The 114,571-nt window shown below is 49.8% G+C and carries 117 protein-coding genes, 1 tRNA gene and 2 riboswitches (2 of these 120 cut by a window edge); of the genes, 54 read left to right on the top strand and 64 right to left on the bottom strand.

Annotation, left to right across the window (positions count from 1 at the left end):
• The 10 genes from pseG to AB8Q18_06315 all read left to right on the top strand — a co-directional run.
• Positions 1-785: the 3' portion of a UDP-2,4-diacetamido-2,4,6-trideoxy-beta-L-altropyranose hydrolase gene (gene pseG, locus AB8Q18_06360; GenBank protein ID XDZ52680.1), read on the top strand. It extends 298 nt beyond the left edge of the window; 785 of the gene's 1,083 nt are visible here — the last part of the coding sequence; its start codon lies beyond the left edge, outside the window; its stop codon occupies positions 783-785.
• Between the two features lie 12 nt (positions 786-797).
• Entirely contained in the window at positions 798-1,301 is a 504-nt protein-coding gene (pseH, locus tag AB8Q18_06355) for a UDP-4-amino-4,6-dideoxy-N-acetyl-beta-L-altrosamine N-acetyltransferase (protein ID XDZ52679.1), read from the top strand.
• Complete coding sequence (gene pseI / locus AB8Q18_06350) at positions 1,298-2,356, top strand: pseudaminic acid synthase (GenBank protein ID XDZ52678.1); 1,059 nt, start codon at positions 1,298-1,300, stop codon at positions 2,354-2,356. The genes pseH and pseI overlap by 4 nt, the downstream gene beginning before the upstream one ends.
• A gap of 3 nt (positions 2,357-2,359) precedes the next feature.
• The gene (locus AB8Q18_06345; protein XDZ52677.1) at positions 2,360-3,577 is read left to right on the top strand and encodes an oligosaccharide flippase family protein; all 1,218 of its coding nucleotides are present in this window, start codon (positions 2,360-2,362) and stop codon (positions 3,575-3,577) included.
• A gap of 37 nt (positions 3,578-3,614) precedes the next feature.
• On the top strand, positions 3,615-4,589 hold the full coding sequence (locus tag AB8Q18_06340; protein XDZ52676.1) for a glycosyltransferase family 52: 975 nt from the start codon (positions 3,615-3,617) through the stop codon (positions 4,587-4,589).
• Between the two features lie 1,165 nt (positions 4,590-5,754).
• The gene (locus AB8Q18_06335; protein ID XDZ52675.1) at positions 5,755-6,606 is read left to right on the top strand and encodes a beta-1,6-N-acetylglucosaminyltransferase; all 852 of its coding nucleotides are present in this window, start codon (positions 5,755-5,757) and stop codon (positions 6,604-6,606) included.
• A gap of 3 nt (positions 6,607-6,609) precedes the next feature.
• A complete protein-coding gene (locus AB8Q18_06330; GenBank protein XDZ52674.1) occupies positions 6,610-7,431 on the top strand; it encodes a glycosyltransferase in 822 nt (273 codons plus the stop codon).
• Between the two features lie 398 nt (positions 7,432-7,829).
• On the top strand, positions 7,830-9,200 hold the full coding sequence (mgtE, locus tag AB8Q18_06325; protein XDZ52673.1) for a magnesium transporter: 1,371 nt from the start codon (positions 7,830-7,832) through the stop codon (positions 9,198-9,200).
• A gap of 303 nt (positions 9,201-9,503) precedes the next feature.
• Positions 9,504-10,868: a magnesium transporter gene (gene mgtE / locus AB8Q18_06320; GenBank protein ID XDZ52672.1), complete on the top strand. Its 1,365-nt coding sequence runs from the start codon at positions 9,504-9,506 to the stop codon at positions 10,866-10,868.
• An 89-nt stretch (positions 10,869-10,957) separates the two neighbouring features.
• On the top strand, positions 10,958-11,674 hold the full coding sequence (locus tag AB8Q18_06315) for an MgtC/SapB family protein (GenBank protein XDZ52671.1): 717 nt from the start codon (positions 10,958-10,960) through the stop codon (positions 11,672-11,674).
• A 41-nt stretch (positions 11,675-11,715) separates the two neighbouring features.
• Here AB8Q18_06315 and eco read toward each other — a convergent pair whose 3' ends face one another.
• The gene (gene eco / locus AB8Q18_06310) at positions 11,716-12,195 is read right to left on the bottom strand and encodes a serine protease inhibitor ecotin (protein XDZ52670.1); all 480 of its coding nucleotides are present in this window, start codon (positions 12,193-12,195) and stop codon (positions 11,716-11,718) included.
• Between the two features lie 152 nt (positions 12,196-12,347).
• On the opposite strand from eco, the gene AB8Q18_06305 reads away from it, so the two are divergent.
• On the top strand, positions 12,348-13,172 hold the full coding sequence (locus tag AB8Q18_06305; GenBank protein ID XDZ52669.1) for a Wzz/FepE/Etk N-terminal domain-containing protein: 825 nt from the start codon (positions 12,348-12,350) through the stop codon (positions 13,170-13,172).
• Positions 13,173-13,407: 235 nt separating this feature from the next.
• On the opposite strand, the gene AB8Q18_06300 is transcribed toward AB8Q18_06305, so the two are convergent.
• The 6 genes from AB8Q18_06300 to AB8Q18_06275 form a co-directional block, all read right to left on the bottom strand.
• Positions 13,408-13,830 carry a transposase gene (locus tag AB8Q18_06300; GenBank protein XDZ52668.1) on the bottom strand — a complete coding sequence of 141 codons (423 nt, stop codon included), beginning with the start codon at positions 13,828-13,830 and terminating at the stop codon, positions 13,408-13,410.
• 366 nt (positions 13,831-14,196) lie between these two features.
• A complete protein-coding gene (locus tag AB8Q18_06295; GenBank protein ID XDZ52667.1) occupies positions 14,197-14,475 on the bottom strand; it encodes a transposase in 279 nt (92 codons plus the stop codon).
• A gap of 753 nt (positions 14,476-15,228) precedes the next feature.
• Positions 15,229-16,404, bottom strand: a complete 1,176-nt coding sequence (locus AB8Q18_06290) for an acyltransferase family protein (protein XDZ52666.1) — start codon at positions 16,402-16,404, stop codon at positions 15,229-15,231.
• 68 nt (positions 16,405-16,472) lie between these two features.
• Entirely contained in the window at positions 16,473-17,096 is a 624-nt protein-coding gene (locus AB8Q18_06285) for a tail fiber assembly protein (protein XDZ52665.1), read from the bottom strand.
• 2 nt (positions 17,097-17,098) lie between these two features.
• The gene (locus tag AB8Q18_06280; protein XDZ52664.1) at positions 17,099-18,250 is read right to left on the bottom strand and encodes a hypothetical protein; all 1,152 of its coding nucleotides are present in this window, start codon (positions 18,248-18,250) and stop codon (positions 17,099-17,101) included.
• Between the two features lie 210 nt (positions 18,251-18,460).
• Positions 18,461-18,886 carry a hypothetical protein gene (locus AB8Q18_06275; protein XDZ52663.1) on the bottom strand — a complete coding sequence of 142 codons (426 nt, stop codon included), beginning with the start codon at positions 18,884-18,886 and terminating at the stop codon, positions 18,461-18,463.
• 240 nt (positions 18,887-19,126) lie between these two features.
• Here AB8Q18_06275 and AB8Q18_06270 point away from each other — a divergent pair, with 240 nt between their 5' ends.
• Positions 19,127-19,525: a tyrosine-type recombinase/integrase gene (locus AB8Q18_06270; GenBank protein ID XDZ52662.1), complete on the top strand. Its 399-nt coding sequence runs from the start codon at positions 19,127-19,129 to the stop codon at positions 19,523-19,525.
• A 125-nt stretch (positions 19,526-19,650) separates the two neighbouring features.
• Here AB8Q18_06270 and pth read toward each other — a convergent pair whose 3' ends face one another.
• Genes pth through AB8Q18_06255 form a run of 3 tightly spaced genes read right to left on the bottom strand, consistent with a single transcriptional unit; the run spans position 19,651 to position 20,977 of the window.
• Positions 19,651-20,232, bottom strand: coding sequence for an aminoacyl-tRNA hydrolase (gene pth, locus AB8Q18_06265; GenBank protein XDZ52661.1), 582 nt, complete (start codon positions 20,230-20,232; stop codon positions 19,651-19,653).
• Positions 20,233-20,238: 6 nt separating this feature from the next.
• A complete protein-coding gene (locus AB8Q18_06260) occupies positions 20,239-20,553 on the bottom strand; it encodes an RnfH family protein (protein ID XDZ52660.1) in 315 nt (104 codons plus the stop codon).
• A complete protein-coding gene (locus AB8Q18_06255) occupies positions 20,546-20,977 on the bottom strand; it encodes a type II toxin-antitoxin system RatA family toxin (GenBank protein XDZ52904.1) in 432 nt (143 codons plus the stop codon). The genes AB8Q18_06260 and AB8Q18_06255 overlap by 8 nt, the downstream gene beginning before the upstream one ends.
• Before the next feature lie 113 nt (positions 20,978-21,090).
• Between AB8Q18_06255 and smpB the strand changes: the two genes are divergently transcribed.
• From smpB to guaA, 3 genes are read left to right on the top strand one after another with little or no spacing between them, the layout of a single operon-like run.
• Positions 21,091-21,543 (top strand): SsrA-binding protein SmpB, encoded by a 453-nt coding sequence (gene smpB / locus AB8Q18_06250; GenBank protein XDZ52659.1) that lies wholly within the window; start codon positions 21,091-21,093, stop codon positions 21,541-21,543.
• A 4-nt stretch (positions 21,544-21,547) separates the two neighbouring features.
• Positions 21,548-21,925: a hypothetical protein gene (locus tag AB8Q18_06245; protein ID XDZ52658.1), complete on the top strand. Its 378-nt coding sequence runs from the start codon at positions 21,548-21,550 to the stop codon at positions 21,923-21,925.
• An 8-nt stretch (positions 21,926-21,933) separates the two neighbouring features.
• Positions 21,934-23,496: a glutamine-hydrolyzing GMP synthase gene (gene guaA, locus AB8Q18_06240; GenBank protein ID XDZ52657.1), complete on the top strand. Its 1,563-nt coding sequence runs from the start codon at positions 21,934-21,936 to the stop codon at positions 23,494-23,496.
• A gap of 100 nt (positions 23,497-23,596) precedes the next feature.
• Here guaA and AB8Q18_06235 read toward each other — a convergent pair whose 3' ends face one another.
• Positions 23,597-24,472 (bottom strand): AbaSI family restriction endonuclease, encoded by an 876-nt coding sequence (locus AB8Q18_06235; protein XDZ52656.1) that lies wholly within the window; start codon positions 24,470-24,472, stop codon positions 23,597-23,599.
• Positions 24,473-24,690: 218 nt separating this feature from the next.
• Between AB8Q18_06235 and AB8Q18_06230 the strand changes: the two genes are divergently transcribed.
• Positions 24,691-25,197, top strand: a complete 507-nt coding sequence (locus AB8Q18_06230) for a GNAT family N-acetyltransferase (GenBank protein ID XDZ52655.1) — start codon at positions 24,691-24,693, stop codon at positions 25,195-25,197.
• Between the two features lie 262 nt (positions 25,198-25,459).
• Here AB8Q18_06230 and AB8Q18_06225 read toward each other — a convergent pair whose 3' ends face one another.
• On the bottom strand, positions 25,460-25,750 hold the full coding sequence (locus AB8Q18_06225) for a GNAT family N-acetyltransferase (GenBank protein ID XDZ52654.1): 291 nt from the start codon (positions 25,748-25,750) through the stop codon (positions 25,460-25,462).
• 247 nt (positions 25,751-25,997) lie between these two features.
• Here AB8Q18_06225 and AB8Q18_06220 point away from each other — a divergent pair, with 247 nt between their 5' ends.
• A complete protein-coding gene (locus AB8Q18_06220; GenBank protein XDZ52653.1) occupies positions 25,998-26,141 on the top strand; it encodes a hypothetical protein in 144 nt (47 codons plus the stop codon).
• 105 nt (positions 26,142-26,246) lie between these two features.
• Entirely contained in the window at positions 26,247-26,618 is a 372-nt protein-coding gene (locus AB8Q18_06215) for a YgiW/YdeI family stress tolerance OB fold protein (protein XDZ52652.1), read from the top strand.
• Positions 26,619-26,649: 31 nt separating this feature from the next.
• Here the strand turns inward: AB8Q18_06215 and AB8Q18_06210 are convergent, their stop codons facing one another.
• The 3 genes from AB8Q18_06210 to cls form a co-directional block, all read right to left on the bottom strand.
• Positions 26,650-27,366 carry an SDR family NAD(P)-dependent oxidoreductase gene (locus AB8Q18_06210; protein XDZ52651.1) on the bottom strand — a complete coding sequence of 239 codons (717 nt, stop codon included), beginning with the start codon at positions 27,364-27,366 and terminating at the stop codon, positions 26,650-26,652.
• A 150-nt stretch (positions 27,367-27,516) separates the two neighbouring features.
• The gene (argB, locus tag AB8Q18_06205; GenBank protein XDZ52650.1) at positions 27,517-28,392 is read right to left on the bottom strand and encodes an acetylglutamate kinase; all 876 of its coding nucleotides are present in this window, start codon (positions 28,390-28,392) and stop codon (positions 27,517-27,519) included.
• Positions 28,393-28,539: 147 nt separating this feature from the next.
• Positions 28,540-30,021 carry a cardiolipin synthase gene (cls, locus tag AB8Q18_06200; GenBank protein ID XDZ52649.1) on the bottom strand — a complete coding sequence of 494 codons (1,482 nt, stop codon included), beginning with the start codon at positions 30,019-30,021 and terminating at the stop codon, positions 28,540-28,542.
• 311 nt (positions 30,022-30,332) lie between these two features.
• On the opposite strand from cls, the gene AB8Q18_06195 reads away from it, so the two are divergent.
• From AB8Q18_06195 to AB8Q18_06180, 4 genes are all read left to right on the top strand, one after another.
• Complete coding sequence (locus AB8Q18_06195; GenBank protein ID XDZ52648.1) at positions 30,333-31,226, top strand: glutamate/aspartate ABC transporter substrate-binding protein; 894 nt, start codon at positions 30,333-30,335, stop codon at positions 31,224-31,226.
• Positions 31,227-31,311: 85 nt separating this feature from the next.
• The gene (locus tag AB8Q18_06190) at positions 31,312-32,058 is read left to right on the top strand and encodes an amino acid ABC transporter permease (protein XDZ52647.1); all 747 of its coding nucleotides are present in this window, start codon (positions 31,312-31,314) and stop codon (positions 32,056-32,058) included.
• Positions 32,055-32,726: an ABC transporter permease subunit gene (locus AB8Q18_06185; GenBank protein XDZ52646.1), complete on the top strand. Its 672-nt coding sequence runs from the start codon at positions 32,055-32,057 to the stop codon at positions 32,724-32,726. Before AB8Q18_06190 ends, AB8Q18_06185 begins: the two co-directional genes overlap by 4 nt.
• A 14-nt stretch (positions 32,727-32,740) precedes the next feature.
• Positions 32,741-33,472 (top strand): amino acid ABC transporter ATP-binding protein, encoded by a 732-nt coding sequence (locus tag AB8Q18_06180; GenBank protein ID XDZ52903.1) that lies wholly within the window; start codon positions 32,741-32,743, stop codon positions 33,470-33,472.
• Between the two features lie 198 nt (positions 33,473-33,670).
• Here AB8Q18_06180 and AB8Q18_06175 read toward each other — a convergent pair whose 3' ends face one another.
• On the bottom strand, positions 33,671-33,874 hold the full coding sequence (locus tag AB8Q18_06175; protein ID XDZ52645.1) for a cold-shock protein: 204 nt from the start codon (positions 33,872-33,874) through the stop codon (positions 33,671-33,673).
• 272 nt (positions 33,875-34,146) lie between these two features.
• Here AB8Q18_06175 and clpS point away from each other — a divergent pair, with 272 nt between their 5' ends.
• The 3 genes from clpS to AB8Q18_06160 are packed head-to-tail and all read left to right on the top strand — an operon-like array spanning position 34,147 to position 37,040.
• Positions 34,147-34,404: an ATP-dependent Clp protease adapter ClpS gene (gene clpS / locus AB8Q18_06170; protein XDZ52644.1), complete on the top strand. Its 258-nt coding sequence runs from the start codon at positions 34,147-34,149 to the stop codon at positions 34,402-34,404.
• Positions 34,405-34,406: 2 nt separating this feature from the next.
• Entirely contained in the window at positions 34,407-36,692 is a 2,286-nt protein-coding gene (gene clpA, locus AB8Q18_06165) for an ATP-dependent Clp protease ATP-binding subunit ClpA (GenBank protein XDZ52643.1), read from the top strand.
• 18 nt (positions 36,693-36,710) lie between these two features.
• A complete protein-coding gene (locus tag AB8Q18_06160) occupies positions 36,711-37,040 on the top strand; it encodes a DHCW motif cupin fold protein (protein ID XDZ52642.1) in 330 nt (109 codons plus the stop codon).
• Positions 37,041-37,106: 66 nt separating this feature from the next.
• Here the strand turns inward: AB8Q18_06160 and AB8Q18_06155 are convergent, their stop codons facing one another.
• A complete protein-coding gene (locus AB8Q18_06155; protein XDZ52641.1) occupies positions 37,107-38,006 on the bottom strand; it encodes a cation diffusion facilitator family transporter in 900 nt (299 codons plus the stop codon).
• A gap of 645 nt (positions 38,007-38,651) precedes the next feature.
• Here AB8Q18_06155 and mltG point away from each other — a divergent pair.
• Genes mltG through AB8Q18_06130 form a run of 5 tightly spaced genes read left to right on the top strand, consistent with a single transcriptional unit; the run spans position 38,652 to position 42,829 of the window.
• Complete coding sequence (mltG, locus tag AB8Q18_06150) at positions 38,652-39,650, top strand: endolytic transglycosylase MltG (protein ID XDZ52640.1); 999 nt, start codon at positions 38,652-38,654, stop codon at positions 39,648-39,650.
• Between the two features lies 1 nt (position 39,651).
• On the top strand, positions 39,652-40,284 hold the full coding sequence (tmk, locus tag AB8Q18_06145) for a dTMP kinase (GenBank protein ID XDZ52639.1): 633 nt from the start codon (positions 39,652-39,654) through the stop codon (positions 40,282-40,284).
• Complete coding sequence (holB, locus tag AB8Q18_06140) at positions 40,281-41,261, top strand: DNA polymerase III subunit delta' (GenBank protein XDZ52638.1); 981 nt, start codon at positions 40,281-40,283, stop codon at positions 41,259-41,261. The genes tmk and holB overlap by 4 nt, the downstream gene beginning before the upstream one ends.
• A 15-nt stretch (positions 41,262-41,276) precedes the next feature.
• On the top strand, positions 41,277-42,044 hold the full coding sequence (locus AB8Q18_06135; GenBank protein XDZ52637.1) for a TatD family hydrolase: 768 nt from the start codon (positions 41,277-41,279) through the stop codon (positions 42,042-42,044).
• On the top strand, positions 42,041-42,829 hold the full coding sequence (locus AB8Q18_06130) for an MBL fold metallo-hydrolase (GenBank protein ID XDZ52636.1): 789 nt from the start codon (positions 42,041-42,043) through the stop codon (positions 42,827-42,829). The genes AB8Q18_06135 and AB8Q18_06130 overlap by 4 nt, the downstream gene beginning before the upstream one ends.
• A gap of 74 nt (positions 42,830-42,903) precedes the next feature.
• Here the strand turns inward: AB8Q18_06130 and phaR are convergent, their stop codons facing one another.
• Positions 42,904-43,398 carry a polyhydroxyalkanoate synthesis repressor PhaR gene (gene phaR, locus AB8Q18_06125; GenBank protein XDZ52635.1) on the bottom strand — a complete coding sequence of 165 codons (495 nt, stop codon included), beginning with the start codon at positions 43,396-43,398 and terminating at the stop codon, positions 42,904-42,906.
• A 378-nt stretch (positions 43,399-43,776) separates the two neighbouring features.
• Here phaR and AB8Q18_06120 point away from each other — a divergent pair, with 378 nt between their 5' ends.
• Positions 43,777-44,907: a M14-type cytosolic carboxypeptidase gene (locus tag AB8Q18_06120; GenBank protein ID XDZ52634.1), complete on the top strand. Its 1,131-nt coding sequence runs from the start codon at positions 43,777-43,779 to the stop codon at positions 44,905-44,907.
• Positions 44,908-44,959: 52 nt separating this feature from the next.
• On the opposite strand, the gene AB8Q18_06115 is transcribed toward AB8Q18_06120, so the two are convergent.
• Complete coding sequence (locus tag AB8Q18_06115) at positions 44,960-45,385, bottom strand: Rrf2 family transcriptional regulator (GenBank protein ID XDZ52633.1); 426 nt, start codon at positions 45,383-45,385, stop codon at positions 44,960-44,962.
• A gap of 108 nt (positions 45,386-45,493) precedes the next feature.
• On the opposite strand from AB8Q18_06115, the gene AB8Q18_06110 reads away from it, so the two are divergent.
• The 4 genes from AB8Q18_06110 (at position 45,494) to AB8Q18_06095 (ending at position 48,934) form a co-directional block, all read left to right on the top strand.
• Positions 45,494-45,850, top strand: coding sequence for a hemerythrin domain-containing protein (locus tag AB8Q18_06110; GenBank protein ID XDZ52632.1), 357 nt, complete (start codon positions 45,494-45,496; stop codon positions 45,848-45,850).
• An 18-nt stretch (positions 45,851-45,868) separates the two neighbouring features.
• Complete coding sequence (locus AB8Q18_06105; GenBank protein XDZ52631.1) at positions 45,869-47,059, top strand: NnrS family protein; 1,191 nt, start codon at positions 45,869-45,871, stop codon at positions 47,057-47,059.
• 175 nt (positions 47,060-47,234) lie between these two features.
• Positions 47,235-48,137 (top strand): DMT family transporter, encoded by a 903-nt coding sequence (locus tag AB8Q18_06100; protein XDZ52630.1) that lies wholly within the window; start codon positions 47,235-47,237, stop codon positions 48,135-48,137.
• Positions 48,138-48,163: 26 nt separating this feature from the next.
• The gene (locus tag AB8Q18_06095) at positions 48,164-48,934 is read left to right on the top strand and encodes an enoyl-CoA hydratase-related protein (protein ID XDZ52629.1); all 771 of its coding nucleotides are present in this window, start codon (positions 48,164-48,166) and stop codon (positions 48,932-48,934) included.
• Positions 48,935-49,086: 152 nt separating this feature from the next.
• Here AB8Q18_06095 and AB8Q18_06090 read toward each other — a convergent pair whose 3' ends face one another.
• From AB8Q18_06090 to ilvA, 8 genes are all read right to left on the bottom strand, one after another.
• Positions 49,087-49,413, bottom strand: coding sequence for a hypothetical protein (locus AB8Q18_06090; protein ID XDZ52628.1), 327 nt, complete (start codon positions 49,411-49,413; stop codon positions 49,087-49,089).
• Between the two features lie 11 nt (positions 49,414-49,424).
• A complete protein-coding gene (gene tehB / locus AB8Q18_06085) occupies positions 49,425-50,021 on the bottom strand; it encodes a tellurite resistance methyltransferase TehB (GenBank protein XDZ52627.1) in 597 nt (198 codons plus the stop codon).
• 61 nt (positions 50,022-50,082) lie between these two features.
• Positions 50,083-51,126: a two-component system sensor histidine kinase PmrB gene (pmrB, locus tag AB8Q18_06080; GenBank protein XDZ52626.1), complete on the bottom strand. Its 1,044-nt coding sequence runs from the start codon at positions 51,124-51,126 to the stop codon at positions 50,083-50,085.
• A complete protein-coding gene (locus tag AB8Q18_06075; GenBank protein ID XDZ52625.1) occupies positions 51,113-51,805 on the bottom strand; it encodes a response regulator in 693 nt (230 codons plus the stop codon). The genes pmrB and AB8Q18_06075 overlap by 14 nt, the downstream gene beginning before the upstream one ends.
• The gene (gene eptA / locus AB8Q18_06070) at positions 51,802-53,460 is read right to left on the bottom strand and encodes a phosphoethanolamine transferase EptA (protein ID XDZ52624.1); all 1,659 of its coding nucleotides are present in this window, start codon (positions 53,458-53,460) and stop codon (positions 51,802-51,804) included. The genes AB8Q18_06075 and eptA overlap by 4 nt, the downstream gene beginning before the upstream one ends.
• A 146-nt stretch (positions 53,461-53,606) precedes the next feature.
• Positions 53,607-55,115 carry an APC family permease gene (locus tag AB8Q18_06065; GenBank protein ID XDZ52623.1) on the bottom strand — a complete coding sequence of 503 codons (1,509 nt, stop codon included), beginning with the start codon at positions 55,113-55,115 and terminating at the stop codon, positions 53,607-53,609.
• A 343-nt stretch (positions 55,116-55,458) separates the two neighbouring features.
• The gene (locus tag AB8Q18_06060) at positions 55,459-55,854 is read right to left on the bottom strand and encodes a ribonuclease E inhibitor RraB (protein ID XDZ52622.1); all 396 of its coding nucleotides are present in this window, start codon (positions 55,852-55,854) and stop codon (positions 55,459-55,461) included.
• Positions 55,855-55,877: 23 nt separating this feature from the next.
• Positions 55,878-57,407: a threonine ammonia-lyase, biosynthetic gene (ilvA, locus tag AB8Q18_06055; GenBank protein ID XDZ52621.1), complete on the bottom strand. Its 1,530-nt coding sequence runs from the start codon at positions 57,405-57,407 to the stop codon at positions 55,878-55,880.
• Between the two features lie 159 nt (positions 57,408-57,566).
• Between ilvA and AB8Q18_06050 the strand changes: the two genes are divergently transcribed.
• Positions 57,567-58,709 carry a D-alanyl-D-alanine carboxypeptidase family protein gene (locus AB8Q18_06050; protein XDZ52620.1) on the top strand — a complete coding sequence of 381 codons (1,143 nt, stop codon included), beginning with the start codon at positions 57,567-57,569 and terminating at the stop codon, positions 58,707-58,709.
• Between the two features lie 183 nt (positions 58,710-58,892).
• Positions 58,893-59,450 (top strand): hypothetical protein, encoded by a 558-nt coding sequence (locus AB8Q18_06045; GenBank protein XDZ52619.1) that lies wholly within the window; start codon positions 58,893-58,895, stop codon positions 59,448-59,450.
• A 56-nt stretch (positions 59,451-59,506) separates the two neighbouring features.
• On the opposite strand, the gene AB8Q18_06040 is transcribed toward AB8Q18_06045, so the two are convergent.
• The 7 genes from AB8Q18_06040 to nth all read right to left on the bottom strand — a co-directional run bounded on the left by AB8Q18_06040 (position 59,507) and on the right by nth (position 66,532).
• Complete coding sequence (locus tag AB8Q18_06040) at positions 59,507-61,303, bottom strand: ABC transporter ATP-binding protein/permease (GenBank protein XDZ52618.1); 1,797 nt, start codon at positions 61,301-61,303, stop codon at positions 59,507-59,509.
• 1 nt (position 61,304) lies between these two features.
• The gene (gene apaG / locus AB8Q18_06035) at positions 61,305-61,685 is read right to left on the bottom strand and encodes a Co2+/Mg2+ efflux protein ApaG (protein XDZ52617.1); all 381 of its coding nucleotides are present in this window, start codon (positions 61,683-61,685) and stop codon (positions 61,305-61,307) included.
• Between the two features lie 15 nt (positions 61,686-61,700).
• Positions 61,701-62,195, bottom strand: a complete 495-nt coding sequence (locus AB8Q18_06030) for a phosphatidylglycerophosphatase A (GenBank protein XDZ52616.1) — start codon at positions 62,193-62,195, stop codon at positions 61,701-61,703.
• Positions 62,192-63,142, bottom strand: coding sequence for a thiamine-phosphate kinase (gene thiL, locus AB8Q18_06025; protein ID XDZ52615.1), 951 nt, complete (start codon positions 63,140-63,142; stop codon positions 62,192-62,194). Before thiL ends, AB8Q18_06030 begins: the two co-directional genes overlap by 4 nt.
• A gap of 16 nt (positions 63,143-63,158) precedes the next feature.
• Entirely contained in the window at positions 63,159-64,244 is a 1,086-nt protein-coding gene (nagZ, locus tag AB8Q18_06020; protein XDZ52614.1) for a beta-N-acetylhexosaminidase, read from the bottom strand.
• A 62-nt stretch (positions 64,245-64,306) separates the two neighbouring features.
• Positions 64,307-65,803 carry a DegQ family serine endoprotease gene (locus AB8Q18_06015; protein ID XDZ52613.1) on the bottom strand — a complete coding sequence of 499 codons (1,497 nt, stop codon included), beginning with the start codon at positions 65,801-65,803 and terminating at the stop codon, positions 64,307-64,309.
• A gap of 93 nt (positions 65,804-65,896) precedes the next feature.
• Entirely contained in the window at positions 65,897-66,532 is a 636-nt protein-coding gene (gene nth, locus AB8Q18_06010; protein XDZ52612.1) for an endonuclease III, read from the bottom strand.
• 191 nt (positions 66,533-66,723) lie between these two features.
• On the opposite strand from nth, the gene AB8Q18_06005 reads away from it, so the two are divergent.
• Positions 66,724-67,215, top strand: a complete 492-nt coding sequence (locus AB8Q18_06005) for a DUF456 domain-containing protein (GenBank protein ID XDZ52611.1) — start codon at positions 66,724-66,726, stop codon at positions 67,213-67,215.
• A gap of 34 nt (positions 67,216-67,249) precedes the next feature.
• Here AB8Q18_06005 and AB8Q18_06000 read toward each other — a convergent pair whose 3' ends face one another.
• The gene (locus tag AB8Q18_06000; protein XDZ52610.1) at positions 67,250-67,591 is read right to left on the bottom strand and encodes a winged helix-turn-helix transcriptional regulator; all 342 of its coding nucleotides are present in this window, start codon (positions 67,589-67,591) and stop codon (positions 67,250-67,252) included.
• 110 nt (positions 67,592-67,701) lie between these two features.
• Here AB8Q18_06000 and AB8Q18_05995 point away from each other — a divergent pair, with 110 nt between their 5' ends.
• On the top strand, positions 67,702-68,421 hold the full coding sequence (locus tag AB8Q18_05995) for an SDR family oxidoreductase (protein ID XDZ52609.1): 720 nt from the start codon (positions 67,702-67,704) through the stop codon (positions 68,419-68,421).
• 132 nt (positions 68,422-68,553) lie between these two features.
• Here AB8Q18_05995 and AB8Q18_05990 read toward each other — a convergent pair whose 3' ends face one another.
• Both AB8Q18_05990 and AB8Q18_05985 read right to left on the bottom strand, forming a co-directional pair.
• Positions 68,554-69,039 carry a YbaK/EbsC family protein gene (locus AB8Q18_05990; protein ID XDZ52608.1) on the bottom strand — a complete coding sequence of 162 codons (486 nt, stop codon included), beginning with the start codon at positions 69,037-69,039 and terminating at the stop codon, positions 68,554-68,556.
• Between the two features lie 9 nt (positions 69,040-69,048).
• Positions 69,049-69,363 (bottom strand): MazG nucleotide pyrophosphohydrolase domain-containing protein, encoded by a 315-nt coding sequence (locus tag AB8Q18_05985; protein XDZ52607.1) that lies wholly within the window; start codon positions 69,361-69,363, stop codon positions 69,049-69,051.
• Positions 69,364-69,442: 79 nt separating this feature from the next.
• On the opposite strand from AB8Q18_05985, the gene AB8Q18_05980 reads away from it, so the two are divergent.
• Positions 69,443-69,790: a RidA family protein gene (locus AB8Q18_05980; GenBank protein XDZ52606.1), complete on the top strand. Its 348-nt coding sequence runs from the start codon at positions 69,443-69,445 to the stop codon at positions 69,788-69,790.
• A 60-nt stretch (positions 69,791-69,850) separates the two neighbouring features.
• Here AB8Q18_05980 and AB8Q18_05975 read toward each other — a convergent pair whose 3' ends face one another.
• The 6 genes from AB8Q18_05975 to AB8Q18_05950 form a co-directional block, all read right to left on the bottom strand.
• The gene (locus AB8Q18_05975; protein XDZ52605.1) at positions 69,851-70,630 is read right to left on the bottom strand and encodes a DeoR/GlpR family DNA-binding transcription regulator; all 780 of its coding nucleotides are present in this window, start codon (positions 70,628-70,630) and stop codon (positions 69,851-69,853) included.
• Positions 70,631-70,732: 102 nt separating this feature from the next.
• On the bottom strand, positions 70,733-71,641 hold the full coding sequence (locus AB8Q18_05970; GenBank protein XDZ52604.1) for a lysine exporter LysO family protein: 909 nt from the start codon (positions 71,639-71,641) through the stop codon (positions 70,733-70,735).
• Between the two features lie 28 nt (positions 71,642-71,669).
• Positions 71,670-72,446: a ferredoxin--NADP reductase gene (locus AB8Q18_05965; protein XDZ52603.1), complete on the bottom strand. Its 777-nt coding sequence runs from the start codon at positions 72,444-72,446 to the stop codon at positions 71,670-71,672.
• A 63-nt stretch (positions 72,447-72,509) separates the two neighbouring features.
• Entirely contained in the window at positions 72,510-74,285 is a 1,776-nt protein-coding gene (msbA, locus tag AB8Q18_05960; GenBank protein XDZ52602.1) for a lipid A export permease/ATP-binding protein MsbA, read from the bottom strand.
• Between the two features lie 113 nt (positions 74,286-74,398).
• Entirely contained in the window at positions 74,399-75,811 is a 1,413-nt protein-coding gene (thrC, locus tag AB8Q18_05955) for a threonine synthase (protein ID XDZ52601.1), read from the bottom strand.
• Positions 75,812-75,897: 86 nt separating this feature from the next.
• Positions 75,898-76,248, bottom strand: coding sequence for a hypothetical protein (locus AB8Q18_05950; GenBank protein XDZ52600.1), 351 nt, complete (start codon positions 76,246-76,248; stop codon positions 75,898-75,900).
• Positions 76,249-76,508: 260 nt separating this feature from the next.
• Here AB8Q18_05950 and AB8Q18_05945 point away from each other — a divergent pair.
• A tRNA-Gly gene (locus AB8Q18_05945) sits at positions 76,509-76,582 on the top strand.
• Positions 76,583-76,806: 224 nt separating this feature from the next.
• Here AB8Q18_05945 and AB8Q18_05940 read toward each other — a convergent pair.
• The 3 genes from AB8Q18_05940 to AB8Q18_05930 form a co-directional block, all read right to left on the bottom strand.
• On the bottom strand, positions 76,807-77,085 hold the full coding sequence (locus AB8Q18_05940; GenBank protein XDZ52599.1) for a hypothetical protein: 279 nt from the start codon (positions 77,083-77,085) through the stop codon (positions 76,807-76,809).
• A gap of 257 nt (positions 77,086-77,342) precedes the next feature.
• Entirely contained in the window at positions 77,343-77,861 is a 519-nt protein-coding gene (locus tag AB8Q18_05935) for a hypothetical protein (GenBank protein XDZ52598.1), read from the bottom strand.
• Positions 77,862-78,153: 292 nt separating this feature from the next.
• Positions 78,154-78,534, bottom strand: coding sequence for a hypothetical protein (locus AB8Q18_05930; GenBank protein ID XDZ52597.1), 381 nt, complete (start codon positions 78,532-78,534; stop codon positions 78,154-78,156).
• Positions 78,535-78,784: 250 nt separating this feature from the next.
• Between AB8Q18_05930 and AB8Q18_05925 the strand changes: the two genes are divergently transcribed.
• Complete coding sequence (locus AB8Q18_05925; GenBank protein ID XDZ52596.1) at positions 78,785-79,222, top strand: hypothetical protein; 438 nt, start codon at positions 78,785-78,787, stop codon at positions 79,220-79,222.
• Between the two features lie 285 nt (positions 79,223-79,507).
• On the opposite strand, the gene AB8Q18_05920 is transcribed toward AB8Q18_05925, so the two are convergent.
• From AB8Q18_05920 to paaN, 15 genes are all read right to left on the bottom strand, one after another.
• On the bottom strand, positions 79,508-81,061 hold the full coding sequence (locus AB8Q18_05920; GenBank protein ID XDZ52595.1) for a cation acetate symporter: 1,554 nt from the start codon (positions 81,059-81,061) through the stop codon (positions 79,508-79,510).
• Positions 81,058-81,411, bottom strand: coding sequence for a DUF485 domain-containing protein (locus AB8Q18_05915; GenBank protein XDZ52594.1), 354 nt, complete (start codon positions 81,409-81,411; stop codon positions 81,058-81,060). Before AB8Q18_05915 ends, AB8Q18_05920 begins: the two co-directional genes overlap by 4 nt.
• Before the next feature lie 249 nt (positions 81,412-81,660).
• Positions 81,661-82,773, bottom strand: coding sequence for a 2Fe-2S iron-sulfur cluster-binding protein (locus tag AB8Q18_05910; GenBank protein XDZ52593.1), 1,113 nt, complete (start codon positions 82,771-82,773; stop codon positions 81,661-81,663).
• Positions 82,774-82,784: 11 nt separating this feature from the next.
• Complete coding sequence (gene paaD / locus AB8Q18_05905; GenBank protein ID XDZ52592.1) at positions 82,785-83,300, bottom strand: 1,2-phenylacetyl-CoA epoxidase subunit PaaD; 516 nt, start codon at positions 83,298-83,300, stop codon at positions 82,785-82,787.
• A 6-nt stretch (positions 83,301-83,306) separates the two neighbouring features.
• Positions 83,307-84,089, bottom strand: coding sequence for a 1,2-phenylacetyl-CoA epoxidase subunit PaaC (gene paaC / locus AB8Q18_05900; protein ID XDZ52591.1), 783 nt, complete (start codon positions 84,087-84,089; stop codon positions 83,307-83,309).
• Entirely contained in the window at positions 84,089-84,382 is a 294-nt protein-coding gene (paaB, locus tag AB8Q18_05895; GenBank protein XDZ52590.1) for a 1,2-phenylacetyl-CoA epoxidase subunit PaaB, read from the bottom strand. The genes paaC and paaB overlap by 1 nt, the downstream gene beginning before the upstream one ends.
• Before the next feature lie 16 nt (positions 84,383-84,398).
• On the bottom strand, positions 84,399-85,403 hold the full coding sequence (paaA, locus tag AB8Q18_05890; GenBank protein ID XDZ52589.1) for a 1,2-phenylacetyl-CoA epoxidase subunit PaaA: 1,005 nt from the start codon (positions 85,401-85,403) through the stop codon (positions 84,399-84,401).
• 2 nt (positions 85,404-85,405) lie between these two features.
• Entirely contained in the window at positions 85,406-86,197 is a 792-nt protein-coding gene (locus AB8Q18_05885) for an enoyl-CoA hydratase/isomerase family protein (GenBank protein XDZ52588.1), read from the bottom strand.
• A 22-nt stretch (positions 86,198-86,219) separates the two neighbouring features.
• A complete protein-coding gene (locus tag AB8Q18_05880) occupies positions 86,220-87,011 on the bottom strand; it encodes an enoyl-CoA hydratase-related protein (GenBank protein ID XDZ52587.1) in 792 nt (263 codons plus the stop codon).
• A 2-nt stretch (positions 87,012-87,013) separates the two neighbouring features.
• A complete protein-coding gene (gene pcaF, locus AB8Q18_05875; protein XDZ52586.1) occupies positions 87,014-88,228 on the bottom strand; it encodes a 3-oxoadipyl-CoA thiolase in 1,215 nt (404 codons plus the stop codon).
• Positions 88,229-88,263: 35 nt separating this feature from the next.
• On the bottom strand, positions 88,264-89,580 hold the full coding sequence (gene paaK, locus AB8Q18_05870) for a phenylacetate--CoA ligase PaaK (GenBank protein XDZ52585.1): 1,317 nt from the start codon (positions 89,578-89,580) through the stop codon (positions 88,264-88,266).
• Positions 89,581-89,627: 47 nt separating this feature from the next.
• Positions 89,628-90,104, bottom strand: a complete 477-nt coding sequence (paaI, locus tag AB8Q18_05865; GenBank protein XDZ52584.1) for a hydroxyphenylacetyl-CoA thioesterase PaaI — start codon at positions 90,102-90,104, stop codon at positions 89,628-89,630.
• The gene (gene paaH, locus AB8Q18_05860; protein ID XDZ52583.1) at positions 90,097-91,617 is read right to left on the bottom strand and encodes a 3-hydroxyacyl-CoA dehydrogenase PaaH; all 1,521 of its coding nucleotides are present in this window, start codon (positions 91,615-91,617) and stop codon (positions 90,097-90,099) included. Before paaH ends, paaI begins: the two co-directional genes overlap by 8 nt.
• Before the next feature lies 1 nt (position 91,618).
• Positions 91,619-92,425, bottom strand: coding sequence for an enoyl-CoA hydratase-related protein (locus AB8Q18_05855; GenBank protein XDZ52582.1), 807 nt, complete (start codon positions 92,423-92,425; stop codon positions 91,619-91,621).
• Between the two features lie 9 nt (positions 92,426-92,434).
• Positions 92,435-94,102, bottom strand: a complete 1,668-nt coding sequence (gene paaN, locus AB8Q18_05850) for a phenylacetic acid degradation protein PaaN (GenBank protein XDZ52581.1) — start codon at positions 94,100-94,102, stop codon at positions 92,435-92,437.
• 529 nt (positions 94,103-94,631) lie between these two features.
• Between paaN and AB8Q18_05845 the strand changes: the two genes are divergently transcribed.
• A complete protein-coding gene (locus AB8Q18_05845; protein ID XDZ52580.1) occupies positions 94,632-94,877 on the top strand; it encodes a GlsB/YeaQ/YmgE family stress response membrane protein in 246 nt (81 codons plus the stop codon).
• Between the two features lie 110 nt (positions 94,878-94,987).
• Positions 94,988-95,923: a phenylacetic acid degradation operon negative regulatory protein PaaX gene (gene paaX / locus AB8Q18_05840; protein ID XDZ52579.1), complete on the top strand. Its 936-nt coding sequence runs from the start codon at positions 94,988-94,990 to the stop codon at positions 95,921-95,923.
• On the opposite strand, the gene AB8Q18_05835 is transcribed toward paaX, so the two are convergent.
• Entirely contained in the window at positions 95,920-97,443 is a 1,524-nt protein-coding gene (locus tag AB8Q18_05835) for an MFS transporter (protein ID XDZ52578.1), read from the bottom strand. The two genes, paaX and AB8Q18_05835, sit on opposite strands and share 4 nt — an antisense overlap.
• 161 nt (positions 97,444-97,604) lie before the next feature.
• Here AB8Q18_05835 and AB8Q18_05830 point away from each other — a divergent pair, with 161 nt between their 5' ends.
• Positions 97,605-98,444 carry a LysR family transcriptional regulator gene (locus AB8Q18_05830; protein ID XDZ52577.1) on the top strand — a complete coding sequence of 280 codons (840 nt, stop codon included), beginning with the start codon at positions 97,605-97,607 and terminating at the stop codon, positions 98,442-98,444.
• A gap of 19 nt (positions 98,445-98,463) precedes the next feature.
• On the opposite strand, the gene AB8Q18_05825 is transcribed toward AB8Q18_05830, so the two are convergent.
• Entirely contained in the window at positions 98,464-99,114 is a 651-nt protein-coding gene (locus AB8Q18_05825) for a LysE/ArgO family amino acid transporter (protein XDZ52576.1), read from the bottom strand.
• A gap of 109 nt (positions 99,115-99,223) precedes the next feature.
• Here AB8Q18_05825 and AB8Q18_05820 point away from each other — a divergent pair, with 109 nt between their 5' ends.
• Positions 99,224-100,123 (top strand): LysR family transcriptional regulator ArgP, encoded by a 900-nt coding sequence (locus AB8Q18_05820; protein XDZ52575.1) that lies wholly within the window; start codon positions 99,224-99,226, stop codon positions 100,121-100,123.
• 52 nt (positions 100,124-100,175) lie between these two features.
• Here the strand turns inward: AB8Q18_05820 and mfd are convergent, their stop codons facing one another.
• A complete protein-coding gene (gene mfd / locus AB8Q18_05815; GenBank protein ID XDZ52574.1) occupies positions 100,176-103,658 on the bottom strand; it encodes a transcription-repair coupling factor in 3,483 nt (1,160 codons plus the stop codon).
• A 451-nt stretch (positions 103,659-104,109) separates the two neighbouring features.
• Positions 104,110-104,213: riboswitch (SAM riboswitch) on the top strand.
• Between the two features lie 143 nt (positions 104,214-104,356).
• On the opposite strand from mfd, the gene AB8Q18_05810 reads away from it, so the two are divergent.
• The 8 genes from AB8Q18_05810 to AB8Q18_05775 all read left to right on the top strand — a co-directional run.
• Positions 104,357-105,178: a MetQ/NlpA family ABC transporter substrate-binding protein gene (locus AB8Q18_05810; GenBank protein ID XDZ52573.1), complete on the top strand. Its 822-nt coding sequence runs from the start codon at positions 104,357-104,359 to the stop codon at positions 105,176-105,178.
• A 16-nt stretch (positions 105,179-105,194) separates the two neighbouring features.
• Entirely contained in the window at positions 105,195-106,019 is an 825-nt protein-coding gene (locus AB8Q18_05805) for a MetQ/NlpA family ABC transporter substrate-binding protein (GenBank protein XDZ52572.1), read from the top strand.
• Between the two features lie 39 nt (positions 106,020-106,058).
• Positions 106,059-107,075 carry a methionine ABC transporter ATP-binding protein gene (locus AB8Q18_05800; GenBank protein XDZ52571.1) on the top strand — a complete coding sequence of 339 codons (1,017 nt, stop codon included), beginning with the start codon at positions 106,059-106,061 and terminating at the stop codon, positions 107,073-107,075.
• Positions 107,068-107,748 (top strand): methionine ABC transporter permease, encoded by a 681-nt coding sequence (locus tag AB8Q18_05795; GenBank protein XDZ52570.1) that lies wholly within the window; start codon positions 107,068-107,070, stop codon positions 107,746-107,748. Before AB8Q18_05800 ends, AB8Q18_05795 begins: the two co-directional genes overlap by 8 nt.
• A 26-nt stretch (positions 107,749-107,774) precedes the next feature.
• Positions 107,775-107,878: riboswitch (SAM riboswitch) on the top strand.
• Positions 107,879-107,966: 88 nt separating this feature from the next.
• The gene (locus AB8Q18_05790; protein XDZ52569.1) at positions 107,967-108,803 is read left to right on the top strand and encodes a MetQ/NlpA family ABC transporter substrate-binding protein; all 837 of its coding nucleotides are present in this window, start codon (positions 107,967-107,969) and stop codon (positions 108,801-108,803) included.
• A gap of 261 nt (positions 108,804-109,064) precedes the next feature.
• Positions 109,065-111,269: an AsmA family protein gene (locus AB8Q18_05785; protein ID XDZ52568.1), complete on the top strand. Its 2,205-nt coding sequence runs from the start codon at positions 109,065-109,067 to the stop codon at positions 111,267-111,269.
• The gene (gene mnmC, locus AB8Q18_05780; GenBank protein ID XDZ52567.1) at positions 111,266-112,906 is read left to right on the top strand and encodes an FAD-dependent 5-carboxymethylaminomethyl-2-thiouridine(34) oxidoreductase MnmC; all 1,641 of its coding nucleotides are present in this window, start codon (positions 111,266-111,268) and stop codon (positions 112,904-112,906) included. Before AB8Q18_05785 ends, mnmC begins: the two co-directional genes overlap by 4 nt.
• A 420-nt stretch (positions 112,907-113,326) precedes the next feature.
• Positions 113,327-114,571, top strand: the 5' portion of a protein-coding gene (locus AB8Q18_05775) for a phosphatidylserine/phosphatidylglycerophosphate/cardiolipin synthase family protein (protein XDZ52566.1). 234 nt of this gene lie beyond the right edge of the window; the window shows 1,245 of its 1,479 coding nt (coding positions 1-1,245); the start codon lies at positions 113,327-113,329; the stop codon falls past the right edge of the window.

Genomic DNA, 114,571 nt, shown 5'->3' with positions numbered 1-114,571 from the left:
GGCTTGTGGTTGATCACTATGCTTTAGATATTCTCTGGGAACAAACACTGGCACCTTATTATCAAAAACTTTTAGTTATTGATGACCTAGCAGATCGTAAACATTTGGCTAATTTGTTACTTGATCAGAACTATGGTCGAAACCCTAACGACTACCACAACCTCGTTCCACCTGAATGCACTATCCTCACAGGACCGACTTATGCATTATTACGGCCTGAATTTGCTCAATTAAGACCCTATAGCTTAGCTAGACGTGAACAAGGCCACTGCCATAATCTACTATTAAACTTAGGCGGCGTGGATCAAAATAACATCTCTGAAAAATTATTAAACGCCTTAACTTTATGCAACTTCCCAAAAAACTTCAACATAACCGTTGTATTGGGTCCTAAATCGCCATGGCAAAAAGAAGTAAAAAATCAGGCCTGCAAAATGCCTTGGCCGACACAGGTTCTTGTTGGAACCAATCAAATGGCACAACTTATGGCCGATCATGATTTAGCCATCGGGGCTGCTGGCAGTACTACATGGGAGCGTTGTTGTTTAGGCTTACCAACAATCATGATTGTGATTGCAGCCAACCAACAATTAAGCGCACAAGCCCTCTCAGCTGCAGGCATCTCGTACGTATTAAACTCTCTAAATCAACTCGACGTAGATTTACCCAGTCTCATGCAGAGTATAGATCCTATCGCTCTACAGCAAATGGTACAAAAGTCGAGTACAATCACGATGGGTACTGGTGCAAACCAAATTTGTCAAATAATGGCCTTGATACATTAAATAAGGATATTTATGGTTGTTTCAGAGAATATTAGAACCGTTCAAAAAGATGATTTGCCCTTAATGTTAAGTTGGCGCAATCACGAAGCAACTCGTCAATGGATGTTTCAACCAGAACCAATTCCTATGGAGAAACACCTAGACTGGTTTAATAACATTAATCCCAGCCATCATTTTTTACTTATATATGAACAAAATAACCAACCCATAGGCCATTTAAACTTTAAAAAAATAGGCGCCAATGTCTATGATTGGGGATTTTATACTGCTCCCGATGCCCCTAGCGGCAGCGGCACATTATTATGCCATCAAGGCTTAAAATATGCCGCCCAGACTTTAAACGCACACAAAGTATGCGGTCAAGTATTGGCCCATAACATGGCCTCTAGACGTATCCATGAGAAACTAGGATTCCAATTAGAAGGTATTTTACATCAACATCATTTACAGAATCAGGCATATCTGGATGTCTACTTGTTCGGGATGCTTCTTCCTATAAATAAAGGCTTGCTATGACACACCCTTCCATTCAAATTTCTAATCGTTCAATCGGCATGAATTATGCTCCATATATAATTGCAGAGCTATCCGCCAATCATAATGGGAACATTGACACTGCCTTACGGTTGATTGAAGAAGCAAAAAAAGCTGGCGCTGATGCTATTAAGCTACAGACATATACTGCCGACACCATTACACTAAACGCCCAAACTGATGACTTTAAAATCCAGGGCGGTCTATGGAATGGTCGAACACTATATGAACTATATGAGGAAGCCCACACACCATGGGACTGGCATCCTATTTTATTTGATCATGCACGAAAACTTGGCATTACCATGTTTAGTTCCCCGTTTGATACAAGTGCCGTGGATTTTCTTGAAAGCCTTAATGCACCGGCTTATAAAATTGCTTCTTTTGAGGCCATTGACCTACCCTTAATCCAATACGTTGCTGCAACGAAAAAACCAATGATTATCTCTACTGGTATGGCTGACCGTGAGGAAATTTCGGAGGCTATTGATGCGGCACTGTCTGCAGGTTGTACTCAACTGGCAGTATTACACTGCGTCAGCGGTTATCCAGCCCCTGCTGAGGACTATAATTTACGTACGATTCCTGACATTATCAATAGTTTCGGCCTAGTTACAGGCCTATCTGATCATACTCTAGACAACACAACCGCCGTTACCAGCGTTGCTCTAGGTGCCAGTATTATTGAAAAACACTTTACTTTGAACCGAAATGGTGGCGGTCCTGACGACAGCTTCTCTCTAGAGCCAAGCGAATTGACAGCATTATGTGTTCAAAGTAAAACTGCCTGGTCGGCTTTGGGAAAAATCAATTACGGTCGAAAATCCAGTGAACAAGGAAATGTCCAGTTTCGACGCTCCTTATACTTTGTAAAGAATATGAAAGCTGGTGATGTAATCGACGCATCCTGCATCCGAAGCGTTCGTCCTGGTTATGGTTTAGCACCAAAAAATCAAACAGCATTAATAGGAAAGACTATCAAACAAGATATCCTAGCGAACACCCCAACATCTTGGGACAGCATCATTATTGACTAAACCATGAATATATTGCGTGACAGTGTTATTTACGTTGGCGGTGAAGTATTATCCAAACTACTCCCGTTTCTTCTCTTACCCTACTTGACTAGACAGCTTGGTCCAGAAGGGTTCGGGATGCTTTCTTATCTACAAGCATGGATCGCTGTTGCCGTCATTATCTTAAGCATAAGCCAAGATGGTGCCATTACTAGGTACTATTATTTTTATGGTAAACGGTCTCTGAGTATTGTCGTCCAAAGCGGCGTTTTATACACGCTAACCTTAGCGTGTCTCGTATCCTTGTTTGCCTTGGCTACTAAAAGCCAGTTAATTTTATATATTGGCTTAGCAGCGACGGCACAATCCTTACTAAACGCACAGTTATCAATTTGGCAATGCCAAAAAAAACCCTTAATATACACAGCACTACAGTTTACACACAGCATTTTTGCCGTCTCATTTACGCTTATTTTATTTTATTTTATCGAGGCTAGCGCCACACTACGAATTTTAGCCATGTTTCTGGGTGCGGCGGCCGCAAGCAGTATTGCATTCTATTACTACTTAAAATTTCAACCATACCGTGCTTGGCCAAGCTATCGCCAGCTGATATTAGGCCTATCCTATCTCATTGGCTTTGGATCACCATTATTGTTACATCACCTAAGTTTTTTTATCAAAGGTCAATTTGATAAAATGTTTATTTATGAGTTTTTTGATGCAGCCATACTTGGTATTTACTCCGCTGGTTTTCAACTGGCATCGATTGTGTCCGTACTGTTAATGGCCATTAATAAAGCTATCGTGCCCTATTATTATGAGGCTCTAAAAAAATCTCGTTTAACAAAGGCCACTATTCTAACTTATAGCCTTTTAACCCTTATACTGACACCCATACCCAGTATTATTGCTTACCTGTTACCAGAATCTTTATACGCCTGGATTTTAGGGTCCTCATTTACACAAGCCAAATGGTTTACTATATGGTTCCTACTCGGTATATCAATCAATATTAGCTATTTAATTTTAGTTAATTATTTATTTTATCATGGTAAAAACACAGTCATCTCAATTTGCAACCTTTTATCAACAGGCTGCTATTTTGTTATATTGATCCTATTATCTAGCATTGGCATTCAATGGGTCCCATTAGCTTTAGCCATCTCCAATATCGTCTTGGTCGCTCTGCTATTCAGCTATATAAAATACTATAAACCAGTAGCCAAGTTGATTAAATAACTCTTTAATTACCGCTTTACTTAATGATAGGTATTCTATGCGCCAACCAAACATAACTACAAAAAAAAATTTAATTATATGCATGACCCCTTTACAGGTTCTGCTGGCAGTACGCATTATTGAGCAAAGACCTCAAGAGACTTTCGTGGCCATTATGATTACCTATTTTAATAATGAAAAATATCGCTATTATTTTGAAAAATTAAAATCCCTTTGTGTTACTGCACATTTCTTCCCGATTCTTGCCACTAAACCATTGCCTCGAGTGCTTGCTTTGTACCAACTCAAATGTTTAGTCAACACTTACAACAAACAGACGTTCAATAGCTGCTTTATTGCCAGCATCGACAATACTTTCGCCCAACTTGTTGCGTCCCAAGCTAACTACCACTTTTTAGAAACCTTTGATGATGGTACCGCCAACTTAAACTATCAAGGCACATACTACCAGAATCAACAACCTAATCTAATTAGCCGTATTATAAAACATACTTTAGGTATCAAACTTAATACTCAAGTTATTCGAAAACTAAGTCAGCGGCATCATACGATTTATCGTAACCAAAAAAATATTACAAATAATATTAATGTATTACTGTTAGCCCCCGAGATAGAAAACAAAAAAAATGACTTTACCATGCCAAAAAAAACCATTAATATTTTTTTAGGCCAGCCAATTATAGATTTAGGTTTAAGCCCCTCTCAGATAATTACTCTTTGTACCCAATATAAAATCGATTATTACTTTCCCCACCCTAGAGAGAAAAACACTATCGACGGATTAACGTACATTAATACGCCTCTAATTTTTGAAGATTACATTCTAACTTTACTAACGCAAAAGCCGGAGTCAGAAGTAGTCCTCTATCATTTTATTAGTACCGCTGCTTTAAATGTTATAGCATTACCTCAAGTCAAAGCTTTTAGTCTATACTCACCAACACTATATCGTCGGTTCTCAGGTATATATTTATTATTCCAAAAAAATGGAATGACACTGTTGGAAGTTTAATTTTTATAAAACCTACTAGCCTTAGCTGTCTTAAAAAAGCAGATTATATATTCTCATGATAATTAACATACAACATATTTATAAATTAATCATTGCCTTACAACTACTCTTCTTCTTTTTTAAAATTAAGACTGGCAATAATGATTTTTTAATGCCTTATTTTGGCTTAACGATCGTATCGCTTATGATTCTATTAAGCCAAAATCTTATTCGCCCTAAATATTTTTATTGCGTAACTACATTTATAATCCTATTTCTAGTCCTCTCCTATTTTGGTCAAACTTACCCTGATTACTTTTCAATGTACGGGCTTCTATACGCATTATCTGCATTTATCATGGCTTATATTCTTTATTTATGCCAAAATATTTATCGCTTTAGTCTCATTATTTTTGGCGTGTATTCGCTCTTTCTAATCTATCAATTTTTTTCTATCGGATTCGCTGATGATGAATTATACAATTTCGTATTATTCAACTCTAGTCGTAACTTTCTAAGCGTCATAGCCATTTTACTCTCAATCTTCATAGGTTCAGTTAGTATCAAGGAAGGCCGTAAACAACCTTTATTTATATATTTAATCTCTTTTATTTTTTGTGTATTGCTATATGGTCGATCAGGAATTATTGTCTCCGGTGCCATATTAATTTTCTTTTACTTATACCATCGTAAAGTTGTAACTAAATATTTAGTTATTTTCTTAGGGATAACATGTGTCGCCTATTTTTTAGATGATATTATTTACTTTTTAACTAATTTCTCTAACTTCCAAAGAGGCGTTACGTCAGACCGGAAAAAATTTATACTAGAATACATAACCAATATTGATACTTATGGAATTTTATTTGGCGCTAATATTTATGAATGCTGTCAATCAATTGTTAAAGTAGACATGAATCCTCACAACTCTTTTATTATGGGCCATGCTCGGTATGGTCTAGCACATACTATTTTTTGCCTTTATATGATATATAAAACATTAAAAACAAAAAATATAGCCATTATTTTCTTAATGGCTATACTAATACTACGCTACACAACTGATGCCATTGGTCTTTTTTCAATTTATGATTTTATTATTTATTATCTGTTATTTATTAGTTTCAACCACCAAGAAAACAAGAACCGGAAACTAACTACTTATAATATATAGAAAATAATCAACATGACCATCCAAAACAAAACAGCCATACTTGTTCTAACACATAAACCGATGCCATATCTTAAGCTCCTAGCCCAAACGAACAAACATATTAATTTCTATATTCATATAGATAAAAAAATTAATTCAAATCATATAGTGGGTGATTTTAATGATCTAGATAATGTAATTTTTATTAAAGATAGAATAATAATACATTGGGCTGGCTTTAGTATGATCCAAGCAACTTTAAACTTGATAAAGGTTGCATTACTTAACAAGGAAAATCAATTTTTTCACTTGATAAGTGCTGATGATGTTCTATTACAGAAGATAGAAGACATGAACAATGCATGGCAGCATAACAATCCAGAAGCCATCTATTTAGATAGTAAAATATCTTTACCTCATCGGTATAGATTACGATTTAATGCCCCTCATGCAGATACGATCTATCAGCGACATCCCATTGGAAAAAGCTTAACCTTAGCTTTCAAGTTGATGGATAAAATAATACCTGCTGGACCTAGCATACCTAATCTCTTTGGTAGCCAATGGTTTTCAATTAGAAGGTCTCAATTACATACACTAATTGATAGTATTACCAAAAAAGATTATGCTTTTTTTTCTAAAAAATTGTGTCCTGATGAGCATTTTTTTCAATATATTATCGCCCGAACCCCAGAGTTATATTGTAATTTAGCCACAGGGAACCAACGCTATATTATTTTCGATCCATCTTATAATCGTGGTTCAAATCCTATTTTCCTATCTCTTGATCAGTTAAAAAAAGCCCAGGATCAGGGAGCATGGTTCGCCCGTAAAGTCGATGCTACATTAGCCAAAGAAGCATTAAGCCTAATTTATAAAGAATAAACTATGACCCCATTTAGTGTTTTGTTGTCTATATATCATAAAGAACAGGCCTCCTTTCTGCATGAAGCAATGTCTAGTATATGGACAAAGCAATTATTACAGCCAACCGAAATTATTTTAGTACAGGATGGGCCTTTAACCCCAGAATTGAATGAAGCCATTGCCGAATGGCAACATATAATAGGCTCCTCTTTCATTACAATTCAACTTCCAGAAAATGTGGGTTTAGGAAAAGCATTGAATCAAGGCTTAAAGCATTGTCAATATGAATTAGTCGCTCGGATGGATACAGATGACATATGCCTACCTACTCGTTTTCACGAACAGGTAACTTATCTACATGTACACCCTGAAGTAGCCGTATTAGGCACATCTATTCAGGAGTTTGATAAAGATCCATCTAAGCTAATTTCATTAAAATCTGTCCCCACTCGACAAGCCGACATCGTAGAGTATGCAAAGAAACGATCACCATTTAACCATCCTTCAGTTATGTATCGTAAGTCAGTTATCGAAGCATTAGGAGGATATCAGCATCACTTATTTATGGAAGATTATAATCTATGGTTACGTATAATTGCTGCAGGCTATCAAGTTGCAAATTTAGAAGAAGTTCTATTACACATGCGTGCTGGCCAAGCTATGCTTAGTAGGCGTCGTGGGTGGGTTTATGTCAAAAGTGAATGGAAAATGGTGCAACTTAAAAAACAAATTGGCTTCCAAGGCTATACTAGAAGCATTCCGGTTTTTTTCTTACGAGCTTTACCAAGACTATTACCAAGCTCTTGGCTTACCATCATTTACAGGAAGTTGCGCCAAACTTAAATATGATTTCCTGTAACTCAGAGATCAGTTACGCGCTCATAATTTGAACACGTACCCTTAGGATCTTAATCTTACGTAAATAGCCCATGCTTCCTAAAAAAACCAAACAATTCCCCTCTAAGCTTGCCACCATAGAATAAGTGGTCTATCATCGCCCCCCATCAGGCCTGAGTAAACGGTTGATTACACGCCCTCATTCAGGCCTTGATGCTGAGCAACCAAGGCAATTGAGCCATGATGTCTGCCCCCACCCCTTAATCATTCGGAGTATTCCTTAAATGGACGCGGATCCCTGTAGATCTTACTTTTTTAAATCGGTCGATTTAACCGTCTCCTAACCTAAACACGTTTAGGTTTGGCGGCTGTTGATGGTTGCCCCAAACCTAGGATGTTTAGTCATGAAACACATCAAGCTATCCCTATTCTTGCAAAAATTTTTGCATACCTCTGACACCTTAATCATTACCGAGCTATTGAATACGGCCCATGACGCCGACTTGGCCGATGCACTCGTCGTCTTCAACCATACCGACGTGGTGCGCATCTTATTAGCCATGCCTTTAGCGCGACGCGTGATGATTTTTCAGCATTTTGATCAACACATGCAAACGGCTGTCGCCCTCGTCATGCAGCCAGATGTATTGGCCCAGCTGATTTCTGCTATGGCCCATGATGAGCGAGCTGATTTGTTTAATCAACTGCCCGAAGCCTTCCGCCAACACATTGCCCCTCACATTGCCGCAGACCAGGTTCAAGACATCACCCACCTGGCCTCTTATCCAGAAGGAACGGCCGGTGCCCACATGACTTCAGACTTTCTCTATGTACGCGCCGACATCACAGCTAAGGAAGCCATTAATCTTGCGCGCCGCTACGGCCACAATAAAGAAACCATTTACTACATTTACGTTATTGATGCTGATAAAAAGCTATTAGGCGTGCTGTCGTTACGCGATTTATTACTCACTGATGAACACAACCTCATTCGTGACATCATGCGCACCAATGTGATCAGCAGCCACGCCAATGACAAGCAAGCCAATGTCGTGCATAAAATTGCCCGTTATGGCCTACTCTCTTTGCCCATCATTGACGATCAGGCACGCCTGATTGGCATCATCACCGCTGATGATGCCATGGATCTACAGTCAGTACAGAGTGCCCAGATCTTATACAAAACAGGGGGCATAGGGGCAGCATCGATAGAGATGCCTCAAAGCATGCTCACCAACATCAAACAGGCCAGCATCTGGACCCTTTACCGCATGCGCGTGGTTTGGTTAGTGGTTTTAGTCTTTGGCAATGTGTTTTCTGGTGCCGGCATTGCCCATTTTGAAGACGTCATTTCATCCTATGTGGTTTTAGTCTTTTTTCTGCCGCTATTGATTGACTCTGGCGGCAACGCTGGTTCTCAAGCGGCAACCTTAATGGTGCGTGGTCTGGCAACGGGCGAGGTGATTCTAAAGGACTGGCAAAAAATGGTCACCAAAGAAGTATTGGTGGCCGCTGCGCTGGGTTTGAGCATGGCCCTGGCGGTTTCCTTAGTGGGTTGGGTGCGTGGTGGCCCAGAAATTGCACTCGTCGTCGCCTTGTCTATGGTGCTGATTGTCATGGTAGGCAGCGTGATTGGCCTATCTTTACCGTTTATTCTGGCCAAACTTCATTTTGATCCTGCCACGGCCAGCGCCCCCTTAATTACCTCCATCGCTGACGCGGTTGGGGTGCTCATTTACTTCAGCATCGCCACCCGTGTTTTAAACATAGCATAAAGGTATACCCATAATTTGATTAAAAATTAGCAGCAATAGTGGTGGAATGTGTCGTTATTTTGCCGGCAAAGCCCACTCCATAAAATATTTCATTGCCATATAAATCAACCTTAATTAGAATGGCACCTTCTTTTAAAACCTATTTAGCATGAAGCCGATTAATCATGCTGCATTTGGAGCAAAGCCCATGGATCTCCCCCCGAGTCCACTTTTTGACCTTCAGGCCAACGTATAAGTCAGGCATCCACGTCATCCGTTTCGTGGTATTTGGCTTATACGAGCCGATTACCACGGATGACCACAATGAAACACATCAAAACCTCGCTATTGGTACAAAAATTTTTGCATACCAATGACCTAGAGCTCATTAAAGACTTACTAGACGAATCACACAGCGCTGATGTAGCAGATGCACTGCTAATCTACAACGACACCGACATTATTCGTGTTCTGATGGCCATCCCTTTGGCTAGCCGTGCTGAGCTTTTTAGCCATTTTTCGGCCTCCATCCAGCTCAAACTAGCCCTCGCTATGAAGCCAACGGATTTAGGCGACTTACTGGCGGGCATGCCTCACGATGATCGAGCCGATCTATACTCAAACCTGCCCAGCGCACTAAAACAGCTGATCAACGTGCAAATCAACCCTTCTGAAGTAGACGACATGCAGCATCTTGCCTCTTACCCGGAGGACAGCGCAGCGGCACATATGACTACTGATTTTCTCTATTTGCGTGGCGACATCACCGCCCAAGAAGCCATCCGTTTGACCCGTCAATACGGTAACACTAAGGAAACCATTTACTATATTTATGTGGTTGATGCGGGTAAACGGCTTTTAGGCGTGATGTCTTTGCGCGACCTTTTATTGGCTGACGAGCATAAGCTGGTTCAGGACATCATGCGCCAAAATGTGGTTAGCATCAAAGCGATGGCCCCACCATTAGAAGCCGCCCAAACCATTGCCCATTATGATTTATTATCTCTGCCCGTCATTGATGATAAAAGTGTGATGTTGGGCATCATCACCGCTGACGATGCGATGGACATTCAGGCACAAAGCAGTAAAGAAACCCTTTATAAAACGGGTGGCCTAAACATCAGCCATGGTGCCAATCATTTACACATGGTAAATGTCAAAACCGCCAGTATTTGGACGCTTTACCGCATGCGCGTGATCTGGCTGGTGGTTTTGGTGTTTGGCAATGTGTTTTCGGGCGCAGGCATTGCCCACTTTGAGGACACCATTATGTCTTATGTGGTCTTAGTCTTTTTCTTGCCTTTATTGATTGATTCTGGCGGTAACGCTGGCTCACAGGCCGCCACGCTCATGGTTCGCGGTTTGGCCACGGGTGAAGTGATTCTGAAAGACTGGGGCAAAATGATCAGTAAAGAAATTTTGGTCGCCCTTACCCTAGGCCTCAGCATGGCGCTGGCGGTGGCTTTAGTCGGCTTTGCGCGCGGCGGCATGGAGATTGCTTTAGTTGTAGCTCTATCCATGGTGTGCATCGTCATTGTCGGCAGCTTGATCGGGCTGTCACTACCGTTTATTTTATCTAAACTCAAGTTCGATCCGGCCACCGCCAGCGCACCACTCATTACGTCCATTGCCGACATTGTCGGCGTGCTGATTTACTTCAGCATCGCAACCCAAGTGCTTGGCCTGTAAAAATAATAAACACATACGTATGAAGCATGACGGCGGCCAGATCACTTCTGGCCGCTATGCTGTACCGTTTGACCGTAGAAAGATGTTGTATGAAAACTATTTACACTTTTGATTTACTCAGTTTCGCAGATACTTTAATCAGCCTTTTAACCGCCTTCATCATGGGTACGGCCATTGGTTTGGAGCGCCAGTTTCGGCAACGTACTGCCGGCCTACGCACTAATGTCTTGGTTGCGCTAGGCGCTGCAATTTTCGTGGACATGGCGTTTAAAATTGCCGGCGCAGAAGGCGCTGCGCGCGTGGTGGCTTACGTTGTTTCTGGCGTTGGTTTCTTAGGCGCAGGCGTCATCATGCGCGAAGAAGGCCATGTACGCGGCATCAATACAGCGGCAACTCTATGGGGCTCTGCTGCCATAGGGGCCTGTGCAGGCGCAGGCATGATCATTGAGGCCTTTATGGGCACGTTATTTGTCTTAGCCGCCAACACGCTGTTGCGCCCTGCGGTTAACTACATTAACCGCCAGCCAATTGATTCTCAATCGGTTGAATTCACCCACGTCATTCACATCAGTGCTTTGATTGAAAAGCGCCAAGAGGCGATTAAGGCCTTAAAAAATATTCTTTCCATTGAAAAACTGCCGCTTTCTGAATTAGACATCACCAACATCAATGCCACCACCATCGACATTGAGGCCATGCTCATGGCCACCTCAGTATTGGATAGAGATTTAGATCGTGCCGTCAAAAAACTCTGTGCCTCGCCCCATATTCAATCCGCCTTTCACGCCACCAGCACCACCGAATAGGCATAAAAAAAGCCCGCTCATAGCGGGCTTTAATCCGAACCTTATTTGGCGCCAGTAGTCGTATACTGATCTGGCGCACTCCAAACACGGTATTGAACCTCAACACCTTCAGGAGCGTATACCACAACAGGTAGTTTACTGTTGTAGCGGATCATCGTATTGGCGTTGGGAATGGCCACGAATTGATCGGTTTTCTCTTGGCCAGGACAAGCCATCATGGTTGAAGCAACCGCCCCAACATTGCCCACAACATAGTAATCGTAGCCCCAGCCTTCCGCCGTTTTGGTGGTTAACTCACCGCCCATCATGTGCTTATTGCAGTCAACCTTTAAGGTTTTGCCAAACTGAAGCTCTAGCTTCACGTTATCTTCATTGGCCTTTTGAGGCAGCTGAATCACGTGCTGAACTTCGCCTTTTTGCGCTTTGGGATAAGGCTTCAATATATCTTTCGCAGGCGTTGCGGCTAAGGCTAAGCTGCTGCTAAAGGCTAAGGTTAAGGCTAAAGTGGTCATTTTATGCATTGATTTTCCTTTTTGTGTCCTGCACATGAATACAGGATAGGCCATGAAACGAATAAAAAGTTCCAGTTAACATATTCTCATTCTTTTTAAATGAAATAAAGATCTATTTAATGATAAACTACGACCAGTGATAATTGCTTAAGGCTTAACGAATGACCACCCCCACCCATTCCACGACACCACACGATGATGAAATCGATTTATTTGAATTATTCGCCGTGCTTTGGCGCAAAAAAATCTTCATTGTGACCGTTACTTTGATCTGCATGATTTTAGGTTTTGTCTACACCAAAACAGCCACGCCTGTTTGGCACAGTGAAGCGAAAGTCATCCCCGCCAAAGTAAAAGACCTTGGCCTATACGCCAAAATATTATCTGTTGAAAAATACTATAACTTTGTAGTGGCCATGGATGGCACCAAACAGCGCCTAGACAAAGAAATCAACGTTGATAACTGGTTAGACAATAACTTAAAAACCTATTTGAACCTCATGTCTACCAGCACCAACGCCAGCGTGAAGGCCGAGAATGTCAAAGCCGGCAAAGGCAAAGGGGAAGACGTGGTGTCGTTTGAGCAAGACATCAGTAAAGCATTTTACGTGGTCAAGCACACTGGCAGCAGCGCCGAAGAAGCCCAGGCCAAGCTAAAGGAATCGTTAGCAGCGTTCAATGCACAATACTTAAACCGCCTGCTGCAAAATAAAGTAGACACGCTGATTGATGAACGTGGCCTATTAACCAAAGAAAGCATTCAGTACAACAGCAACCTCAACGCACTATCCTATTTAGGTGACACCGAAGCACAAAACATCAAGGGTACTATTTACGCCTACTTAGAGGAGCCCACCCTAGAGCAATCTAAAGACAAACCTAAAGGGCTGATCATATTGATCCTCAGCATGCTGGTTGGTGGCTTCATCGCCTGCTCGATCGTGCTGCTGCAAAATGCACTTAAAAAACGTCAACACCTAGGCTAAGCCAATACAACAAAAAAGCCCTGATGCAACATCATCAGGAAAACCCTTTCTTAATGGGCTTTATATGGCTATAATTGTTCCGCAATTATAGTCATAATTGTATTAATTTTCCCATTAGAATCAATAATGATGTGTAATGACCCAGCCATTTCTGCACAACTTAAGCTGCTAAAGCATACACTTCAGCAGGGGTTTTCATCTTTAAAGCCTGGTGCGGCCGCTCATGGTTATAGAGTTAAAACCAGCGGCCCAAGGCTAGCCTGGCAGCACTGAGTGATGCAAAGTTATGCAACCACAAGCATTGCTCTTTAACCGTTCGAATGAGCCGTTCAACCATACCATTTTGCTGTGGTGTATGAGGCCGTATAAACTCTTGGGTCAGGCCATATTGATAGGCCATTGTGGTGTACAACCTAGAAGTAAACACCAAGCCGTTGTCGCTCCGAAGAGTCAAGCCTGTAGTGGCCTGGCCTAATGTGCCATAACGATTTAATAAAGCCTCTTCCAAAGCCGCCACGGCTGATTTTGCATTGCCGTTTTTGCTTAAACTCCAACCCAGTAACTCCCTAGTATGGCAATCCATTACCAAGGTCAATGGCTGCCCAACGATCCTGATCACCACACCAAACTCTGGCAATGTCTGTTGACCAGCGTTCATTAGGGGTGAATGCCTCAGATACGCTACTGGGCACCCTCGGTCTAAAGCCTATTTATCGCTGCCGACACTGCCAATGTTTTAGCTTCATGATCCGCTGTACCGTATTCTTATTTTCACCTAATAAGAAGGCAACAGTACGATAGCCGGCATAAGGCAATGCCTCAATGCTCTGCTTGATTCTCGCAGCCAGCTACTGATTGATTTTAGGCTTTCTCATGACTGTTTCGTAGCAGAAGCTACGTCTAGTCAAGCCAAGCCAGACCACAGACAGGCTTGTGAGACCGTCACTTTAAAGCCTTCAGAGGCCATCTCGTCGATAGATGTTTGGATTGATTTTCGGTTTGGGGTTTGGCCAAGATGGCTCAGTCACTTTTTTAAGAATCGAATCTGTAGCATTGCTTCGCCGTAGGCAGCATGCATTTTATCCAGCTTCTTCTCATACATCTCTGTAATGTCTTTGGGATTGGCTTTAAGGGCGTTCTCCATGCCTTGCATGGCATCATCGACCCAACGCTCTACTTCTGCAGGGGTAAGGTCGTGGGTACGTGCCGCCTCGGCAATGTTGGTCTTGCCCTTGATGATTTCTTTGACGAGTTCAGCTTTACGCTTGGCGGTCCAACGCTGAATTTCTGGTTCGTTGCTCATAATGACTCCTGAATAATTAAATACACAATATCATGTGCAGCTATTCTCTGGGTCATTACAGGCACCCAACGACCCTTTACACGGTCAATGGCCCATATTGCGCCCAAGCCGCCACCAGCCGCCTCAAACACCCCCCGTCGTTAAAACCCCGATCACATCCATTAACCACCCCGTACTTTCTCCATTAGTTTTACTTTGCATTTCGTGTGAGTGATCATATTTCGGCCAGCCAATAAGCAAATCGTGGCCAGCACCGGTAAGATGAACATGCCCGTATTTAAGGGCGGAGAGCTGGCCCAAAATGACACCGTGACAATGGCCCATAAAAGGCTACTGACGGTGAGCAAATAGCCGCTAATGATGTTGCTTCGGCATGACGTGTAGCACAGCGATTGAGCTGTAGACTGCCCAGTGACACAAACACCACGGCCCAGATCAAGGTGTCTATGAGCTGGAATTTGTAATATGAGGCCGTTAGGTACACCCTACTGCCCTCAAATAGAAACACCACGGCAAAGGCCAACAGAAATGTGGCGTTGAAAATCTCAATCCTCGCGTGCCCGTATCAAATAGCCACTTCTGTAGCCGGTCTGGTAAAAAACACCAATCAAGCACCCAGCATAAGCGTAGGCCGAAACCCTGTAATCTGGTCATATCCTTGCTCCAATACAAAAGCCCACCAGCTATCGGGTGGGCGTAAAAAACCTGCACGAGGCAGGCGTAAAAAAGGCCACTCATAGTTGGCTTGAACGGCTATTTCTTCTTAATTCCAACAGGCCTTATCATAAATGGGCGCTCTATCTTGAAGTAGAATAACACTGAAATAACTGATACCAAAAAAGCAGCAACAATAAAAGTCGCATAGTACGGACTACCTTTTAGTAAATATCCACACACAAAATTTAGTACAATCCCATGAGTGATGTAAATACTATAGCTAGCCTTCCCCGCTAAAACAAGGGGTTTAAATGACAAGACCCCAAGAAAACTATTGTTATTAACCACCGAAAATAGAATAAAAAACAAAGATAAAGCTATCCTTACGTTATACGATTCTGGATATGCATAAGTCACATACATCACCAAAGCAACTGCCAAAGTAGCGAATAGCCAACCTCCTACTAGCATCAAAACATTTACACTCAACAACCTGTTCAAAACAGCAGCAATAAACCCAAGTATAAAACAGGCTAGAATCGTAGCATCTCTCTCTGTTAGCAGATTAAATTTAATACACAAAATAACCAGTGAGGCCATTATCAATACTGAAATTAACGCAAACTTCAATTCTTTCGTAAAAATACTTAAAAATGGGATTATAAAGTAAAACTTCCACTCAATTGCTAAAGTCCAAAAAACACCTGCAACCATTAACCCATCTGGAAGTGAGTTGGTGATGGGAATTAGTCGTATAAATCCAAATGAAAGCCACGAAATAACAGCCCCGAAGGCATTATTGTTTAAACAATTAACCCCAAAAAACAAAGAAATGACGATAGCAAAAACAAGGCTACCAAGAATTGCTGGTAGCAACCTATTGACCCTTTTTATATAAAAACTTCTTGCATCTTCAAATCCACCATCTTTTAATAATTTATCAAAGAAAAGAAAACCTGTAATCATAAAAAATATCATTACAGACCCAGAGCCCATATACCCAAATATTTTTTCAATCATACTTGATGAATATGAAAATACTCCCTTGTCAGTAAACACCCCTATGCTATGAAAGTTATATATCATTCTCGAGTGGTGTATTAATACAAATGTAGCCGCAATCCCCCTCAAGGAGTCTAAATACTCATATTTAGCCGATACCAACAACTCATCACAAATTGTTTTATTTTTGAAGAATAAAATTAAAAAATATGGAATAAAGGCCATACCAGCTATGATGGCGGCTTCAACGGCCCCGAGGTTGTAGATCATTAATTTAGCCCAAAATACTGAATTGATTCACATTGTCTCACTAAGTTATCGCAATGGATATAGCAGTACTATTCAATCACGCTATAACGCTGGGCAAGGACAGGCTCAGCGGATGGATATTTCCATCGATTCAACTCCATACGATAAGGCTTAAGAATTTCAAGTTGACCAACCTCTTCTGGCGTGGCCTCGTTCAAATCGACAGCATCCTGCAATGGCAAAATATCACGATCACAATCAGCCCTAAGGGTTGCTACATATTGAACTGCTGCCAACTTCTTCTGCATGGCTATTTCGTCATCAAGCTTTGCTTGATTGACCTTAGTGATCGTCCAACCTTTCGTGGTCCATCGGTGCAGCCTGGTCGGGGGCTTTTTGTCAGTCCAGCCGTCAGGAATGATCACCTCAGTGTTGTCCTTTTGCTCTTGGCTCTTAGTGTTCCAAATCTGGGGGCCACGCTTATCCGGCACTTGAACCCAGCCACCGTCTTTCACGCATGGCCACTTCCCCTCGACTATGACTGGCGCTACACGAACTGCGTTATTGGGTGGCAAGGTGCCTGGGTTAGCCTCACCCGTGAACGTGTACGGGCAATGCGGCTTAGTGTCATCAAAGTAGTGGTTAAAGAGAGGCTCCACATGTTCTGGCTCGTCTACCACTATCTCTTCATCAATCATAATTTCTTCATTCATAATTACACCCCTAGATAAATGATTGGTAGTAAGCCTAAGGACATGCCTCGGGTTTCGTTTGCTGTTCGTCCCACTCGCTCACTATCAAACCCCACACCATTAGAGTTGTATGCCGCTGTGTCTGATGAAACGGGAAGTGAGCGGGCAGTATCTGATCCGGTAGTTGAATAAAAAGCACCTGTTGCATTGGTAACAGTAGACCAGCCGCCCCCTGATCTAAAATACGCCCCTCCAATAATTCTCTGCCCAGCATCCTCCAGCCTTGCACCGGGCGTCAAACTAGCCCGAGGGTGATAACCCCTACCATCTGCATGAAACCAGTTCGGCACGTTAATATTGACGCCCGTCACCTTAATGCTCCAGCCGTCCTTGTACGTTTGAGGCAGGCCATTAAGGGCTTGGCCAACGCGTGAGCTTAAGAGTACGTTGTCGCCGTTCATTGCATACCAGCCAGTCATTTTTAATGGCAAGTCGGATGGACGCCAAGGTAAAAATGACTGCATGCCTACATAAACATTAGCCTTATTAGACTCAAGATCAGATATGCTTGATTGGACATCAATAATACTATTAGCATTATTATTAGCCTGTATGCCGACAAGATCAGCCTTTTCTTTGGCTAAGCCTGCCTTGACATTAACTTTACCAAGCGCCGCCTCAGACGCTAGTTTCGTCTCGTCATCATCATCTATTTTCTGGGAGATGCTTTCTTGGAAATCATTAACGATTTCTTGCGTATCAGCTACCGCCTGCTGTGCGTCATCGCGAGCAACACCAGCATCTATGGCGCCTTGGGTGGACTGTGTGGCCAGCTGCTTAAATTGGTCTAATAGTGCACCATCAACATCCCCAGCATCGGGGTTATCAATGAAGTCCTGAAAGGCCGTTTTGGGTGAGTTGGCTAAAACCTCCCAACCTGATTGGCCACCAATTGTGACTAAAGAACTCCCACCCTTAACATAAGAGTTAACCAGGTATCGGCCAGCTGGGATCGTGAAATTAAATGCACCAGTGGCACTTGTCTCTGTCCTTAAGGCCTCCTTGCTTGTTGCAGTATTAGTGAAGATGATCACCGAGTTGGGAATCGGCGTGTAAGTGACTTCGTTGCCAGCCACCCCTTTGTGCATCCGAAAGATGCCCGTCATCTGTGGCATAAAAAACTCCATAAAAAACACCCTCAAATACATGGGGTGCTTTATGTTTACACTACGGCTGTCAGATCGAAAACCAATGCCTCAAAAATAAGACTACTGTCAAATGATTGAGGATAAGTATCACTCTCCATACCCTGAATAACGTCTTCTTCTATCTTGGTCCTGATGCCCCAGTCTGTTATCTCATAATCAATAAAGCGCCGCCTTAGGTTATATATAATAATCATCCCAATTTGGTGCGTGCTCAGGGATCATTTGCACATTTGTAGGCCAAGAGGCCATGCCTCTATTTAGCACGCAAACGCCATACTTTCTACCGCTATTACCTCTTACCTCTTTAACTGGACTTCGGTAGTCCGTTTTAACCATCCCGATAATAGCCGCAGGCGGCACAAGAGAAGAAAACATGCGCTTACCACTCGCATTAAATAACTCTAACCCAATACCACTACTTGGAATGTTCGCCATACTGATTGGCCCAAATACAAAGCTTCTGCTATCCCTCTCGACCCTCAACTCGTTTGTTGTACCCAATGGCTTCGGGGTGGCATCTTCCCTTAGGAATACCACAGACTCAACCTCATCAGTAATCTGAACAACTCCATTATCATTAAAAAACTGAGCGCCAACTGTCATGATAAAAATATCCTTATTACGGTGTATTGGTTAGCTAAGGGAATGGTGGCGCTCCACCCATACACAGGCTCTACTTTCCAAGTTAAGGTATTCCCTGATAATGAAACGACCGAATCGTCACTCAAGGGTGCCCAATACGTATAATTACTCCCTCTAGCTACCATACTTGCTGACCATATCGCCACCCCAGACGAAAAAAGCGGGTTCGTGTACGAGCCAGACTTCCCTTGTTGATCAATCGTGTGCAGCCACCTTTTATCCATTACTCAAAACAAGACGAAAGTTAAACTTCGTTTTGCTGTCGCGGGGAAGCTTAAAGAGATTCTAGATCGTCGATCAAAAACAAGTAGCACTTATCTATTTTGTACCTCGACTGGGAAATCGCTCCGAGTCGAAGCGATGAGGGATAGGTTTGCGAAATTGAAGTTAATTGCCATTGCGAAAAATCCTGACCTAAAAGAAGAGCTATCAACTTGCCAGTTTAGGGACTTACGGGCTAAATCAGGAACCGACACTTTCTTGCAGTCTGATGATCCAGAGGCAGCACAAAGACAGCTTGGCCATACGTCACAATCAATGACCAAGCGGTACATTCGCAAAGACAAAATACTACTGCCGTTAGATGAATTGCGGAAATGATGTGTTATTTGCGGAAAAACAATATAAGTAAATTAGCATTAACAATTGATATAAAAGAGTAAATCAAGATTACTTGCAAATACAACTCTGATGCAACATCAGGGCTTTTTTATGATCCAGTGAGCTTAAGGTTTATGGCTGTGCAGTATGCGCATGGCCTCTTCAAACTGATCGGCTAACACTTCATTAAATACGGACTTAGCCGCCCAGATGGCGTCGTCAATTAGGGTTTGTTCAGCGGTCAACGGCTTCTTCAATACAAAATTCGCCACGAGGTTCTTATCTCCTGGATGGCCAATGCCTAAACGCAGGCGCCAAAAATCTGGAGACGAAAGCTTAGCCTGAATGTCTTTCAAGCCATTATGGCCACCATGTCCGCCGCCTTTTTTAAACTTGGCAATGCCTGGCAACAAGTCTAACTCGTCGTGCACCACCAGGATTTCCTGAGGCAGAATCTTATAAAAACTGGCTAGGGCCAAAACGGATTGCCCCGAACGATTCATGAATGTATTAGGCTTTAACAGCCATACATCGCCCGTTGGCAGACTAGCCCGTGCCGCCTCCCCAAAAAACTTCTTCTCTTCTTTAAAACGCGCCTGCCATTGATAAGCAAGCTCATCAACTAGCCAAAAACCAGCGTTATGTCGCGTTTGTGCGTATTCTGGTCCTGGGTTTCCTAGGCCTACTATGAGTTTAATTTGTGACATATCTATTTAATCGGTCCCTGATGATTCATCATTTAGCTTTGCCGCGGCTAATTGGCGGCGACGTTCTTTTGGATCCAGCGTCAAGGGGCGATAGATTTCAACGCGATCATTCGGCTTTAACACCGTTTCTAAAGGCATGACCTTACCGCACACGCCTAAATCTAAGGGCCATTGTTTGAGTTCTGAGAATCGCTCTGGCAGATGTGAATAGGCGATCACCTGTGACAGCTTAGTATCATCAGGCACGCGCAACGATTCAATCACCTGCTCAGTTTCTGTGGCATACGCCACTTCAATATTGATTAATTTAGTCCTAATCATAACGTCGATCTGCTTCTTTAATAAAGGCGTCTACTAAGGTGCCCGAAATCTTACTGAAAACTGGCCCTATTAATTTGGATAAAAAAGGATTGGCAAACTCATAATCCAGCGTGAATTCAATTTTACAGCCAAAATCACCTAAAGGCGTAAAGTGCCACTGCCCCTCCAAATAACGAAAAGGCCCGTCTACCAGCTTCATGTGTATGTGCTGATTTAACACATTATGGTTACGGGTGGTGAACTGCTGGCGAATACGCATATAATCCATGTGCAACGAGGCTTCCACTTCATTATCGGTGCGTTCAATTTCTATCGCTTGGCTACACCATGGCAAAAATTTGGGGTAGTCCTTAATGGTGTCGACCAGTTGAAACATTTGCTCAGCCGTATGCGCCACTAAAACGTTTTTCTCTACTTTCATGATGCCAAACCAAAAAAAATATCCCATATTATGCCACGCTTTTGCCCACTGGTGATTTTTTACCGTTTTTGCCTCATTCTGGTAAAATATGGGTTAATAAGCGTAAGGAGTTTTTAATGAGTATTGCAAACAACAGGAAAGCTTTTCATGATTTCTTCATTGAAGAGCAACTTGAAGCGGGCTTGGTCTTAGAAGGATGGGAAGTCAAAGCCATTCGCGATGGCCGCGTACAGCTTAAAGAAAGCTATATTCAAGAGAAAAAAGGCGCCTTTTACTTGGTTGGCTGCCACATTACGGCCTTAGCTACGGCTTCTACCCACGTTAAGCCCGATCCAGTGCGACCACGCAAACTGCTGTTAAAGCAGTCTGAGATCGACAAGCTGATTGGTAAAGTAGAGCGCAGCGGTTACACCATTGTGCCACTCAATATGCACTTTACCCGAGGCCGCATCAAGGTCGACATTGGTTTGGCCAAAGGTAAAAAACTTCACGACAAGCGTGAGTCTTTAAAAGAGAAAGACTGGCAGCGTGAGAAGCAACGTTTAATGAAAGACAACCAACGAGGTTAACTCCATGAAAACGCCCACGCTTGCATTGCCTTTGGTTTTAATCGTCTTAGGCACGCTTTGGTTTTTAAAAACCACCGACATCCTACCCGCCACCAGCTCGATCATCGCTTTATTTTTAGCGATTGCCGGTTTGGTGGTGATGATTGTAGACGGTTTCAATAAGCAAACCGTGGTTTGGGGCCCTTTTCTGATGTATTGCGGCTTAGCCGTTTATTTAATTAAAAGTGAATACTTGGCCTACTCGCCCATTTTGGCATTAGGCCTCGTTATTTTAGGGCTGCTGATGTTGATCGCGCGCAGCGAATACATTCCCTACAAAAAACCACCTGCTTATAAATCACAAAACCCTCGTCCCTCTTCTAACCCTAACGAAAATATGTAACCCCAAATATGGATAAAATTCTGATTTTAGATTTTGGCTCTCAAGTGGCTCAATTGATTGCCCGACGCGTTCGTGAAGCACACGTTTATTGCGAACTCCATCCTTTCGACATTAGCCTCGAAGAAATCAAAGCTTTTAACCCTAAAGGCATTATTCTTTCTGGCAGCTACAACTCTGTTTACGAATCTGACTACCATGCCGACGCAGGCCTATTTGACTTAGGCATTCCCGTTTTGGGCATTTGCTACGGCATGCAGTGGATGGCCCACACGCTAGGTGGCCAAGTTGGTGCTGGTGATCAGCGCGAATTTGGCTACGCTAAAGTGGCCCTAACAGACAATGCGTTAAGCCAAGGCCTAAGCGATTATACCAATGAGCAAGCTTTAGACGTTTGGATGAGCCATGGCGACAAAGTGACGCAAGCACCTGCTGACTTCACCGTTGTTGGCCATACACCTAGCTGCCCAGTGGCCATCATGGCCCAGCCAGAAAAACACTTCTATGGCGTACAGTTCCATCCAGAAGTGACCCATACTAAACAAGGCAGCGCCTTAATTAATCGCTTTGTTTTAGACATTTGTGCCGCTGTGCCTAGCTGGACCATGCCTAACTACATCGAAGATGCTGTAGCCAAAATTAAAGAACAAGTTGGCGACGAAGAAGTGATTCTAGGCTTATCTGGCGGCGTTGATAGCTCTGTGGCTGCCGCCTTGATCCACCGCGCCATTGGCGATCAACTAACCTGCGTCTTCGTTGACCACGGCCTGTTACGCTTAAATGAAGGCAAAATGGTGATGGACATGTTTGCGCGCAATATGGGCGTCAAAATCATTCACGCCAATGCCGCCGACGTCTTCTTAGGCAAGCTAGCGGGCGTGACCGACCCAGAACAAAAGCGCAAAATCATTGGCGCTGAGTTCGTTGAAGTCTTCCAAACAGAATCTGGCAAGCTCAGCAACGCCAAATGGTTGGCTCAAGGCACCATCTACCCAGACGTGATCGAATCTGCTGGCGGTAAGAAAAACAAAGCTCAAGCCATTAAGAGCCACCACAACGTAGGCGGCCTACCTGATACCTTAAACTTAAAACTTTTAGAGCCCCTACGCGACCTCTTCAAAGACGAAGTACGTGAGTTAGGCGTGGCCCTAGGCCTACCGAAAGAAATGGTTTACCGCCACCCCTTCCCAGGCCCAGGCCTAGGCGTGCGTATCTTAGGTGAAGTAAAAGCCGAATACGCCGACCTATTGCGTCGTGCCGACGACATCTTCATTCAAGAGTTACGTAACTTCACCGATGAAGACGGTAAAAACTGGTACGACAAGACCAGCCAAGCCTTTGCCGTATTCTTGCCAGTTAAATCAGTTGGCGTGATGGGCGATGGCCGTACCTACGAATACGTTGTGGCGCTGCGTGCCGTGATCACCAACGACTTCATGACCGCTCACTGGGCCCACCTACCGTACGATCTATTGGGCAAAGTATCGAACCGCATCATCAACGAAGTGCGCGGCATTAACCGGGTAGTGTACGACGTTTCTGGCAAACCCCCAGCAACGATCGAATGGGAATAAAAAGTTAGCTTTTCTAAAGCTTTCTTGAAGCCTTAAAAACCATAAAAAGCCCTGATTATTCAGGGCTTTTTCTACAAAAACTCATTTCTTATATTCTTGGCTACCGAGCCAACTTACCCAAATCAGCGGGATAAGTAGGCACTCTAGTCATGATCCTTCTCCAAACCAGCATATTTTTAGCTTTACTCTGTATAACATCAAGCTCATACAAACCCTTGAACCGATATAAAACCATGCCTAGACTATCTTTAGCCTTGGCAAAAACAAGCCTTTGGTTTCTCTTGTCGTTGATGTGCTTATCAAAGTGAAGCTGGCGCTCACTTTCAACAAGTGCATACTCAGTAATAACTGTTTCATCGGTTGAGATCGTATTAGACCAGCCCTTATTTTCAAATAACTTAGGAAACCATAAAAGCACATTATCAAAATGCGGATGATTCGCTCCCCCTTGTTGATAGCTTTGATAATTATATCCAAAACAATTACAAGCATCGGCTATACGTCTAAAGGCAATATTATCATGAGCATCCATATAGCCTCTTTCAATATGTGGCTCAATCGCATAGTCATCCTTTGGGCACCAAGGTTTTAAATCGGGTATAGCATTAAGTTTTTGGTTGATGAACGTCACACATTCATCTATCTGTTGATCTAGGCTTTTTAAAGTTGCATCTTCAATCTTGATCCTCAATATCTCGTGATTGGTTGCATTTACAATATCAGAGGTTCTAAGCTCGTCTTGCTCTACTTGTTTACCATGAAAAGGTTCATCCACCTCAATGTGCACGCCAACAGCTGGAAAATATAAATCCGTCAGTGCCCTTCGAGCTCCATTATCACGAGAGACATATTGCTGCGTCACAAATTTGACGTCTTGCCGATTGAGTTTATGAACAATGCCAGTCACTACATACTGCTCATATTTCTTTGATTTTGTACGGGCTAATTGCCGTACGACGTAATCCAATTTATCCACTGCTACTCCATATTTAACCCAATCAAGAGGGCATACTCATAACAAGCTTAACTATATTCCAAATAGTTAAGCCAATAATCTTTTAAATGTAATTCGTATCTGGCTTGCCTAGAGCCAAAGCTTAATATCACTAGCTATTTAACAGGCTTAATATCGTGACTAAGTGATCAAAATCTGTGCATGATAAAATCAGTCATCGAACTTAAAGAAAGTATTCAATGCCTTCAGCCATCACCATCAGCCCCTACAAAGCGCAGCATGCGCGCGGCACAATTGAAGTATTTTTACGCGCCATCACTGAAGTCGCTGCTCAAGACTATACGCCCGCCCAAGTTCACGCTTGGGCCCAAGTACCCGATCCTGAGGCCTGGGCGCAAAAGCGGCTTAGCCGCCCTGCTTGGGTCACTTTGTGTGAGGATGAGGTGATTGGCTTTATTGACTTAACCGCGACGGGCTATTTAGACATGTTGTTCGTCCATCCGGCACATCAGCGCAGCGGTGTAGCGACTCGGCTCTATACGGCTTTAGAAACGTTTGCACGGGCACAAGGCATGGTTCAGATCGAGACCGAAGCCAGCATCACGGCACGGCCTTTCTTTGAGCGCCAAGGGTTTGTCGTGATCTGTGCGCAATCCGTCGTGTTTAGAGGGCAAACCTTGATCAATTACCGCATGACTAAAGCCATCACAGACATGAAAAAAGCCCTAGGAGTGTGTGAGTCCTAGGGCTGCGGGTTCTCTCTCGGGGCCGAAGCCCAACCCGAGGCTATTATACCCCTATAATATATAGTATAAATATTCTATTTATGTACGCTTAATAAAATGCCCCAACGCAGCGAGACACGTTGGGGCAAGTGGGCTCTCTCTGAGTCATACTTTAGAACTCAACCCAAATTAATCTTAATATGCCTATTAGCTAAAATCAACCCCAATTTCATAAATAAATAAAAAATGTCATTTAATATCAATTAACTGGGGTTAATAAAATCTATTGATCTCGTAAAACGTCTCGAATACTGGCGTCCTTATCAAACGCTGCTTTCGCATAAGGGCATAAAGGTATCACCTTAACGGCCTTAGCCCGTACAAAATCAACCAGTGCAGTTAACAAGGTACGCCCAACACTTTGGCCACGATAATCATCACTAACCTGCGTAGAGTCGATGATCAACATGCCTTCGCCGGCCCAAGTATAAGACATCTCACCTGCGATGATGCCCTTGTCTAATAGCTGAAACACACCATGCTTACCATCGTCTTGTTGATTTATCTGCATCATGAATCTCCTATTCTTAGCATTAAGTGAACCACTCTAGACTACACCCAAATTGACCTCATGTTCACATTTATGATTAAAATAATTCGTGTTCAAACCATAAAATGCGCTGGACTGACGCCAACCCTAAAGCAAAGCGTATTCTGATACTCAATAATATATTTTGTCATTCACGCCTGCGGGCAGTACAATAGGATTATATAAAACATTTATACCAAAGACACATTCCATAGCCGCCAGGAGCAAAAAAATGAAAACAGTATGGCTGAGCATCATATTGGTCACCCTATCCCTCACTGCTTGTGTGAATCAGGCGAAAGAGGCCAGAAAAGCAACCGCAATCGATGCCCCACCACCACAAGTACAGCCCAGCAGCGAAGACTTGATTCGCTAAGCTGTACATTTTATTTAAAATGAGCGACACTTTTATCATAGGTGTCGCTCATTTTTTATGGGCGATAAATTGAGTTTACGTTCATGATTCTTTAAGGAGTTCATCATGTTAAAACAATACCTTGCTATCGCCTTACTGAGCTGCAGCACCCTTTCGCTTGCTCAGGGCGGCTACGTCAACAACACGGCCAGCGGTTATACCGGCCCAGGCACAACGGTAAACCTAAGCACCATCAAACAGGCTTTAACCCTCCCCGACGACAGCAAAGTACGCCTCCAGGGTAAGCTGACCAAACAGCTGAGCAAAGACAAATATCAACTCCAAGACAATACCGGCATCATGACGGTTGAAATCGACCAAGACAAATGGCGCGGCCAGGTGGTTGGACCTAACGACATCGTCGAACTTTATGGCGAAATAGATAAGGACCGACGCGGTACGGAAGTCGACGTCGACATCATCACCAAAATGAATTAAAGAAATCCCTAGCCTAGGCTAGGGATTTGTTCTAAAACCGCTCATCCAATATAGCAGGCAAACACAGCTCACGCACAAACGAGGCTTCAGACAACTGTAGGATGCTTTGGGTCATCATCACCACATCGTGCACCGGAATGGTTTCGCCACCGCCGGCCAATGCCGCCTCTACCACAGGCACAGACAGATCATCATCAGTATTTAAATAGCCTAGCTGTAGCGTGGTTACCGCCAGCTTATTCGCCCGATAGCCTTCTCTGAGGGCATCCGCTAAACCATTTAAGGCCGTTTTAGTGGCGCCAAAGGTCACCTCTGGCCGCCCACTTTGACGCAGTGCCGACGTAGAACCCGTCAAAATTATTCTAGGCCGCTGAGACGCCAACAGCTTGGGCATGACGTGCTTCATCAATAGAATAGTGGCCATCACATTGCTGTTCACCATGGTCATGATTTCCAAGTCATCATCCTGTTGAAAATCATAATCATCGGCAAACGCTTTTGCTTCCCATAGGCCAAGATTGTAAATCAGTACATCTACCACCTCAGGCAGCTGCGCCACGACTTCTACTACCGCCTGCTGCGGCTGGCTCATATCGGCCAAAATCCAATGTACGGCGGCTGCCTTAGACATAAAGTCTGCCGAAGGCAGCTTGCGTGCCACGCCGTAGATCTCATCATTCTCCGAACCTAAGCCCTGTACAAACGCTCGCCCTAACCCTTTACTCGCGCCAACAATCACAATATTCATGGTCTTCCTTTGCTAATAAGCGTTCATTCAACAATGAATGACGGCAAAAGTAAAGCGGGGCAAGATGATATTTTTCTATGGTGTGATAGCCCACGATGCCCACAAAAAAAGCCTTTATATTTAAAGGCTTTTTTGATCAATCAATTCACTTTATACCGCAGTAATCATGGTGCCGACGCCCGCTGCAGTAAAGATTTCCAACAACAAAACGTGCAGCACACGGCCATCAATAATGTGTACCGCTTGGACATTGTCTTGAGCCGCCTCTAGCGCCGCCTGGATCTTGGGCAACATGCCGCCATAAAGCGTACCATCCTCAATCAAACCGGCGATTGAATCCGCATTTAAACGCGTCATCAACGCCCCATTTTTATCCAAAACACCCGGCGTATTGGTCATTAAAATCAGTTTTTCAGCGGCCAATGTCTTGGCCAATTCACCAGCAACTAGGTCGGCGTTGATGTTAAATGCTTCGCCTTGTGAGCCAACGCCAATCGGTGCCACTACGGGGATAAAGCCTTGGCCCGTGAGGGCATCAATCAAGCTGGTGTCGATGGACTCAATTTCGCCTACTTGACCAATGTCGATGTCGTTGGCCTTTTCATCCTGCATCCACAGTTTTTTAGCGCGAATAAAATGGCCGTCTTTGCCCGTAATGCCAACCGCTTTGCCGCCAAACTGATTGATCATCGACACAATTTCTTTGTTCACCCCGCCGCCCAAAACCATTTCCACAACGTCCATGGTTTCGCGATCGGTGACGCGCATGCCTTGAATGAAGGCGCCTTCCTTACCAACGCGTTCAAGCGCATGGTTGATTTGGGGACCACCGCCATGCACCACGATGGGGTTCATGCCCACCAGTTTTAACAACACAATGTCTTTGGCAAAATTTTGTTTTAATTCAGTGTCCACCATGGCGTTACCACCGTATTTCACCACAATGGTGCTGCCTGAAAACTCACGGATATAAGGTAAGGCTTCGGCTAAGATCAACGCCTTATCATCGGCGGTTATGTGACTCATGCAGTTCTCTCTTTGTTGGCTAGATAAAAAATGGCTAAATACAGCAATGGCTGCGTCTTGGTTCTGGCCTAGGCAGAATTCAAGAAGCAGCCACATCAACCGATTCAGTCTGTACGTTATACCGTTATTTTTAGCACATTGTGCCCATTACAGCAATGGACTCATGATGAAAAATAACTTTTCCAACATTTTCTTTTTCAGCGGCCGCTCTAACCAAAGAGCGGCATCCAACCGTTCCGATTGATTTAAATAGCCTTCTTGCAATAAGGCCACTTCATTGGCAAACACTTCATCATCCACCGCGATGGTGACTTCTAAATTCAGCCACAGGCTACGCATGTCCATGTTCACCGTCCCAACCATGCTCAGCTGGTTATCGACCAAAACGCTCTTGGTGTGCAATAGGCCGCCAGTAAACTGATGAATCTCGACGCCCGCGCTGAGCAGCTCGTCAAAAAAAGCGCGCGAGGCCCACTTGACCATGGTCGAATCGTTATGCTTTGGCACGATGAGCTGCACCCTCACCCCACGATAAGACACAACCTTTAAGGCTTCTAAGAGTGAGTTACTGGGCACAAAATAAGGCGTGGTGATCACCACCTCAGTCGTGGCAGCGTAGATCGCCGACAGCAACGACTGATTCATTAAGTCCTCGGGAAAACCCGGCCCTGTGGCCAACAACTGTACCGCATGGCTATTGTGGCCGCTGACGGCAATGGCTGGCTGGGTTGGATGGGGCGGCAGCATGCGCTGGCCGGTTTCGATTTCCCAATCCCATGCATGTAAGCCATTTAAAACCGAAGCAATAGGCCCATTCATGCGCACCATCACATCGATCCACTGCCCGACATTAGCGCCTTGTTTAAAATAGGCAGGATCCACCATATTCATGCTGCCGGTGTAGGCAATGCTGTTGTCGATCACGATGATTTTGCGGTGCTGACGTAAATCCATGCGGCGAAAAAACATCCGAATTGGGCTCACGTGTAGCGCCTCGACAATCTCAATGCCTGCCGCCTTCATTTCAGCAGGCACTTTGCTTTTAAAAAATGCGGCGCTGCCGACGGAATCCAACATCACGTGGCAGCTCACCCCTCGTTGTTGCGCCCGGATTAATGCCTTTTTAACCTCATCAACTAGGCCGCCATTGTGCCAAATGTAAAACACCATTTTGATGCTGTCATCAGCGTCATCAATATCTCTAACAATGCTTGCCATAGCGGCAAACGCATTATCCAAAATATGCAGCTCATTACCCATTAAGCACGGAATGGAAAGCCGCTGTTGGCACAGATTAAATAGCGGCGCCGCAATGGCAGATGCTTTTTTCAGCACCAACCTAGGAGCGGCATTCAGATCACAAACCCAGTCGTGAAAAGGCTCCTTCATGGCATTAGCGTTTTGAGCCCGCTCCTTACCAAGGTAGATCTCCCCTATGATGAGGTAGAGAAACACACCAATAAACGGAATCAGAAAAATCACCATCAGCCAGGCCAAGGTCACGGACACAACTTGACGCTTCATCAACAGCCGAAAGGTCACCGACGCCACCAAAAGCCAATACAGGATCGGCAACATGATTTGTAAAGCGTAGCTCATGTCTACGCCTAAATCCTGCCAAAAAGTCATGTTTACTCGCCCCTTTATCCAGTTATCTTAGCCCACTTGGTGATGCAAGCAAGCAGCCATTGTTCGCTCTCAAGAATACCATAAATCAGCACTGGCTTAACTTTAACATCTAGCCCCAAGTCAACCAGCGGCAAGGCATTGGCTTGTCTGCCAACCGTCAAGCATGAGCCAATGGCATTAAAAAATCATTGCCTTTTCAGATATTATGTCGTAGATTAAATTCAATCTTTGCATTACGCATAGATCTAATAAACATAAGTTACAAGCCTAAACATAGGCTAAATGTCCACAATCGTAATAGGAGAAACATCATGATCAAACACCTTGCTTTGACCGCCATCGCTGTCGCCGTCATGGCCACACCTGTTTTCGCCAAAGAATACACCGGCACCTTAAAGAAGATTAAAGATTCAGGCACCATTGTATTAGGCCACCGCGACTCATCGATTCCTTTCTCTTACATTGCCAACAACCCCAAGCAACCCATCGGCTATTCTCACGATTTACAGCTTAAAGTCGTTGAAGCCGTAAAAAAAGAACTCAATATGCCGAACCTCAAGGTTCGCTATAACCTGGTGACGTCACAAAATCGTGTGCCCTTGGTTTCTAATGGCACAGTAGACATTGAGTGTGGCTCGACCACCAATAATGCCGAACGTCAAAAACAAGCCGCCTTCTCGGTGGGTATTTTTGAAATTGGCACCCGTCTCTTAACCGCGAAATCCTCTGGCATTAAAGAATTTACCGACCTTAAAGGTAAAACCTTGGTGACCACCGCGGGCACAACTTCAGAACGCTACATCCGCGCCTACAATGCGAAGAATAACGCTGGCATCAAAATCATTTCAGCCAAAGATCATGGCGATGCTTTCTTGCTGTTAGAAAACCGCCGCGCCGATGCCTTTATGATGGATGATGCCCTACTTTATGGTGAAATTGCCAAATCTAAAAACCCAAGCAACTGGGTCGTCACCGGCAAGCCACAGTCGTTTGAAATTTACGGCTGCATGATGCGCAAAGGTGATGCAGACTTTAAACGCGTTGTCGATAATGCCATTATCGCCACCTACAAGTCTGGCGAAATCAACACCATTTACAACAAGTGGTTCCAAAAACCGGTACCGCCTAAAAACTTAAACCTCAACTTCCCAATGTCTAACGAACTAAAAAGCCTGATTGCGAAGCCGCACGATAAAGAAGCATAACCAAAAGACTGGCAATACACGCCATGATCCACAGCCAAGTCGTCGGACTTGGCTGTGTTTGTAAGGTTTCACTAAAGGGGTTTATATGGACTACAGCTGGAATTGGTCCGTTTTATTCAGCGACACAGGGATCGGCACCGAAACCTATTTAAGCTGGATCATTACCGGATTGGGGTGGCTCTTCGCCATTTCTATAACCGCCTGGGTCATCGCCATGGTGATCGGCACCACACTAGGCATTATGCGCACTCTGCCCAATAAATGGGCACGCGGCATCGCTACTACTTACGTCACGATTTTCCGTAACGTACCGCTATTGGTACAGTTGTTCTTATGGTATTACGTCTTACCTACGCTGATGCCCATCAGCATGCAAGATTGGTGGTATCAAAGTTTATCACCCGCCACCTCGGCCTATATCTCGGCGGCCATCGGCCTGGGTTTGTTTACTGCTGCCCGCCTGTGCGAACAGGTTCGTACGGGGATAGAATCCCTACCCAAAGGCCAGGCGAATGCGGCCTATGCTATGGGTTTCAGCCTGCCGCAGGTATACAAAATCGTGCTGTTACCGCAGGCCTTCAGAATGATTCTGCCCCCGTTAAGCTCTGAGCTCACCAACTGCTTTAAAAACGCTTCGATTGCCTCTTTGGTCGGCGCGGCAGAGCTCATCACCCAAATCAAAACCGCCAGTGAATACACTCAAAACACATTTGAGTTCTTAACCTATGCGACGATTCTGTATTTGATCATTAATCTATTGTTGATTTTTGGTATGAATACCTTAGAGAAAAAATTACGCATTCCCGGCATGCTGACAGGAGGTAAATCATGAATTTCTGGGCCGACCTCCCCCAAGCTTTACCTGGCCTGCAAGAAGGCTTATGGATGACGCTAAAAGTTTTGGCCTTTGGCGTATTAGGCGGCATCGTAATCGGCACGCTCTTAGCGCTAGCCAGACTGTCGCGCTTTACCGTACTTAGCCAAGCGGCCAAACTATACGTGAATTACTTCCGCTCAGTGCCGCTTCTGCTGGTTTTGCTGTGGTTTTATTTTGCCGTACCCTTGATTTACAACTGGGTCACTGGTGAATTCATGACCATAGACACGGCCTTTGCCTCATCGGTAGTGGCATTCATGCTGTTTGAAGCGGCCTATTTCTCTGAAATTGTGCGCGCGGGCATTCAGTCGATTTCTAAAGGCCAAATGAACGCAGCCTACGCCCTAGGGATGACTTATGGTCAGACCATGCGCCTCATCATTTTGCCACAGGCATTTCGAAAAATGACGCCGCTACTGCTGCAGCAAAGCATTATTTTGTTCCAAGACACGACGTTGGTCTACGCCGTAGGCTTAACCGACTTTTTCCGCTCGGCTTCTGTGCGCGGCGACCTCATGGGCTTATTAACCCCTTACATCGTCTTCGTGGGCGTGGTCTATTTTGTGATCAGCTTTATCGCCTCTAGCCTTGTCAAACAGTTACAAAGAAAGATCAGCGTATGACCCAAACGACAAATATGATAGACATTCAAAACATCAGCAAGTGGTATGGTGATTTCCAGGTTTTGACCAACTGCAGCACGACTGTCAATAAAGGTGAAGTAATCGTCGTGTGCGGCCCTTCTGGTTCTGGCAAGTCCACCCTCATCAAGTGCGTCAACGCGCTAGAGCCGTTTCAAGAAGGCCAGATCATCATCGACGGCATGAAGCTAAAGGACAGCCAAACCAACCTATCCAAGCTACGTAGTCGCGTGGGCATGGTGTTTCAGCATTTTGAACTCTTTCCCCACCTCAGCATCATCGACAACCTCACCATTGCCCAGACCAAGGTTTTAGGGCGCAGCAACGATGAGGCCTTGAAGAAGGGCTTGGCCTATCTTGACCGTGTAGGCCTAAGCGCCCACGCCAAGAAGTTTCCAGCCGAGCTTTCTGGCGGTCAACAGCAACGAGTGGCCATTGCCCGAGCTTTAAGCATGGACCCTGTCGCCATGCTGTTTGATGAGCCAACCAGCGCCCTCGACCCGGAAATGATTCAAGAAGTATTAGACGTGATGGTGGGATTGGCCAAAGAAGGCATGACCATGATGTGTGTCACCCATGAAATGGGCTTTGCCAAGAGCGTGGCCGACCGAATCATTTTTATGGATCAAGGCCGCATTGAAGAAGACTGTAGTAAAGATGAATTCTTTAACGCGCCACGCGGTGAACGTGCACAGCAGTTCTTGTCAAAGATCCTCACCTCTTGCTAAAACCGCTAAACGCAATAAAGGCTGCCGTTAGGCAGCCTTTATTTTGCTGAATAAAACCATAATCTCAACTGTATCTATTGTGTGCATGTGATGCTTATTTGATGTTGCTTTGCCAGCCTAATATGTAGACCTGTACACAAACAACCATCAAAGAGAAAAACCGCTCGAAAGCGGCTTTTTGAATTCGATTAAATCAAATTAAGCTGCTTGAATGTTTGAGGCTTGTTTGCCTTTAGGACCATCGGTCACTTCGAAGCTAACGCGTTGGCCTTCTTTCAAGGTTTTGAAACCGCTCATATTAATCGCAGAGAAGTGTGCGAATAGATCTTCACCACCTTCGTCAGGAGTAATAAAACCGAAACCTTTAGCGTCGTTGAACCATTTAACAATACCTGTTGCCATGAAACTTCCTATACTATAAAAACATGTTGGTGAGACTAAATAACACGACAGTGTGGTTTATGGGTTAAACTTAACCCCCCACAAAATCGAGCACCGTCTAACGTTTTACGCAACTTATTTAATATCGTCAAGTAAAGTTTTCATATTTGGCATTTAAAAACCAAAGACGCCACAAAACTCAGACGAAATTGACGCCGAAAGCATTGATATACATGACAAAATTTAACACTCACTATGATATAGCGGTAGAAGTTGTAGAAAATACACAAAATATGCCTCCTCCACGAAAATTCAAGGTATGCTTGTTAAACGATGACTACACCCCAATGGATTTCGTGGTAGACGTTTTAACCGAAGTCTTTTTCTTAACCCAAGATCAGGCCGAAGCGGTTATGTGGCAAGTTCACGAAGAAGGCAAGGCCGTTTGTGGCCTCTACTCGAAAGACATTGCTTTTACCAAAGTCACGCAAGTGATGGCCTTAGCGCAAGAACATGGCCACCCCTTATTGTGTATTGCAGAGGAGGAATAATCATGATCACACCCGAACTAGAATCCACATTGCAACATGCCTTTGCGCGCGCCAAACTGAAACGTCACGAGTTTTTAGGCGTAGAGCACTTACTTTTGGCCTTACTAGAAAATGATTTGGCTCGTAAAGTCTTACTTGGCTGTAAGGCAGACCTAGCCATCTTAGCCCATAAGCTCAGCGAGTTTATCGACGAAAACACCCCGATTATTCCCGAAAGCATGTCTGAACGTGTTGAAACCCAGCCTACATTAGGCTTTCAACGCGTGATTCAGCGCGCCATCATGCAGGCCCAATCCTCTGGCCACAAAGACGTGAATGGCGCCCAAGTATTGGTGGCGATCTTTGGTGAAAAAGACGCCCATGCGGTTTATTATCTCAATCAGCAATCGATTACTCGCTTAGAGGTCATGAACTACATCGCCCACGGCATTGGCCCAGATGATGCGCCTAGCCCAAATCAAGAGCCAGAAGCCGAAGCCAGCGAAGACGCCAGCGGCAATGAAACGGCCTTAATGAAATACACGGCCAACCTCAATAAGCAGGCTTTGGCTGGCAAGATCGACCCATTGATTGGTCGAGAAGCCGAATTAGAGCGCATGATCCAAGTATTGTGCCGCCGCCGCAAGAATAACCCCTTATTAGTGGGCGAAGCCGGCGTGGGTAAAACCGCCCTGGCCGAAGGCCTAGCCTATATGGTGGTGCAAAAGCTGGTGCCCGATGTTCTGGCTGATGCCCAAGTATTGTCACTGGATTTAGGCGCCCTACTCGCAGGCACCAAATACCGTGGTGATTTCGAACAGCGTTTAAAGCTTATCCTTAAAGAGATTGAAGCATTACCCAATGTCATTCTGTTTATTGATGAAGTACACACCATTATTGGCGCGGGCAGCGTCTCTGGTGGCACCATGGACGCCTCCAACCTTTTAAAGCCTGCGCTTTCGAAAGGCAGCCTACGCTGCATCGGCGCCACGACCTATCACGAATACCGCACCATTTTCGAAAAAGACAATGCGCTCAGCCGTCGCTTCCAAAAAATCGACATTGCTGAGCCATCGGTGCAGCAAACTGTGGGCATTTTAAAGGGTTTAAAATCAGCCTTTGAATCTTTCCATCAGGTTAAATACACCCAGGCGGCTTTAGAGGCCGCAGCTGAGCTGTCGGCTCGCTACGTCAACGATCGCTTTTTACCCGATAAAGCCATCGATGTCATCGACGAAGCCGGGGCGGCGCAACGCATCTTACCCAAAGACAAACAGCGTAAAACCATTGGCAAAGCCGACGTTGAAGCCATCGTGGCTAAAATGGCGCGTATCCCAGAAAAAACCGTTTCTCACGACGACAAGCGCGTCTTAAAATACTTAAACCGCGACCTCAAAAACGTGATTTATGGTCAAGATCCAGCTGTCGAAGCCTTGTCCAGCGCCATCAAAATGGCACGCTCAGGCCTAGCCTTACCCAATAAGCCTATTGGCACCTTCCTGTTTTCTGGCCCCACAGGCGTAGGCAAAACCGAAGTAGCCAAACAGTTGGCTTTTGCCCTAGGCGTTGAGATGCTGCGCTTTGACATGTCTGAATACATGGAAGCCCACTCGGTAGCCCGCCTCATCGGCTCGCCGCCAGGCTATGTTGGCTTTGAACAAGGCGGCTTATTGACCGAAGCCGTAAATAAACATCCATTTGCGGTGTTGCTATTGGATGAAATTGAAAAGGCTCATCCCGACATTTTCAATATCATGTTGCAAGTAATGGACAACGGCACCTTAACCGACAATAACGGCCGTCAGGCAGACTTTCGTAACGTCATCCTCATCATGACCACCAACGCCGGCGCCGAAGCGCTAGCGAAGCCTGGTATGGGCTTTACCACCGAAACCAAGGCTGGTGACGAAATGATTGCGATCAAACGCCTATTTAGCCCTGAGTTTCGCAACCGTTTAGACGCCATCATTCCGTTTGCGCCGCTGAATACCGACACGATTAAACGCGTGGTGGATAAATTCTTGATGCAGCTAGAAGAGCAGCTGCTGGAGAAAAAAGTAGAGATTGAATTCACGCCGTCGGTGAAGCTCTACCTCAGCAAGCATGGGTTTGACCCGCAGATGGGGGCTCGCCCTATGGCACGCTTAATTCAGAACACCATTCGCAAAGCCCTCGCCGACGAGCTTTTGTTTGGTAAGCTGACCCACGGCGGCTCAGTCATCGTGCAAATTGATGAGGAAGGACAAGTCCATCTCACCTTCCCCGAAGCAAAAAGCCCTAAACGCAGCAAAGCCAAAAGCGTTCAATAACCTAAGTTAACGACAACAATGAATCTACACAATATACCGTTTCACACCACCGACTGGTCCAGCATCGAGCGCACAGAACATCAGGGCGAGCGCGGCTTGGCCTATTGGCAAACGCAAACGTTTGGTGACATCCGCGTGCGCATGGTGACCTATACACCTGGCTATCTAGCCGATCACTGGTGCGAAAAAGGCCATATTTTACTGTGCCTACAGGGTGAACTAACCACCGAGCTAGCCGATGGCCGCCAGTTCGTCTTAACGCCGGGCATGAGCTATCAAGTAGCGGATCACGCAGAGCCACACCGCTCTGCCACTGAAGTAGGCGCCACTTTATTCATCGTCGACTAATAATCAGTAAAACCAAAAAAGACTGCCTTGGCAGTCTTTTTTATGCACCCTTTTTATGCGCCCTTTTTACAGCAAACCTTTACCACGGGCATTGTCCACCACGCTGACCGGATCTTGATGGACGATGACGTCGCTGTAGTCAAACGCTTTTTCCAAGGTGCGCTCCACTTTTTCAGTAATCTCGTGTGCCGCAACAATATTTAAATGATTGTCTAACTCAATGTGCAATTGAATAAACACATTGGCACCAGACGTACGGGTGCGCAAATCATGCATGCCCAATACGCCGCTCACCCCCAACACCAGCGCTTCAATCCGCTCCCTATCAGCCGCCGGCAGCTCTTGGTCCATCAAATCGGACAAAGCTTTCTTAGCAATATCCCAAGCGCTCTTGAAAATCCACGCAGCCAAAAAGAACGCCAAATAAACGTCGGCGCTGTCAATGCCCCAAGTGGTTAAGAGCAAGGCCAAAATCACCACGCTGTTGGCCAAGAGGTCACTGACGTAATGTAAAGAGTCTGCCGCAATCGCCTGCGAGTTGGTACGGCGGATCACGTATCGCTGATACATCACCAAGGCAATGGTGCCCACGATCGACACCACCATCACCACCATGCCCCAGCCGGTATTGTTGATGGGCTGAGGATGCAGCAGACGATCAAACGCCTGCAACAATAAAAACACCGCTGAGCCAGCCACAAAGGCTGCCTGCATTAAGGCCGCCAGGCTTTCGGCTTTGCCATGGCCAAAGCGATGGTGTTTGTCAGCAGGTTTAATCGCAATGCCTACCGCAATCATATTGATCACGCTGGCGCCGGAATCCATTAAAGAGTCAATCAAACTGGCCAAAATACTGACCGAACCGCTGGCAAACCATACCCAGGCTTTTAGCACAATCAAACACACGGCCAAACTTACCGAAGCGTAAGTGGCCGACTTCATCAGGCTGTCTCTGTCTTGAGTCATCGCCATCCTTTCGTATTAGAGGCCGTGAGGCGAGTCCCCCGCCAAACGGCTAAATATCCTGTCTGGGCACGGCCACAGAGGCCGCCAACCCTCAAATCGCGATCATAGTATCAAAAAACCAAGCAAATACCAAGCAAAAATACAAAATATTGCTTTAAAATCAATGGGATTAATAATGATTCTCATCCCTTACCGACCGCTTAAACGACCATTTTGCCTGTGCCATCAATCCATGGATTATTTACCGTCGCGTAGGGTGGGTAAAGCGTAGCCTACCCACCACTCCTAACGTGCTCACGTGTCCACATTTAAAACCCGCGTGGGTCACGACCCACCCTACGCTTAAGGGCCTACGCTGCTCGCATTAAGGTATGGTTTATTGACTCTTTAGTAGGGTGGCGCAAAGCGAAGCGTGCCCACCTTACAAGTGACCAACAAATCATCGTTACCACCACCGCCAGAGCCAAGCACGCGACAATCGCGCCTTTACCGTGGATGCCCAGCCTGCCGTTGTTTCATCCAAGGTAACAGCCTGTTGAAAAAACCCAGCGCGAGGCGCCACAGTCCCCCTAAGCCCGATAAAGAATGTTAAAATAGCGCCTTTATAAATGAGGCGCGCGCCTCCCTACCAGAGCCCATACTCTTATGCGTAAAGCCAAACTTTATACCCTCGGTAGCTTGTTAACCGTGTTCATCGTGATCGCCACGCTGCTGTTCTACCCATTTGTCCTCGACAAAACCTATTCTTTAAGCATCAAAAAGAACCAAGGCTATAGCCAAATTGTCAGCCAATTGAAAAAAGATGGCGTCATTAAAAGCGAGATATTGATGAAGGCTGTGGCCTACAGCATGGGCGGACAAAATAAGCTGCGCCCAGGCGTCTACCGCTTTCGTAAAAGTGCTTCGACTTGGCACATCATACGCGTACTCCTGAATGACAAGCCAGAAGCCCGCTACATCACTATTTTAGAAGGCTCTAATTTCAGCCACATGCGTGCCCTGATTGCGCAATCGGGCGGCTTAGAACACATCACTAGCGGTCTATCTGAAGCCGCACTATTAAAAAAAATTGATCCCGATACGCCTTACACTAAAGCAGAGGGCCTATTTTTCCCCGATACCTACCAGTATAACGAAGGGGAGACGGATTTAAACATCTATACTTTGGCGTATAAAAACATGCAGCGCCAGCTCGCGGCCGCATGGGAAGACCGCCAATACGACCTCCCCTATAAAGACCCTTACGAACTCTTGATCATGGCCAGCCTGATCGAGCGCGAAACCGGCCACGAAGCCGACCGTAAACACGTGGCGGCGGTGTTTATAAATCGCTTGAATATTGGCATGCGCCTGCAAACTGACCCAACCGTCATGTACGGCATCAGCCCAAACTTTAAAGGCCGCCTGCGCCGAGCGGACTTGCGCCGAGACACGCCTTACAACACCTACACCCGCGCTGGTCTAACGCCCACGCCGATTTCGCTGCCCAGCCAAAAAGCTTTAGAGGCCGCTGCCCACCCCTCATCAGAAAAGTTCTTATACTTCGTTTCCATGATGGACGGCACTGGCCTGAGCTATTTCAGCCACGACTTACCTGAGCACAACCAAGCGGTTCGTAAATACATTTTAAAAAGAGGAGGCTAATATGCGTGGCCAATTCATTACCTTAGACGGCATTGATGGGGCGGGTAAAAGTACTCATCTGGCCTTTATGAAAAATTGGTTTGCCGAACACGGCATCGATGCCGTGTTTAGCCGCGAGCCCGGCGGTACGCCCGTGGGTGAAGCCTTACGCGGCCTGTTACTTAACCCGGACACCAAAGCCAGCCTCAATACCGAAACGTTAATGATGTTTGCCGCCCGTATGCAGCACATTGAGGACGTGATTGAGCCTGCCTTAGCCGCGGGTAAATGGGTGGTAAGCGATCGCTTTACCGATGCGACCTTTGCCTACCAAGGTGGCGGTCGCGGCGTCCCTTTGGCTCGAATTCAAATTTTAGAAGACTGGGTACAACAAGGCCTACAGCCAGACTTAACTTTATTACTGGACGTTTCTTTGGCCGTCTCCGAAGAACGTCTAGCGCGTTCGCGCGAAAAAGACCGTTTCGAACAAGAAGCACGTGATTTTTTCGAGCGTACCCGCAACGTGTATTTAGCCCGTGCCCAAGCCCATCCTGAGCGCTATACTGTATTGGATTCCAGCCAGCCCGTCGATGCGGTCCAGGCCCAAATCAACGCCGTTCTGACCCAACTCAAACAGGCATTGGAGCACGCATGATTTATCCCTGGCACCAAACCAACTGGCGAGACTTGGCCAAGCAGTGGGACAGCAAGCCCAATGCTTGGCTGATTACAGGCAAAGCCCTGACTGGCAAGAGCGCCTTTGCCGAACATCTGGCTCAGGCCTTATTGTGTGAGCAGCCCCTGCAAGAGCATCAGCCTTGCGGTCGCTGCCCATCCTGCCATTTGATGGGCCAACACAGCCATCCCGACTTCAAGCTGCTGACGCCGTTTGAAGAGGAAGGCGAAACCAATGCCAAAAAACTGCGCCAAATCAAGATTGACGATGTGCGCGAAGCCCTGTCGTTTATACAGCTCACCAGCCACCGTGGTGGCATGCGCATTTTGCTGATCAATCCAGCCGAAACCCTGAACACCCAGGCCGCCAACGCCCTCTTAAAGGCGCTAGAAGAACCGCCTGCCGGCGTCTTATTCTTATTGGTGTGCCACAATAAGGACAAGCTGTTACCAACGATTAAAAGCCGCTGCCGTCAATTACCCTTAACCCCACCTACGCCGGAGCAGGCCTTAGCCTATCTGCGTGAACAGGGCACAGAAAATGCTGAAGCCTTACTTGCATTTAACCACGGTGCCCCTTTATTCGAGCCTGAGCCCGAACATGAAGCCATGCGTGCCGAATTATTGGCCCTATTAAGTCAACCTAGATTAATCGCCTGTCTAGACTATGCAGCCAAGTTTGACCAAAAAAAATGGCCGCTCAGCCTATTTTTAAACTGGTTACAAAAATGGTGTTTAGACATCGCCCAAACGCAGCAGGCCCAACAGCTCAGCTTTTATCCTGAGCATCAAGCGGCCTTAAGCGCATTGGCGCAAAAAATAGACGCTCTCAAGCTGTTCGCCTACTTAGACAGCCTAAACGCTCTAGCCCCTTACGGTCAGCACACCTTAAGTGTTAAACTGCAATTAGAATCATTGTTGATTGACTACTTGAAACTGCCGCAAAAAGCGGCCTAACGCCATAGAGACCTTATGTTTGTAGATTCACACTGCCATTTAAACTTTCCTGACCTTGTCGCTAGGCTCCCGGAAATCTTCGCCAAGATGTCGGAGAACCAAGTCAAGCAAGCCTTGGCCATCAGCGTCAGCCGCCAAAGCTTCACCGAGGTATTGGACATCGCCCAGGCGCATGATTTCATCTACGCCACCGTTGGCGTACACCCTGACGACATCGCCGCAGAAGAATTTACCCTAGCAGAACTCATGGTCCACGCCGAACACCCTAAAGTGGTGGGCATTGGCGAAACTGGCCTAGACTACCACTGGTGTGAAGGCGATTTAAGCTGGCAACACCAACGCTTTGCCACCCATATTGAAGCCGGCATCAACACCGGCCTACCCATCGTTGTGCACACCCGTAAAGCCGCAGACGACACCATTGCCATGATTAAAGAGCAGCAGTGCCAAAATGGCGTCATTCATTGTTTTACTGAAGACAAAGACGTAGCGCGGCGCTGCCTCGACCTCGGCTTCTATATTTCATTCTCTGGCATCGTCACTTTTAAAAACGCCAAAGACATCCAGGAGGCCGCTCAATACGTGCCGCTTGACCGTATGCTCATTGAAACCGATTCGCCCTATCTGGCCCCTGTGCCTTATCGGGGCAAAACCAACGAACCTGGATTTGTGAAACACGTAGCAGAACACATTGCCACCTTGCGCGATTGCCCCGTGGCCACCATTGCCCATGCCACGACGGACAATTTTTATCGACTTTTCCATAAAATACCCCGCCCATGAAGCCATCTCACACCTCTGTTCGTCTAACCGTTTTAGGTTGCGGTAGCTCTTCTGGCACACCAGTGATTAACTGTGACTGCGCCACCTGCACCAGCACCAACCCTAAAAACACCCGCAGCCGCTGTAGCGCTCACGTACAGGTCGGCGACCAAAGCCTGCTCATCGACACGGGGCCGGACTTTCGCCAGCAAGCCCTACGCGAACAGATTAAAAAAATCGACGCCGTTTTGTATACTCATCCCCATGCTGATCACCTAAACGGCATCGATGATTTACGTGCATTTTGCTATAAGCAACAGGCCGCCATCCCCATTTATGGCAACGATTTCAGCATCAACAACATCAAAACCCGCTTTGACTATGCCTTTTTTCCGCCAGGGCAAAGCTGGGACAAGCCCGTTTTAACCGCCCACACCATTAGCGATGGCTTTGAAATCGACGGCACGCCGCTCTTGGCCCTAGACATGCCGCACGGCCGCTGGCGCTGTACTGCCTACCGCATTGGCAAAGTGGCTTGGCTGACCGACATCAACGACATCAGCGATGAGCAAATCACGGCGCTACAAGGCTTAGACTATTTATTTTTAGACTGCCTAAGGGAAGAGTCTTACCCTAGCCATCTGGGCTTTGGCCAAGCGATCGCGTTTGCCCAGCGCATTGGCGCCAAACAGACCTATTTAATCCACATGACCCATGCATTCTCTTACGAAGCGCTTAGCGCCCAATGCCCGCCAGGCATTGACGTGGCTTATGATGGGCTAACGGTCCACACGACTTTGGCCTAATCGCCGTTGGTCAAAACGTCACCCATAAAAAAAGAGCCTCTAGGCTCTTTTTTTGCTTGATTGATCGCCACCGTTTAACGGGGCTCAGTATTTTTACCGCTGGGATTCATCGCTTCCCAAAACTTCAAGGTTTGCAGCTGTACGTCGTGTTGCCAATCAATCATCGCCTTAGAAGGCTTCATTAAACTGGTAAACCATTGATTGACGTCCGACTGCTCGTTTGGCTCTGGCGTTTGGCCTTGCATCGATGCCTGCCATTGACCAAATAGCTTCATGTTCTGGGCTAAGAAAGGGCCCAATACGCTCTGTGTGGTTTGGCCATACACCCGGATAAATTGACACAACATTTCATCACTTAATAAGGGCTGACCGCCGGCTTCCTCCTCCAACAAAATCTGCAACAAGACCTGTCGCGTAATGTCGTTGCCCGTCTTGGCATCCTGTACCGACACATCACTTTCTTCAATGATCATTTGCTTCACATCGGCAACGGTAATGTAACCGCTGGTGGCCATATCGTATAGGCGCCGATTAGGGTATTTCTTGATGATGCGTTTTTCTTGAGACACGCTAGGCCTCCCTTGTATTACTGTTTAAATTGGCTCTGCGACACACTGTTTTTCCACAGAACCGACGGCGACAACCGCGTTTGTACCTTTTGTATATTCTGACAATTAGACCACATCGCCGCAATTATTGCCACGATCTTATGCGGCACAATAAGCCCTTTAACTGGCCCCGATTGAACATGATTTTAGCTAAGCCTTGATTTGATTCAGGCCTTTGCCCCAATATATGTCATCAGCACTAAGCACACTTTGACAGAAAGGCCCAAGCCGACACACCGCCAGCCAGCAAAGCAGAAGAAAACCGTACAAGGCTTGGTTTTTTAGGCGAAGCTCGTTAAAATAAGGTTTTACGATGTACTAGATTAAAAAAGGGTTTACATGAAGATCAGCACAAGCTTTGATGGCGGCAGTATCGTGGTTGTCGACGCCAGCCAAGCGGACAATATCCAACTCAACATTCGCGAAGACAACGCTTCTGAATTCAAACAATGGTTTTACTTCCGACTGCAAGGCGCTGCTTACACCCCGTGTACCCTCCACCTGAACAACGCCAGCGAAGCCGCCTATCCTGAAGGCTGGGTTGACTACCACGCCGTGGCCTCTTACGACCGCCGTAACTGGTTCCGCGTCCAAAGCCACTACGATGGCACACGCCTGAGCATTGAGCACACCCCTCTGGCCAACAGCGTGTATTACGCCTATTTTGAGCCCTACTCTTACGAATCTCATCTAAACCTAATCGGCGAAGCCCAAGACAGTGGCCTGTGCCAAATCGACGACTTAGGCCCTACCGTTCAAGATCGTGACTTAAATCTACTGACCATCGGCAATCAAGTCGAAAGCGACCTAAAAATTTGGATTACGGCTCGCCAACACCCTGGCGAAACCATGGCAGAATGGTTTGTAGAAGGCCTATTGGGCCGTCTACTGGATCCGCAAGACCCAACCGCCCGCGCATTATTAGACAAAGCCACGTTCTACATTGTGCCCAATATGAACCCAGATGGCTCAGCCCTAGGCAATTTACGCACCAATGCCGCCGGCGCCAACCTTAACCGCGAGTGGGCCGAACCGAGCTTGGAAACCAGCCCTGAAGTGTATTATGTGCGTGAGCAAATGCATGAAACCGGCGTAGATTTATTTTTAGACATCCACGGTGACGAGGCTATTCCCTACGTATTTGTGGCCGGCACCGAAGGCGTGCCCAGCTACGACGAGCGCATCGCCGGCCTAGAAACACGCTTTAAAGAAGCATTTATGGCCGCCAGTCCTGACTTCCAAGATGAACACGGCTACCCTAAAGACGCGCCAGGCCAAGCCAATATGACCGTTGGCACCAACTACGTGGGCCATACCTTTAACTGCCTAGCCTACACGCTGGAGATGCCGTTTAAAGACAATAACAATCTGCCCGATGATGACTTTGGCTGGAACGGCCAACGCTCACTACGCCTAGGCGAAGCCATCCTCAGCCCGATTTTGGCCATTTGCGATCATTTACGCGATTAAGCCAAGCCACACCGTACCGCCCAAGCCATGCTTAGGGCGGTTTTTTTGGGCCTTAATCCCGCCGCAACATCTTCACCAGCGCCGGCTGGCCCACTAAGTCGGCCAAACTATACTGATCCAAGACCGCCAAAAACGCCTGCAACGCCTGTTGCAATACGCCTGCCAAGCGGCAATGAGGGCTGATGACACAATGATTATCCTGGCCATGACATTCCACCAAGGCCAACGGCTCCATCAGCCGCACCACAGCGCCGACGTTAATGGCGGCCGCCGCCTGGCCTAAGCACAGGCCACCGCCTTTACCGCGTACGCTTTTGAGCACGCCGCTGCGCGTGAGCTGTGCCGCCACTTTGGTTAAATGGCTTTTAGAGATATCAAACGCCTGCGCCACCTCAGCAATATTGATTAATCGATCGGGATTACTGGCTGAAAACAGCAAAATGCGTAAGGCGTAGTCGGTGTATTGGGTAATGTACATGAGCTTCTTTCTGGTTGGCCCCATTTTAACGCAAACATAGGCTAAAAAGTATAACTTGACGAAACATAACATTCATTTTATATTCATCTTATATCATTAGGAAGCAAAATGAAACGCCATCCACACCTACAGCCTTTTTCACGCGAACACCATCAGGCGCTGAGCCTAGGCTTAGCCCTGACCCAACAGCGCCCCAATGCCCACGCCCTCTTGGTGGCGCAAAAGCACAGCCTATTACAACACTTTGATGCCGAAGAGGCCCTTTTTGCGCCAATTTTTAGCCGCTGGTCGGACACCGCACTAAGCGATCAGTTCTATGCCGAACACCAGCAGCTGCGCGCCGCCCTAAGCGCGCCCACGCCGCAAGGACAACAGGCCCTCGGCCAAAGCCTCATTGATCATGTACGCTTTGAAGAACGCATTTTATTTGTGGCCATCGAAGCCTATTGGCAAGCACAAGCCTAACCCAGAAAGAACGCTGCTATGAATACCTTCATCCCCTTAAGCCCTACACCCAACGTGGCCACCAAGCCTAGCCTCAGCGTGTTTTTTTCCATCGCCTTTCGGCCGTTCTACACCGTGGCGGTGCTGTATGGCGCCCTGGCCATCTTGATGTGGGGGCCACTGGGCTTTCTAGGCTCGAACGAGCTGCCCAGTTTTTTGTGGCACGCCCATGAAATGATTTGGGGCTACACTGGCGCCGTCATCGTCGGCTTTTTCCTCACCGCCGTCGCCACTTGGACCAGCCAGAAGCCTTTGCGAGGCTTGCCGTTGATCGGCTTATTAAGCCTATGGCTGTTGGCCCGCATCGCTATCTATCTGCCAAGCGGCACGCTTTGGGCCGGTGTTTTCGGTACCTTATTTTATTTCGGTGCCACCATTGCCCTAGCCAAACCGATTATTGCCAGCCACAACAGCCGCAACTTCATCGCCGTAGCGGCCCTAGGTCTGTTTGGCTTAACCCACCTATGGTTCCACCTATCTGTATTCCAAAAAGTCAGCCTGCCTAGCCTATACGCCCTGCAAACCGGCCTCTTAATGGTGGCCGGCATCATTGGCCTGATCGGCATGCGCATCATCCCCTTTTTTACCAGCCGCGCCCTCCACACGCCCGCCGTCAACAACCCTAAACCAGTGATGCTGTCTGCCCTGGTTATTCCCATGCTGATGACGCTCCTCATGCTGGCCCAGCAAGCGCCCACCGCAGTCGCCGGTCTAGGGCTGATCACCATGGTGATTAATCTGGTGCAGCTGGTGCGCTGGTATCAGCGCGGTGTGGCCGCTACACCCTTATTGTGGATCCTCTACGCAGGCTATGCGGCCACCGCCATTGGCGTCGGCCTACTCGGCGTCAGCTACGCTTATGCCCCCGCCTTACTCAGCGCCGCGACCCATTTGATCGCCGTTGGCGGCATCGGCTTACTGACCCTAGGCATGATGGCCCGCACCGCCCTCGGCCACACCGGTCGCGCCATGGTCTTACCCAAACCGCTGTTACCTGCCTTTTGGTTAATGGTGGCGGCCCTCATCATTCGCCTACTCGCCAGCGCCTGGGCTGAGCAAACTTGGCTCTTGTCGGCCAGCGCCCTGTGTTTTGCCTTAGCCCTGCTGCTGTACGCCTATCGCTACCTGCCTTGGCTAGTGAGCCCGCGCGCCGACGGCAAGCCCGACTAAGCCACACAATCAATCTCCTTGGCCTGAATCTGCATCCGTGCGGATTCAGGCCTTGTTTTTATGGCATCTAGCCCCACCTGCAGCTATGGCATTCATCGCCCGTTGCCATCGTGGCCGCTGGTGGCGTCATCGCCATTCTTTTTACTGCATACAAAACCCATAAAGAGCAATAAACGTGTCTACTACATCAAGCCCTAACCACGCCCTTAACAGCACGCCGGCCATGATCAAAATGGCCATTTCCATGATCATCTTTGGCTCCGTCGGTTTTTTCTCCGTCCAAACCGGATTGCCTGCCATCGAACTGGTGTTCATCCGCTGCGTCGCCGCCACCCTGTTTTTAGGCGGCCTGTGGTTTGCCACCGGCCAATACAAAAAAGAGCAGCTGCATAAGCGTGAGCTGGTCCACATCCTCATCTGCGGCGTGTTTTTAATTTTAAACTGGGTGTTTTTATTTAAAAGCTTTGAAACCCTCTCCATCACCATTGCCATCTCCATCTACCACCTCGCGCCGGTGATGGTGCTGATTTTCGGCAGCTTCTTGTTCAAAGAGCGTCTAAACCTCATGGCCATCGTCGCGATTACCGTGTGCTTTGTCGGCACCTTATTCATCGCTGGCATCAATCAAGACACGTCCTTAACCGACTTCATGGCCTCTGGCTTATTGTGGGGGCTGTTGGCCGCCTTCTTCTACGCCTGCACCACCTTGATGGGCAAAGGCATTCGCTATACCAGCACCTATGCCGTGACCTCATTACAAACCCTGGTCGGCGTCTTAATGCTGTTGCCGTTTGTGAATTTAGGCGCCTTTGAGGGCTTAAGCAGCAGTAACTGGGCCTACATCGCCGCCACCGGGCTGATCCACACGGGCCTGGTGTTCTATTTATTCTTCGACAGCATCCGCCTGCTGTCGGCCAAAGTCATTTCGCTGTTGGTGTTTTTAGACCCCGCCGTGGCCATCGTCATGGACGTTTTACTGTTGGATTTTGTCCCCACCTTGATGCAAACCATCGGCGTGGCTTTGATTTTTATCGGGATGGCATTTACACTAAAGCCCACAAGTAAAAAAACCACTTAAAAAGCCCGTCTCAAAGGAGACCCTAAATGAATGAAGTATTGCTCCAGGTGGACGCTAACGTCGCCACCCTAACCTTTAACCAACCAGAACGCTTAAACACGATTTCCATCCCCTTCATCACCACTTTACAAAATAAGTTAAATGAGATTAAGGCCAACAAGGCCATTCAAATCGTGGTGATGCGTGCCGAAGGGCGCCACTACAGCGCCGGCGGCGACTTGCACATGATCGGCAGCCTCAAAACCCACGAAGATTACCTGCACATGATGGGTTTACTCAAAACCTTTATGCTCGATTACCACGATCTAGACGCCATCACCCTCTGCCAATTTAACGGCACCGCCTCTGGCCTTGGCGCAAGCTTTGTGCTGATGAACGACCTCATCGTGGCCGAACCACAGTCGCGCTTGATTTTTAACTTCGCCGGCATGGCGCTGAACGCCGATGGCGCCCTCAACTATTTCTTAAAAGAACGATTTGGCAGCGTATTAACCAAAAAACTGTTGATGAGCAACGCCGTTCTGGACGCCGACACCTTATTGAAAAAAGGCGTGGTTGAATCGGTTAATGAAGACCTAAACGCCGCTGTAGCCGATCTTGTAGCTCAGCTACAGCATACGCCGTTGCAGGCCCATCGCCACAGCAAGCGCATCCAGCACGCCCTGTGCCGCGCCGAACTAGAGGCCACCTTGGATTTGGAAACCGAATACCAATGGCAGTCGATTAACACCGCCGACCACAAAGAAGGCATCCGCGCATTTTTTGCCAAAGAGGCTCCAGTGTTTAAGGGTCTGTAATCCATTTTTAACACCTACAACAAAAAAGCTTGAGCCCTTATATGGTGCTCAAGCTTTTTTTAATCGTGGAATATGATGGTTATTTAAATTAATGAGACATTACGGTGATGACGCGTGGGCACGCAAGCTTTGCCCACCCTACGCGTTACGGCCTACCACCACTCAAACTGAGTGCTCACCTCTGGCTGTAGCCGTGAATCGGTGGTCAAGAGGCGAATGGCCGCCCTCTGTCCTGCTTTGAGCGGTGGTTCAGGCTGCGCCAAGGGGATGATCATGACTTGGTTGACGTATTGCTGGCAGCCGCTGTCGGCGCGGCCTGCTTTGGCGGCGCCGAGTACTTTAATGCGCAGCTCGGTGGCGCTCATTTGCACCGTATGCTCTAGGATGCGCACGTAAAGGCGGCAGTCATTGACGTAGGACGCTTGCGCGACAGTGGGCACCACTAAGGCCAGCGCTAAGATTAAATAAGGTTTACTCATGCGCCGGTCCATCAAGGCTTACGCGCCAGCATGGTGGCGAAGCGCATTTTGATGCGGTTGCCCTGCTCGTCGGTGCGGTGCAGCTCGCCCACGTCCTCGTTATAGCTTAAGAGGTCCCAATCTTGATAGTGCTGCTTTAATTCGCCTGGCTGGAAGGTAAAGGAGAACGGCACGCTACAGGGGTAGTCGGGGCTGTCGATGGCAGTGACGATGAGGTTATGACCGCCGGGCCGGGTATGGCTTTGCATCTGGGCGATGAGGCTGGGGATGGCTGCGGCATCTAGAAACATAAACACCACGGTTGAAAAGATGAAGTCATACTCCTCCGTGAGGCGCTGCGTATTGAGATCGACGGCCGTGGCTGCTATGTGGGCCAAGCCTTCTGCACTGATGATGTGCTGCAGATGCTGAACGCTGGCGGGATTTTTATCCCAAGCGGTCACATCAAAGCCTTTGCTTTGCAGGTATAAGGCATTACGGCCACGACCACAGCCTAAATCTAGGGCTTTCCCCGCAGGCACTACTTCGGCGGCGGCAACAATGGCGGAATGAGTAGCGGTAAGGCCGTATTTTTCGGCGTAGTTAACGGTAGCGGCTGGCTGAGACATGGTAAGACTCCATAAAAATAATGCCTTATTATGCCCGATTTAAGCCGGCCTCACAGCACGCCTAAAGGCTAAAACGTACCGTCACCACCAGGCCATGATCGTCGCTGCGGTTGGCCAAGGTCAGCTGGGCTTGATGTACTTGGCAAATACGCTCAACAATGCTTAAGCCTAGGCCATAGCCAGAGCGCGTTTGGTCTAGACGAGCAAATCGTTGGCCGATGATGGCCAGCTGATCTGACGGCACGCCAGGGCCGTTGTCGATGACGCTTAACACTACTTGGCCCTGCCCATTATGGGTGAGCGAGACAACGGTTTCAGCACCGCTCGCGGCATAGTAGCGGGCGTTTTCCAGTACGTTACGCAGCAATAAATAGATTAAGCCCGAATCGCCCAAGAGCGGCATACGTTCAGGAACCACCCATCGCAACGGATGAGGAAACGGATCATCCAATAGCTCTTCTTGCAGTGGCGTGATCACTTCGGCGATTAAGTCAAAAGCCTGTTCGTGACCGGTGCGCAGCCGCTGGCCGACATGGGCCAGCTGTAGCAATTGTTCAATCGACACCATCATTTGGTCGATGCGGTTGATCAACAGCGTTTTTTCCGGCAAGGCGGCCTCATTCACCAGCTCAAGATTCAAGCGCAGCCCGGCCAGCGGCGTGCGCAGTTCGTGAGCTACGTCGGCGGTGAAGCGACGTTCATTAGCTAGCCCTACCTCGATGCGAGCAAACAACTGATTCAACCTTTGCGTGATGGCGTCGACCTCAGCCGAACCATCGGTACGGGCCAGGGGCTGCAAATGCGTACTGGAACGGGTTTCCAGCTCTTGGGTGAGTACCGACAGCGGCCGAGTCAGGCGATTAATGGTGAAGTAGATCACCGCTAGAGACAGGATAATCATCAGGGCTGACGGAGCCAGTAGCGCAACGACGGTTTCGTCTAACTCATGCTGAATTAACTCGTTTTGGGCCCGCGACACTAGGCTCTCACCCAACACGATGGTGACTTGCTCTTGGCTTTCGTGCCACACCCACAGCGTACTGATGAGCTGTGTCACCACCATGATCAGGCCAATGGCCAACAATAATTTCCTACGCAGGCTCATGTCGCCCATCCGTTAATGAATATCCTACGCCCCGCTGAGTAAGGATGCGCGCCTTGCCAATCTTTTGGCGCAAATGGTGGATGTAGACCTCTAAGGTATTAGAGCCTAGGCTGTCCTGCCAGGTATAGAGGTCTTGCTGTAGGGTTTCTCGGTGCACTACCTGCCCTTGCTTGAGCATGAGCCGCGACAAAACGGCGTATTCTCGCGGGGTCAGCTCAAGCAGTTGTTCGCCTTGCTTGATACATTTATGGGCCAGATCCAAGGCCAAATCACCGACGCACAGCACGTTGTCGCTTTGGCCTTGATGGCGGCGAATGATGGCTCTCAGCCGCGCCACTAGCTCCAATAGCTCAAAAGGCTTAATTAAATAATCATCGGCGCCCGCGTCTAAGCCTTCAACACGATCGTCTAGCGCATCACGCGCCGTCATGATCAGCACCGGTATGCCGACGCCTTGACGACGCCAGCGTTGCAACAGCTCGATGCCGTTGCCGTCAGGTAGGCCTAGATCCAGCAAAATGGCGCTATAGCCTTCGACATTGCCGCCACCGCTAGCGGCTAAATAGGCTTCGGCATCCTTAACGCTGCTGACGCAGTCGCACACATAGGCTTCTTTGATTAAGGCTTTTTCTAGGCCCATGCTGAGTAAGGCATCGTCCTCTATGATTAATAACTTCATACCACTCCTTGGTCACAGCCAGTAAATAAATCCAGCTGAGCATTGTATTCTTTGGTTTGCACCCGCATTAATCTTAACACTGAATGAAATAAATAATCTTGTGAAAAGGTCTCTGTCGTGGCCTTATTACGCACGCATTCAGCATTGATTTGACGGCTGGGTAAAAAATCGGCGCTGGTCCACAACATCATCGGCACCTGGGTTTGCTCTTTAGGTGCGATGGCATAGGGGGTGCCGTGTAAAAACAGCCCATTTTCGCCCAGTGACTCACCGTGATCGGATAAATACAGCATGGCGGTGTCAAACTCTGCCGTGTGCTTTTGCAACAGCTTAATGGTTTCGTCCAGCACTAAATCCACATGTAAAATGGTGTTGTCGTAGACGTTGATTAAGCTTTCCTGCGAACAATCTTGGATTTGGTTGGTGCGGCAGCTCTGCTTAAACTGCTCCATGGCTTCCTTATAGCGCTGATAATAAGCTGGGCCGTGACTGCCGTTAGTATGCAACACGATCACGGTATCATCGGTTTGGCTTTGTATGTAGGCATCTAAGTCCTGTAACAACACCTCATCATCAAATAGTCCTTCGGCAAGGCTAGCACGCTTCACGTAGCTGCTGACTTCCTGGGTTGGAATGCGGTCGCACACCCCTTTACAGCCAGAATCATTCTCGCGCCAAAATAAATTAATCCCTGCTCTTTGCAACACGTCGACTAGGTTTTCTTGACGCTCAGCGGTGCTGCCTGAATAGCTGCTGCGCGGCATATTAGAAAACATGCATGGCAGCGACACAGCGGTGGCCGTACCACAGGAGCTGACGTCGCGAAAATTAATTAAATCAGCTTGCTGCTTCAGGCGCGGATTGGTTTCTCGTTCGTAGCCGTTAAGAGAAAAACTTTGTGCGCGCGAGGTTTCGCCCACGACGATGACCAATAATGATTTTTTACGCGTTTCATTAGTCCCCACGGGCAGACGCTGGGCATCGGTGCCGATCAGCAACAGCGGTCTAGACTTAGCGCTGATCTGCTTACCATAGCCAATCACGCCATTGATGTAGCTGCTGGGGGTAAGCAATTTAACGATTTGCTTATTGTTGCGGATGAAGGCGGCGTAGTCTTGATAAATCGGCAGGCAGACGGCCAACACGACGCAGGCCGAACCCAAGAGCAGGCCCAGACGCATCAGACCACGCCGCCATAGCGGCCCTGAACGCACAATGCGTAGACGCCACACCAATAAGCAAGGCAAGACGCCAAACACCGTCATCCAGATGGCAAACTTGGGGGTAAACAAGGTAATGGCCTCATAGCCTGTGGTTTCCAATACGTTGGCCACCATGCTTTTATCCATATAAACGCCGTAGCTGAGGGCAAAATAATTGGTGCCCGCGCTGGCCAACAAAAACACGGTCAGCACCACTTTGGTGCTGAAGCGCCACAGCAGGCAGGCAAAAATCAAGGTCAGCGCTGCCACTAAAAAAAACACCATAGACACCAAAAACAGCCATTCTTTGCCACTATTGGGCGCCAAGAGCGACCATACCTGCCCCCAAAAGGCAATATTTTGAACCGCGGCAAAAAATAAGGCACTGCCGATGATCACGGCGGGCTGAGTAACCGTCCACGGGCCGGAATACTGACGTAAGCAATTTTTCATGAAGGACAACCATCTTTTTGCGAGAGAAGATGGTGCATGTTAAAAAAACAAGCTTAATAAAACCTTAATCAAGCGCCGCCAGCCTTAAACCCATAAAAAAACCTGCACGGCTACAGCCATGCAGGTTTTGATTACTCGAGAAAACGCTATTTGCTGACGCGTGCTTTCGCTAAGCCAGCCTCGCGGCCACGACCGCTTTGGAAGGCCCCGCGCGAAGGCGTGTAGATCAAGGTACGCGGCGCGTGGCAGAGGCGATAAGACCAAGCCGATTGGCGCCGTTTGGTCATGCTGCCGACAAATAACACCGCGCCCAACACCATCCACACGCCGAAAATAGTCCACTCTTGTGGGATTAATGCAGACGGGCTTAAAGGCAGATACATATAGATCATGGCGCCACTACTCACCACAGCGATGATGCCGACGGTTTTGCCCGCCGCCACTTTAAACGGACGCGGCATATTGGGTGCGGTACGGCGCAACACCAAAAAGGCCAAGCACACCAGGAAATAGGCGATCACAATGGCCAAGCTACCCGCGTTGGCGAACCACAACAATGCTTTACGGCCCAATAAGGGTGCCAGAAAGGTCAAGGCCCCGATCAACAACACTGCGCGCGTAGGCGTGCGGTATTTAGGGTGTAAATAAGCCAGCCATTGCGGCAGCATTTTGGCTTTGGCCAAGGCATAAATCGCCCGACTACCGCCAATAAAGAAGGCGTTCCAGCTGGTGATGATGCCGGCTAAACCTGCTAAGACCATAATTTTCGCAGCCCACGGGCTGTTGAATACCGCTTCCATCGCCTGCGGCGTGGTCAAGACATCGGGCGACATTTCGCCAGACGGCAAAGCCATGCCGACGCCCCAGATAATGGCGCAGTAAAACACCATGGCGGCCAACACCGACACCACCAGTAGCTTACCGATCATTTTTGGCGGCACATTGATTTCGGAAGCGGTCTGAGGAATGACGTCAAAGCCCACAAACATAAAGGGCACGATCATCAACACCGGCAGCATCCCCAATACAAACGGTGGCAAACTGCTGCCTGTCGTGGCTGCTTGATTAAACAAAGGCTGCATATTGCTGCCGCTGCCCTGTACACCGGATGCCAGCACGAACACCACGCCCACCACCACAATCATTAGCGTCACCAGCTTTTGGAAGGCGCTGGCATTTTCGACGCCAAAGTAGTTCAAGCAGGTCACCAAGACGGTACCGGCCATGCCCACTAGGGCCCAAGTGAGATAGACATCCCAGCCAGCGACGTTCCATAAAAACACTTTTTGATAGTCAGTGCTTAAGTGATCTAAGACCGTAGGTAAAGCCACGGCTTCAAAAGCCACGACGGACACATAGCCCAAAATCAAAGACCAGGTACAGATAAACGAGGCCAAACGGCCAAACGCGCGCTGGGTAAAGACTTGTGCGCCCCCCGCCTGCGGCATCGCTGAGGCTAGCTCGGCATAAGCTAGGCCAATAAACACGATGATTAAGCTGCCCAGCGCCATCGCCATGATGGCCCCCATGCTGCCGGCGGCCTGAATCCAATCCCCGGTTAAGACGATCCAGCCCCAACCAATCATGGCGCCAAACGCCAGCGCCAGAACCTCTTTACTGCCCAATACTTTGGCAAATTCTTGTTTTTGCTGCATGCAATTCTCCTTTGTTTGCTTGAATGATCTTCACCCAGATCATTACCATCCGAACCCCACGCATGAACGGGCCTTTAAGGCCTCTTTTCGCGTATTTGGCGCTCAGACTTAGTGCTGCTTCGTTCCTTCCCTATTAAGAGTGTTTATTCTAAAGACTAGATTAACCTAGTTTATACAACAATCCAATACCCTAGCCGATCCGCATAAGCAACTAGGCAAATAAGTGTGGGTTTTAAGCCCTTTACACTATAAAACAAATATTTACACGCCAAAAACGCATCAAAAAAGCAGCCTTGCATGAAGCAAGGCTGCTGTCTTAATAAAGATATAGCTGAATATTAGGCTAGTTTTCGGGCGTTTCTAAACCCTCATCGTCGCCCTCTTCATCCGCTTCTTCAGGATCGATGACGTCCATGCCGTCGTACTCAGCCAAACCCATTTTCTGAGCAAACTTAGCCAACTCTTCATTACGCTTGTGCAACGACGACACGGTATGGACTTCCAGCTTGGACACCATTAAGAAAAAATACGGTGCCTCACCCTCAGCCACTTGAGCGGGGAAAATCTGTTCTAGCTGATAGCCCATCAGCTGTAATACCGACACGGCTTTTTTTAAGGCTGCTTCTGAGGCATCCACAAAAAAATACTGCCACAGCTTGGGCGTGGTTAAATCCCAACCGCTTTCTTCGGCGATGGTGTCAAAGAGGTTTTGTACGTCGGTGCGGGTCATGCTGCTCATGAAAGGCTGGCTCCTGATCTCAATTATGGGTTACCGCGTAAGAAAAGCTGGTAGGCGGGGTTTTGGGTTTCTTCTTTATGCGCATAGCCCAAGCCCAATAGCGACGCTTCGAACGCAGGATGGTCTTCTTCTGGTACTTCCACGCCGACCAACACACGGCCAAAATCGGCACCGTGATTGCGGTAATGGAATAGGCTGATGTTCCAATCCAGCTGCATTGCCTCTAAAAAGCGCAGCAAGGCGCCTGGCTGCTCAGGAAACTCAAAGCTAAACACGCGCTCATTAAGGGTTTTGTCGCTGCGCCCACCCACCATGTGGCGAATGTGGATTTTGGCCATTTCTTCATCGGTTAAATCAATGGCGCCAAAATCATTGGCGGCCAAATCGGCCATGATCTTAGCAATGTCTTGACGGCCCGAGGTTTGGATGCCGACAAAAATGTGCGCTTCTTCAGCGGTACCGAAGCGATAGTTAAACTCAGTAACGCTGCGCTGACCGATCACCTGACAGAAACGCTTAAAACTGCCCGGTGTTTCCGGAATGGTCACGGCCAAAATGGCCTCACGCCGCTCGCTTAACTCGGTGCGCTCAGACACGTGACCAAGGCGATCAAAGTTCATGTTTGCCCCGGTACAAATCGCCACCAAGGTTTGCTCTTGGGCGCCTTCACGCTCGATATAGGCCTTTAGGCCAGCCAAGGCTAAGGCACCGGCAGGCTCGGTGATGCTGCGGGTGTCTTCAAAAATGTCTTTAATCGCCGAACACATGGCGTCGGTGTCGACCATGATGATCTCATCCAGCAGATCGCGACACATTTTAAAGGTTTCTTCGCCCATTTGCTTCACGGCCACGCCATCGGCAAACAGACCCACTTCTGAGAGGCTTACCAGACGGTCTTCTTTAATCGACAAATACATGCCGCAAGAATCGACCGGTTCCACGCCGATCACCTTAATGTCAGGGCGCACGTTTTTAATGTAGGCCGCAACGCCGGCCGCAATACCGCCGCCGCCGATGGGCACAAAAATGGCGTCAATTTTTTTATGATGTTGACGAACAATCTCCATCCCTACCGTGCCTTGGCCCGCAATCACGTCGGGATCGTCAAACGGCGGAATGTATACCTTGCCTGCCGTGGCCACTAAACTCATGGCGTGCTCGTAGGCGTCAGAAAACGAATTGCCGTGCAACACGACTTTGGCGCCATGCCCCTGAACTGCATCAATCTTAATCTGTGGCGTGGTCGCCGGCATCACCACCACGGCCTCACAACCCAATACTTTAGCCGACAAGGCCACGCCTTGAGCGTGGTTGCCCGCACTGGCGGTAATCACGCCTTTGGCCAGCTCAGCGTCGCTTAAATTGGCCATTTTATTGTAGGCACCGCGAATTTTAAATGAAAATACCGGTTGCAAGTCTTCACGCTTCAAGAAAATGTTATTATTCAGGCGTCTGCTGAGATTATGACCCCGATCCAGTGGGGTTTCTGTTGCCACATCGTATACCGATGCGGTCAATATTTTTTTCAAATAGTGCTGATGGGTATTAGTCATAGAGTTTCCGCTGTTTATTTCTAGTGTTTTTATTGAATTTTTAACGTACCATACTGTCAGTCATACGAGACCCTGCAAAGCAGGCCATAAGCCATGCACATGATTGCGACCCATAAATCATGTGCCCGTGTTCAATCAATTAAAAAAGAGCTGTTCAAAATGAAAAAACACCTGCTCATGCTGGCCTTAAGCGCTACTTTTGGCTTAAGCCCCTTGTCCCATGCAAAAACTGCTTTCGTGCCGCCCGTTCCTGAGATAGCGGGCACGGCCTTCTTGATTGAAGATGTCCAAAGTGGACAGATCTTAGGACAGAAAAACTTGGATGAGCGCATTGAACCCGCCTCATTAACCAAGCTCATGACGGCCTACTTAACCTTTAAAGCCCTAAACCAAAAATCTTTATCCATGGACCAAGAGCTATACGCATCTGAAGTCGCTTGGAAAACCGAAGGTTCGAGAATGTTCTTGGACCCAAAAGTGCCCGTGACCGTGTCTGATCTCATCAAGGGTATGATTGTTCAATCGGGTAATGATGCTTGTGTGACGCTTGCCGAAGCCATCGCGGGTAGCGAGGCTGGTTTCGCTGTAATGATGAACGAACAAGCACGCCAATTAGGCATGAACAACACCAACTTCGAAAACAGTACTGGATTACCAGGGGAACAACATTACACAACTGTGCGTGATTTGGCTACCCTATCCAGCGCAATCATGACTGATTTTCCTGAGCACTATAAACTGTACTCCATTAAAGACTTCACCTACAACAATATTAAACAGTTAAACCGAAATTTATTGTTATACCGTGATGCCAGCGTAGATGGCTTGAAAACCGGCCACACCGACAGCGCCGGCTACAATCTGATTGCCTCCAGCAACCGCAACGGCCGCCGTGTGCTGTCGGTGGTGGTGGGCACGGCAAGTTCAGAAGCCCGCGCCAATGAAAGCAGCAAGCTGTTAAACTGGGCGCTACAAGCGTTTGAAACCCCTAAAATTTACGATGCCAAAACGCCTATTTCCAAAATCCGCGTGTATAAAGGCGCCAGTAATGAGGTCGAAGTCGGCTTTGACAAAGCGGTTTACGTCACCGTAGCACGTGGTCAAACTGGCGACATCAAGCCCACGCTGGAAACCATTCAGCCTTTGGTTGGCCCAATCAAGGCCGGCCAAAAGGTAGGCACCTTAAAAATCATGGTCGGCGATGAAGTGGTTGCCACCAAAGACGTAGTGGCTTTAAAAGAAGTCGCTGAAGCGGGCTTTTTTGGCCGCCTATGGGACACCATTTTATTATGGTTTAAATAAACCCTAACGCCTTTACCCATCACCCCGAAGCTTATTCGGGGTTTTTTTATGGTCATTAACTGCCAATGCATACGCCGCCCACTGCGCTTTAACCTAAAATTGCCGCAAACCCGTGTCCTTACTGGCCTTAGAGCAATTACCCTACTACAATGAGGCCATCGTCTTTTGAGCGTTTCGTTTGCCATGTCTTTAATTGATTACTACGCCCCTCGCTTTCAATACCGAGAAACCCATCGCATTCATATTTACGCGCCCGAAGCCAAGATCATGAACGCCATTTTGACCCATCAAGCGATCAATGACCCCTTAGTACGTAACATGCTGTCGCTGCGTACGCTGCCTAGCCGCCTGTGGCAAAAAATCAGCCTTGGTACGGCAGAAACCTCATCTTTTGGCATCGACAGCTTTACTGTCTTAGGGCAAGACCACCACAAAGAACTGGCCTTGGGCCTCATCGGCCGTTTTTGGCGTCCTGGCTTTGGCCTCATACGCCCAGGCACCGCCGCAGCTTTCCATGCCTTTGAACAAAAAGGCGTAGCCAAGCTGGTGATGAGCTATCGTCTAGAGTGTGTGGATCCCGTCAAGCAAGAGATCTGCTTGACCACCCAAACCCGCATTTTTTGTCCGGATTTGGGCAGTCAATTTTGGTGTGGCTTCTATTGGCTGTCGATACGCCTAGGCAGCGGCATCATTCGTCGCCGCCTGCTGCGCAACATCAAACGCCAAGTAGAAGCATGCTAGCTAATAAAAAGCCCCCTTATGGCCTTGACCATAAGGGGGCTTAATTCTGTGTCAGCTTAACCCTCAACCACCTCGGCGCTGGCCTGCTGCATGGCCCACATCTGGGCATAACGCCCGTCTAAGCGTAAGAGCTCATGATGAGTCCCCTGTTCAATCACTTTGCCGCCGTCCATCACCATGATTTGGTCGGCATCGACAATAGTCGACAGCCTATGAGCAATGATCAACGTGGTTCTGTCTTTAGCGACCTGCACCAACTCTTCTTGAATCGCCCGTTCGGTACGGGTATCGAGGGCACTGGTGGCTTCATCCAAAATCAAAATCGGTGGATTCTTCAATAAGGTTCGGGCAATCGCCACCCGCTGTTTTTCACCGCCAGACAATTTCAGCCCACGCTCGCCCACTTCGGTTTCGTAGCCATCGGGGAGGCTCATGATGAAGTCGTGAATGCTGGCGGCCTTGGCCACTTCTTCAATTTGTGCATCAGTGGCGCCTGGCTGACCATAGGCAATATTGTATTTAATGGTGTCGTTAAACAACACCGTGTCCTGTGGCACAATACCGATGTGCTGGCGTAGACTGCTTTGGGTGATCGCGCGAATGTCGGTACCATTAATCAACACGGCGCCGCCGGTGACGTCATAAAAGCGGAATAACAACCGCGACAACGTCGACTTACCCGCACCTGACGAACCCACCACAGCCAAAGTTTTACCCGCCTCAATAGTGAAATTTACGTCGTAGAGAATTTGTCGATTGGCCTCATAACCAAAGTCCACGTGGCGAAATTCTATGGTCGCCTGCTGCGTGCTTAAGGTGTGTGCCTCTGGTGCATCAGAGACCTCCTGACCTTCTTTAAAGAGCGAAAACATGCGCTCCATATCGGCGAGAGAATGCTTGATTTCACGATAAACAAAGCCTAGGAAATTAAGCGGAGCATACAGCTGAGTCAAATAGGCCGACACCAACACCACGTCGCCAACGCTCATGGTGCCCTTCACCACTCCTTCAGCCGACAGCCATAAAAGCAGCGTGATGCCGCTGGCGATGATGATGCCTTGGCCGGCATTTAAAAAATTCAGCGACACCTGATTGCGTACCGCAGAGCGCAACCATTTATTCATATTGGCGTCGTAGCGCTTTTCTTCATAGCGCTCGTTGCTAAAATACTTCACCGTTTCGTAGTTGAGCATGGCGTCAACCGCTTTGGTATTGGCTTTACTGTCGAGTTCGTTCATCTGGCGGCGATAGGCCATGCGTTTTTCGGTCACAAACAGAGTAAAGGCGATGTAGGCGCCAATGGTGCTCATCGTCACCAAGGCAAACCATAAGTCATAGCGCCACAACAGCACCGCCGCCACCATCACCAGCTCTAAAAGCGTGGGCAAGATATTGAAAATGGTAAAGTTCAGCAAAAAGCCGATGCCCTTCGTGCCCCGCTCGATGTCGCGGGTCACGCCACCTGTTTGGCGCTTGAGATGAAAACGCATCGACAGGGTGAAAATATGCTGGAACACCTGTGTCGCAACTTCCTTGATCGACCCATTGGTCACTCGCGCAAACAGCGCATCACGCAGTTCGGCAAAGATGCTGCTGCTCAGACGCGCCACGCCATAACCAATCAAAGCCCCGATCGGCAACACCAAGGCAACGTTAGGCACGCTTAATTGATCGACAATGTCTTTTAAATACAAAGGTAAGGTGACACCGGCCACTTTGGCCGCCACCAAACAAAAAATGGCCAAACTGACGCGCCATTTAAACTGCCACACAAACGGCAGGAGGGACTTGATCGTGGCCCACTCGCCGCCCTTGCCTGTAGGCACTAAAATCTTATTTTTAGGTTGACTCATATTATTGTAAGGTAATCTCTGCTTTTAAATGAAACAAGGGGATGTCGACCTTGAAAAAAGACCCATCGCTGAGCTCAAACTCATAATGCCCTTCCATCGATGCCCAGGGCGTGGTTACGGTGGCGCCGCTGGTGTATTCAAACTCATCGCCAGGCAATAAGAGCGGCTCTTCACCCACCACACCGGGGCCAGACACTTCCTGTACCTCGCCCTTAGCATTGGTGATTAACCAGTAGCGGCGGCGCAAAATAGCAGGCTCTTCGCCCTCGTTGCGAATGGTGATGCGGTAGCTAAACGCATACACGTCGTTCATGATGTTGCTGCGGCTAGGTAAATACTCTGGCTCTGCCTCCACCACAATATCAGGTTCATCTTCAAACATAACGGCTCCCTAAGGTTAAAACCACTGCAACACACCCAAAATCACAATGCACGGAATAGCGGCCAATATGTCGTCTAGCATGATGCCGAAACCGCCGTGTACCTTGTCGTTAAAATGGCTAATGGGCCAAGGCTTTAAAGCATCAAACAAGCGAAATAAGATAAAGGCCAACAGCCACCAGCCAAAGCTAAACGGTACGGTACACAAGATCAACAGCATGGCCACAATCTCGTCCCAGACGATGCCGCCATAGTCGCTCACGCCCACTTTATCTTCCGCATGCTGACAAATATAGATGCCGATGAAAAAAAGCGGCCAGCACAAAATAGACAGCGCCAACGGCGACATACCTAAGCTGAACAACACGTAGGCAATGACTAAAGCCGGCAAGGTACCAAAAGTACCGGGCGCAAACGGTGCTAAACCGGCACCAAAACCAAAGGCCGTCATGCAAAAATAATCTTCTTTCAGCCATTTAAACGTAGGCGTCACGGGGGTTTTTGTCGTCATGAGAAATGATCAAATCCATATTGGTTAAGTAAAATAGGCTCACCTTGCTGATTCACCAATTGTAAGCCCTTTTCAGCGGTGATGGTGCCGACTTGGGTGATCGGTACGTTCACCTGCTTGCTGATTTCCAATAACGCCACGCGGCAGGCCGTGGGCGCAGTAAACAGCAATTCATAATCATCACCACCGGCTAAGGCATAGGCGTAATGCTTGGATAGGCCACGTATGTAATCATGGGTTGGGACCGCATCAGCATTGATGCGCGCGCCAACGCCTGAGGCGCTTAAAATATGCTGTAAATCCTGGGCTAAACCATCGGACAAGTCTTGGGCTGCATGGGCATACGGCAGTAACGCTCGCCCTAAGGCCACCCTAGCGGTAGGCCGATTTCGGGCCCGCTCAAACAAAGTAAACACCTCATCGGGCAAGGCTTCATTCCCAAAATGATGGTGTAAAGCACAGGCAGCCAAACCCAGCTGGCCGGACACCCAGACGTCATCTCCGGCTTTGGCGTGGCTACGGCGTAGGCTTTGGCCTTTAGGCGTTTGGCCGATGATGGTCACGTTGAGGGTCAGCGGCCCCTTGGTGGTGTCGCCTCCAATCAACTGTACGCCATGCTCGTTGGCCAAGGCAAACAGCTGATCGCAAAAAGCCTGCAGCCAATCGGCGTTTAGCTCCGGCAACGCCACGCTCAACACTACCCAGCGTGGCTTCGCGCCCATTGCCGCCATGTCAGACAGATTCACCGCCAGTGCTTTATGTGCCAAATCCGCCGGATCGACCCCAGCAAAAAAATGCCGGTTCTCCACCAGCATGTCGGCACTGATGTGTAAATCGTAGGCAGGATTAGGCCGTAAAATGGCGGCGTCATCGCCAATAGACAAAATCAGCTCAGAATCTTTCTGAGCTTGATTGAGGTAACGACGAATAAAATCAAATTCGTTCATATGCGTTCTTTAAAGATTAAAACATTTCGCCTACTTTAACCCCGCCCGCCACGTCTTTGGGCGTGGCCAAAGCGGCAACTAGCGCTTGCGCAGCGGCAAACTCAGGCGTGGCCATAGTGGCGGCAAAATCACTGGCCTGCCCTTGGCCAGCCATATAGGCCCAGCGTTCGGCGAGATGGCCGTTTTGAGGCGCACTAAAGTCCAGCAGCAGCTCATCCACCAAATCAGGGCGGTTACACACCAGCACAATATCACAGCCAGCCGCAAAAGATACTTGAGCACGTTGGCTGATGTTGCCTTCACTCACGGCACCTTCCATGGTCAAATCATCAGAGAAAATAACCCCATCAAAGCCCAAATCTTGGCGCAAAATCTTTTGCAACCATGTTTTAGAAAAGCCTGCGGGCTTCTCACATACGGCGGGATACACCACATGGGCGGGCATGACCGCGGCCATGCCAGCGCCGCTTAAGCGCTGAAATGGCACCATGTCTTGCGCCATTAGGTCGGCAAATGAGCGTTCGTCTTCGGGCAACACATAGTGGCTGTCGCCGCCCACAAAGCCATGCCCTGGGAAATGCTTACCGCAGCTACGCATGCCGCCTTGGTTAAGGCCTGCCTGCAAGGCCAAAGCCAGTTCAGTGACCACTTCGGCATCGGCATGAAAACTACGGTTGCCGATGACTTGGTTGTTGCCCCAGCCTAAATCCAACACCGGGGTAAACGATAGATCAACGCCACAGGCACGCAATTCAGTCGCTAAAACCCAACCCACCGTGGTAGCCGTGGCTTTGGCAGCCTCTGGCCCTTCTTCGTCCCACATTTGCCCGAGGACATTCATCGCGGGCAAGCGCGTAAAGCCGTCAATGAAGCGCTGAACGCGGCCGCCCTCATGATCGACGGCAATCACCAAGGCTGGTGTGCGTAGAGCGTGAATGTCTGCCGTTAAAGCGCGTAGCTGCGCCACTGACTCAAAGTTGCGTCGAAACAAAATCACGCCGCCGATATTCGGGTTCAACAAACGCTGTTTTTCTTCGTTGCTTAGGGTAAAGCCTGCCACGTCGGCCATGATTGGACCGCGGGCAATGTGTGCTTGCGTCATAGTACAAAAACCTTAAATATTAAATAAATGAGGCAGCACCAAGGCTGCCTATGTCTCTGGAATTATTTGGTGCGTAGCGGTAAGAACAAAGTGCTTGGGCCACGACGAATGAAGACTGGAATAGGGTTATCACCCGCTTCGACGGCGGCGCGTACCTGCTGCTCGGTGTCGACTTCAGTCGTACCTAGCTGCAAGATGATGTCACCCTCCATGAGGCCTGCGGCCTTAGCCCAGCCTTGTACGTTGGTGACGATCACACCGGTGGCCGTACCGATACGCTGTTTTTGCTCAGTGGTTAGCGTCGACAGCGTCAAGCCGATATTCTCCAGCACAAACGGCACGCTGGCCTGGGCTTTAGCATCAGGGCTAGGGGCTGCATGGGCGCCGCCTGCTGAAGCACTGTCTGACAGCAATACCGTGGTTTCAACCGATTTACCGCCGCGCCAAATGGTCAGCTTGATTTTTTGACCCGGTGGGATCATGCCCACCATCACCGGTAAATCGCTAGACGATTCGATTTTACGCTCGTTCACGCCCAAAATAATGTCGCCCACCTTCAGCTTAGCCACCGCAGCGGCGCTGTCGGGTAAAACTTTGGCCACCAAAGCGCCGCGAGGCTTATCCAAACCAAACGACTTGGCTAAATCATAAGACACTTCTTGCACCATAATGCCTAGCTGACCACGATGTACCTTACCCGTGGTTTTAATTTGTTCGGCTACGTTCATGGCAATGTCGATCGGAATCGCAAACGAGATGCCCATAAAGCCACCTGAGCGGCTGTAAATCTGCGAGTTAATGCCGATGACCTGACCCTTCAAGTTAAATAAAGGGCCGCCCGAATTACCTGGGTTAATCGCCACGTCGGTCTGAATAAATGGCGTGTAGTTTTCATTCGGCAGACTACGGCCTTTAGCCGACACGATGCCCGACGTCACTGAGTTTTCAAAACCAAACGGGGCGCCAATCGCCGCCACCCACTCGCCGACTTTCAAGTCAGACGGATTGCCAATGCTGACGGTAGGCAGGTCTTCGGCTTCAATTTTCAACAAAGACACATCAGACTGTAAATCTTGACCGATAAGCTTGGCCGGATATTCACGCTTGTCATTCAGCATCACTTTGATTTGCTGACTGCCGGACACCACGTGGGTATTGGTCAAAATATAACCATCTTTACTGATGATGAAGCCTGAACCAAAGTTCATGGCGTCTTCTTCGGCCGTAGGGGCATCCGGGATATTCGGAATTAAACGACGGAAGAAGTCATAGAAAGGATCACCCTCAGGAAAAGGATTGCCTTCGGGCTGGTTAGCGTTCGGGTTGCTGACGGTGCGAATCGCTTGAATATTCACCACGGCCTGGCCTTCACGCTCAACCAACTGGGTAAAGTCAGGCAAAAGCATGGCCACTGTGCCATCGCTTTGCTCTGCTGTGATTTCTTGGACAAAGCCTTTATCGGATTTGCTTGAAAACCAACCGTCTTCTTTACCGCAACCACTTAAAGATAATACCGCTGCTGTGATCAACAGCGTAGATAGTTTTGTCGTCGCTTTCACACGTCATCCTTTATAAGCTTATTTAATATCTTGATTGAACATTGTATCGAAACTTAAGGCCGCTGTATTGATAACGACCTGCTTTTTATGCTTTTAAGCCACTAATTTAGCAGGATACTCACACAAGTCGGCAATCATGCACTGTTCACACTTCGGTTTTCTGGCCTGACACACGTATCGACCGTGTAAAATCAGCCAGTGGTGGGCGTCCACCAAGAATTCTTTGGGCACAAACTTCATCAGATTGGCCTCTACTTCGCGCACGTCTTTACCTGGCGCTAGGCGCGTACGGTTGGCGACACGAAAAATATGCGTGTCGACCGCCATCACCGGCTCACCAAAAGCCGTATTTAACACCACGTTGGCGGTTTTACGGCCCACGCCCGGCAGGCTCTCTAGATCGGCGCGGTTACGCGGCACTTGGCTATTAAATTTAAACACCAAGTCATGACAGGTTTGCATCACGTGCTTGGCCTTGGTTTTATATAGGCCAATGGTTTTAATGTAGTCCATTAACGCCTCTAGGCCTAAATCCAAGATGGCCTCGGGCGTATTGGCCACTTGATACAAGGGCCCGGTCGCCTTATTAACCGAGACATCCGTCGCCTGGGCCGACAGCAACACCGAAATCAGCAGCTCGAAGTCGCTGGTGTAGTTCAGCTCCGTCTGCGGCTTGGGGTTGGCTGCGCGCCAGCGGGAAAATATTTCGTGTCTTTTCTGTTTATTCATAAGCCATTAAATCCAGCCATTTCCTGATCCTAACAAGTGGGGGCAAAGGCCTTAAATGCAAGCCCTAGCCACCCATATGGAACCTTTTAAAAACTGCCGCCATCTTACCAGAATACTTGGGTTCTGATTCATGGCCCTTTAAAAAAAGCATTCAACCTTATCTTACCCCTACATTCACACAAAGGCAGCACATGGACATTTTACTGGTTTGCTTGGGCATCATTTTATTGACCGTCGGCCTACTCGGCACCATCCATCCGGCCATTCCTGGCCTACCCTTGATGTTTGGTGGCGTCTGGGCACTGGCCTACCAAAGCGACTATTTGATTCTCGGTAGCGGCACCCTCTGGGCCGTGGGCATCATCACTGCCTTTGGCATGGCGCTTGATTTCGTGGCAGGCTTAGCCGGTGCGAAAGCCACCGGCGCCAGCAAGAAGGCGCTATGGGGCGCCTTCATCGGCGGTGTCCTGGGGATATTCTTCGGGATTTTTGGAATGATTTTAGGCCCATTGATCGGCGCCGCCATCGGTGAATTCATGGACAAGCAGTCTCTGCTGACTGCAGGCAAGGTCGGCATGGGCACCTTCATCGGCTTCATCATCGGCGTCATGGCTAAAATTGGCTGTGGTTTGGCCATTTTGGCCATTGTCTGCGGTAATTACCTGTTCGCCCTGTTTTCGTAAGCATCAACAGACCTGCACGAACCAGACAACGCCATTAGGCGTTTGGCTGGTCACACAGCGTTTCGGCCAGCAAGTCAGGATCTGTATGGGCTAAGCCCCAATCGCAAATGGCGTCGAGAACGGGGATTAAGGACTGGCCTTTCGCCGTTAAGCGATAATCAACTCGCGGCGGTACTTCTGCATAAACCGTCCGCAGAATGAGGCCATCCTCCTCCAACGCCTTAAGCTGAGCAGACAAAGTTTTGTGCGAGCTTTGGGCCAATCTCTGTAACTCATTAAACCGAACCACTTCATGTGCATGCAGTGCGTACAGCAGCATGATTTTCCACTTGCCCTTAATCAGCTGCATGGTGGCGTCAAATTCATTTAAATACATACTGCCCCTTAGGTAACGTCAAGGTAACGGAGTGACCCTAATGTCCGTTCTATTCAAAACCAATCAACCCTCGTATAGTTGATTCATCAATCAAATAGAAAGCAGACTCCATGAAAAAACTTGTCGCCATCACCGGCGCAAGCAGCGGCTTTGGCCGAGCGCTGGCGCAATTATTTAGCCAAGCAGGACACCCATTATTACTGCTGGCTCGCCGCACCGCCCCCATGCAGGCGATGAACTTACCCCATACCCTCATTAAAGCCGTTGATGTCGCCGACTATGCCACCTTCAGCGCCGCAGTAGCTGAAGCCGAAGCACTCTATGGCCCAGTTGACCTCATGATCAATAACGCTGGTGTGATGTTACTAGGCCCTTTGGCCACCCAAACGCCAGAGGAATGGACTCGGATGCTGGACGTCAATGTCAAAGGCGTCTTGAACGGCACTCAGATTGTGCTGGCCGACATGATGGCACGCAACACCGGCACCATCGTCAATGTTTCCTCAATCGCCGGAAAAAAAAGCTTCGCCAGTCATGCAGCCTATTGCGCCACTAAGTTTGGCGTACACGCCCTCACAGAAGTGACCCGCGAAGAAGTCGCCCACACCAATGTGCGCTTAATGCTCATTGCCCCAGGTGCAGCAGAGACGGAATTACTCAGCCACACCAGTGACGAAGGCATTAAAACCAATTATGAAGCCTGGAAAAACGACATTGGCGGCGCAATGGCCCCCGAACACGTAGCTGAAGCCATTAGGTTTATGTACCAAATGCCGCAGAACGTCAATATTCGAGAACTGGTCATCGCCGCCACGGGCCAGTCTGCCTAAGCAGCCCCACCGCCCATCACGACCACGATATAGCCTACAGGGCCGTGATGGGCTGCGCCAGATCCGCCCTGATGAAGCAAGCCTATCTACTCTCTACTACCCACCCGTATCGCCTTGGGCCAACCCCACGCACTAAGCCTCTACAGCCACAGACACGGGCTTTACGCCAAGCGCCAGCAGCGCCGCAGGCGTGGTCTTAACCAAAAAACCACGTTTGCCGCCGTTGATGTAAAACGCCGGCAGCTCAAAAATACTCGCTTCTGCATAGATGGGCATCGCTGTTTTGAGGCCAAAGGGGCTGGTACCGCCCACCACATAGCCACTCCATTTATTCGCCTGTTCTGGCGCCGCAGGCTCAATGTGCTTGTAGCCTAGGTCGCGCGCCAGCTGGCGAGTGGAAATGTGTTTATCACCATGCATCAACACCACTAGGCCTTGCTTGTCTTCCGTTTGCAACACAATGGTTTTGATCACCACATGCTCTTCGGCGCCCAAACAGGCAGCGGAATGCGCCGTGCCGCCGCGCTCTTCGTATTCATAGAGAAACGGTTCATAGTCAACTGTATGCTGCTTTAAAAAACGAATCGCCTGAGTGGTGGGAAATTTGTCTTTGGCCATAAAGCCCTCCTATTCGTAACGTTTGGCCAATTTAGCCTGATGTGCGGCAAACACATCCTCTAATTTTAAATCATATTTCTGGGCAATCAACACTAGGTTGCCCAAGACGTCACCCAGCTCCTCACACACGGCCTGCTTTTTTTGCACCTGATCGAGCTCGGTTTCATCAGGTCGATCACGACCGATTTCAACGCTGCGCACAGCCTGGGCGAGTTCACCCACTTCTTCGGTTAGAAAGCCCATACGAATGAAGATATCGAGGTCATACCATTGGCGCGCTTGATAATAATCTTTTAGCCAAGCCTCAAAGGCGGTTAAATCCATATATTTCTTTCTCATTCATGTTAAATCATCATTTTATTCGGTAAAATCTCGGTTTACCCCTCACACAAGGAATGAACCCATGAGCATTCAACGCCACATCACCGACCAACGCTTGTCTGAAGCCGTCGTGGTTAACGGCCTGATTTTCCTAGCCGGCCAAGTACCCACCAATGAAGACGCCGACGCACAAGCCCAAACCGAAAACATCTTGGCTCAAGTCGATGCCTTATTGGCTAGCCTAGGCAGCGACAAGAGCAAGATTGTCGACGCCACCATCTACATCACCGACTTGGCCGACTACGCCGCCATGAACCTCGCCTGGGACGCCTGGGTACCGACAGGCCATGCACCGGCACGCGCCTGCGTAGAAGCCCGTTTGGCCAACCCCAACTGGAAGGTCGAAATCAAGCTGGTTGCAGCTCAATAAGCTGAACGCAAAAAAAGCCGCCTGACATGCACACATGAGGCGGCTTTTTTAATGGGGGGCTTATTTAGCCTCTTTATCCGCTAAATACCAGCGCACGCCCGCTTCTTCCAAGCGTTTACGCATGCTGTCATCCGGAACTTCATCAGTAAACACCGAATTAAAGTCGGTAATATGGGCCATGCGCACTAGGGCATTACGCCCAAACTTGGTGTGATCGGCCACCAAATAGCAATGGCGGGCATTGGCCATCATGGCCTGAGCCACGCTCACTTCTTTGTAGTCAAAGTCCAATAAGGTGCCGTCGCGCTCAATCCCGGCCACGCCGAGCACGGCATAGTCCACTTTAAATTGATTAATAAAATCCAACGTTGCCACACCGGTCACGCCGCCATCTGAAGCACGCACCACCCCAGAGGTAATCATGATGTTGTAGTCTGGGCGGGTCGACATGATCGAGGCCACGTGAATATTATTGGTGATGATGCACAAACCCTTGTGGGTTTTGGTCAGCGCCAAGGCCACGGCCTCTATGGTGGTACCGATGCCCATAAACAAAGAAGCATTTTCTGGGATGTGTTCGGCGATTAAATCGGCAATGTGGGCTTTTTCACTTTGCAACTTATCTTTACGGGCAAAATAATCGTCGTTCTCAACGCTGCTGCCTAAAGCGGCACCACCATGATAACGACGCAAAATATTCTCTTCACATAATTGATTGATGTCACGCCGCACGGTTTGGGGCGTCACTTCTAGCAATCTGGCCAATTCTTCAATCGGCATAAAACCATTCTCACGAATTAATTCGATGATTCTTTCGTGACGAGGTGGACGATTCGACATAAGTATTACCAGCGTATGTAAAACAACCATTCTGCCAAAATGTTCGATTATTCGCAAATGAATTTTCTTTATTTTTCAATACCGAAAACTCAGAAACAGCCTTTAACCTGCTAACTGTGCGAAGAAAATCATCAAGATAGGGGCAAAAATATTCACCACAAAGCCAAAACTAATGGCAATGGGCACCACTTCAATCCCCCCAGAACGCTGGATCACAGGCAGAACAAAATCCAACGAAGTGGCCCCGCCAGTCCCAATAGCCGTAGACGGATGGCGCCGCATCAACAGCGGAATCAAGGCAAAAGCCAAGAATTCACGCAATAAATCATTTAAGAAGGCCACGCTGCCCATCACCGGCCCAAACGCATCGGTAATGACAATGCTCGACAAGGAGTACCAGCCAAAGCCAGAAGCAATCGACAAGCCTTGAAACACCGGCAGGCCCAACAGCAATGCGGCCAATAAGCCACCGACTAAAGACGAGGCCATGAACAACACGCTCATGATGAGGCCGCGCTGGTTGATCAATACACGGCGCAGGCCGATGCCACTGCTGCGTAGCTGAATGCCGATGAACAACAATAACAGCATCAACACCATTGTGCTAAAAGAGTCTGGCAAATGCCCATAATCTTTTAAAGCATAACCGATCAAGAAACCAGCGAAAATATAGCCAAATAACGTCAAAGCGCTTTTAACTAAGCCCCAGGTTGAGGTGGGCTGATGCCGCGATTCCGACGTCGCTAAAGGCCGCTTTTTATCATACCAGAACAACACCGCCATATTACAAACATTGATGACGATGAAGAACACGACCGTATAGCCACCAATCGTGGCCAGCTCGCGAAAGAGGTCGGCGTAACCGCCTAAGCCCACCCCCATCACGAAAAGGATTAAATACACCAATAGGCTGACACTTTGGTCAATTTTCTTGAGCCATTGCTTGTTGCTGACATTGATGAAAAAACCGACAAACAATGGCGCTAAAATCAACAGTAAAGTGTAGAACATAATGCTTGTACCATCCTAAAAAAAACCATTACTCACCTACGAAGGCGCGCTCAATCACGTAATCGCCGCGCACGCCAGTTTTAGGCGAAATAGCCAGACCAAACTCGTCTAGCATCAGGCTTAAGTCTTTCAGCATGCCTGGACCACCACAGATCATGGCGCGGTCAACAGCAGGATCAATTTTAGGCAGACCGATGTCTTCAAATAGCTTACCGCTACGCATTAAGTCGGTGATGCGGCCAGTATTGTGAAAGTCTTCACGCGACACGGTTGGGTAGTAAATTAACTTTTCACGCACCATTTCACCTAGGTATTCATGGTTAGGCAACTCTTCGGTGAAATGTTTGTAATAGGCTAAATCCTTAACGTGGCGCACGCCGTGAATCATGATGACTTTATCGAATTGATCATAGACTTCAGGATCTTTGGTCACGCTTAAGAAAGGTGCTAAGCCTGTGCCGGTCGACAGTAGATAAAGGTTTTTACCTGGATTTAAGTCATCCACGATTAAAGTACCCGTTGGCTTTTTGCTGATTAACAGCTCGTCACCCACTTTTAAATGCTGCAAGCGGCTGGTCAAAGGACCGTCTTGTACTTTAATGCTGAAGAACTCTAAATGCTCCTCAAAGTTGGCGCTGGCCACGCTGTAGGCACGCATCAAAGGTTTACCATCCACCATCAAACCAATCATCACAAATTGGCCATTTTTAAAACGTAAGGCTTCGTCACGCTCACAGGTAAAGCTAAAATATGCATCGGTCCAATGATGGACGCTCAAAACTTTTACAGTATTAAATGCTGCCATGTTCTATCCTAATAAAAATAAATAACCATGAATGATCTTAACGCCATTCATCTTCTTCGTGCTTTAGGCCTGGCTTGCGCCAGCATTCGTGCCATCTTTAAATTGCATCTGATACAGATTGGCGTAGCGACCGGCACGCACCAACAGCTCAGTATGCGTGCCCTGCTCGGCAATCTGGCCATCGTGCATCACCACAATGGTGTCGGCTTTTTCAATCGTCGACAGACGGTGGGCAATCACAATGGTGGTTCTGTCCTGCATCAGGTTCTCTAAAGCAGCCTGTACCAAACGTTCAGAAGCCGTATCCAAGGCGCTGGTGGCCTCGTCTAAAATCAAAATCGGGGCGTTTTTCAGCAAAGCTCGAGCAATGGCCAAACGCTGGCGCTGACCGCCCGAAAGCTTGGTGCCATTTTCACCGATCAAAGTATGTAAACCCTGCGGCAAATGTTCGATAAACTCATAGGCATTAGCGGCTTTCGCAGCAGCAATGATTTCCGCTTCGCTGACGTCGCCAACCTTACCGTAGGCAATATTGTGGGCAATGGTGTCGTTAAACAACACCACGTCTTGGCTCACCACAGCAATATCTTGGCGCAGGCTTCTGAGGGTATAGTCGGCGATGTCCACACCATCGACCAACACCTTACCGGCACTGGGGTTGTAAAACCGCGGAATCATGCTCACCAAGGTACTCTTGCCACAGCCAGACGCACCGACCAAGGCCACCATTGAGCCGGCCTTAATGTCGAGGCTGACGCCTTTAAGGCTGTCTTTTTCAGCCCCTTCGTAGCGAAACACCACGTTATCAAAGCGCAGATTTTGCTTCAATCCTGGATACACTTGACGGCCCTCATCAGGCTCACCGTGCTCATCCAAAAAGCCAAACACGCTTTCAGCAGCGGCTAAACCACGCTGTAGCGCCTGGGTAATATTGGTGATGCGCTTAACGGGCGCAAACAACATCAGCATGCCCGATAAAAACGACATAAAATCACCGGCGCTGAACGCATTGTTGCGCGCGCGCTGGGCAGCAAAATATAAAATCGCCGACAGCGCACAGGCAATGATTAGCTGGGTGACGCCAGTACTCAAAGACGACATCGTGGTTTGCTTCACCATATTGTGGCGAACGGCCACAGACGCACCGCGAAAGCGCTCTTGCTCACGTGCCTCACCGCCATACACCTTAACCATGCGCGCGCAATCAATTGACTCGTTTAACACCTGAGTCATTTCGCCCATATCCTGCTGGTTTTTGCGCGACAGCCCACGCAGGCGCTTGTTTACAAACTTCACGCACAGCGTCACGATGGGCATCACGCCCAGGGTAATCAAAGTTAGCTGCCAATCGGTATACAACAATAGGCCCAATAGGCCAATCACCGTAATGCCATCCTTCACCGTCACCGTAATGACGCGAAAACCAGCCTCACTGATTTGGCTGACGTCGTTGGTGATGCGCGACACTAGGCGGCCCGACTGATGATTCTGATAAAAGCTCACCGGCAACACCAACAGCTTCGCGAACAGCTCTTGGCGCAGCTGCTGTACTAAGTGGCCAGACAAATAGCTACTGGTGTATTCATTGATGAAGCTGGTCAAGCCACGCAAGATGAACAGGCCAATGATGGCTAAGGGAATCCAGTTCATGGCGCTGATGTTTTTGGCCACAAACCCTTCGTCAATTAGGGGTTTTAATAGCGCCACAAAGGCAGGCTCGGTTGAAGCCGCCACCACCATGGCCACAATCGACACAGAAAAGATCTTCCAATAACCGCGAAGATACTTAAATAGGCGTTTATACAATTCAAAACTAGATTGAAATTTAACTTGACTCATGGGGGATGAAAAGGCTCCTAACGGGCCAACTACGTGACCCGTATTGTATGCTAGTTTCTGAAAATATTAAAACACCAGCGCAATTAAAGTGTTTATTCTAAAGCCTATACGGCTTAAGCCAATGTTTCTTCAATTAATTTTTTAACCAAGCTGGCGTCGTTTGGCAGCACCACCACTCGCTGAGGCAATTTCTCCAATTCAGTCAAAGCCTTAGGACAAGGCACCACCACATCAGCACCTAGGGCTTCTTTAATGGTGTCTTCAAACTTAATCGCCAATGCCGTTTCCAGACAAATCACCAATTCGCCCGCTTCACGCACTTCGCGCGCCACTTTAACGCCATCGGCAGTGTGGGTGTCGATGAACTGGCCATCCTCACCGTATACTGCTTTAATGGTATCGAGCCGATCTTGATGCGTGCTCATGCCCGAAGCAAAGCCATAATGCTCATGCACCACGGGTAGGTATTCGCTCAAATCAAAGCCTTCACCGCTGGCCACTTTAGCCCACAGCATCTTAACCGCTTCAGGCTCTTGCCCCACTAAGTCAAACACAAAGCGTTCGAAGTTAGACGCTTTAGAGATATCCATAGAGGGGCTAGAGGTGATGTAGGTATGGGCCGAACCGCGTGGACGGTAAACGCCGGTTTTGAAAAATTCGTCCAAAACATCGTTTTCATTGGTGGCCACAATCAGGCGGTGAATGTGTAAACCCATTTGGCGCGCAATATGGCCGGCACAAACGTTGCCAAAATTACCGCTGGGTACGCAGAAGCTCACCTTTTGCTCATTGGTCGAGGTAGCTTCAAAATAGCCTTTGAAGTAATACACGATTTGCGCCACGATACGGCCCCAGTTAATCGAGTTCACCGTACCAATTTTATACTTTGCCTTAAAGGCAGCGTCTTGCTGGGTGGCTTTAACGATGTCTTGGCAATCGTCGAATAGCCCATCAATGGCAATATTGTGAATATTTTCATCTTGGAGGCTGTACATCTGCGCCCGCTGGAAGGCGCTCATTTTGCCATTAGGCGACAGCATGAAAATATTGATCCCCGCCTTACCTTTCATGGCATATTCTGCTGCACTGCCGGTATCGCCACTGGTGGCACCAATAATGTTGATTTCGGCATTCTTTTTCGCCAACACGTATTCAAACATATTGCCCAAAAACTGCATGGCCATGTCTTTAAAAGCAAGGGTTGGGCCGTTTGACAAGGCTTGAATGACGATGCCGTCGTGCAGCGTGCGTACCGGCGTAATGGCTTCGGTCCCGAAGCATTCGGCGGTATAGGTTTTGGCCACAATGTCTTTTAAATCTTGTGCCGGAATGTCTGTTGCGAACAGGCTGATTATCTCATAGGCCAATTCGGCGTAAGAAAGCGTGCGCCAAGTTTCCAACTGTTCGGGCGACACCTGAGGGTATTCAATCGGCATCACTAAGCCACCGTCAGGCGCCAAGCCCATTAACAAAATATCGCTAAACGTCTGCGGCGCCATGCCACCACGGGTACTGATGTATTTCATGTTATGTGTTTTCCCTAATACTTAATCTTTATCTACTTAACGGGGCCATCGAGCGCCGTCACACAGCACTTGATGGCCCAACAGGCTTAAAATTTTATTTTTTTCACGCAGGCGGTTAAGGTCGCCTCCGCCACGCGCGCGCCAATCGCCGCACGTTCGGCAGGATTGGTCACCGCCGTGGCCACATCGGACATTGACACATAGTTCGGTGCCTCTTCCCCGACGCAGTCACAAATCTTTTGTTCCCACTGTTTGGCTTTTTCCGGCGTCACCAATAGTTTTGCGGTTTGCCACTCTACCCGCTTATCCAACTGCTTATGGCACTCTTGGGTCACCGTGGTGGCAATCATGCTTTGTCCGACGCTCGGTACCATAGACTGACTACACGCCGTCAGGCCCAGCACCATCACACCGATTAAGCTTTGTTTTACGCTCATACTTTACCATCCTCATTACCAACACAGAAAGCGCCTAGCGGCGCACCTCAAGCCATTTTATAGAGCCACACTTCTATTGGCAAATAGATCGTCGCTAATTGTTAAAAATAGCCGCGCTCAGCAGGCTTCAAAGCCAAGTAACGTCTCTACTGCGTATCATAAAGATGCCTCTACCCCTTGCCCAAACGGCAAAAAAAGGGTACATTGCCCACTCTATCAGATTGGCCATGATGCTTAGCCAGTCAGCCTTAGAACAAAAAGCGGGTGTAGCTCAATGGTAGAGTAGAAGCTTCCCAAGCTTAAGACGGGGGTTCGATTCCCCTCACCCGCTCCATGATGCCATTAAAAATCAACACTTTAACAATCCCTTGGGACAAATAAGGGACACTTAACTAGTTGTCCACAAAAAATAACCCTCTCATGGAGGGATTTTTTATGCCGGCAAAACCGCCTTAAATTTCACAGAATCAATCCAACTCAAAATAATCCAGCGGATTTAATCGATTGCCAAGGCCGGTACCGGCAAATGCTTTGCTGCGCACATCAAAGTGCTTAAGCTTATTGTCTAGGCACCTTCTCTGGCAAATAAGCCTTGCCATCCACACAAATAAAATCGGTCGTGCCTTTTCGTAAATTATTCTCTTTCCAAAATAATTTAGCATCATACCCAGCTTGTAGGCCACGGCCTTTACAATCAAGCACCGTACTACCATCTGGATGCTTAATGTATTTAGGACGATGTATTGGACTAAATGAATCAACAAAATCAGCACAACCCGTGAGCAACAACGTCACCCCAACCACCAAGCCAGCAACCACTTTATGCTTGCGTTTCATCTCTATTTCCTTGCAAGAGTTAGCCTCAACCCTTCTATTAACTATCTATTTAAATTAACTCTACTTTAAACATCATAACTTGACCTAACTATCTTGCGAAGCCTTTTCTGGGGCCACAATCCAACCCTTAGGTCCTATCCGAAACGCTGTCTGATAAAGTGAAAATCCCTCCTACATCAGTAGAAGTTTTATAATGACCGGAGTGGCCGCGTTATTTTAGCTTGCGCCAACCCATTCCAATAGAATAATCATTACCGTTAAAGCGCTAAATTTGATACATTGAACTCAAAAACCCTATAGCCCACCAACTCTAGATCAATACCTATCGTCATTTTCTCTGATTTTAAAATAGAACGGATCAGGGCTTTTCCAAGCTGACTGTTGCCATCAATATAAAAAAAACGAGCAGACGTTTTTTTCGGGATGATGGCCATTTTTACTTCATCATCAAATTGAACAGTAATCTTGCATAAACCATCGGGGCATTTCAAATCACCACCATCAATACCAAACACGGCAGAATAAGTATCCGACTCCTGATTACGGTACTCTTTGTAAATTGAAAGCAATATTTTATAACGCCCAATTTCTTGGTCTTGCACTGGGTTACTGAGAGACTGTAAAGTCGCGAAACGGTATTTTCTCCCCGTCTCATGAGTGCTATCTACAACTTCTTTATATTGCCATCTCAGAGCATCATCCACATCGGCATTTTCACCTTGATGACACCCGGCCAAACTCGCAACCAGAATAGACATTAATAATAATTTACGCACAGCCCCACCCCTTTAAGCATACTAAAAATATTTTTATTTATATACTAGTACAATATCACCAAGCGCCCATGGGCTCAGAGTTCTTAACAAATTTTAACAATTCTCTTTTAGATTAATAACTGATAAATAATTTTAATAACTTATTCACTCATTACTAATAAATATCAATTAAACTGATAAATATAGCCAGATAAAAGCCCCATGGCTTTCAACCATGGGGCCTTCCTGTGTCATTCACATCTCGTTCGACCACCTATTCCATTCCAACAGCAAACCCTTTACTCAATCATCATTAGCGATTGGAGAGGCACTTTTTTTCTGTCTGGAGCTGCGTGACTGCCAATAGTCTATCGTTCGCCTTTTGAATAGCATCCTGCTGCTCCTTAACATCGACACTGAGCTGCATATCCTTGCTATTGAACCCGCCAAGAGAAGCTCTGAGAATAGCGGCCCCAATACCCACGTTAGCCATAGCAGCATCAGCCGTTGACACTTCGCCAATATCGCTAAGCGTACCCTGTATTTTAATCACCTCTTGATCTAGTTGAATACAGGTCAGGCTCTGCTTCTCAACCTCAGTTAACGGTAATAATTTCTCATAGTGCTTACTTGGGGTCGCGCAACCAGCGAGAAAAACGGTTAGTAGCAATGAACTGACATAATATTTCTTCATACTGAATCTTCTCTATGATTATTTAACGTCATAAACAATAACATAAAATATGACAATGCCACACAAATTAAATCATAAAGCCTATTGGCAAATAGATGGCCTAACTAGTCAACTAAACAAGCCCATGCGCTGGTATCAACCCCCACTGTGCGCCGCTTTAAACCATGTTACAATACCGCAATCCTAGGCCATTAGCGCCTTCAAGCCACCATCATAAGCCGTAAGCACACACACAGCAATAAGGAGGCAGATGAAGCCCTATCCAAAACTCAGAGTCATTCTGACCTATTTCTTCAGCGCAGGCGTGGCCGGCTTCATCGTTGCTTCGTTGTTTGGCCTCTATGATCTCTTCAAAAGCGTCCAGCCTTTTTATTCGCTCACGGAACACCTACTGTCTGTGCTCAATTTTGGCCTACTGGCGGCCTTTTTGGCCCAGGCCATGTTTGCGGTGGCTGGGCTGCTATTGGGCATCATTGCCTGCGTATTCAAAATGCAGCAAAGCGTACGCCACTACCTTATCTTAACCATGCTTGGTGGCCTATTAAGTGCCCTCACCATAGTGGTTATTGACTTCAGCCCAGCTCGCACCGTTGGTTTTTATGCCTGCCTAGGCGCTGCTGTGTCTTTCCTAAGTGCGCGTTGGTGCCTGCCCAAAAACGGCGTGTGCGCACAATATGACCCTAACTAAGCTCGCCCTATCTCAAGGTTTTATTGGCCTATGAGTGCCATTCGCACCCGTCTCCTTGTCTTGGTGCTGTCGTCGGCTCAAGACTTGATCCAAGCGCCCAACGCTTAGATGCCGTGACGGCCTTATTGACGGTGACGTTCGTGTGCCGGCTGCAGCGCCCCAGAACGGTATTGGGCGTATTTTCGAATGCCGCCGTGGTCGGCCTTGGGGGATTGCCCACAAAAAAAGGCCGTACCTGATAAGGCACGGCCCAAAACATCAGCATGATGATGTGAAGGAAAAAACTTAATGATCTTGAGCAGAATGCACGCCATGACCGGTATTGGCTTTAAACAATACTTCGTCATAGTCGTCTTCAAGCTTGGGGTTACGCCGCCCAATTAAGGTACCGATGTAGGCGCCCAAGAAGCCCAAGGGAATGGTGAAAATAGTAGGATTGGCCATGGGGAAAATAGGGTCACCGTGGAAAATACCGGCACCCGCCACTGGGTTCCACACGCTCGGGCTCAGCATCACCAATACCACCGAGCTAATCAAGCCAGTCGCCATGCCCATCACCGCACCCACCACATTGAATCGACGCCAGTAGATGGTCAGCAATATCACCGGCAGGTTCGCGCTGGCGGCAATACCCAAGGCCAAGACTGACAAAAACGCCACGTTCAGGGATTGTGCGAACAGCGCCAATACAATGGAAATCGCTGCCACGCCAATAGAGGCCACGCGCGCCACCATGACCTGCTGGCGCTGGGTCATCTTGCCATCTTTGATGATCTCACCGTAGATGTCGTGAGCAAACGCCGACGCCGAGGTCAACACCAGGCCCGACACCACCGCCAAAATGGTGGCAAACGCCACAGCAGAAATAAAGGCAAACAGGAAATCACCGCCCACGACCAGAGCCAATAACGGCGCCGCCATATTACCGGCACGGTTGGCCGCCACAATCTCATCCACGCCCACAAATGCCACTGCACCGAAGCCCAAGAAAATGGTCATGATGAAGAAGGCACCGATGAACCAGGTCGAATACACCACTGACTTACGCGCCGTTAAAGCGTCTTTAACGGTAAAGAAACGCACCAGCAAATGTGGCAAACCGGCCGCACCGAACACCAGCGACATATTAAAGGAGATCGTGTCGAGGCCGTTTTTAAACTGGTTACCTGCCTGCATGTAGTTGTCTCCCAAAGGCGAGCCGGCTTTGACAACGGCGATCATTTCACTGATGTTAAAGTTGAACTTGGCAAAGACCAAGAAGGTCAATAAAAACGAGCCGCCCAGCAGCAACACAGCCTTGGTGATCTGCACCCAGCTAGTGGCCGTCATCCCACCAAAGATCACGTAAATCGTCATCAAGGCGCCTACGATGAGTACCGATACGGCATAGTCTATGCCCAGCAACAGCTTAATCAAGCCGCCGGCGCCCACCAATTGGGCAATCATGTAGAAAATAGAGATCACCAGCGTGCTCGACGCCGCCATGCCGCGGATTTTTTTCGACTTAAAGCGAGACGAAATCATGTCGGCCAAGGTGTATTTACCTAAGTTACGCAGCGGCTCAGCCACCAAGAACAGCAAGAACAAGAATGCCATCAAATTACCAGCGCTCATGTAAAAACCATCAAAGCCCACCAACGCGATGGCGCCGGTAATGCCTAAGAAAGACGCTGCCGACATAAAGTCACCGGCCACGGCCAAGCCATTTTGAGGCGCGGTTAGGCCACCGCCGGCGGTGTAAAAATCGCTGGCGCTCTTGGTTTTTTTGGCAGAGAAATAGGTGATGACTAAGGTGCCAACAATGATGCCGAAGAACAAACTTAAGGATAATAGGCTCATTTGCTTAACTCCTGTTGATTCTGCACCAAAATAGCGGCGGCCATTTGGTCATACACCGTTGATTTTTTAACGTAGATCCAGCCTAGCCCCCAAACCACCAAAAACTGACACAGAGCAAAGACCCATACATAGGTAATACCAAACACCGTGGTGCCTTTTAACCAAGTGGTGTAGGTCGCCAAGATCGGCAATAAGAAATAAAAAGCCAGAAAAAAGCACACTGCCGGCACCATAAAGCTTTTTTTACGCGCCAATAATTGTTTAAACTCTGGCGTTTGCACCAGTTTGGCGTAATCCGGTGCGGCGGCTGCCGACCCCGTCGCCTGATGCTCGGTTGTTGAATGATTCATGATGTCTCCTCTAAAAGCTCATGACTTTGTAATGGTAAAACCGCATCGACCCACTTTTTTTGTCCTGTCCTATGGTGTCGTTACGGCGGGTTCACACACACCGCTTTGCTGTGGCTGGCAGCGGCAAGCCAGCACCTAGTGTAAAGAAGATCGGCGCCTCGATTGAGTGTCTTTAACGCTGGCCTTAGACATTTAAACGATCAGCCACCGAGGTGCCCAACAGCCCAGCCAAAACGGCCAGGCATGGTATTAACGCTCGTCGTAGCTAATGACCAAATTTTTGCTTTGTGCCCGAGCCTGGCAGCTCAAGACAAAGCCTTGTGCCACTTCATCGGCCTCCAAGGTATAGTTTTTATCCATGCTGACTTCGCCCTCAACCACTTTAGCGCGACAGGTACAGCACACCCCAGCCTTACAGGAATAAGGCAAATCTAGGCCCAGGTTCAGGGCCGCATCTAGTAAATGCTCTTGTTCGCTGACTTTCAGCTCATGGCGTACGCCGTCTAGCACCACGGTTAAATTGATGTCGCGTACCAGCTCAGCTTCTTCCTGACCACTATTAAAGCGCACGGTGTTACGGGTATGCATGGCTGAGCCCGTATTAAAGCGTTCGCTGTAAATCCGATTTTTGGGCACGTTAAGCGCCACTAAAGCGGCTTCGGTGGCGTCGATCATCGCCTCGGGCCCACAGATAAACACTTCATCCATACTGGCCGCAGGCAACAGCGCTTCGACCAAGGCATTGATCTTGGCGCCATCAATGCGCCCTTGCAGCAAATCCACTTCTTGCGCCTGCTGTGACAGCACGTGAATCAGGGTCAGACGATCTGGGTAGCGATCTTTTAAGTCTTGCAACGCTTCGTTAAACATCACGCTGGTGGTACGGCGATTGCCATACACTAGGGTAAATTTAGCGTTCGGCTGCTCTTCTAAGGTGGTGGCCGCAATCGACAAAATCGGGGTAATGCCCGAACCCGCAGCGAAGCCAACCCGATGCAGCGCACGGGCTTTTTTCACCACGAAGCGTCCTTCTGGCGGCATCACGCTGAGCTGATCGCCCACCTTTAGGCTTTGCGCCGCCCAGTTAGAGAACAGGCCGCCGTCGACGGCGCGAATGCCCACTTCCAGCTCACCATGGGTACGCAAACGGCTGCGCGGGCTGCTGATGGAATAAGTGCGGCGCACTTCTTCCCCTTCAATCGTGGTTTTCAGGGTCAGAAACTGACCGGGTTCAAAATGAAAGCGTTCGCGGACATCGGCCGGAATCGCCAAGGTAATCGCCACCGAATCGGCGGCTTCGGCCAACACTTGCTTGACCTGTACATCATAAAATCGTGGCGTAGACGCGGTTTGTGCGTTCATCACATCACCCCTTAATAAGGTTTAAAATAGTCAAATGGCTCTTGGCAGCTCAGGCATTTATACAAGGCTTTACACGCGGTTGAGCCAAACTCGGCCGACACCACGGTCTGGGTCGAACCGCACTGTGGACAAGGAATGTCCGGCTCTGTGACGGGCTTTTGCATAAACTGAATCACATTCACCTGAGCCCCACAGCTTTGCCGCTGCGGGGGCGCAATGCCGTAGGCGCGTAGCTTTTCTTTGGCTTCGTCGCACATCCAGTCGGTGGTCCAAGCGGGCGCCAGCTGAGTCAGCACTCGAGCCGAGACGCCGGCTTCGGCCAAGACCGCTTGGACATCGTCTTCGATTTGGCCCATGGCCGGGCAGCCACTGTAGGTGGGCGTAATCACCACCTCAAAACCATCATCAGTGGCGTTCACCGCCCGTAAAATCCCCAATTCACGCAGCGATACCACGGGAATTTCTGGGTCAGTCACCTGTTCGAGCAAGGCCCAGACATCGGCACTAGTAGGCGCTAAGGCAGTCATGACGCCCTACCACACCGCTTCAGGATGAGCGCGCGCCAAGCTTTGCATTTCGGCCAAAACATAGCCTAGATGCTCGGAATGCAGCTGCGCCTTCCCTTCGGTCACGTAGCCACCAACTTCTGGCAGGGTCAACGTTGCTTCGGCCACTTTGGCGCTCACCAATTCGGTCCAGGTGTCGCGTAGCGTCCAGGTTTCGACCCCATAGCCTGCTGCTGCGGCCGCCGTTTCCATCTCAGAAGGTGACCAAAACTCTTGGGTAAACGGCATTAAGTAATCCAGAGCCCCCTGCATACGGCGGTTGGACTCTGCCGTGCCATCGCCAAGGCGCACCAGCCAATCGGCGCTGTGGCGCAGGTGGTAGCGAACCTCTTTCAAAGACTTAGCCGCAATGGCCGCCACTTGCTCATTCGCCACGTTTTGTAATTGATCCCAAACCAACAACATCAGGGTCGAGTACAAAAAGTTACGGGTCATGGTCACGGCGTAGTCACGGTCGGTACGCGCATAGGCAGACAGACCAGCATGATGCGGCAGCTCTAATAAGGTGTAATTACGGTAGTCGCGCTCGCCCCTGAAATAGGCCAAGCGGTCTTCGGTAACGTCACCGCCTTCAATCTCGGCCACCAGCTGATACAGCATGCGCGCTTGACCGATGTGGTCGAGGCTGATGTTGGCCAAGGCAATGTCTTCTTCCAGTACCGGGCCTTGCCCACACCATTCGGCGTTACGCTGGCCGATGATTAAGGCTGAGTCGGCCAGATGCAATAGATAATCCACGCAGCTTTTCATTACATATGCCCCACTTCTTCTGGAATCTCATAAAAGGTCGGGTGGCGATAAATCTTGTCCGCCATCGGCTCAAACAGTTCGGCTTTCTCGTCAGGGTGGCTGGCCACGATGGCGTTTGAAGGCAATACCCAAATGCTCACGCCCTCTTGGCGGCGCGTGTAGACATCGCGGGCCATTTGTAAAGCCTGCTGTGCATCGGCGGCGTGTAGGCTACCGCAGTGTTTGTGCTCCAAGCCCTGCTTGCTGCGCACGAAAATTTCCCATAAAGGCCATTCTTTTAGCTGTGGTTTCATGTTTCATCCCTTTGTATTATTGGTTGTTTTGTTGTTTTTCGGCATAGGCTTGAGCGGCATCACGCACCCAAGCACCGTCGTCATAAGCCTTCACACGTGTGGCTAGGCGTTCTTTATTACACGGACCATTACCGTTCACCGTGGCCCAGAACTCATCCCAATCGATTTGGCCGTAGTCGTGGTGGCCGCGTGCTTCGTTCCATTTCAGGTCAGGGTCGGGCAAGGTCACGCCCAAGACTTTGGCCTGAGGCACGGTGGCGTCGACAAACTTCTGGCGCAGCTCGTCGTTACTGAAGCGTTTAATGCCCCAGCGCATGCCCAGCACGCTGTTCGGACTGTCGGCATCGGGCGGCCCAAACATGGCCAAGCATTTCCACCACCAGCGGTTCACCGCATCTTGCACCATGGCCTTTTGCTCTTCGGTGCCGCTCATCATCGCCAATAAGGCTTCATAACCTTGGCGCTGATGGAACGACTCTTCTTTACACACCCGCACCATGGCGCGTGCATAAGGACCGTAGGAACAACGGCACAACGGGATTTGGTTCATGATGGCGGCGCCATCCACCAGCCAGCCCACCACGCCCACATCGGCCCAGCTTAAGGTGGGATAGTTAAAGATCGAACTGTATTTGGCCTTGCCTGAGTGCAGCGCACCCAGCATTTGGTCGCGGCTGGTACCGAGGGTTTCGGCCGCCGAGTACAAATACAGGCCGTGGCCGCCCTCGTCTTGCACTTTGGCCACCAAGATGGCCTTGCGCTTCAGGCTGGGCGCACGGGTGATCCAATTACCCTCAGGCAGCATGCCCACGATCTCACTGTGTGCGTGCTGGCTGATTTGGCGCACCAGCGTTTTACGATAGGCCTCGGGCATCCAATCTTGCGGTTCAATACGGCCATCGGCATCGATGCGGGCCTGAAATGCGGCGTCTAAGGCGGCGTGTTCAACCGCTGCCACTGCAGCCTGAGTATCGCTGCCGACTTCGGCAGCATCGGGAACGCTAAATGATTGCGTGTACATGTTTACTCCTTATCAGACAGCCAAGCGGGCTGTCGCTTATCTAAAAAGGCACTGATGCCGTCGCGAGCTTCATCGGTGGCGCGCTGGGCAGCAATGCGTTGCGCAGTCGCTTCACAGGCTTCAGGCCCCAATGGCAAGGTCACAATGGCCTGAATCAAGGCCTTGCTCGCGGCCTGTGCTTTGGGCCCACCTTGGCGCAGCTTGCTGGTCAATTCGGCCACGGCGGCATCTAGCTCATCAGCCGCCACCACTTTGGTGACCAGGCCCATGGTCAAGGCCTCAGCGGCGCTGAAGCGTTCGCCGGTTTGAAAATAACGTAGAGCGTGACGCGGGCCGATGGCGCTCAGCACATAGGGGCTGATCACCGCGGGGATGATGCCAAACAGCACTTCCGACGTGGCGAACTTGGCGTCGTCGCTGGCCACGACCATGTCGCAGGCAGCCGCAAGGCCCGTCCCGCCACCGAGCGCCGCGCCTTGAATGCGCGCGATGGTGGGCTTGTTCAAGGTCGCCAAGGTGTGCAACATGTCGGCAAACACGCGGGCGTCCCCTAGGTTTTCGTCAAAGCCAAAGGCCGAAGCGCGCTTCATCCAATTCAGATCGGCGCCGGCCGAAAAATGACGGCCCTTGCCGGCCAGCACCACCACACGCACGGTGTCGTCGGTGGCCAGTGCCAAACAAGCCTGATGCAGTTCGGCGATCAAGGTTTCATCAAAGGCATTCAACACATCGGGACGATCCATCCAGATCGTGGCCACGCCTTGCTGTTGTTCAATGGTTAAACTGGTGTACATTCCGTCTCCTCTGCAGACGCCATTAGCGATGGCTGAATTTCGGTTTGCGCTTGGCCACAAAAGCGCTCATGCCTTCTTTTTGGTCGGCTAAGGCGAAGGTGGCATGAAACAAACGGCGCTCAAACAATAGGCCAGCCTGTAGTGGCGACTCATAGGCCTGATTAATGGCTTCTTTAATCATCATTGCCACGGGGCGAGACTGTTCGGCGATGGCCTGAGCCAAGGCCATGGTTTCACTGAGTAAATACGCCTGGGGAAACACGCGCGCCACCAGACCCGCCTGCTCTGCTTCACGGGCGCTGAGCATGCGGCCGGTTAAGGCCATGTCCATGGCTTTGGCCTTACCTATGGCGCGGCTCAGACGCTGCGTTCCGCCAGCACCGGGCATGGTGCCCAGCTTGATTTCCGGCTGGCCAAACTTGGCCGTGTCGGCGGCGTAGACCAGATCGCACAGCATGGCCATCTCGCAACCACCGCCTAAAACAAAGCCAGAAACGGCCGCAATAATGGGCTTACGCGCGGTGCGGATGGTGTCCCAATTGGCTTTGGTAAAATCTCGGCCCAAGACGCTGGCGTAATCAAAATCACACATGGCCCCAATGTCGGCACCAGCGGCAAAGGCTTTAGGCTGACCGCACAGCACGATGGCGCCAATGTCGGCGTCGGCTTCAAACGCCACCACGGCGGCGGCAATGCCTTCCATCACCGCATCGTTAAGCGCATTCATCACCTCAGGGCGGTTGATCTGAATCACGCCGACATTGCCATCGACGTGGCTCAATACCACGTCCTGAGCGTTAGGATTGGTCGTCATGCTCATACGCCTTCTACCCGTTCAATAATCATCGCAATGCCTTGGCCTACGCCAATACACATGGTGCACAAGGCGTAGCGACCGCCGCTACGGGCCAACTGATAGGTGGCCGTGGTCACCAAACGTGCGCCGCTCATGCCCAGAGGATGGCCCATGGCAATGGCGCCCCCGTTGGGGTTCACCCGTGCATCGTCGTCGGCCAAGCCTAAAGAGCGCGTCACGGCCAAGCCCTGCGCCGCAAACGCTTCGTTTAATTCGATCACGTCCATCTGATCCAAACTTAAACCCGTTTGCGCCAATACCTTTTGCACCGCAGATACGGGGCCATAGCCCATGATGCGCGGCAAGACGCCAGAAGTAGCCATGCCCACCACGCGTGCTTTAGGGCTTAAGCCATGCTGCTTCACCGCCGCGGCCGAGGCCAACAGCACGGCACAAGCGCCGTCGTTGACGCCCGAGGCATTTCCGGCGGTGACGCTAAGGTTCGCGCCGTTAATGCCTTTAAGCGTGGCCAATTTGGCTAGGCTGGTGTCTGGGCGCGGATGTTCATCGGCTTCAAACACCAACGGCTCTAGGCGCTTGCGGGCCACGGTGACGCTGATTAACTCATCGGCAAAGCGCCCTGCTGCCTGCGCTTCGGCCCATTTTTGCTGCGAGCGCAGAGCAAACAGATCTTGGGCTTCGCGTTCAATGTGAAAGTCAGCCGCCACGTTGTCGGCGGTTTGCGGCATGGTGTGCGTTTCATACTGGGCGTGCAGCTTAGGGTTGGGAAAACGCCAGCCAATAGTTGTGTCGTACAGTTCGGCGCTGCGCGACCAGGCGCTGTCGGCCTTACCCATCACAAATGGCGCACGCGACATGCTTTCAACGCCACCGGCCAGCATCAAATGGGTTTCTCCAGATTTAATCGCGCGAGCGGCGTAGCCAATGGCGTCCATGCCTGAACCACACAGGCGATTAATGGTGGTGCCCGGCACCTCAATTGGCAGGCCGGCCAAAAGCCCGGACATGCGCGCCACGTTGCGGTTGTCTTCGCCCGCCTGGTTGGCGCAGCCGTAAATGATGTCGTCGACTAAACGCCAATCCACCTGTGGGTTTCTGGTCATTAAAGCCTGTAGCGGCAACGCCCCTAAATCATCGGCACGAACCGTGGCCAAGCTGCCGCCGTAGCGACCTATAGGCGTGCGTACCGCGTCACAAATGAAAGCATCTTTCATTTCTTTTCCTTTACTATCTGATTTTTATGAGTTTTTTATTTTGGTCGATTGTCGATCACGCGCCGCGCCTTACCCACCTGCGAACGGGGAATGGTGTCATATTCCAACACGCTGACGTGGGTGGAAATCCCGACGTTGGTCTTAATGTGATGCTGAAGACGCTTGGCGATTTCATCCACTTGCTCGCCGCTTAATTGCTGCGAAAACTCATTTTGCAGCTCACAGCGCACGGCCACGGTGTCCATATGGCCTTTTTTATCCAGCTCGATTTGATAATTGCCCGACAAATGCTTGTCACGCAGGATTTGCTCTTCGATTTGGGTGGGGAATACGTTGACGCCCCGCACAATCATCATGTCGTCAGAGCGCCCAGCAAAGCGATCGAGGCGGCGGAAGGCGCGCGACGTCGGCGGCAGGATGCGGGTCAGGTCGCGGGTGCGGTAGCGAATCACGGGGAAGGCTTCTTTGGTCAGCGAGGTAAACACCAACTCGCCTTCTTCACCGTCTGGCAACACTTCGCCGGTCACGGGGTCAATGATTTCAGGATAGAAATGGTCTTCCCAAATGGTCAGGCCATCTTTGGTTTCCACGCACTCAGACGCCACGCCAGGGCCCATCACTTCCGTCAGGCCGTAAATATCCAAGGCATGAATGCCTAGTTTCTTTTCAATCTCTTGGCGCATGCCTTCGCTCCAAGCTTCGGCACCAAAAATACCGATGCGTAAGGAGTTGTCTTCCGGTGCAATGCCTTGACGGGCTAATTCTTCTGCCACCACCAGCGCATACGACGGCGTTGACATGAAAATAGCGGGTTTGAAGTCGATGATGTTTTGCACCTGTTTCTCGGTTTGGCCGCCCGAAATCGGGATCACGCAACAGCCTAGGCGCTCGGCACCAAAGTGGGCGCCCAGGCCGCCGGTGAACATGCCGTAGCCGTAGGCATTTTGCAGCATGTCGCCTTTACGGCCACCGGCCGCGCGGATGCAGCGCGCAATCAAATCGCCCCATACATTGAGGTCGTTTTGGGTGTAGCCCACCACAATCGGCTTACCCGTGGTGCCAGAAGACGCATGCAGACGCACAACGTCGCTTTGCGGCACGGCAAACAGGCCGAACGGGTAATTGGCGCGCAAGTCTTCCTTCATCATAAAAGGGAACTTGCTTAAATCGCTGAGGCTTTTTAAGTCGTCTGGATGCACGCCTTTGGCGTCAAACGCGGCCTTATGGTGGGGCACATTGTCGTAGGCGTGCTGTAAGGTTTTTTTCAAGCGTTGCAGCTGCAAGGCCGTGATTTCGTCGCGGCTGGCCATTTCGATGGGCTCTAGATGGCTGGTGTCGGTGATCGTGGTCATATTGAGTCTCTTTTCTATGCTTTGTATGAATGGGTCATTTCGGCCTGTTAGTCGGCCTTTGATTCTGCGCTGGCGGCGTCGCTCATGCTGGCCAACACCTCGCCGCGAATGCGATGGCTCTTACCCCGAAACAGCGCAATCAGTTGCCCCGTCTGGTTGGTCACAACAACGTCGTAAACGCCGGTGCGCCCTGCCATAAAGGTTTCGGTCGCCTCTGCTTGCAACACATCGCCCGGAAACGCGGGCGCCGTATAGTCAATCGTACAGGCGGCCCCAACCGTGTTGTGGTTGCGGTTATTGCAGGCATAGGCAAACGCCGTGTCCGCGAGGCTAAAGATCATGCCGCCATGACACATGCCGTGGGCGTTGAGCATGAAATCAGCCACCACCATGCTTAGTCGCGCATAGCCAGGTCGGGTGTCGACCAGCTGCATCTTCATCGCACCGGGTAAGGTTTCTTTGGCCTGTAGCGCCGCCACCGTGGCTTCGGCTAACGCCTGAGCGTCATTGGTTAAATCAAGCATGTGCGTGTGCTCCCAAAACTTGCTGCTGTAGCCACGGCGACACGCGGTAGCGGTCTTCACCGTAGGTGGCGCCGAGCTGGCGTAAAACGGTTTGGACTTTATCAAAGCCAATGTTCTGAGCCCAGGCCAGTGGGCCTTGCGGATAGTTAACGCCCAAACGCATCGCTTTATCGATGCCCTCGGGGCTGCCCACGCCTTGATTCACTGCGTCGGCCGCTTCGTTGGCCAACATCGCCACCGTACGCATCACCACCAAGCCGGGGATGTCGGCCAAAACCGACACCGCCAAACCACAGCCTTGCAACAGACCGGTCACCGCCGTTAACGCCTTGTCACTGGCGCCAGCGGCCACGCTGATGGCCACGCGGGTCGCGGTTTGATAATCCAAGGCCAAATCCAGCAATACCGTATTGGGCTGTTGGTTGTCGTAGGCGCGCTGGCTGGCGCTGCGGCCATCGGTGACGCACAGCACCACATCGCCAATGGTGGCCAGGCGGCCATTGATGGCTGGCGCGCGTTCAAATGCCAAGCCTTGGGCGCTTAAGCGATCGGCCAAAGCCTGGGCCGCCAAAGACGCGCCGTGAATGCACACATCGGTCGGATAGGCCACTTCGGCGGCCGTTTGGGCCTGTGGCGAGGCCGCATCAGCACCGTAGTCATAAAAACCGCGGCCGCTCTTTTTACCCAAAAAACCGGCGTGTACCAGATCTTGCTGCACCAAGGAAGGTAAAAAGCGCTGATCGTAATAAAACGCCTGCCACACCGACTGGGTCACGGCAAAATTCACATCATGGCCGATTAAATCCATTAACTCAAATGGCCCCATACGAAAACCACCGGCTTCACGACAGCATGCATCAATCGTGGCCGCATCTGCGCCCTGCTCTTGATACACCCGTAACGCCTCGGCGTAATAGGGTCGCGCCACGCGGTTGACGATGAAGCCTGGCGTCGATTTGGCGTACACCGGCACCTTGCCCCAAGCTTCAGCCGTGGCGTACAGCGTCGCCAACACTGCTTGGCTACTGGCCAAGCCAGCGACGATTTCCACCAGCGCCATCAGCGGCGCGGGGTTGAAAAAGTGTAGCCCAGCCAGACGTTCTGGGCGCTGTAAGGCCGAAGCAATGGCGGTAATCGAAATAGAGGACGTATTGCTGCCAAACACGCAGTCTGGGCCGACAATGGCCTCTAAATCGGCGTACAGCTTCTGCTTGCTGGCCAAGTCTTCGTTAATGGCCTCTACGACTAAGGCTGCATCGGCCAAGTCGGTCAAGGCACTCACTGGGATTAACTGGGCCTGCGCCCGTTCGCCCGCGCTGGCGCTCAAACGGCCTTTGGCCACCAGCCGCTCAATGCGCGCTTGAATGCTGGCCACGGCCGCTGCGGCGGCCCCTGGGCGCACGTCTAATAACTTCACCGGATGGCCCGCAACTACCGCTACTTGGGCAATGCCTGCGCCCATGGCGCCTGTGCCGACAACGGCAATCACTTGATCTTGCTGGATGGCACTCATCTCACACTCCCTTAAATACGGCAGGCCGTTTTTCGGTAAAGGCCATCACGCCTTCACGATAATCGGCGCTTTGACCCAATTCGGCCATGATGTCGGCCTCTAGGCTCAGCTGGGTGGCCAAATCATGATCAAGCGATGCCCGCATGGCTGCGCGAATGCGCACCAGCGCCTTAGTTGGTGCCGCCGCCAGCTGCGCCGCTAAAGCCTGAATGTGGTCGCTAAAATCAGCGTCCGCCACCGCCGCCCAAATCAGGCCTTGAGCCTGAGCATCGGTTGCCGACAATTTGTCGCCCAACAGCGCCATGCCCATGGCGCGGGCCATGCCCACGCGCTTGGGTAAAAACCAGGTCCCGCCGGTATCGGGAATCAAACCGACCTTAGCAAAGGCCTGAATGAAGTTAGCCGACGCCGTCGCCACCACCAAGTCACACGCCATCGCAATCGACGCACCGGCGCCCGCGGCCACGCCATTTACCGCTGCAATGGTGGGTACAGGCAGGGCCTGTAACTGCAAGATCAACGGCTGGTAATAATCGCGCACCACTTGGCCCAAATCAGGCGGGTGGCCAGCGGCATCAAAGCTGGCTTCTTCGGCGGCTAAATCCTGCCCCGCACAAAAACCTCGGCCAGCGCCCGTCAACACCAGCACCCGCACCGCGCCTGCGGCGGCTGCTGCAGCAGCCTCGGTCAGCGCCGCCCGTACTTCTAGGTGCATGGCGGCATGAAAGCTATTCATGCGTTCGGGCCGCTTTAGGGTTAAGGTGGCCACGCCCGCGGCCACACTGTAATCAATAAACTCAAAAGCCATGAGGAATCCTTACACGTGGAAGCGGCGTTGCACCACGCGGAAACGGTTGGCCACAAAAGCAGAGTCAGAATAAGACGCGTTGGCCGCTGGGTTGCCACCCGTGCCGTGGTAGTCAGAATAGGCAGCCGATTGATTCACAAACACGCCGCCGGTGAGGTTAATCGACAAGGCCACTTTGGCTTCGATGGTCGCGTCAATCATGGCATTCAAAACGGCTTCGTCGCTTGAGTACACGCCAACGGTTAAGGCACCGTGGGTTTCGGTCACGTGCTTAGATAAGGCAATGGCTGCGGCCGTGTCTTTCACTTTCACCACAAAGCTAATCGGACCAAAGCGCTCTTCCATATAGGCGGCTTCATCGGCTGCATCGCATGCGATCAAGGCTGGCGTTTGCACCACGGCTTGTGGAAACTCAGGGTTGCTCAAGGTTTGAGACGCCAGCACCACCTGACCAAACTCACCATTATTGGCGGCGGCAATACGCTTCACCGTCTCACCCGATTGAATGGCGCCCAGAACCGCATGAGCGACTTCTGGCTTGGCCAAGAAGCCCTCGATGGCAGCGGCTAAGTCACGGCACACATCGTCGTAGGATTTATGCCCTTCGTCAGTGTTAATCCCCTCTGCCGGCACAAAAATCGCCTGGGTGGTGGTGCACATTTGGCCTGAATATAAGGACAGAGTGAAGGCCAGATTGCGCATCATGTATTTATAGGCGTCGGTTGAATCCAAAACGATGTTGTTCACACCTGCCAGCTCGGCGTACACCTGAGCCTGACGACAGTTGTCGATCAGCCATTGACCAAACACATTGCTGCCGGTGAAATCCACCGACTTCACCTGTGGGTGAGTCACCAAAGTTTGGGTCACCGAACGGTCGGCGGCCACGCACAGGCTGACCAAATTAGGATCTAGACCTTGCTCTTTCAAAACGGTGCGAATGGTGCGCACAGTGATCGCTGCGGGCAGGATGCCATCGCGATGCGGTTTCACAATCACCGCATTACCGGTGGCCAAGGCGGCAAATAGACCAGGATAAGTATTCCACGTTGGGAAGGTACCACACCCCACCACCACGGCCACGCCACGGCCCACAACTTCATAATGCTTTTGCATCACCAGCGCAGGGTGTTTGCCCTGTGGTTTTTCCCACACCGATTCACTGGGCACAAAGCTTTGTTCACGATGGGCATAGGCCACCGCCTCTAAGCCACGATCTTGCGCGTGCGGACCGCCGGCCTGAAACGCCATCATCCAGCCTTGGCCAGACGTCATCATCACCGCATGGCCAATTTCAAAGCTCTGTTGGTTTAAACGCTGTAAAATTTCCAAGCACACGCCGGTGCGCCCTTCTACACCGAGCTGGCGCCAAGGCGTCATCGCCGTTTGAGCGGCCGTCAACAAGGTGTCGACATCACACACTGGGTACTGTACGTCTAGCGCCACGCCGTAAGGAGACTGCTCGGCACCATGCCAACCACTTTGCCCTGGCTGATCCAACTCAAAACGCTGACCTAAATGCGCTTCAAAGGCTGCTTTACCTTGAGCTGGAGCCTCTTCACCGTACACTTTAGGGCTAGGCATTTCGTTATAGGCCGACCAAAACGTACGAGTAGCGATGGCGTTTAACGCCGAAGCCAGAGTGTCCTGATGAGCGGTAAACAATGGATGGGACATGGTTTTCTCCTTTGTGAAGGGTGGTTTTTTTGGAATTTGATTTAGATCAATGACAAAACATTACAATTTTAATTGATTCAAGTCAAATTTATGTATCACAATAAATCAATAAACCCTGCCAAAAATCAACTAATTCATTCTTAAAACTCTTACACATGCCCTATCAGCCACCATAATAAGCCAACAAAACCTTTAAAACCCCATTAATACAGGGGTTATATTGGGCCTAACAGGAAAAATAATCGTGATACTATATTTTTATAAATTTTAATTTTTAAGTATCACTAATAAACGCTAGTAGGCCTTATGCCGGCATCAATCGCCATAGGCAATGTAAAAGCCTGAAGAATTCATGCTGAATCATTGAATTATGTGAATTCATCTACTATGATGTACCTAAGCCTACGTCAGGCTTAGGCATCCGCCACAGCAGACGACACCGTAAAGATGATGGGCTGACGGTCCACCCACCGCTGGCCCGCCCGCTCTTTTCGTTAAACACTTTTGCAAGTATTTAAAGGAGATTATTATGGGTATTCTGTCTTGGATTATTTTTGGCCTCATCGCGGGGATTATTGCCAAACTGATCATGCCTGGAGACAATGGCGGTGGCTTCATTATGACCATTTTACTCGGCATCGTAGGCGCCGTCGTCGGTGGGTTCATCAGTACCCTATTCGGCATGGGCAAGGTGGACGGCTTTAATATTGGCAGCTTTGCCGTTGCCGTGATTGGTGCTCTTGTCGTACTATTTATCTACAGAAAAGCCAATTAAGCACTGCGCATGTGCCGCATAACCGCATGAAGCCAGTTAGGCGCGCCCAGTTTAGGGTGGCTCTTGACTGGCTTTTTTGCCCTTGCCCTCCCTATTAGAAAGCCGATATTTTGTCGATTCAGCACATCCTAGACAGCAAACTTAACCCTCAATCCTTGCAAGCAGGCTCCCTAATCACCACGCTATTAGGCGATGCCGTCCTGCCGCGCGGCGGCAAGATTTGGCTGGGCAGCCTCATCCAGCTACTGGCGCCCTTTGGCCTCAATGAACGGCAGATCCGCACAGCCGTCTTTCGGCTGGCTAAAGAAGAATGGCTATCCAATGAGCTGCATGGCCGCCGCTCCGACTACGTTTTGACCACGACGGGTCGACATCGATTTGAAAAAGCCGCCCAGCAGATTTACGCCGCCCACTCACCGCTTTGGGATCAGCAGTGGCGGCTCATCATGGTGGTGGGCACTCTGAGCACCAAAGAACGCGAATACCTGAAAAAAACCCTATTTTGGCAAGGCTTTGGCAAAATCGGCAGCGACGCCTTCATCCACCCCAGCGCCGAACTCAATACCGCCCTCGACAGCCTCGTGGCCGACGGCATGGCCCCCGTCATGAGCGCCCTCATGCCTCTAGTGGCCACCGACGCTCGGCTGCATCTGTCTATCAGCAATAAGGCCTTAGTCGACAGCGCTTGGGATTTAGCCAAGCTGGCCAAATCCTATCAAGCCTTTATCCAAGCCTATCAGCCCGTTTTAACGGAGCTACAGCAGGCTCATGCCCACTCGACCCAGCAAGCCTTTATGCTGCGCACCCTGTTAATTCATGATTATCGACGCCTGCTGCTGCGCGACCCACAATTGCCTGATGCCCTATTGCCTCAGGATTGGCCCGGTCATCAAGCCAGGCTGTTGTGTAAAGAAGTCTACCTACGCCTACAGGCCCCCTCAGAAGCCTACCTTGACGAATACATGCGCCTGGCCAACGGCGACACGCCAGCCAGCCTGCCCTTATTACAGCAGCGCTTTCAGGCCGCTGGCCAGGCCTGGACTTAAAGCCCCGGCGTTTTCGCCACCGCGCCACCAAAAACCAATCGCGCCAACAGCCCCAATACCAACGGCGCCAAGGCGCCGTATAGCGTCACCCAGCCAAAACCAAAGGCCAATGTGTCGCGCACCGCCTGCGCCGACAGCCCGCTTTCGGTAGCGGCCGCCACATTGCCCGCGGCAATCACGTCGACCAACGCCTTCAGCTCAGGCGCCGACAGCGAATGGGCCGACGTCATCGTCAAACTCGCTGCAATGCCCGCGGCCAAAAGCCAGCCCATAACCGCAATATTGATCGACAGCGAAATCATTCTGGCGCTGAACTCCATCCCTGAAGCCATGCCGGCTCGTTCCGGCGCCAAAGCACCCGAACTGGTGTTGGTCACGGGCGTATTGGTCAATCCAAGCCCTATACCCGCCAACACACACCCAGGCAATAGGGTCAACCAGCTGGCCGAAGCCGACTGCATCACCCAATAAAGACAACCGAAACCCGCCGCGATGCTCAGCAACCCGAGGGGAATCACCCCACTCGGCCCATACTTCAACAACAGCCGCTCAGCATAAGGCGGCATCAGCACCGTGGGCAAGGTATAGGCCAATAAGGTTACGCCCGCCATCAAACTGCTGTAACCCAGCACCGATTGAAGGTAGATCGGAAAATAAATGATGAATGGCCAGAAACTGAAGTTCATGCCACTCGCGCCCATCAGAGCGCCCGAAAAAGCACGGATGCGAAAGCTTGTAAAATCAAAAATGGGGCGAGCCACTCTGCGCTCAATGCACACAAACAGGCTCAATCCCAGCAGGCTCAGTAGCGCCACGGCCCAAACTTCTGGATCAGCCAAGCCCAAGCCCCGTCCTTGAGTCATCAAATACACCAACCCAAAAACGCCCACAGGCAGGGTCAACATGCCGCCCACATCCATTTTTGTGGCGCTCGGGTCTGACGATTCTGACACGCCCAAATAGGCCAACACCGCCGTCAGCAGCGCAATGCCAACATGAATCAAAAACACCCAAGGCCAGCTCATAAAGGCCACAATCACGCCGCCCACCAATGGGCCAAAGCCCAAGCCCAAACCAAAGATGACGCCCCACCAGGCAAACGCCACGCTGCGCACCCGCCCGCTGTGAAACTGGGCCGATAAAATCGCCACCTGACAAGACAGCATACCGGCGGCGCTTAAGCCTTGAATAAAGCGTGCCCCAATCAGCAATGAAGCACTGTTGGCCAATCCACAGATGAGTGAAGCCAGGCCAAATACCACAATGCTGTATAAAAAGACTCGCTTACGGCCATAGCGATCCGCCAATGCCCCCGTCGCGATTAAGGTCGCACACATTGCCAAGGTATAGGCATTCATCACCCACTGTAGCTGCTTAAAGTCAGCCGGCAAGCGGTGCTCCAACGTGGGTAAAATAGAAGGAATACTGGTGATTTCCAGCCCCAGCATGACCGCAGACAAGCACACAGCTGCCAGCGCAAGCCTATCAGTTGTCGATGAAATAGTATTGAATATGGTCATGATGTGTATCCAAATGTTTAAAGTGGCCGCTGGCTGTCTACCTCACGCCACACGTCGGCCCAGAACGTCAAAAAATCAGTCTGGGACGATCCTAGCAGTGCTATGATCACAAAGTAAACGTATGAATAAACATTATTAATACAACAAAAGAGTATAGATAAATGATGACGTTAAGCGTGGATGCCGTTCGGGCATTTGTGATGATTGCCGACTTACAAAGCTTTACCCGTGCGGCCGATGAACTGGGGTCGACGCAAGGCGCCCTGAGCGTTCAGCTCAAACGTTTGGAACAAAAGCTAGGCCACCAGCTCATTGTTCGCACGCCCCGCTACGTCCGCTTATCCCGCCACGGTGCGCTGTTCATTGGCCCTGCGCGCGATTTTTTGGCGGCCCATGCCTTGGCCATCCGCAGCCTAACTCAGCCGCGCCGGCAGCTTAAACTCGGCATTGCCGCCCACGTTCTGGGCCCCGAAATTCCGCGGCTGTTAGGTCGACTCCAAGCCCTCGACCCTGCGCTATTGCTTGAAATCAAGCTTGATTGCCCACAAACCCTACTGGCGCTTTATGAGGCCGATGCGCTCAACACCCTCATCATTAGACATGAAGATGATGACCGTAGCGGCACCGTTCTGTGCTCGGAACCTTTTGGCTGGTATGCCGCGCCTAGCTTTCGGCACCATGGCCCTGACCCTCTGCCTTTGGCAAATCAGGCGCCCGACTGCGGCATCCGTAAAATGGCCGCCCAGGCCCTAGATGAGGCCCATATTTCTTGGCAAGAGCTTCTGGTCGGCGGCGGGCCATCCATGGTAGACGCCACCGTGGCTGCGGGGCTGGCCATCGGCCTATTTCCTTGCCGACTGGTGCCCCCTGAATTAATTGAAGTCGGTTCCAGCTTAGGCCTGCCGATAGTACCGTCCTCAACGGTGGTGATGCATTCCACCTTATCTGACCCCCAATCCCTAGACGTCCTGCGCCTGATCAGCAGTGCTTTTAAGTCCTAGGTATTTTTGCCCGTGATGATTACGCAATGTCTAAATGCCATAAGCCATAGGCGATGCCCCACATCACCACCGCCACAATAAAATCAAATACCCGCGTCACGCGTGGGTTTTGAAAATAGCGCGCTGCCGACTTGGAAGCAAACCCCGTGGCGTAAAACCACACAAATGATGACGCCCCAGCACCGGCAATAAACCACCACTTATCCGTCGCCGACAGGCGCGAACCTAAATTACCCAAAATCAGAAACGTATCCAAATAAACATGTGGGTTTAACAATGAAAAAGCCAAGCCAGACAGCAACAACCCGCCTTGTCGATACTTACCGCGCACTTCGCTGAGGCGTTCATTCATCGCCGCCTCTGCGCTGAGCCAGCCCTGAGGGGATTTAGCCAAGGCATTCTTAAGCGACAGCGCGCCGTAATAGGCCAAAAAGGCACAGCCGCCCCATTTGGCCACGCTGACAAAGCCAGGAATTTGCGCCATCAGCGTCGCCATAAAAAACGTGCCCAAGGTGATCAGCACCGTATCGCACACCGATGCCAACGTGGCCGCAAAAAATACATTACGCCCGCTTAAGCCCACCTTAATGATGTAAATATTCTGCGCCCCAATGGCCATAATCAGGCCAATCCCGACCACAAACGCCTGCCAAAAAATACCGTTGCCCATGCCCTACCCTCGTTTGATTAAAAGCAGGCGCCATCTTGGCACAGCGCGCATTTTTGGTTAAGCTGTTTAATATTATTTCATCTAGCTTTAAATTATCTTAAAGACGCCCATGACGCCCATGACGCTCAACCCCAAACACACGCAAGCGCTGCTCACCGTCGCCGACCAAGGCAGCTTCGAAGCGGCCGCCGCCACTTTGTCCCTCACCACCTCAGCCGTGTCTCAACGCATTAAGGCCTTGGAAACCGACATGGGCGCTGTCTTGGTGATCCGCGCACGGCCATGCCGACTGACCAAAGAAGGCCATCTACTGGCCCAGTATCTGCGTCGGGCCCGCATGTTAGCCGACGAATTCAGCGCCGACTATCGGCAACAGCAGGCGGATTTGGTTTCTATGAGCATTGCCGCCAACAATGACTCCCTATCAACCTGGCTGCTGCCCGTATTAGCCGAGTTCATGCAGCAAGAACCCAGCCTGTGGCATCTGCGCCTCTACGACCAAGCGGTGACTCACAAAGCTCTAGAAGAAGGCCACGTCATCGCCGCCATTACCGACAAAGGCCAGGCCATGCGTGGCTGTTCCGTGGCCTATCTAGGCGCCATCCGCTATCGGCTGCTGGCCACCCCCTCGTTTTACGCGCGCTGGTTTGGCTCTGGCCTCAATCGCAGCAGCTTGAAACAGGCCCCCTTACTGGTGTTTGACCATCTAGACAAACTGCAAGACCACTTCTTACAACAACACTTTGGCCTACGCCAAGAAGCCTGCCCTCGCCACTACATCCCCTCTGCGGTGGCGTTTTATCAGGCCGTAGAATTAAGCATGGGCTACGGCATGATTCCTGAACTGCAATACCAAAATGCCGTAGCCGACGGCAGGCTGATCGACCTCATGCCCGGAGCCTACATCGATGTTCCGCTGTATTGGCACTATTGGCAGGTGCATTCTGCCAAGGTAGCGAGGCTAACCGACTTTTTAGTGACTCAGGCGCAGCGGGTGTTACAGGCATAAAAAAACCGCAGGCCAACAGGCGCTGCGGTTTACTGGTAATGATCAATATGGCCTATTTCTTAACCTTATTGGCAAACTTACCCTTTTTCTTTGGCTCAGCCTCGGCCGCATCGGCTTTGGGCACTAAACTGCTTAGATCAGGCACGTTCAACTCACTCATCAAGGCCTTCACCCGCACGATGCGCTTATCGATGTCCTCAATGTCAATGTCGACCTTAAGCTTGTCTGGGCCAGCCAAATGGTAGGCTTTTTGGGTTTGAATCAGGCTAATGATGTGCACCGGATCAATGCGGTGATTCTTACTCATGGTCACCGTGATGGTGCTGGCGCTGGCGTCTAGCTGATCCACGCCCATCTGCGCCGCCACGAGGCGAATGCGATGGCTCTCGATCAGCGTTTTAGCTGGCTGCGGCGGCAGGCCAAAGCGATCGATCAGCTCTTCGTGTACGGCGTCGATTTCCTCAGTCTCCTCGCAGGCCGCCAAACGTTTGTACAGCACCAAGCGCTCATGAATGTCCGGACAATAGGTGTCGGGCAACAGCGCGGGGCTATGCAGCTTGATCTCGGTGGTCACGCCTAGCGGCGCATCCAAATCAGGCACGCGGCCGTTTTTAAGATCACGTACCGCCTGCTTCAGCATCTCTGTATAGAGGGTAAAGCCCACCTGTATCATTTCGCCAGACTGGCCATCGCCTAAAATTTCGCCGGCACCACGAATTTCCAAATCCTGCATGGCCAAAGTAAAGCCCGCGCCTAGCTCATCCGCCATTTGAATCGCTTCTAGACGCTTTTCTGCATCCTTACTGATGAACTCAGGCGTCAGCAAATAGGCATAGGCCTGATGGTGAGAACGGCCCACACGCCCACGCAGCTGATGCAGCTGAGCCAGACCAAACTTGTCGGCACGATTGATGATGATGGTATTGGCATTGGGGATGTCGATGCCGGTTTCAATGATGGTCGAACACAGCAAGACGTTGAACTTTTGCTGTAAGAAATCACGCATCACCTGCTCTAGCTCGCGCTCACGCATTTGCCCATGCGCTACGGCGATCCGCGCCTCTGGCATTAAATCGGCCAGACGCTCATACATGTTTTCAATGGTCGCGACTTCGTTGTGTAAGAAGAACACCTGACCACCCCGTTTTAATTCACGCAGCAAGGCTTCTCTCACCACACTTTCGGCAGCAGGCTGCACAAAGGTCTTAACCGACAAGCGGCGCTGTGGCGGCGTGGCGATGATGGAAAAGTCGCGCAGTCCTTCTAAAGCCATCGACAAGGTACGCGGAATTGGCGTGGCCGTTAGGGCTAAAATATCCACATTGGTGCGTAACCGCTTCAGCTGCTCTTTTTGGCGCACGCCAAAACGGTGTTCCTCATCAATGACCACCAGTCCTAGGTTTTTAAACCCAACGTCGGGCTGAATCAGCTTATGGGTACCGATGACAATGTCGACCGAGCCATCAGCGATGCCAGCCAAAGACTGTTTGGTTTCTTTACTGCTGTTAAAGCGCGACAGCTGCGCTACCTTAATGGGGAAATCAGCAAAGCGGTCGCTGAAATGCTGAAAATGCTGCTCAACCAAGAGCGTAGTCGGCGCCAGAATGGCCACTTGCTTACCCCCCATGACGGCCACAAAGGCCGCCCTAAGCGCCACTTCTGTCTTGCCAAAGCCCACATCACCACACACCAGCCTATCCATAGGCTTGGTGCTGGTTAAGTCTTTTAAAACCGCGCCAATAGCCGCGGCCTGATCCGGGGTTTCTTCATAGCCAAAACCATCGGCAAAAGCCTGATAATCTGATTCATTGAGACTGTACTGAAAGCCTTCTTGCGCGGCGCGCTGGGCATACAGATTTAATAGTTCGGCCGCCGTATCGCGCGCCTTTTCTGCGGCGCGGCGCTTGGCCTTATCCCAACTAGCGTTGCCCAATTTATGCAGGTGTACGTCTTCGTGCGCCTGTCCAGCGTAGCGGCTGATGACGTGCAACTGCGACACCGGCACATACAGCTGGCCGCCATCGGCGTACTCAAGCAACATCAGCTCGGTATTGCCTTCACCCAAATCCAGGGTCACCAAGCCCATATAGCGGCCAATGCCGTGATCCTCATGTACGACGGGATCACCCACCTTAATCTCGGCCAGATCGCGCAACAGCGCATCGGTATTGACCGCGGTTTTTTTGCGCACGCGCCGCCCCCTGGCCACGTGCTGATACAGATCGGCCTCGGTGACAACGGCCAGATTTTGGTCGGGCAGGCAATAGCCATTGGTCAAGGGCGCCACGCCCAAAAACAGGCCTTGCTTTTGGCTGATGAAGCTTTGCCAATCGGCACTGATTTTGGCCTTAAACCCATACTCACTAAAGAACTGGCCAACGGTTTCACGCCGGCCGGCACTTTCCACACAAATTAATGTTTTACCATTAAATGACTCTTGAAAAGACGCAAATGCCTGTAGGGGATTGTCCAGCTTGCGATCCACAGCAATTTGCGGCAAGGCGTTTTGGCCCGGGTCAAACGACAGCACCAGCTGAGCATAAGGCTTAATTTTACCCATGAACGCATCTTCACTCAGGTAGAGATACTTGGGCGGCAGGGGCGGATAAAGCGGATCCGTTTCGGCCAGATGATGACGCATTTTGACGTCGGCCCAAAACTCGGCGGCCATTTTAGGCACATCACCATGCCAGACAATCAGCGCATCATCGCCCAAATAGTCCAACACCGTGGCGGGGTCGGCTTCAAAGAACAAGGGAAAATAGTACTCGATGCCGGCACCAAACAGGCCTTTTGACACGTCTTGATACACCTTAGCGTCCATCGGATTACTGTTGATTACCTCACGGAAACGCTGCCTAAACAGGGTCTGCACCGCCACATCGGTTGGAAACTCATGGGCCGGCAAGATCCGCACGTCGCTCACCGGATGCTGAGTGCGCTGGCTGTCGACGTCAAACACCTTAATGCTGTCGATTTCATCATCAAAAAGGTCTATCCGATAAGGCGCCGCACTGCCCATGGGATAAACGTCTAAGAGCCCGCCGCGCATCGAAAACTCGCCCGCAGCCACTACTTGAGTCACGTGCTGATAGCCCGCCTCGGCCAAATTACGACGCAAACGCTCAGGATCCAGCTTGTCACCGGTGCGCACCCAAAAGGTTCGGCCCAGCACAAACTCAACCGGCGGCAACAGCTGCATCGCGGTACTGACCGTCATCAACACCCAGTCGACCTGGTCATTCTTCAACTGCCACAGCGTGGCCAAGCGTTCGCTGATTAAATCCTGCTGCGGTGAGAAATGGTCGTAGGGTAAGGTTTCCCAATCAGGCAAATAGGCACAGCTGCGCCCTGGTGCGTAAAAAGCCATGGCGTCGCGCAGCCGCAAAGCCTGCTCTGCGGTTTCAGTTAAAATCAGGGTCTTTTGTTTTTTCGGTAATTTTTGCGCCAAAAATAAGGCATCGGCATTCACCGGCATTTCAAACCAAGTGGCTTTTTCGCCCACCTTAGGCAAAGGGAATTCAGACATACTCATCCATCAGTTGTTGGTTAAGACCTTCAAAGTCTCCATATTATACGCATATTGACCGTCTATGCTCATTTGCCCGCCCACTATTCCCCCCCATTCCCCATAGTGGCCGCTGCACGCCACACTTTATATCTAAGCACTAAACGCCAAATACACCATTAAAACCTTCAGACCCATTGCTGAATTTAGGGTTTGCCCAGCAGGGCGCCCGCCTTAGCCTAAAAAGGCATAACCTCATAACCATAAAATATTACCCAAACGCAGCACCTTCTTTTATAGTGAGGCTTAGGCAGTCAGGCAAATGAGGCCATCCTCCCTTGCCAGCCAAGTTGGCTGCCGACGCATCTGACTTGTCCTGATTCAACCCAGTAGCGTCGGGACAATAAAAAAAGCCTTGCCTAATAAATTCAATCTGATTTATAGTAGAGGCCTTAGCAAGCAGCAAAGCTAAACTTATTACTTATCAAGAGTGGTGGAGGGACAGGCCCTGTGAAACCCGGCAACCAGATCAAGCGATCAAGGTGCTAAATCCTGCAAGCCCAAGGGCTTGGTAGATAAGGCGACGGACATCTAACCATCACTTATCGATAAGTGATGGTTTTTTTTGCGCGCTAGCACGTAATAATAAACAGCAACAGACACAATGCCTTCTAATAATAACCATTGTGCCCTTGTGATCACGATCGAACTTAAAGGACCTATGTATGAGCCAGAATAAATTAAAATCCTTATCCGTTGCGGCGGTTTTGGCCTTAGGCCTATTGGCCGGCTGCGGTGGCAAAACGCAAGAAAGCAAAACCCTAAGCACCACCAACTGGGCCATTGGCGTAACCGGCGGCCCACACGAACAAGTAGTGAATAAAGTAAAAGAATTGGCGGCCAAGGACGGCATCACCATCGACGTTAAAGTGTTCAGCGACTACAACACGCCCAATACCGCCCTGGCTGAAGGCAGCCTGGACATGAATAACTATCAAACCTTGCCGTTCCTAGTGGATCAAAAAAACGCCAAGGGTTATAAAATCACCGAAGTATTTGAAACCACCGCCTTCCCGATGGCCATTTACTCCGACAAAATTAAAGACATTAAAGCACTGAAGTCTGGCGACCGCGTAGCCGTGCCGAACGACCCGGCTAATGAACTTCGTGCGCTGCGCCTCTTTGAAGCGGCCGGCCTGATCAAGTTAAAAGAAGGTTTAACCGAAAGCGCCACCAAACGCGACATTGCCGAAAACCCTTTAAACCTAGAGTTTTTAGAGCTGCCTGCTGCGCAATTGCCCAGCCAATTGCCTGAATTAGCCGCCGCCGCGATTAATGCTAACTTCGCCTTAAGCAGCAACCTATCTGCCGCAGAACAAGGCATTTTTAAAGAAGCCAGCGATGTGGCCTACCCTAACTATGTCGTGGTTCGCGACGAGAACGTCAACGACGAAGCGGTTGCCCTATTTAAGAAATATTATTACTCTGATGAAGTTCGTACCTTCATTAACGATAAATTCCAAGGCGCCATTGTGCCCTTATTCTAACCATAAAGGATGATGTATGTTGCTCACTAAAAAAACGTGGTTACTCACCACAACAGCATTGGTTGTCGGTGGTTTATTAAGCGCCTGTGGCGCCCAAGACAAAAAACTAGACACCTTGGACCCGACCCATTTGACAGTTGGCGTGACCGGCGGCTCTCATGAAGAGATCATGCAAATCGTTAAAGCTGAAGCCGCTAAAGATGGCCTAACCATCGACATTAAAGTGTTCAGCGACTACAACACGCCCAATACCGCATTGGCTGAAGGCAGCTTAGACTTAAACAGCTACCAAACCTTGCCGTTCCTAGACGAACAAAAAAAGGCTAAGGGCTTTAAGATTACCGAAGCGTTTAAAACCGTGGCTGAACCAATGGCCATTTACGCCAAAGGCATTAAAAACATTGCCGACATTAAAGAAGGCGATCGCGTGGCCGTACCTAACGATCCTTCTAACGAATTACGCGCTTTGAAACTGTTTGAACAAGCAGGCTTAATCAAACTAAAAGAAGGCTTGAGCGAAAGCGGCACCAAACGCGACATCGTAGAAAACCGCTTAAACCTTGATTTCCAAGAATTGCCTGCGGCACAACTGCCCACCCAGCTGCCAGAACTGGTTGCAGCCGCCATTAACGGCAACTACGCGATGAACGGTGGCTTGACCATCAATAACGACGCCATCTTCAAAGAAGAAGCTGACCAAGCCTACCCTAATTACGTGGTGGCCCGTGACGTAAACTTGAACGACCCAACCTTGGCGAAGTTTAAAGACTATTACCAGTCTGATGCCGTACGTCAATTTATTGCTGAGAAATATCAGGGTTCTGTCGTGCCGTTGTTCTAAGCACGTAGACACCCTTAAAGAAAGGTATGGAACACCCCTATGATTGAGCTAAGCAACATTAATAAAACGTTTTATGTAGATAAACGCCCCGTTCAGGCGCTCAAAGACGTCTCAATCAACGTTAAAAAAGGCGAAATTTTCGGCATCATTGGTTACAGTGGTGCCGGGAAGAGTACCTTGGTTCGTTGTGTGAATTTATTAGAACGCCCTGATTCAGGCTCGGTCATCGTTGATGGCCGCGACCTAACCCGCGCCAGCAAGGCCGAGTTGAATAAGGCCCGCCACAAGATCGGCATGATCTTCCAAGGCTATAACCTACTGAAAACCGCTACTGTGTATGACAATATTGCCATTCCACTGCGTTTAGAAGGCGTCGCCAAAGAAGAAATTGCCCGTCGCGCCGAAAAATACCTCGACATTGTTGGCTTGAGCGATCGCCATGATTACTTCCCTAATCAGCTTTCTGGCGGTCAAAAACAGCGCGTGGCCATTGCCCGTGCCCTAGCCCATGAACCGGAAATCTTGCTCAGCGACGAGGCCACCAGCGCCTTAGACCCAGAAACGACTGAGTCGATTTTAGCCCTGTTGCTGAAGATTAACCGCGAGCTAAACATCACCATCTTTTTAATCACTCATGAACTGGAAGTGATTGAACGCATCTGCGACAAGGTGGCGATTATGGAACATGGCAAAGTGATTGAAGCTGGCGACGTTTTAAGCATCCTTGCCAAGCCGCAGCAAGCCGTGACCAAGCGCTTTTTGCGCAGCACGGCGCCGAAGCTGCCAGAAGAACTCACCGAACGCCTACGCCAAACAGGCTCTTTGGTCCACCTCACTTTTATTGGCATCTCTTCGGAAGAACCGAACCTAGCCTTGGTGCCTGAACGTTTTCAGGTTTACCCCAATATCTTGGGCGGCAACATCGCCCAATTAAAAAATGGGCTATTAGGGCAGCTTTTGGTTCATCTAAAAGGCGACCCCAAGCAGGTGGCCCAAGCCATTGCATTTTTAGAAAGCCACGGCATCAGCGTCGAGAAGGAGCAAGATTATGTCTAGTATCACTGACTTTTTCGGCATTGTGGCCAGCAACGGCGACCTACTCTTAGAAGGCCTTGGCCAAACTTTGGCCATGACCGGCATTTCTTTACTGTTGGCCACCGTGGTGGGTTTGCCCCTAGGCACGCTCTTGATCCTGACTCGTAAAGGCGGCGCCTTTGATCGCCCCACGCTGTCGCTAGTGTTGAACACCGTGATCAACATCATTCGGTCGATTCCGTTCATCATTTTGCTGTTCTTGATCATCCCCATCACTCGCTTTTTGGTGGGCACCACCATCGGCATCCAGGGCGTGATCTTACCGCTGGTGTTGTATACGGCACCGTATATTGCACGCTTGATGGAATCGGCTATTTTGGAAGTTGATAAAGGCGTATTGGAGGCTTACGAGGCCATGGGCATTCCCACTCATAAAATCGTTTGCTTTGTACTGCTGCGCGAAGCCAGAAGCGGCATTATTCTGGGCTTAACCATCGCCACCATCGGCCTGATTGGCGCCACCGCCATGGCCGGTTTAGTGGGCGCAGGCGGCCTAGGCGACATCGCCTACCAATATGGTTATTTACGTTTTGAGCCTGAGATCATGTACACCAGCATTGTGCTGTTGATCATCTTAGTGCAATTGATTCAAAGCTTAGGCAGCCGCATGGCCGCTAAATTGAAAAAGGACTAACCCACGAGTTAACCCTATACGTTTTACGCTTATCCAGAGCGGCTGAGGGACAGGCCCTATGAAGCCCAGCAACCTACTTGTTAAGGTGCTAATTCCTGCAAAACATCCTCGATGTTTTGAAAGATAAGTCATGCTTTATGTTAAAGCCATTGCTTATCGTGCGCACCGTACTTTAAGCGATGGCTTTTTTTATGTTTGACCAACCAAAGGAGAATCCCATGCAACTCACCACCCTAGCCAAGAAACTCGGCGCCATCGCCTTGATTGGCGGCCTATTAGCCGCTTGCTCAAAAGGCGACAGTAGCCCAGCCAGCGCCGAACACAAGGCCCTAGACCCGCAAAACATCACCGTCGGCGCCATTGGCGGCCCGCACGAGCAGATTCTAGAAGCAGTAAAAGCCTTGGCCGCCAAAGATGGCGTGACCATTAACGTTAAAGTTTTTAATGACTTCAATATTCCCAATATTGCCCTAGCCGAAGGCAGCATTGACGCCAACAGTTACCAATCACTGCCGTTTTTAACCCTGCAAAAACAGGACCAAGGCTTTAAGCTAACGGAAGCGTTTAAAACCATTGCGCTGCCCATGGGCATTTACTCCAATAAGGTTAAAGACCTTAAAGATCTGCAACCAGGCGCCAAGGTCGGCATCCCTAACGATCCCGCTAACGAGCTACGGGCCCTACAGCTGTTCGAAGCCGCCGGCGTCATCAAGCTTAAGCCTGGCCTAACCGACAAGGCCACCAAACGCGACATCGCCGAAAATCCGTTAAACCTAGACTTTCAAGAGCTCATGGCACCCCAGATTCCCACTCAGCTAGCCGCTTTGGACGCTGCTGCCATCAACACCAACTTCGCCTTGCATGCAGGTTTAACGCTCAAAGACGCCCTGCATCATGAAGTTTTAGAAGGCAACCCGCACACCAACTACATTGTGGTACGGGATGAAAACATCAACGACGAGGCGGTGAAGGTATTACAAAAATACTATCAATCACCTGAGGTAAAAGCCTTTATTTTAGAGACCTTTAATGGCTCTCTCATCCCTTCATTTTAAGTCTAGCGACCACAATAGCCAAAAAGTCTAAGTCGTTCGCTAGAGCCAGACCCAGCTGCCGATCCCATCGGCAGCTTTTTTGTCGCCTCAAACCCCTCCAATCAAGCCCCCATCGCCCTCTCGCCTTCATTCTGATGCCATAAAAAACGCCGCTACAGGCATTCCCATAGCGGCTTGATCATGATATTCTGTGACCGTTTACACCTTTTTCTTTCGTAAACGACCACCATCTTAACTTTAGATTGCCGATGACGACCGCTGATGACCACTAGAATCAAACGCACAGAGCGTAAACTACGCCCCTTATTACTGCTTTGCGCCTTGGCTTTGCTCATCTGGTTACTCACGCCCGTCCTATTGTCCGCCCTGATTAATAAAGCCGACTTAAGACTGGCCCTAGATCAATTCATTGCCCCTACCGAACGCAGCTTGCAGTACGAGCCTGAAATCCGCGCGTCGCTGTTCCCATCGCCGACCATACGCCTGCGCGACGTGTCCATTTCCGCACCGAATCAACCACAAGAAACCGTCATCAAAGCCGCCGACTTATCGCTGCGCTTCAGCTGGCAAAGCCTGTTCCAAACGCCGGAAGTCACCCGCATCATCATGAGCGGCATCACTGTTGACGCACAGCGTAACGAGCAAGGGCATTGGTCGATAGAAGATCTTTTAAACCTGGGCAACACCACCCCATCTCGCCTCAACGTTTTGTCTACCTTACGCATCGGTGACGCTCAGCTGAATTTGTTTGACGAAAACCTACAAAAAACTTATCAAATCAGCCAGTTCTCACTTGACGCTGCGGGCTTACAGGGCAATTCAGGCCAATTAGCACTGTCGGGCCAGTTTATGCAAGATGGGCGCGACCTTGCCTTTCAAGCACAAACCGACACCAAAAAACAGGCTCAGCAATACGCCTTAGAAAACCTAATCGTCAACGCCCAGCTTTTACGCGACGAGGGCACGATCGACGCCAATATCCGCCTGCTCACCAAAGGCCTATGGCATCCAGCTCAGGGCACCTTAGACTTAGACAATGCTGACATCGTCATCGACAGCAACCAAGGGCGCGCCACCACTAACTTACACATCGCCAAATGGCAAGTCACGCCCATGCAGATGACCATTCCGTCCATCACCGTCAATGCCCACTTAACCCAGGACAGCCTCAATCAACTTGACGTCACTGGGCTCATCAGCAATGTGTCCTTTTTTGGCAACCTGCTACAGGTGGAAGACAGCAATTTTCAAGCCGAATACAAAAGCCTACAAAAAACCCTGCTCATGACCGCCCGTGCCAATATGACGGTCAACACCGACAAGCAATTCCAGATCAACGACATCACCTTCAGCAGTCGCGAACAAAACGCCACCGACAATAGCCAACGCTGGCGGACGTTCTTGCAAGGCCAAGCCAAAGGGGTGTTCGGTGAATACGCTTTGTTAAACAGCAGCGGCACCTTAGACGACAGCGCCCTCACCCTGGATTTAAACCATCAGGCCAAAAATGAAGACCAATTTCAGCTACGTCTTGACCTAGAGCGCTTTAACGCCAGCCACTATGTCAGCTTGCCCAGCATGCGCGAAGAATCGGCTGAAGCCTATTTGCCCTTATTTGACGACGACACCCCGTTTCACTTTGGCTGGCTAGATCACCTCAACGTCAGCGGCGACTTAGCCATCAGCAAAATCCAATTGGGCACCTTACAGTTCAACCAGTTCAGCACCCATATTCAGCTGGAACCAGAGCGTTTAACCCTGCAAGACGTGCACGCCCAACTGTATGAAGGCGATTTAATGGGCTCACTCCAGCTAGACACCCACAGCACCCCCAAGCTGACGATTAACCAAAGCATTAAAGGCATGTCGGTACACGCCTGGCTGAACGATTTATTTGGTTACGACCGCCTATCGGGTAATGGCAACACCGACTTAAGCATTGAAGCTCAGGGCAACAGCCCCAAACAAATGCGCGAGCGCCTCAACGGCACCCTCAATCTAGCCCTCAATAAAGGCAAGCTACACGGCATTGACTTTCTCGACCTCATCCAGCAAATTTCGCGCCAAGAAAACCTCACCACGCCAATGGCGCTGGACGTCAACCGTCAATCAGACACGCCTTTTCAGTCGTTCCAGGCCACTATTGAGCTAAAAAATGGCGTGGCCAATAATCAGAACTTTGCCCTGGTGTCGCCTTTCATTACCCTTAACGGCAAAGGCTCTTTAGATTTAAATAAAAAAGAGCTCAACTATCAGCTACACGTTCTGGGGCGCACCTCGGCGCCGCTTAAATACCGTAAGATCAACATTCCGTTGAATATCACGGGCCCGATTAAAGCACCGAGCTACGCCATCGACTACAAAACCTTGGTGCAAAACAAAGACACCCCTGAGGCGCGCCAAAAAGCCTTGCAAAAAGAGCTAGCCAACCAGTTCAGCCAATGGTTTGCCCCCGTTAAACCATGAGCACCGATCAAGCCCCTTTAGCGGCATGGTGCGCCACGCACGCCGACGCGGCCGAGTGGGTATGGCATCTGCCCAGTGCGCTGCCGCTGACGGCTTTACAGCCCTGGTTAAATCAACTGGCGCAACAATCGCTGCTGCAGCCACTCCACCTATGGCTACACCACACCAGCAAACAAGCTCAATCCGCCCAAGCAGACGCTTTAACCCATGGTTATGGCAGCGCCGCGCCAGGATTGAACACCGTTGTGCTCACCCCACGCATCAGGCTGTCGGTATGGATAGGGCCACAGACACCACAATGGCCTAGCCACAGCAATCAAGACGCCTACCTCGCGCTAGACCATCATTTACAGCCACTTGAAACCATCATACCCAAGACGACCGTTGCGCCTTGGTATGCCCCGGCACCAGTTAATCCCGTCAAACACGTCTGCATTGTCGGCGCCGGCATCGCAGGTGCGAGTACCGCCTATGCTTTAGCCATTCAGGGCGTGCACGTCACCGTACTGGAACAAGGCCAAATCGCTGGCGCAGCTTCTGGCAACCGTCAAGGCTTGGTCTACGCCAAGATTTCCCCTCATTTAACCGAACAAAGTCAGCTACTGCTCAATGGTTATGGCTTTACCTTGCGCCTACTGCAAACGCTTTTACCTGGACGAGACGGCTGGGACGACTGTGGCGTCTTGCACTTAGACGTGACGGCGCAAGAGCAAAAACGCAATCAAGCGCTCGCCACGTGGCCTTACCCCGAGTTATGGATGCCCTTAACTCAGGCCCAAGCCAGCCAACGCGCCGGCTTGCCCTTACCCAGCGGCGGCCTATTCTGGCCACAAGGCGGCTGGGTACACCCACCCACACTGATTGCCAAGCTGTTGGATCACCCCAATATTCGCGTCGTTGAACGCTGTACGGTTAACCAGATTGAGCCCTCTGCCACGGGCTGGCTGCTGCACACCAACGCCGTTGAAACCCTGTTTAGCGCCAGCCATTTAGTGCTGTGCCAAGGCCATTTGGCACGCCAATTTCTAGACTTAGCCTACCTACCCTTAAACCCGATTCGCGGCCAAGTCACCCACAGCGCCCAGCCGCCCTCTTTATCACCGCTGCGCATTGCACTGTCTGGCCACAGCTACGTCAGCCCACCGTGGCAAGGCCAGTATTGCTTTGGCGCCAGCTTTCAGGCTGGTGTATGCGACACCACACTCACTCAAACAGAAGAGCGCGACAATGTCGAGGCATTAAACACCTTGTGCCCTGAACTGGCACAAAGCCTAGCGCCCAACGCCCAACCACAAGGCAAAGCCGCCATGCGCTGCGACAGCCATGACCATCTGCCGGTTGTGGGCGCCATCGGCCCACGCGACGCGCTATACGCGGCCTATGCCGAACTGGCCATAGATAAAACGCGCCCTATAGACACGCCCTGTACGTTTTACCCCAATCTGTATGTCAACACCGCCCATGGCACGCGTGGCTTAGCCACAGCGCCTTTGTGTGGCTTTGCTCTGGCTCATGAGCTGCTTGGACACAGCCAAACGCTTAGCCCAGCGCTGAGGGAGGCACTGCATCCACATCGCTTTTGGATTCGCCAGATCATTCGCCGCCAGTGGGATGCTGCTGACGACGGCGCTCAATGATGGTTTGTTGGTGCCCATGTTTAACCCGGTGGGCACGCTGCGCTTTGCCCATCCTACAAATGGCTAAAAAACCATGGTTTATCGCATCATTCCCTATGCTTTTTTTTACGTCTACAGCGCAGGCCCTTAAGCGTAGGGTGGGTCGTGACCCACGCGGGTTTTAAATAGGGGCGCCTGAGCACATTAGGAGTGGTGGGTAGGCTACGCTTTACCCACCCTACGCGACGGTGAATAAACCATGGCTTACTCACATGATACGAAGGCGTCTACAGATGTAAACATATGGAAAATGATCCAAAACGGTGGGCACGCTGCGCTTTGCCCACCGTACGACCCCCATCCACCTTACAAACCATCCATTTTCAATATTTGTATTATCTTCTATAATAGAGTCCATACTTCACAGCTTCGGTACCCACCATGTCCCTGCCTAGCCCTTTAAGCCACGACAGCCACGACGCCATCAGCCAGGTGTATCAGCAGGTCATGTCGCGCTTTGCGGGCGCTAGCCTCTCCAACGACAATGAAATAGACTGCCTGCACGACAGTACCGAAAACTTCCCTGCTTGGCTCAACGCCCTCAAGCATGCCCAAGACAGCATCTGCATCGAGATGTATATTTTCGATCACGACGTTTATGGCACCCGCGTGCGCGACCTTTTGATCGAGAAGGCCCAGGCCGGCGTCACCGTGGTGCTGGTCTATGATTGGTTTGGCTCACTCAAACAGCATTATCGTGGCTTTTTCAAACCACTGATTAAGGCCGGGGCAACGGTACACGCTTACAATCGCCTCACCTTGAGCAATGGCTTTAGCTTATTATCACGCAACCACCGCAAGGTTTTGCTCATCGACCAAAGCCTCGCCTTCATCAGCGGTCTGTGCATCTCCAACAAATGGGAAGGCCAGCCACTAAAAGGCATCGCCCCTTGGCGCGACATGGGCGTACGGCTGCGTGGACCAATTGTGGCCGACGTCATGGCGGCCTTCTTAGACACCCTCGCCAGCGAGCAAGTCACGCCACCCAGCGCCCTTTTGCAGCCGCCACCTGCGCCCCATCTGCCAGCAGGCCCAGCCAGAGCCCGCCTCATCGCCACCACACCGACCACGGCACACATGATGCGGCTAGACCTGATGGTCATCAGCCTCGCGAAAAAAAATCTGTGGCTAACCGATGCCTACTTCATGCCCACCGGCATCTATATGGACGCCCTTAAGCGGGCGGCACTTGCCGGCGTCGACGTGCGCCTACTGGTGCCGCGTACATCCGACATCAAATGGATTGGCACCGTCTCGCGTACGCTGTATCGGCCGCTATTAGAAGCCGGCATCAGGGTGTTTGAATGGAATGGGCCCATGATCCACGCCAAAATGGCGGTGGTAGACAGTGCTTGGGCCCGAGTGGGCTCAACCAATTTAAATATTTCCAGCTGGCTGGCCAATCGAGAAATTGACGTTGCCATCGAAGACGCCGACAGCGCCAGCGCTTTTCAACAGCGTTTTCTGGCCGATCTAGACAATGCCACTGAAGTCGTGCTTAATCGGGCCAATAAGCCAGAGCCCGCCACTGCGCGCGAACGAACGGCCTATTCTGCCCGTGCCTCCTCTAAAGCCGGCGTACGCCAGGCCATACATCTGGGCGAAACCTTGCATTCCGTCATTCGC

The organism is Neisseriaceae bacterium CLB008 (assembly GCA_041228285.1).
In the GTDB taxonomy this organism is placed as follows: Bacteria; Pseudomonadota; Gammaproteobacteria; order Burkholderiales; family Neisseriaceae; genus JAGNPU01.
This window is presented reverse-complemented; position numbering and strand designations above follow the sequence as displayed.

Excerpts from the sequence above, each read along its gene's own strand:
- pseH (XDZ52679.1), top strand. The coding sequence starts at position 798 with ATGGTTGTTTCAGAGAATATTAGAACCGTTCAAAAAGATGATTTGCCC.
- pseI (XDZ52678.1), top strand. The coding sequence starts at position 1,298 with ATGACACACCCTTCCATTCAAATTTCTAATCGTTCAATCGGCATGAAT.
- AB8Q18_06345 (XDZ52677.1), top strand. The coding sequence starts at position 2,360 with ATGAATATATTGCGTGACAGTGTTATTTACGTTGGCGGTGAAGTATTA.
- AB8Q18_06340 (XDZ52676.1), top strand. The coding sequence starts at position 3,615 with ATGCGCCAACCAAACATAACTACAAAAAAAAATTTAATTATATGCATG.
- AB8Q18_06335 (XDZ52675.1), top strand. The coding sequence starts at position 5,755 with ATGACCATCCAAAACAAAACAGCCATACTTGTTCTAACACATAAACCG.
- AB8Q18_06330 (XDZ52674.1), top strand. The coding sequence starts at position 6,610 with ATGACCCCATTTAGTGTTTTGTTGTCTATATATCATAAAGAACAGGCC.
- mgtE (XDZ52673.1), top strand. The coding sequence starts at position 7,830 with ATGAAACACATCAAGCTATCCCTATTCTTGCAAAAATTTTTGCATACC.
- mgtE (XDZ52672.1), top strand. The coding sequence starts at position 9,504 with ATGAAACACATCAAAACCTCGCTATTGGTACAAAAATTTTTGCATACC.
- AB8Q18_06315 (XDZ52671.1), top strand. The coding sequence starts at position 10,958 with ATGAAAACTATTTACACTTTTGATTTACTCAGTTTCGCAGATACTTTA.
- eco (XDZ52670.1), bottom strand. The coding sequence starts at position 12,195 with ATGCATAAAATGACCACTTTAGCCTTAACCTTAGCCTTTAGCAGCAGC.
- AB8Q18_06305 (XDZ52669.1), top strand. The coding sequence starts at position 12,348 with ATGACCACCCCCACCCATTCCACGACACCACACGATGATGAAATCGAT.
- AB8Q18_06300 (XDZ52668.1), bottom strand. The coding sequence starts at position 13,830 with ATGAACGCTGGTCAACAGACATTGCCAGAGTTTGGTGTGGTGATCAGG.
- AB8Q18_06295 (XDZ52667.1), bottom strand. The coding sequence starts at position 14,475 with ATGAGCAACGAACCAGAAATTCAGCGTTGGACCGCCAAGCGTAAAGCT.
- AB8Q18_06290 (XDZ52666.1), bottom strand. The coding sequence starts at position 16,404 with ATGATCTACAACCTCGGGGCCGTTGAAGCCGCCATCATAGCTGGTATG.
- AB8Q18_06285 (XDZ52665.1), bottom strand. The coding sequence starts at position 17,096 with ATGAATGAAGAAATTATGATTGATGAAGAGATAGTGGTAGACGAGCCA.
- AB8Q18_06280 (XDZ52664.1), bottom strand. The coding sequence starts at position 18,250 with ATGCCACAGATGACGGGCATCTTTCGGATGCACAAAGGGGTGGCTGGC.
- AB8Q18_06275 (XDZ52663.1), bottom strand. The coding sequence starts at position 18,886 with ATGACAGTTGGCGCTCAGTTTTTTAATGATAATGGAGTTGTTCAGATT.
- pth (XDZ52661.1), bottom strand. The coding sequence starts at position 20,232 with ATGTCACAAATTAAACTCATAGTAGGCCTAGGAAACCCAGGACCAGAA.
- AB8Q18_06260 (XDZ52660.1), bottom strand. The coding sequence starts at position 20,553 with ATGATTAGGACTAAATTAATCAATATTGAAGTGGCGTATGCCACAGAA.
- smpB (XDZ52659.1), top strand. The coding sequence starts at position 21,091 with ATGAGTATTGCAAACAACAGGAAAGCTTTTCATGATTTCTTCATTGAA.
- AB8Q18_06245 (XDZ52658.1), top strand. The coding sequence starts at position 21,548 with ATGAAAACGCCCACGCTTGCATTGCCTTTGGTTTTAATCGTCTTAGGC.
- guaA (XDZ52657.1), top strand. The coding sequence starts at position 21,934 with ATGGATAAAATTCTGATTTTAGATTTTGGCTCTCAAGTGGCTCAATTG.
- AB8Q18_06230 (XDZ52655.1), top strand. The coding sequence starts at position 24,691 with ATGCCTTCAGCCATCACCATCAGCCCCTACAAAGCGCAGCATGCGCGC.
- AB8Q18_06225 (XDZ52654.1), bottom strand. The coding sequence starts at position 25,750 with ATGATGCAGATAAATCAACAAGACGATGGTAAGCATGGTGTGTTTCAG.
- AB8Q18_06220 (XDZ52653.1), top strand. The coding sequence starts at position 25,998 with ATGAAAACAGTATGGCTGAGCATCATATTGGTCACCCTATCCCTCACT.
- AB8Q18_06215 (XDZ52652.1), top strand. The coding sequence starts at position 26,247 with ATGTTAAAACAATACCTTGCTATCGCCTTACTGAGCTGCAGCACCCTT.
- AB8Q18_06210 (XDZ52651.1), bottom strand. The coding sequence starts at position 27,366 with ATGAATATTGTGATTGTTGGCGCGAGTAAAGGGTTAGGGCGAGCGTTT.
- argB (XDZ52650.1), bottom strand. The coding sequence starts at position 28,392 with ATGAGTCACATAACCGCCGATGATAAGGCGTTGATCTTAGCCGAAGCC.
- cls (XDZ52649.1), bottom strand. The coding sequence starts at position 30,021 with ATGACTTTTTGGCAGGATTTAGGCGTAGACATGAGCTACGCTTTACAA.
- AB8Q18_06195 (XDZ52648.1), top strand. The coding sequence starts at position 30,333 with ATGATCAAACACCTTGCTTTGACCGCCATCGCTGTCGCCGTCATGGCC.
- AB8Q18_06190 (XDZ52647.1), top strand. The coding sequence starts at position 31,312 with ATGGACTACAGCTGGAATTGGTCCGTTTTATTCAGCGACACAGGGATC.
- AB8Q18_06185 (XDZ52646.1), top strand. The coding sequence starts at position 32,055 with ATGAATTTCTGGGCCGACCTCCCCCAAGCTTTACCTGGCCTGCAAGAA.
- AB8Q18_06180 (XDZ52903.1), top strand. The coding sequence starts at position 32,741 with ATGATAGACATTCAAAACATCAGCAAGTGGTATGGTGATTTCCAGGTT.
- AB8Q18_06175 (XDZ52645.1), bottom strand. The coding sequence starts at position 33,874 with ATGGCAACAGGTATTGTTAAATGGTTCAACGACGCTAAAGGTTTCGGT.
- clpS (XDZ52644.1), top strand. The coding sequence starts at position 34,147 with ATGCCTCCTCCACGAAAATTCAAGGTATGCTTGTTAAACGATGACTAC.
- clpA (XDZ52643.1), top strand. The coding sequence starts at position 34,407 with ATGATCACACCCGAACTAGAATCCACATTGCAACATGCCTTTGCGCGC.
- AB8Q18_06160 (XDZ52642.1), top strand. The coding sequence starts at position 36,711 with ATGAATCTACACAATATACCGTTTCACACCACCGACTGGTCCAGCATC.
- AB8Q18_06155 (XDZ52641.1), bottom strand. The coding sequence starts at position 38,006 with ATGACTCAAGACAGAGACAGCCTGATGAAGTCGGCCACTTACGCTTCG.
- mltG (XDZ52640.1), top strand. The coding sequence starts at position 38,652 with ATGCGTAAAGCCAAACTTTATACCCTCGGTAGCTTGTTAACCGTGTTC.
- tmk (XDZ52639.1), top strand. The coding sequence starts at position 39,652 with ATGCGTGGCCAATTCATTACCTTAGACGGCATTGATGGGGCGGGTAAA.
- holB (XDZ52638.1), top strand. The coding sequence starts at position 40,281 with ATGATTTATCCCTGGCACCAAACCAACTGGCGAGACTTGGCCAAGCAG.
- AB8Q18_06135 (XDZ52637.1), top strand. The coding sequence starts at position 41,277 with ATGTTTGTAGATTCACACTGCCATTTAAACTTTCCTGACCTTGTCGCT.
- AB8Q18_06130 (XDZ52636.1), top strand. The coding sequence starts at position 42,041 with ATGAAGCCATCTCACACCTCTGTTCGTCTAACCGTTTTAGGTTGCGGT.
- AB8Q18_06120 (XDZ52634.1), top strand. The coding sequence starts at position 43,777 with ATGAAGATCAGCACAAGCTTTGATGGCGGCAGTATCGTGGTTGTCGAC.
- AB8Q18_06115 (XDZ52633.1), bottom strand. The coding sequence starts at position 45,385 with ATGTACATTACCCAATACACCGACTACGCCTTACGCATTTTGCTGTTT.
- AB8Q18_06110 (XDZ52632.1), top strand. The coding sequence starts at position 45,494 with ATGAAACGCCATCCACACCTACAGCCTTTTTCACGCGAACACCATCAG.
- AB8Q18_06105 (XDZ52631.1), top strand. The coding sequence starts at position 45,869 with ATGAATACCTTCATCCCCTTAAGCCCTACACCCAACGTGGCCACCAAG.
- AB8Q18_06095 (XDZ52629.1), top strand. The coding sequence starts at position 48,164 with ATGAATGAAGTATTGCTCCAGGTGGACGCTAACGTCGCCACCCTAACC.
- AB8Q18_06090 (XDZ52628.1), bottom strand. The coding sequence starts at position 49,413 with ATGAGTAAACCTTATTTAATCTTAGCGCTGGCCTTAGTGGTGCCCACT.
- tehB (XDZ52627.1), bottom strand. The coding sequence starts at position 50,021 with ATGTCTCAGCCAGCCGCTACCGTTAACTACGCCGAAAAATACGGCCTT.
- pmrB (XDZ52626.1), bottom strand. The coding sequence starts at position 51,126 with ATGAGCCTGCGTAGGAAATTATTGTTGGCCATTGGCCTGATCATGGTG.
- AB8Q18_06075 (XDZ52625.1), bottom strand. The coding sequence starts at position 51,805 with ATGAAGTTATTAATCATAGAGGACGATGCCTTACTCAGCATGGGCCTA.
- eptA (XDZ52624.1), bottom strand. The coding sequence starts at position 53,460 with ATGAAAAATTGCTTACGTCAGTATTCCGGCCCGTGGACGGTTACTCAG.
- AB8Q18_06065 (XDZ52623.1), bottom strand. The coding sequence starts at position 55,115 with ATGCAGCAAAAACAAGAATTTGCCAAAGTATTGGGCAGTAAAGAGGTT.
- AB8Q18_06060 (XDZ52622.1), bottom strand. The coding sequence starts at position 55,854 with ATGAGCAGCATGACCCGCACCGACGTACAAAACCTCTTTGACACCATC.
- ilvA (XDZ52621.1), bottom strand. The coding sequence starts at position 57,407 with ATGACTAATACCCATCAGCACTATTTGAAAAAAATATTGACCGCATCG.
- AB8Q18_06050 (XDZ52620.1), top strand. The coding sequence starts at position 57,567 with ATGAAAAAACACCTGCTCATGCTGGCCTTAAGCGCTACTTTTGGCTTA.
- AB8Q18_06045 (XDZ52619.1), top strand. The coding sequence starts at position 58,893 with ATGTCTTTAATTGATTACTACGCCCCTCGCTTTCAATACCGAGAAACC.
- AB8Q18_06040 (XDZ52618.1), bottom strand. The coding sequence starts at position 61,303 with ATGAGTCAACCTAAAAATAAGATTTTAGTGCCTACAGGCAAGGGCGGC.
- apaG (XDZ52617.1), bottom strand. The coding sequence starts at position 61,685 with ATGTTTGAAGATGAACCTGATATTGTGGTGGAGGCAGAGCCAGAGTAT.
- AB8Q18_06030 (XDZ52616.1), bottom strand. The coding sequence starts at position 62,195 with ATGACGACAAAAACCCCCGTGACGCCTACGTTTAAATGGCTGAAAGAA.
- thiL (XDZ52615.1), bottom strand. The coding sequence starts at position 63,142 with ATGAACGAATTTGATTTTATTCGTCGTTACCTCAATCAAGCTCAGAAA.
- nagZ (XDZ52614.1), bottom strand. The coding sequence starts at position 64,244 with ATGACGCAAGCACACATTGCCCGCGGTCCAATCATGGCCGACGTGGCA.
- nth (XDZ52612.1), bottom strand. The coding sequence starts at position 66,532 with ATGAATAAACAGAAAAGACACGAAATATTTTCCCGCTGGCGCGCAGCC.
- AB8Q18_06005 (XDZ52611.1), top strand. The coding sequence starts at position 66,724 with ATGGACATTTTACTGGTTTGCTTGGGCATCATTTTATTGACCGTCGGC.
- AB8Q18_06000 (XDZ52610.1), bottom strand. The coding sequence starts at position 67,591 with ATGTATTTAAATGAATTTGACGCCACCATGCAGCTGATTAAGGGCAAG.
- AB8Q18_05995 (XDZ52609.1), top strand. The coding sequence starts at position 67,702 with ATGAAAAAACTTGTCGCCATCACCGGCGCAAGCAGCGGCTTTGGCCGA.
- AB8Q18_05990 (XDZ52608.1), bottom strand. The coding sequence starts at position 69,039 with ATGGCCAAAGACAAATTTCCCACCACTCAGGCGATTCGTTTTTTAAAG.
- AB8Q18_05985 (XDZ52607.1), bottom strand. The coding sequence starts at position 69,363 with ATGGATTTAACCGCCTTTGAGGCTTGGCTAAAAGATTATTATCAAGCG.
- AB8Q18_05980 (XDZ52606.1), top strand. The coding sequence starts at position 69,443 with ATGAGCATTCAACGCCACATCACCGACCAACGCTTGTCTGAAGCCGTC.
- AB8Q18_05975 (XDZ52605.1), bottom strand. The coding sequence starts at position 70,630 with ATGTCGAATCGTCCACCTCGTCACGAAAGAATCATCGAATTAATTCGT.
- AB8Q18_05970 (XDZ52604.1), bottom strand. The coding sequence starts at position 71,641 with ATGTTCTACACTTTACTGTTGATTTTAGCGCCATTGTTTGTCGGTTTT.
- AB8Q18_05965 (XDZ52603.1), bottom strand. The coding sequence starts at position 72,446 with ATGGCAGCATTTAATACTGTAAAAGTTTTGAGCGTCCATCATTGGACC.
- msbA (XDZ52602.1), bottom strand. The coding sequence starts at position 74,285 with ATGAGTCAAGTTAAATTTCAATCTAGTTTTGAATTGTATAAACGCCTA.
- thrC (XDZ52601.1), bottom strand. The coding sequence starts at position 75,811 with ATGAAATACATCAGTACCCGTGGTGGCATGGCGCCGCAGACGTTTAGC.
- AB8Q18_05950 (XDZ52600.1), bottom strand. The coding sequence starts at position 76,248 with ATGAGCGTAAAACAAAGCTTAATCGGTGTGATGGTGCTGGGCCTGACG.
- AB8Q18_05940 (XDZ52599.1), bottom strand. The coding sequence starts at position 77,085 with ATGAAACGCAAGCATAAAGTGGTTGCTGGCTTGGTGGTTGGGGTGACG.
- AB8Q18_05930 (XDZ52597.1), bottom strand. The coding sequence starts at position 78,534 with ATGAAGAAATATTATGTCAGTTCATTGCTACTAACCGTTTTTCTCGCT.
- AB8Q18_05925 (XDZ52596.1), top strand. The coding sequence starts at position 78,785 with ATGAAGCCCTATCCAAAACTCAGAGTCATTCTGACCTATTTCTTCAGC.
- AB8Q18_05920 (XDZ52595.1), bottom strand. The coding sequence starts at position 81,061 with ATGAGCCTATTATCCTTAAGTTTGTTCTTCGGCATCATTGTTGGCACC.
- AB8Q18_05915 (XDZ52594.1), bottom strand. The coding sequence starts at position 81,411 with ATGAATCATTCAACAACCGAGCATCAGGCGACGGGGTCGGCAGCCGCC.
- AB8Q18_05910 (XDZ52593.1), bottom strand. The coding sequence starts at position 82,773 with ATGAACGCACAAACCGCGTCTACGCCACGATTTTATGATGTACAGGTC.
- paaD (XDZ52592.1), bottom strand. The coding sequence starts at position 83,300 with ATGACTGCCTTAGCGCCTACTAGTGCCGATGTCTGGGCCTTGCTCGAA.
- paaC (XDZ52591.1), bottom strand. The coding sequence starts at position 84,089 with ATGAAAAGCTGCGTGGATTATCTATTGCATCTGGCCGACTCAGCCTTA.
- paaB (XDZ52590.1), bottom strand. The coding sequence starts at position 84,382 with ATGAAACCACAGCTAAAAGAATGGCCTTTATGGGAAATTTTCGTGCGC.
- paaA (XDZ52589.1), bottom strand. The coding sequence starts at position 85,403 with ATGTACACGCAATCATTTAGCGTTCCCGATGCTGCCGAAGTCGGCAGC.
- AB8Q18_05885 (XDZ52588.1), bottom strand. The coding sequence starts at position 86,197 with ATGTACACCAGTTTAACCATTGAACAACAGCAAGGCGTGGCCACGATC.
- AB8Q18_05880 (XDZ52587.1), bottom strand. The coding sequence starts at position 87,011 with ATGACGACCAATCCTAACGCTCAGGACGTGGTATTGAGCCACGTCGAT.
- pcaF (XDZ52586.1), bottom strand. The coding sequence starts at position 88,228 with ATGAAAGATGCTTTCATTTGTGACGCGGTACGCACGCCTATAGGTCGC.
- paaK (XDZ52585.1), bottom strand. The coding sequence starts at position 89,580 with ATGACCACGATCACCGACACCAGCCATCTAGAGCCCATCGAAATGGCC.
- paaI (XDZ52584.1), bottom strand. The coding sequence starts at position 90,104 with ATGCTTGATTTAACCAATGACGCTCAGGCGTTAGCCGAAGCCACGGTG.
- paaH (XDZ52583.1), bottom strand. The coding sequence starts at position 91,617 with ATGAGTGCCATCCAGCAAGATCAAGTGATTGCCGTTGTCGGCACAGGC.
- AB8Q18_05855 (XDZ52582.1), bottom strand. The coding sequence starts at position 92,425 with ATGGCTTTTGAGTTTATTGATTACAGTGTGGCCGCGGGCGTGGCCACC.
- paaN (XDZ52581.1), bottom strand. The coding sequence starts at position 94,102 with ATGTCCCATCCATTGTTTACCGCTCATCAGGACACTCTGGCTTCGGCG.
- AB8Q18_05845 (XDZ52580.1), top strand. The coding sequence starts at position 94,632 with ATGGGTATTCTGTCTTGGATTATTTTTGGCCTCATCGCGGGGATTATT.
- AB8Q18_05835 (XDZ52578.1), bottom strand. The coding sequence starts at position 97,443 with ATGACCATATTCAATACTATTTCATCGACAACTGATAGGCTTGCGCTG.
- AB8Q18_05830 (XDZ52577.1), top strand. The coding sequence starts at position 97,605 with ATGATGACGTTAAGCGTGGATGCCGTTCGGGCATTTGTGATGATTGCC.
- AB8Q18_05825 (XDZ52576.1), bottom strand. The coding sequence starts at position 99,114 with ATGGGCAACGGTATTTTTTGGCAGGCGTTTGTGGTCGGGATTGGCCTG.
- AB8Q18_05820 (XDZ52575.1), top strand. The coding sequence starts at position 99,224 with ATGACGCCCATGACGCTCAACCCCAAACACACGCAAGCGCTGCTCACC.
- mfd (XDZ52574.1), bottom strand. The coding sequence starts at position 103,658 with ATGAGTATGTCTGAATTCCCTTTGCCTAAGGTGGGCGAAAAAGCCACT.
- AB8Q18_05810 (XDZ52573.1), top strand. The coding sequence starts at position 104,357 with ATGAGCCAGAATAAATTAAAATCCTTATCCGTTGCGGCGGTTTTGGCC.
- AB8Q18_05805 (XDZ52572.1), top strand. The coding sequence starts at position 105,195 with ATGTTGCTCACTAAAAAAACGTGGTTACTCACCACAACAGCATTGGTT.
- AB8Q18_05800 (XDZ52571.1), top strand. The coding sequence starts at position 106,059 with ATGATTGAGCTAAGCAACATTAATAAAACGTTTTATGTAGATAAACGC.
- AB8Q18_05795 (XDZ52570.1), top strand. The coding sequence starts at position 107,068 with ATGTCTAGTATCACTGACTTTTTCGGCATTGTGGCCAGCAACGGCGAC.
- AB8Q18_05790 (XDZ52569.1), top strand. The coding sequence starts at position 107,967 with ATGCAACTCACCACCCTAGCCAAGAAACTCGGCGCCATCGCCTTGATT.
- AB8Q18_05785 (XDZ52568.1), top strand. The coding sequence starts at position 109,065 with ATGACCACTAGAATCAAACGCACAGAGCGTAAACTACGCCCCTTATTA.
- mnmC (XDZ52567.1), top strand. The coding sequence starts at position 111,266 with ATGAGCACCGATCAAGCCCCTTTAGCGGCATGGTGCGCCACGCACGCC.